The organism is Streptomyces sp. NPDC048751 (assembly GCF_043198595.1).
Lineage (GTDB): Bacteria > Actinomycetota > Actinomycetes > Streptomycetales > Streptomycetaceae > Streptomyces.
The window spans coordinates 457,604-572,946 of record NZ_JBICUX010000004.1; the positions used below are offsets into that span (position 1 = coordinate 457,604).

A 115,343-nucleotide genomic window follows, 5' to 3' on the forward strand; every position below is an offset into this window, starting at 1 on the left:
GGTGGTGAGCACGGCGCGGAGCGCGACGTACGTGCGGTGACGTCTCCCGCGCCCGGCCGAGGCGGCTGAGAGCGGTTTCGGGCTACGACCGGCGGCGCGGCTTTCCGGTGCCGCGCCGTCCACCGCTCTTCGGGGCGGCGGAGCGGCCGCGCGCCGTGCCGCCGCTCGGCTTCGCCCGGCCGCCCGTCGGCTTACCGCCCGTGGTGGGCTTGCGGCCTTCTCGCTTCTGCTCGGTCTGCGACTTCGGCTGGGGCTGCGGCTGCGTGCGCCCGCGCGTGCTGTTGACCGTGCGGCCGCGGACGATGCCGATGAAGTCCTCGACGAGGTCGGTGGTCGCGTCCTCGGGCCAGGACAGGGCGACGCTCGACTGGGGGGCGTCCACGACGGGACGGTAGGTGAGGTCCCTGCGGTGGTGGAGGCGGGCCAGCGACTGCGGGACGATCAGGACGCCCACGCCGGCCGCCACGAGTTCGATGGCGTCCGCCGTGGTGGCGGGGCGTTCGAAGGCGGGCTGCCCCGGGAGGCTTTGCCAGCCGAGGACGTCGTCGAGGGGGTGGAGGACGACCTCGTCGACGAGGTCGTCGAGGGACACCTCCTCCGCCGCGGTCACGACGTGGTCCTTGGGCACCACGACGACCGTCGTCTCGGTGTAGAGGGGGATCGCGCTGAACACCGTACGGTCGACCGGGAGCCGTACGAAGCCCGCGTCGGCGGCGCCGTCGCGCAACACGTCGGACGCCTCGGCGGCCGTCACCTGGAGGAGGGTCAGGGGGACGTCGGGCAGGCGCTCGGTCCAGGTCCGCACCCACTTGGCGGGGGTCACCCCGGGGACGTAGGCGAGTCGGAAGGAGGGGGAGTCTGGCGAGCCGGTCACCTCGCCAGGTTACCGGCTGTGGTCGGAGGGCTCGTTCGCGGCCGATAGTCTGGATGGCATGAAGTCGCACCAGACCACCCAGACGATGAAGCCCGCGACCGCGGCGAAGAAGCTGGGTGTGTACCTCCCCGCCACCCCCGCCGAGTTCCAGGAGGGGGTCGTCTCGCGTGCCGAGCTGAACGAACTCCAGGCCAACCCGCCGGAGTGGCTGCGGGAACTGCGACGCACCGGCCCGCATCCTCGTCCGGTCGTCGCGGCGAAGCTGGGCGTCTCCATCGCCGGTCTCGCCCGGGGCGGGGTCACCGAGGCGCTCACCACCGAGCAGATCGAGGCGCTCAAGGACGACAAGCCCGAGTGGCTGGAGAAGGAACGCGCCACCCAGGCCGAGGTCCGCAAGGAGGCGGCCCGCCTCAAACAGCGGGACGCCGAGCGCGCCGAGCACGATTCCTGAGGCCTCAGGAATCGATTCGCCTGGTGGCGGGACGATCCCGACGCCGCACCCCGCGGAAGAGTGCCGCCCCCGGCGACCACTACGATCAGGCCATGGTTCCACGGGCGAAGGGCCCGGTCTGTTGGGGGTTGTCATGGTTGCTGGTCGTGTGGTGCGGTTCGACAGTCAGCGGGGGTACGGGTTCATCGCTCCCGACGACGGTGGCGAGGACGTGTTCCTGCATGTGAACGACATGCTGATTCCGGAGTCGGCGGTGCACCGGGGTGTGGTGGTGGAGTTCGAGATCGAGGAGGGTGAGCGCGGCCCGAAGGCCTCCGCCGTGCGGCTCGCCCGGGGTGAGGACGGCAAGCCGCTGGCTCCGGACGACGACTCCCTCTGCGATGTACTGAACACGCAGGAGTTCACCGCCGAGGTCACCGAGCTGCTGCTGGCGGCGGCGCCCTCGCTCACCGGTGAGCAGATCCTCGAGGTCCGCGGCGCGCTGGCGAAGTTCGGCAGGGGACACGGCTGGGTCGAGGGCTGACCGTACTCGGCTCATGAGAGCCAGGCCCCGCGCCGCGTGATCGTCATCACCTGATCGTTTTCCGCGGGCGGCTATGGTGGCGGAACGAAATCGAACGAGGCAAGGCGTCGGAGGACGAGCGGTGTCGGACGAGGGGCGGCTCGTCGCCGGGCGCTACCGGCTCGTGGAGCTGATCGGCCGGGGCGGCATGGGCACGGTGTGGCGCGCCGACGACGAGGTGCTCGACCGCAGGGTCGCGCTGAAGCAGCTGCACGTACAGCCGCACCTCGCCGACGCCGAGCTCGCCACTCTGTACGAACGCACCCGCCGTGAGGCACGCGCCGCAGCCCGTGTCGTACATCCGAACGTGGTCGTCGTCCATGACGTCGTGGACGACGACGGGCGGCCCTGCATCGTCATGGAGTACCTGCCGGCCGTCACGCTCGGCGATCTCCTCGAACACGGCCGGACGGTTCCTCCGGAGGAGGCCGCCCGCATCGGCCTCGGGATGATCGCCGCCCTGCGCGCCGCGCACGCCGCCGGTGTGCTGCACCGTGACGTCAAGCCCGGCAACGTCATGCTCGGCGCCGGGGACCGGGTGGTGCTCACCGACTTCGGTATCGCCGTGACCACGGGGTCGTCGACGCTGACCCGGACCGGCGAGATGGTCGGGTCCATCGACTTCATGGCCCCGGAACGGATCCGCGGTCAGAAGCCGGGGCCCGCCTCGGACCTGTGGGCGCTGGGCGCGACGCTGTACCAGGCGGTCGAGGGGCGGCCGCCGTTCCGCCGGGACACCGCCGTGGAGACGGCGTACGCCATCGCCGTCGACCCGATGGAGCCGATGAAGCGGGCCGGGCCGCTGGAACCGCTGATCGAGGCACTGCTGTTCAAGGAGCCCGAGGAGCGTCCGTCGGCGGAGCAGACCGAGCGGGCGCTGCAGTCCGCGCGGTCCTCCGCACAGACAGCCGGACCGGCGCCGGACTGGTCCAGAACGGGTACGACCGTGGCGTGGTCGGACGACCGGGCGCCGGGTGACGAGACGCTGGGGCGGTCGACCGAGAGGACGAAGGAGCGGTCCTCCGGTGGAGAGCCCGTGCCGTTCGAACACTCCCTCGCCGACCGAGGGCGAAAGCAGCGTAAAGATCGTCGCAGGGGCCGTGTGCTCCTCCTGGTCGTCGCCTCCGTGGTGGCCGCCACGGCCGTGACCGTCGGCGTGATCAACATGTCGCCGTCCGGCACGGAGACACCCCGTGCCGCCACCCACTCGACCGGCCCCACCACGGCGTCGTCCTCACCCTCACCCTCCCCTCTGCCGGAGGGCTACCGGTCGGTCAAGGAGGAGCGGTTCGACGTCTCCTTCCCCGTGCCCGAGGACTGGAAGGCGACCAGGCGGTCCGACGACGAGGTCGTCTACACCGACCCGTCCGGGCTGGCCGGCGTCACCATCGGGATGGTCGAGCCCGCCGGTTCGAGCCCCAAGGACCACTTCACGGACATCGAGACGAACACGAAGGTCAACTACCCGACGTACCGGCGGCTGCGCATGCAGGAGACGCGGTTCCAGGGGCAGCCGGCCGCGGTGTGGGAGTTCACGTTCCACGGCAAGGCCCGCCCGTTTCGCGCCATCGACCTCGGCTTCGGCCGGGAGGGCGGCCGGGAGTACGACATCTACCTGTCGGCGCCCGAGGCCGAGTGGAACAAGTACCGGCCCGTCTTCGACCACGTGCGGGACGGGTTCGTCAGACTCGGTGACTGACCCCGCGCCGACCGCGCCCGGGAGGCCGCCGCGGGTCAGCACACAGGCGCCGCAGGCGTTGTCAGTGGGCTGCCCTAGAGTTCCCGTCACTTGATCACTGCGGTGCGGGGAGGCACGTATGGGGTGGGTGACGGCGGGCGACTACGAGATCGCCCTCGACAACGGGAAGGTGGTGTGCCGCAACGCGTCCGGGCGACGATTGAAGTCAGTTCCGGCCAAACTCGCGGACGACCCGGCCGTGGTGGGACTCCGTCAGCTCGCCGAGTGGCTGGACCGGCACGAACGGCAGTGCATGACCGACGTGGAGCGGTGGATGGTGCGCTCCCTCCCGGTTCCCCTCGCCGTGCTCGCCCGGGTGTGGCCGGACCCGGCCTGGCAGGGCGCCCTGCGCGACCTCGTGGTCACCGGAACCGACGGCGAGGTCGCGGGGTTCCTCAGGGACGCCGACCTCGAGCGCGGACTCGGTCTCGTCGACCTCGACGGAGACACCGTGCGCATCACCCCCGAACTCGTCCGCCTCCCCCACCCCGTGCTCCTCGAAGACCTGGAGGAACTGCGGGAGTTCGCCGTCGAACTCGGTGTACAGCAGCGCGCCCAGCAGCTCTTCCGCGAGGTCTGGCACCGCCCCGCCGGTCTCGACGCGGAGGGCACCGCGGTCGAGGAGTACGCGGGCGGCGCGTTCAAGGAGCTGCGCTTCCTGCACGGCAGGGCCACCCAGCTCGGCTACCGCGTACGCGGCGGGAACGCCGTCTGCTCCGTGCGGGAGGACGGTGTCGGCGTCGAGGCCCGGGTCTGGATCGGTGACTACGACAGCTACGAGGAGACCGAGACCGGTCCCCTGATGTGGACCGACCCCGCGGGCCGAGTGCTGAGGCTCGGTCAGGTCGGGCCGGTGGCCTGGTCGGAGGGCATGCGCATGGCGGCCGCGCTGTACGCCGGACGCGACATCGAGGACGAGGAGCGGGCGGCATGACGACGTACGACGACACCACCGCGGCCGCGCTGCTCGACGCGGGCGCCGTCCTCCCCCCGGGAACGACGACGCGCGAGGACGCCGACACCCTCACCGTGCGCACCTACACCCACCCCGCCCTGGACGACCGGCGGGTCGTGCGCCTGGTGCCGGGCACGCTCGGTGAGGCGGAGGACCTCGCCCTGGACTTCCTGGGCCTCACCCGGGAACCGGACTCCCCCGAGGTCGGCCAGGTCCGCCGGGAGACCCTCGGGTTCCCCGCCTGGGCCCTGGTCAACGACCCGGCGAACGGCCACCACGCGCTGGCCCTGGTCAAGGACGTCGAGCGGCTCGCGCGGCAGGCCAAGTCCCGCCCGGGCCACGCCAAGGACGGCTTCGAGGAGCTCGGCGAACGGCTCGGCCGCGCGGTTCCGCACTTCCTGCCGACCTTCTACGAACAGGCCGCCCGGGTCTTCCTCCAGCACGAGAACACGACCTACGCCGCCGCGTTCTTCGGCAAGGCCCGTCACGCCGAGCGCGTGCACGCCCTGGCCGTCGACGAGGAGCGGCAGCGGGCCGTGTTCCTGGAGTTCGCCTTCGCCGGGGCGCTGACCGTCAAGGCGCTCAAGGAGCACGTCAAGGACCTCGCCGACCGACTCGATCCCGCCGAGGCGTGGGCCCAGTTCCGGCAGCTGACCGTGGAGCGCTGCGCCGCGGGCATGCCGCCGTACGCCTCGCTTCCTCAGGACGCGCGCGGGCTGATCAAGGCCGCCGGTCTGGCCCGGGTCACCGAGGAGTGCGCCCTCGTCGCCGATCTGATCGCCTCACCCGCCTCCGTCCGTGCGCCCGCCTCCTTCTGGACCGCCTACCGCGCCACCCTGCCCGTCCTCGCGGAGCAGCGTCCGGCCGTACGGGCCCGGCTGCTGGAGATCATGCCGGCGGGGCTGGGCAATGGCGTCGACAACGACGAACTCTGGCTGGCGTTGCTGGCGGAGAGCGGTGCGGAGCGGTTGTTGACGGGCGGGAGTGCGGGAGTCGGGGACGCGTCCGGTGCCGTGACCGGGGGCGGCGGTGCCGGCGGGGACAGTGGTGACGCGGCCGGTGGTGTCCTCGCGGCGAGCGGGGTCGACGCCGCCGACTGGCTGAGTCGTTGGGCCGGTTTCCGCAAGCACGGCGCGTCGGTGTCCGACCGTTCGCCGGCCACGCTCGCGCTCGTCGGGCGGATGGCGCCCCGGCTGCGCGCGGACGGCCGCGCCGTCGACCTGTTCACGGGTCGCTGGCACGCGGGCGCCGACCTCGACCTGCTGGACCTGTGCGTGGCGGAGGGCATCCCCTTGGCGGTGCCCGACGCCGAGACCGACGTGCACCTGGCCCTCGACCGGTGGCTGCGCGACACGCGGCCCGGGCGGCGGGACCTGACGGCGGTCGCGGCGGATCCGCGGTTCCGGCCCCTGTTGCACCGGGCGATCGGCACCTTGGGCCGGGGCCAGGCGGCGACCGAGCTGCTGGAGGCGGTCGCGGCGCACCCTGTGCTGAGTGGGGTGCTGCGCGAGTGGCTGGACGAGGCGACCGGGGAGCTCACCGGCGCCGTGGGCCTGCCCGCGGCCGGGGCCGCGCTGCACCGGCTTCGTCCTTTCCGCCCGGTCGCCGCGACGGTCAACTCGGAGGCTGTCGCCCGGGTCGGCGCGCACGAGGTCGCGCCGCTGCTCGGCCGCACCCTGCGCGCGGGCATCATGGACGAGCTGGGCTGGCCCGCCCTCGAGGAGGCGCTGCGCCTGCTCGACGACGCGACACGCGACCCTCGTGACAACGAGCTGACCGTGGTCGAGGCCTGGCCCGCACTGATCGTGGCGCGCGGGCACAAGGTGGTCGTCGTCGGCCCGGACAAGGTGCTGCTCGACCACGACCTGCGCATCCCGGTCCAGTTGGACCGCTGGCAGCGCCCGAACTTCCGCTACACCGACGGTGAGCTGCTGGTGGTGTGGCGGCACGACAACCAGCAGTTCGGCTACTGGTCCAACCGGCCGTCCCAGGTGTTCGTCCTCGGCGGCGAACACCTGGCCCACTGGTGGCACGGGCGCGACGCGGGCACCCCCTCGATCCCGCTGCCCGGCGGTGGCCGCGCCACCGGTGGCCGCACGTTGCACGCCGGCGACACCGTTCTGCCGCCCAGTCGGCCCGTCATCGGTGACGGCACCTCGCTGTGGCGCCTGGGCAGGCAGGGCCGGCAGTCGCTGTGGCTCGAGTACGACCCGGACACGGGCACGCACGGGCGTGCCTCCCTGCCCGCCTTCCTGAGGTCGGGCATCCGGGAGGACGCGACCCTCGCGCAGGACGACTGCGAGGTGCTTCCTCTGCAACCGGGCCTGGAGGGCAGCCCGTTCGGCACCGACGGAACCGTCCTCGGGCGCTGGGTGCGCACGGAGGGGACGGGAGCGCAGGCACGGACGACGACCGGGACGCCGGACGGCCGGACCGTGTCCCTGCCGATCGTCCCGGGCCACACGCGCGGTGTTCCGCTCGGGGCGCTGCGGCTGCCCGGCGGCGCCGAGCCCGTCGCCGCCCGGACGCACCGCCAGGTCTCCCTGTTCGCGGCCGACGACACCTCCGGCACCGGAGAGCTCGGCCGGGTGACCCAGAACGAGCAGGGCGGGGAGTACGCGGCGGGCACTCGGCTCGTTCCGCCGGTCGCCTTCTGGCACGCGCTGCGCCCCCGCGACGAGCGGGCGTCGGCACTGCTGCGCGCGCTGACCGACGAACAGGCCGCCGACGTGTTGCGCGCCGCGGCGGCCGCCCTCGCCGAGCGGCAGGCGAAGCTGACCGCCGCCGGTGGGCCCGCGGCCGCGGCGACCGCCGCCGGCAAGCCCGTCGTGCCGACCGCGGACGAGGTCGTCCGGCTCGCCGTGGCCCGGTCCCTGCCGGGGCTCACCGACGACCGGCTGCTCATAGGCGTGAGCACGCTCGTCCGCACGGCCCTGCGCGTCGCCGAGACGGCCGCGGCCTTCGCGGCGCCTCCCGTGGAACGGACGCAGGTCGACGGCCGGCGGACGGAGGGCATGTTCGCCGACTACCGCCCTCTGCACGGTGACGACCGCACGCTGCGCGCGGTCGTCGACGGCCTCGTCAACCTGGGCGGCTGGTGGGGCGGTGACCACCAGTGGAGCGTGCTGCGCCAGATCCGCGCCGTGAACCACGTGCTGTCGGGGAAGCCCGCCGACGGCAGGCCGCTGCCCGACCGCGCCCGGCTGTCCGCCCTCGGCGACGGATGGCGGAGCGAAGAACACACCATTCCGAGGATCGGCATGGTGTGGCCGTCCGTCCTGGAGGCACTGCCGCCGCTGGCCTACCGCGCCGCCTCGCCGACGCTGACCGACGCCTCGCGGGAGGCGCTGCTCCTGCTGCTGGAGGCGGTCGGCGAAGGTCCGCTCGCCGCGCCCGGGGCGGGACTGCGTACGGTCATGCTGGGCGAGCCGCACAGCAAGCAGGAGCGGGCCGGTCAGGTGCTGCGCCGGGACGGCCGTACCGTGGTCGTGCTCGGCTGCCAGCGCATCGACACCACCCGGGACCGGATCGTCTGGCTCGCCCTCGACCACGATCCGACCGGGGAATTCGGCGCGGTCGCCCACTTCACCCTGGAGCAGGAGACCAGGCACGCGTCGACGTTCCCCGCCGAGCGGCTCGCCGCCGTCACCCGTCTGGTCCGGGACAAGGGGGCGGCCCCCTGGCGGCCCGAGGCACCGGAGGCGCTCGCCGCCGCGACCGACGGCGGGCTGGGCCCCGTCCAGGCGACCGTGCTGCTCGCCGCCCGGCCGCAGGACGCCCGTGCCGAGGCGCTCGCCGAGATCGGGCTGAAGCCGCGTCAGCTGGAGTTCGGCGACAACCTGCTGGGTTCGCTGCGTACGGCGGACCGGGCCGCGCTCATCGAGGCGCTGCTGCCCGAGGACCCCGCCGACCTGTGGACGGGCGGACCGGACACACAAGCCGCGGGCCGGGTCTGGGCAGAGCGCCTCGGCTCGTTCGTACGGCTGCCCGAGGACGTCGCCGCCGACCTCGCCGGTGTGCAGGTCGCGTCGGCCGAGGCCGTGCTCAACCCCGAACTCACCCCGTGGATCAGCCGCACCACGGTCCAACAGCCCGACCAGGACGGGAACCTCGTCCCCGAGGACGCCCAGGCCCTCCCCGGACGGTACGACCTGGCCACCGCCGTGGGCGCCCTGGCCGCGCTCGCCTACGCCCTGCCCTTCGGGCACCCCCTGCGCGCCGCCCTGCCGGACGGCCTCGCCGCGCTGCGCCGCCGTGTCGCCGACCCGGGACTGCTGCTCGACCTGGACGTGGCGTGGACGGAGAAGGGCGGGCCGACCGCCGCCGAGATCCGCAAGGCGTACGGGCTGCCCGCCACGGGCGGTGCGGACGCGCACGGCCTGACGCCCGCAGGTGAGGCGCTGGTGCTGCGCCCCTGGACCGCCGACCACGAGACCGTGCTGATCCGCCCGGCCGCCCTCACCGGTCCGGACGACGCCGTGTTCGGGCTGCTGGAAGGGCTCGTCGGGACGCTGCGCGGGAGCGGGCTGTGGGCGCTGCGGAGGATCCTCGGCGACGACCTCGCCCGAGCCCTCGCCGCCGGGACCGAACCCGAGGGGCCGGTCGGCCACGCCCAGGACCCCACGGTCGGCGCGCCCGCGCTCGTCGGCGAGGTCGCCGCGGCCCACGGGCTGAGCGAGGACGCGGCGGTGCTCTACCTGCAACTGCTCGCCCTTCCCGACCCGACGGACCGCAACTGCGCCCGCTGGACCGGCTGGAAGCCCGCCCGCATGAAGAAGGCCCGCGCCGAGCTGGCCGCGACCGACCTGGTCGTCGAGGCCAAGCGGCCCCGCGCCGGACGCGCCCTCTTCCTGCCGTGCGGCTGGCTCGACCTCAAGGCTCCCGCGCTGCCGGTGGAGACCTGGAAGGAAGGCCTCTACCCGGTCACCGGCTTCTCCCGACCCGTCCCCCTCCTCCCGGTCGCCGAGCTCTTCGCCCGCGCCTGGGACCGCGTCCGCTCCGGCGACGCACCCGCCTACGAGGAACTCACCACCCGCGCCACCCGGAAGGGCCGCCGATGACCACCGTCCTTGCTCCTGACCCCGTGCGGCAGATCGTCCCACCCGAGGACCGGCACGCCGTCGAGCTCGCCTTTCTCGCCGCGTACGACGACGGGCCGCGGCCGCCCGCCTGGCGGCTGACGCCACGTGCCGTCGTCACGTTCGTGATGGGCAGCGACGGCCAGGCCCTCCGGCTGCCCGACGACGCGGCGGTGCCCGACGGCGTGCCGCGCCGACTCGTGGTGGAAGGCAAGTTCGTCGGCGACCGGGCGCTGGTCGAGCGATGTGTCGTCACCCTCGCCGGTGAGCGCGGTCTGCTGCTCGTCGGTGAGCCCGGCACCGCCAAGTCGATGCTCTCCGAGCTGCTGTCCGCGGCGGTGTGCGGCACCAGCGGTCTGGTCGTGCAGGGCACGGCCGGTACGACCGAGGACCAGCTCAAGTACGGCTGGAACTACGCCCTGTTGCTGGCGCAGGGGCCCAGCCGACAGGCGCTCGTGCCCTCTCCGGTGCTCACCGCCATGGCCCGGGGCGCCATCGCCCGGGTCGAGGAGGTGACCCGCTGTCTGCCCGAGGTGCAGGACTCGCTGGTCTCGCTCCTGTCGGAGCGGCGGATCGCCGTCCCGGAGCTGGCGGGCACGGACGACGCCTTGGCGCACGCCGCGCCCGGCTTCAACCTCATCGCGACCGCCAACCTCCGCGACAAGGGCGTCTCCGAGATGTCCGCCGCGCTCAAGCGCCGCTTCAACTTCGAGACCGTCGGCCCCATCCCGGACCTCGACGCCGAGACCGCGCTGGTACGCAGCCAGGCGCGGGCCGCCGTCGAACGGTCCGGTGCGGCCTTCCGGGTCGACGACGCCGTGCTGGAGGCCCTCGTCACCGCCTTCCGCGACCTGCGGGAGGGCAGGTCGACCGAGGGCTGGGAGGTCGAGCGGCCCTCCACGGTGATGAGCACCGCGGAGGCCGTCGCCGTCGCGGGCGCGCTGGGACTCGCGGCCGCGTACTTCCCCGGCGACCGTGACGTCCTCGGGCTGCTCCCCGGGCACCTCCTCGGCGTGGTCCGCAAGGACGACCCCGCCGACGCGGCCCGGCTGCGCGGCTACTGGGACGGCCCCGTCCGGCGCCGCGCGGAACAGGGTTCCGCCACCTGGCGCACCCTGTGGGACCTGCGCACGGTCCTGGAGGGCTGAGGACATGGCCCCCTCCTCCCTCTCCCCCGAGGAAGCCGTCGCCCTGCTCACCGATCCGGCGACGGGCCCTTACTTGATCGGCGTACGGCACCACGCGCCCTCCCTGGCCGCGGCCGTGCCCGCGCTGCTGGACGAGGCGAAGCCGGACGTGCTGCTCGTCGAGCTCCCCGCGGAGATGCAGGAGTGGGTGCCGTGGCTGGCCCACGAGGAGACACGGGCGCCGGTCGCGCTCGCCGCCGCGCCTGGTGGCGGAGGGCGCGGTGACGGGGGTGGCCGGAGTCACGGTGAGGGAGGCGGGGGCCTCGGAGGTGGTCCGGCGTTCTATCCGTTCGCCGATTTCTCGCCCGAACTCGCCGCCGTACGGTGGGCGGCTCGGCGTGGGGTGCCGGTGATCGCCTGCGACCTGCCGCTGGCCGACCGGGCGTGGGGGGAGGAACGGCGGGCGCCGGGTCGCGTGGGCGAGGTTCCCCGCCTGTCCGTCGCCCTGCGCGCTCGGCTCACGGGGCGGCCGGGGGACGACCTGTGGGACCGGCTGGTCGAGGCGACCGCCCCGGGCTCTCCGGTCGAGGCGCTGCGGCGGGCGGCGCTGCTCACAGGGTGGGCGCTGCGGGAGGACGCGGTCGCGTCCGGGGGCGTGCCCGAGCTGGATCTGCGGCGGGAACGCTGGATGCGGGCCCGGCTGGCCGCCGCCACCACGAACGGGGAGCGGGCCGCCATGGTGGTGGGGGCCTTCCATGCGCCGGCACTGACGGGCGATGCGGGGAACGAGCCCACAGAAGGTGATCCCTCCGAGGTCACGGGAGGCGTCGCTCGGCCCGTGTGGACGACCTCGCTGATCCCGTACACCTATGCCCTCCTCGACGAGCGGTCCGGCTACCCGGCGGGCATCCGGGATCCGGAGTGGCAGCACATGGTGCTGGAGGCGGCGGGCGATCCGGCCGCGCTGGAGGAGGCGCTGACCCGGGCGGCCGTGCGGGTGTGCGCGGAACTGCGGGCTCTCGGCCATCCGTCCGGGCCCGCCGACGCCCGCGAGATCACCCGGCTCGCCGGAGACCTGGCGCGGCTGCGGGGGCTGCCTGCGGCGGGGCGGGGCGAGCTGGTCGAGGCCGTGCAGACGGTGCTGGCTCAGGGCGAGCCGTACGGGAGGGGGCGGGCCGTCGCGCGGGCCATGGAGCGGGTGCTCGTCGGTACGCGCGGCGGGCGGCCCGCGCCGGGCGCACCCCGCAGTGGTCTGGCCCCGGCGGTCGAGGCGGAGGTGGCGGAGCTGGGGCTGCCGGGGCCGGGGGACCGCGGTTCCGGCGCGAGCCGGGATCTGCGGCTGGATCCGCTGCGTTCCGATCTCGACCGGCGGCGCGAACTGCTGCTGCGCAGGCTGACCGTGTGCGGGGTGCCGTACGCGGAGGCCAAGGAGGTCGCCGGCGCGGGCGGTGCGGAGTCCCTCACGTCGCGCTGGGAGGTGAGGTGGACGCCGGCCACCGCGGCCATGCTGACGGCGGCCGGCACACGGGGAGTCACGCCCGCCCAGGCCGCGGAGGGCGTACTGCGTGAGCGGCGGCGCGTGGAGGGGGACGAGGGCGGGCCCACGGCGGCGCAGGCCCTGCGGGGGCTTCAGGAGGCGGCGGAGTGCGGCCTGCCCGGACTCGCCGACGAACGGCTCGCCGATGTCGCCGAGGTGCTGCCGCCGTCCGGCACACTGTCCGAACTCCTCGCGGGTCTTGCGTTGTCGGACCGGTTGCGGGCCGGTCACATCGCCGGGCTCGGCGTGGACGAGGAACGCGCCGACAGGGCCGCCGACGTGGCCGACCTGCTCACCGCCGCCGCGGTGCGCCAACTGGACGGTCTGACCGGCTCCGAGGACCCGGCCGACGCCCACGCCCTGCTCGAACTCGCCCACCGTGCCGACCTCCAGGGCGGCCTGCGGCTCACCGACGCCCTCGCCCGGCTGTCCGCCGACGGCTCGCCCCTGATGCGGGGTGCCGCCGGAGCCGTACGGGTGCTGCTCGGGCACGAGGACGCCGAGACGCTCGGCGGTCGCGTCGCGTCCTGGGTCGACGGGGCCTGGGACGCCGAGTCCCGGTCCGCCCTCACCGCGCGGCTCACCGGTCTGCTCACCGCCGCGGGGCCGCTCCTGGAGGCGGCGGCCCCGGCCCTGGAGCCGCTCCTCGACCGGATGTCGGAACTGCCCGACCAAGCCTTCCTCGAACGGCTCCCCGCCCTGCGGGGCGGTTTCGACACGCTGAGTCCCGCGGCCCGGGACCGGCTCCTCGGCACGGTGGAGGAACGCCTCTCCCCCACCCGGCCCCTGTCCGACACGGGCGGCGTCGACCCCGTCGGCCTCGCCACCTGGACCCGGGCGGACCTCGCTGCCAGGGCGACTCTCGAGCGGCTGGGGCTGATGCCGGCGGCACGGGCCGACGGGGGCGCCGGCCCGGCGCCGAGCGGCACCCGACACGACGACGCCACCGACACCGCTGACTTCGACTCCGGCTCGGGTACCGGGGGCGGCGCCACCGAGCCCGGTTTCGGCTCGGACGCGGGCGAGGGCTCCACCGACACGGGCCTCGGCTCGCCCGACTCCGGCACCAGCTCCGGTTCCGGCACAGGCACAGGCACGCACCACCTCGCCCCCGCCGACCGCTGGCGCCTTCTCCTCGGTCGCCGGGCCGACAGGTTGCCGCGGTCCGCGGCCCCGTTGGCCGCCGCGCTGGACGAGTTGTACGGCAGTGGCCGTGGTGAGGGCAGCAGGGGTGGGCCGGGTGCTGGGGGCGGGGGTGGCCGGGAGGCGCCGTATCCCGGGGTGCGGGAGTGGTCGGAGGAGTTGGCGGCGCTGTTCGGGCCGGGTGTGCGGGAAGAGGTGCTGGCGGCGGCCGCCGCGTCGGGTCGGACGGACGTGCTCGGGGAACTGTCCCCGGACAGCGTGCGCCCCTCCGTCGACCTGCTGCGCACGGTGCTGCGGCACGCGGGCGGTCTGCCCGAGGCACGGCTCGCCGCGCTGCGTCCGCTGGTGAGACGCCTGGTGGACGCGCTGACCCGGGAGCTGGCCACCCGGCTGCGCCCCGCGCTGCACGGCACGGCCCTGCCCCGGCCCAGCCGGCGGCCGGGCGGCGGGCTCGATCTGCCCCGCACCCTGCGCGCCAACCTGGCGACCGCCCGCCGAGGGCCCGACGGTACGGTCCAGGTCGTCCCCGAGCACCCGGTCTTCCGTGCCCGCGCCCGGCGGGCAGCCGACTGGCGGCTGATCCTGGTGACCGACGTGTCCGGGTCCATGGAGGCGTCCACGGTGTGGGCCGCCCTCACGGCCTCGGTGCTGGCCGGAGTGCCCACGCTGTCCACGCACTTCCTGGCGTTCTCCACCGAGGTCATCGATCTCACCGGCCACGTCGACGACCCGCTGTCCCTGCTGCTCGAGGTCAGTGTGGGCGGCGGCACCCACATCGCCGCGGGCCTGCGGCACGCCCGCGAACTCGTCACCGTGCCGTCGCGCACCCTCGTCGTGGTCGTCAGCGACTTCGAGGAGGGCTGTCCGCTCGGCGGCCTTCTCGCGGAGGTCCGTGCCCTGGTGGGGTCCGGCTGTCACGTCCTGGGCTGCGCGAGCCTCGACGACACGGGCCGGCCGCGGTACTCCACCGGCGTCGCGGGACAGCTCGTCGCCGCGGGGATGCCCGTAGCCGCCCTGAGCCCGCTCGAACTCGCCCGCTGGGCAGGGGAGAAAATCGCATGAGCCCACAACTTCCTCCGGTCGCGCCGTCCGTGACCGCCGAACTCGTCGGGGCGCTGTCGCCCCGGCTCCGCAAGCGGCTGGACGCGGGTGTGGCCAAGCTGGCGGACCGGCCGGTGGTCGTGGACGGCGACACCGTGCGCCTCGCCGTCGACGACGACACCGACCTCGTACTGCACGCCCCCGGCGGCGCCGTGACCAGCGCGGACGCCATCCGCTGCGGCTGTCTCCTCGCCCCCGACTGCCTGCACCGCGCCGCCGCGGCCTCGGCCGCCCCGATCGCCGACGCGGCGCTGATCACCGGCCCCGACTCCGGGGCCGATCCCGCAGCCGAAACCGACCGGCCGGTGGTGGGCGACTCCGGTCCGGCCGGGCACTCCGACACCACGTCCCCCGACACCACGTCCCCCGACGCCACATCCGCCGTTGCCAGGCCCACCGACGCACCGGCCCAGGCACGCCCGGCCGTCCCCGACGCCCCCACCCCCGCTCAGCACACCGCCGCCCGAGCCGTCCGTGACGCCGGGGCCGCCGTGTTCGAGGCCGGTACGGACGGTGCCGGGGCCGTCCTCCAGGCGGAACTGCTCCGCGCGGCGCACACCGCGCGGCTCGCGGGGCTGCCCAGGACAGCCGCGTCGGCGGTGTCCGTGGTGACCGGGTTGCGGGCGGCCCGCTCCGCCGACCCGGCGTACCGCCTGGCCGACCTGGTGGCCGCGCTGCGCGACCTGCTGGGCACCGCCCACCGTCTCCCGTACGCCACCGGCCCGGAGCTCGCCGCCCTGCGCGGCACAGCACGGCAGCCGTACACCCCCGACGGGTCCCTGCGCCTGTACGGGCTCTTCTCCGAGCCCGTCCTCACGGCGACCGGATACGCGGGCGCCGTCACCTGGACCGCCGACGCCGACGGCCGTCTGTACACGGTCTCCGACGTGGCCCCGGGCGGTGCGGCCCGGGCCGTGGGCGCGGCCGACCGGGCCGTCCGCATCGGCGACACGTCCCTGACGCACCGCGCGTTGTCGCGTGCCGGGCTCGCCGTCTCCGGTGCCACCGTCTCGCCGACGGGCCGACTGGGAGCGGGGGCGGGTGTACGGGCGGTACGGGCGTCCGGCGCCGCCTGGCGGGGCGAGCCGCTCGACCGTCTCTGGGCCGTGCCCGTCGCCGAGCAGGTCTCCCGCGCGCTGTCCGACGGCGGCCACGGCCTGCTCTTCCTCGACGTGACGCTGCTCGGCACGGTGCGCGAGGCCGCGGGCGACTGCCTGCTCGCCGACTGTGGCGGTCTGCCGCTGCGTCTGGCCGCCGCCCACGACGATCCCGCGCTGCCCCACCGTGACAATCTCCGTCTGCTCGCGGCCGCCGCGGGCAGACGGCTCCGTGTCGTCGCCCGCCTCACTCCGGCGCCGCTCCCTCGCGCCCTGCTCCTCGCCTGCGACCACCCCACGGATCCCGAGAGCCGTATCGACGTCGGCCTCGACCGTCTCCGGCACGCGGACCTGCCCGCCTCCTCGGGGACGCCGTCCGCCGGCGCGCCGCCCACGCCCGACGAAGCCCCGCTGCACCTCCTGCGTCGGCGGGTCCAGCAGGCCGTCTCGGGGGGCCGTCGGGTGCTGGCCTTTCCCGGGGACGGCGCGTACGACAGCCTGCGCCTCGGCGAGTACGGCCTCGCGACGGCGGGCGATCTCCTCGACGAGCTGCACGGCGCCGCCGCGGACCGTGCCCGGGACGCCTTCGGCCGTCTCCTGCCCGCGGACACCGACCGGTTCGCGCGCGCCTGGCTCGCCGCCGCGCTCTACACCGATGAGGTCGACCGGGCGCTGTGCGCCTCGGCGTGGCGGGCCGAGCCGGAGCAGCGGTCGCTGCTTCCGGGGTGAGACGTCAGCTCGCCCAGACCAGCAGGCGTTCGCGGGTGTCGGGCGCCCGCAGCCGGGCGAGGGACTCCTTCTCCAGCTGGCGGACCCGCTCGCGGGTCAGGCCGACCTGCCGGGCCACCTCCTGGAGGGTGCGGGGCCGACCGTCATGGAGCCCGTATCGCAGGCTGAGGATCATGGCCTCGCGCGCCGCCAGGGTGCCGACGGCCTCGTGCAGTTCCTCGGCGAGGGCCTGGTACTCGGCGACCTCCGGGGCCTGCAGCACCTCCGTGTCGGCGATGAGGTCGCCGACGACGGTCTCGCCGGTGTCGTCCACCGGCGTGTCCAGGCTGACGGCGTCCCGTCCGACGTGCCGCAGCCAGGCCACCTTCTCCTCGCTGAAGCCGCTCTCCGCGGCCACCTCCTCGGCGGAGGGCGCACGTCCCAGGCCGAGCTGCAGTCGCCGTTCGATCTTGGCCAGCTTCTGCAGCTGTTCCACGACGTGCATCGGCAGGCGCACCGTGCGGGCGTGCGCCGCGAGGCCCCGCTCGATGGCCTGGCGGATCCACCAGGTGGCGTACGTGGAGAACTTGAAGCCCTTGGTGTGGTCGAACTTCTCCACCGCCCGGATCAGCCCCAGGTTTCCCTCCTGGATGACGTCGAGCAGCGGGAGACCCCGGTGGGCGTGCCGCTTGGCCATCGACACCACGAGCCTCAGGTTGGCGCGGACCATGTGGTCCTTGGCCGCCAGCCCGTCATGGGTGAGCCGCTCCAGCTCCGGGCGCCGCTCCGGCGGTACGTTCCGTTCGCCCGCGTCGGCCTGTTCCAGTTCCGCCATGGCGTGCACGCCCGCCTCGATGCGCTGGGCGAGCCGCACCTCCTCCTCCGCGGTGAGCAGCGGGGTCGCCGCGATCTGAGCCAGGTACTGGCCCAGTAGGTCCGGTTCCTCGTCGGGCTCGGGTATCCGGCTGCGCAGCCGCGCGGTGCGGGCGGGAGCGCGTCGGTCCTCCCAGGGGGCCGCCGGGACTGCCTGTGCCAGGGGAGACATGCTTGCGTTCCTCCGTCCCCTCCTCGTGTTCAAAAGGCACGGGTACCCGGGGAGCACCGGGCGAACCTGTCATGTCGTCCCGTGTCGCGGGACCCCCTCCGGCGTCCCGGCGAGCCGTATCGCGCTCTCCAGGAGCAGGGCGTGGACGAAGGCCTGCGGGAGGTTGCCGCGCAGCTGGCGCTGGGCGACGTCGAACTCCTCCGCGTACAGGCCCGAGGCGCCGCAGGCCCCGCGGTTGCGTTCGAACCAGCGGTGCGCCGCGACGGTCCGGCCCGCCTGGTGCTCGGCCAGGGCCATGACGAACCCGCACATCACGAACGCGCCCTCGGCCTCCTCCAGGGGGCGGTCGTCGTGGCGGAACCGGTAGACGAAGTGGTCCTCGGTGAGGTCACGGCGGCAGGCGTCGAGGGTGGCGCGGGTGCGCACGTCGTGAGCGCCCAGTGCGCCGCGTACGGCGGGCAGCAGGAGAGCCGCGTCCACCGCGGGGTCGCCGGGGCTGCGCTGCCAGTGGCCGTCGGGGTGGACGCAGGTTTCCGCGGTGGTGGTGAGGACGGTGTCGGCCAGGCGGGTGCAGGTCTCGGCGAGGGGGTGGCGGGGGGCCGCGGTGGCCAGGGCGCGCAGTCCGGCGACGCAGGCCAGCCTGCTGTGCGTCCACCATCGGGCGCCGAGCTCCCAGATGCCGGCGTCGGGTTCCCGCCAGCGCTCGGCGATGGCGTTCACCGCGATGGCGGCGGCCTTCCAGTGGTCCGGGGCCAGGCGGTCGTGGTGTGCGGCGGCGGCGAACAGTTGCAGGGCCTCGCCGAAGCAGTCGAGCTGGAACTGGCGGTTCACACGGTTGCCGACGCGGTCGAAGCCGCCGGGGTAGCCGGGGAGGTCGAGGTCCCGCTGCTCGGGTACGGGCCCGCCGTGGACGGTGTAGGCGGGGGCCAGGCGGGGACCGTCGTCGTGCAGGCGTGCGGAGACGAAGCGGACGGCGTCGTCCAGCAGATCGTGCGAGCCCACGGCCGCGGCCGCCTGGCCCGCGTAGCTCTGGTCGCGGATCCACACGTACCGGTAGTCGTAGTTGCGGCCCTCTTCGGCGCGCTCGGGCAGGCTGGTGGTGGCGGCCGCGACCATGCCGCCGCCTCGGGCGGTCAGGCCGCGCAGCACGGCGTACGACCGGCGTGCGTCGCCGACGGCGATGGTGTTCTCGAGATCGGGGACCGTTTTCCGCCATGCCGCCTCGGTGGCGGCCCAGGTTCGGTCGGGGCGCGGCTCCTCGTGCGGCAGCTCGGTCCTGGCGCATTCGAGGACCAGGTCGTGGTGCTCGCCCGGCTCCAGCGTCAGGTCGGCCGTCAGGCCCTGTTCGCCCGCGACGGCGGTGGCCGCTCCCTGCCAGCGCAGGTGGAGGTCGCCGGTGCGCAGGTGCCATACGCCGTCGTCGTCGCGGTGGGCGGCGGTGAGGGGGGCCCTGCCGTACGCGGTGTGCGGGTCGAGGGCGACGGTGAGGCGGGCGGGACCGTCGACGGCGTGCAGCTGACGCAGGAGGACCAGGCGGTCGGGGTCGCCGGGGAAGGCGAGGGCCTCCCGGCACTCGACGATGCCGTCGTCGGTGATCCAGCGGCTGCGCCAGATGAGGGTGCCCTCTTCGTAGTAGCCGCCGAAGACGTAGCGGCCCCTGGGGGTCACGGCGTAGGCGCCTCCGCCGCCCACCAGGGCGGCGAAGAGGGCGTCGTCGTGCCAGGTGGGGGCGCAGAGCCAGGCGATGGCGCCGTCCGGGCCGATCAGCGCGCCGCGTTCCCCGTCGGCCAGCAGCGCGTAGTCGTGCAGCGCGTGTGGCTGAAAGGGGGTGCTCATGGCTGTCGGCCTTTCGTTGTCCGTTCGCCGCGCTCCGGGGAGGTACAGGTACCCGGAGAGCGCGTAGGGCAACGGGCGAGGGTGTTTCAGCTTGTTCGGACAGCCGGAACCGCCGGAGGTGGAGTGGTGGTCGGGTGGTCCCCGGCCTCGCCTCGCCGTCCGGCGGTTCGGAGGGCGTCGGTCAGGTGCGGTCGCGCTTCTCCTGCATGCGCTCCTCGGCCTTGCCGCGGACCTTCTTGGCCTCGCCGCGGGCCTGGTCGAGCTGGCCTTCCATCTCCTGCTGACGGTCGCCGGAGACCTTGCCGGCCATCTCCTTGGCCTTGCCCTTGATCTTGTCCGTGCCACCCTTGCGGGCCATGACTCCTCCTTGGGGGGATGGGGTGAGTCGCTTGCCCGATTAACGTAAGCGGGAGTCGTCGCGGCCGCGCGTTGGAGCATCACGCGCTGTAGTCAGGGCAGTTGGTGCACCGGGTTCTTCGGGAGCGGGTCGCCCCGTCTGTGGGTGGGTCGGGGGTGTGGCGGTGCGGCGCTGCTGCCATCGTCAGCTTGTCCCTGTGGCCGCCCATTCCGCGTCGAGGGTCTCGCAGTACGCGGTTTCGGTGGCCGCTGCCACCTGTGCCCAGGTGTAGCGGGCGAGGATTCTGCGGCGGGCGGCCGCTCCGCATGCCTCGCGGGTCGCCGGGTCGGCCAGGAGGGCGCCGACCGCGCGGGCCAGTGCTTCGGGGTCGCGGGGTGGTACCAGGCGGCCGGTGCCTGGATCCGCGACCATGTCCAGGTGCCTGCCGACGGCGTCGGCGACGACGGGTCTGCCGCAGGCCATGGCCTCCAGGGGAACGGTGCCGAAGGGTTCGTGATCGGCCGGGCAGACGATGACGTCGGCGGAGCGCAGGAGCGGTGGTACCCGGTCGTCGGGGACGCCGCCGGTGAAATGGACGCGGTGGGCCACGCCGGCCTCCTGGGCCAGGGCGCGCAGGCGACGCACGTCGGAGTTCTCGTCCAGGTGGCGTGGTGGTGAGCCGCCCACGACGACCAGTTCGGCGCCCGGGAGGAGGGGCAGGGCGGCGATGGGGACCGCCGCGTCCGTGCCCTGCTGGAGGAGGCGGTACGGGTGGGCGCCGCGCGGTGTCTTGGGGCCGTGGGGGGTGAATCGGTCGGGGTCGACGCCGTACGGCACGACGGTTGTCTTCTCGGCGGGGATGCCCATGCGGGTCAGTGCTGCGACCTCGTCCCGGCAAGTGGCGATGATCCGGTCGCAGGCCAGGCCCATGTCGGTGAGGTGGTGGTGGTGTCGCTCGACTGCGCCGAGGGCGTGGTACGAGTGCAGCAGTGGCAGCCCGTGTTGGCGGGCCGCGCGCAGGGCGGCGGGGCCCCAGATCCAGCAGTGCGAGTGCACCAGATCGGGGGGTCGTCTGCGCCAGATGCGCGCCAGGTGGTGGCCGAACTCGGCTGTGTGGGGCAGGAGTTCGGCTTCGTGGAGCTGTTCGGGGGGTCCGGCGGGTACCAGGTGTACCTCTACGCCGTCGCGCAGCGCCCATCGGTCGGGCAGTTCGGGTGTGTCTCTGCGGGTGTGGAAGGTGACGCGGTGACCCCGGTCTGCGAGCGCGCCCGCGAGGCGAGAAAGGTGGGCGATCCGCCCGCCCTCGGCGGGCCCCGCGATCAGTGCGATGTCCAGGACGCCAGGGGCGGCCGGGCCGGTCGGGGCGGTGTTCATACGGCCGCTCCCCTTGGTCTCCGGTCCCCCTGCTTCCGTCGGTCGGCGTGGGCGTCGGTGGTGGGGTGGGGTGGGTGGAGCGGGTGGGTGAGCTGGGCGCGTAGCCAGTGCCAGGTCGCGGTGGGTGGGACGAGGGCGCTCGTCAGGGTCATGGTGATGATCTCGTCGCGGGTGCGGGGGCCCGGCCGGATGCGGGACAGGGCGAACTCGGCCGTGCCGGCCAGCCAGACGGTCGCGCAGGCCATGGCGGCGCGGGGTCTGCCCAGCACCGCGCAGGCGACGGTGGCCGCTCCGGCCGCCGTCACGGCGAGGTGGCCGGGCAGGCGACCCTGTAGCGGATCCGCGTGGTGCCACCAGTCGCGGCCGTGCAGCCGGGTCATCAGCACGTCGTCGGCGTTGCCCGCCTGGAGACGGACGGAGGCCCAGCGGTCGGCGGGGGGCGGGGAGTGGGTCGTGGTGCGGCCGCCCTCGGTCAGGGTCCAGCCGGCGTCGAGGACCCGGAACGCGAGGTCGGCGTCCTCCCGGGAGGCGTGGCGGAAGCGTTCGTCGAAGCCGCCGACGGACTCGAGCGCCGCCCGGCGGTAGGCCATGTCGGCGGTGACCCAGCGGGCGGCGGCGAGGCAGGCGGTGGTGCGTTCCCAGTCGGTCGGGCGGCGGTCCACGGGCAGGGCCACCTGGACGCGGGCGGTGCTGCCGGCGGTGTCGTCCGTGGTTTCGGCCAGGTCGAGGGCGAGGTCGTCGGCCCAGGTGGGACCGGGTATGACGTCCTCGTCGAGGAAGACGATCCAGGGCACACGTCCGGCTGCCCGCCATCCGGTGTTGCGGGCGGCGGCAGGTCCTCGGCCACCACCGCGCACGACGGTTGTGCGGGAGCGCAGGGAACGTGGGACGGAGGTGGCGAGGGGTGCTCCGCCGGTTCGCGGACGGTCGTCGACGAGGACGACCCGTACTGGTCCGGGTCCGCTCGACTCGGCCAGGGCGCGCAGGCAGGATGCGAGGCCGGGGCGCCCGAGCGCCGGTATCACCACGGCGTACCAGGCTCCCACTCCGCGCCGGACCATCAGCGGCTCCCGCCTTCGGCGGCGACGGCGGCGTGCTTCTGGTTCCGGGTAAGGGTGCTGGTCATTCGGGGTCTCCTCCGTCGGCGGGCCCGAGCTCTCGCGCTCAGCGTCCGCCGCACCGCCGCTCGGGGCATGGCCGCGTACGGCATTCGGGTGACTCACGGAGAGTGAGAGCGTCTGTGTGACAAAAGAGGACCGTCAATCGGTGCAATGCACACCAAGGGTCACAGTCGAGTCCACGCAATGCCTCTTCGTGCTCCTGTGCGCCCCGGCGTAAAGGCGATTCAGACACCGAAGGGAGGGTGAACTGGGCAGTACAAGACTCGAACACAAATCGGTGGAACGGCCATCGATTTCGTGTGTCGATTGAGGCAGGTGGTATTCGATGAACGGTGCCGCGCCTGAAAAAGATCACGCCTGGACGGTGGGTACTGCGCCAGGCATATTCCCCTTCATCGGTCACGGTATCGCTTTGTTCCGTCGGCCGCTGGATTTTCTGAATTCCTTGCCGGATCGCGGGGATCTGGTCGAGATACGTCTGGGCCCCCTGCGTGCCTGGATGGCGTGTCACCCGGAGCTGGTCCACCAACTGCTCATGGACACGCGCACCTTCGACAAGGGGGGCCCGCTGTACGACAGGCTGCGCCCGCTGATGGGCAACGGTCTCGTGACCTGCCCTCATGACAGCTACCGGCGGCAACGCAGGCTGCTGCAGACCGACTTCCGTCCCTCGCGCATCGCGGAGCACACCGCACTGATGGGCCGTGAGGCCGAGTCGACGTTCCGCGGGTGGCGGGCCGGTGAACCGGTGGACGTCAGTGCGGAGATGCTGGCCCTGACGACCCGGGTGATCAGTCACGTTCTGTTCTCCGATTCGCTCGACCGGGCCACGGCCGCCGAGGTTCGCGACTGTCTCGCCGCCATCGTGCGGGGTCTGTTCGTCCGTACGGCCGTGCCGGTCGACGCCCTGTTCCGAGTGCCGACGCCGGCGAACCGGCGCTACCGCCGCGCGGTCGAGCGGATCCACGCGATCGTCGACGGAGTCGTCGAGGAACGCCGACGCGACCCGCGGCGCGCCGACCGGCACGATCTGCTGGGCACACTGCTGGCCGCCACGCGCGGCGACGGCGAGACCGCGGCGGCGATCAGCGAACAGGAGGTCCACGACCAGCTCGTCACGTTCCTGCTCACCGGGGCCGAGAGCAACGCGCTGTGCCTCGCGTCCACCTTCGACCTCCTGGCACGGCACCCCGAGGTGGAACGCCGGCTGCACGACGAGGTCGACACCGTGCTCGGCGGACGGTGTCCCGGGCCCGAGGACCTGCCCCACCTCACCTACACCCGGTGCGTCGTCACCGAGACGCTCCGCCACCGCCCGCCCGGCTGGCTCTTCACCCGCCTGACCACGAAGGAGACGGTCCTGGGCGGGCAGCGCCTGCCGGCGGGGGCCACGGTCCTGTACAGCCCCTACCTGCTCCAGCACGACCCCGCCTCGTTCCCCGACCCCGACCGCTTCCTCCCCGCCCGCTGGCTGCCGGGGCAGGCCACCGCCGTCCCGCACGGCGCGATGCTCCCGTTCTCCGCGGGCAGCCGTAAGTGCATCGGCGACCGGTTCGCCGTGGCCGAGGCCATGGTTGCCGTCGCGACCATCGCCGGTCGGTGGCGGCTGCGCCATCGCCCCGGATACACCGAACGGCTGCGCCCCGCCGCGACGTTGGGCCCGCGTTCGCTGGTGATGACCTGCGAACCGCGTGTCCACGCGCCGCTCGGCGCGACATCCCGTGCACGTTCCCTCGCCATCCGAGCAACCGCAGCACCACGAGTGCAGGACTCCCGAACGGCAGGTGACAACGGTGACGACGACGCATGAGGAAATCGCGGTGACCCCGCAGAGCGTTCCTTCGGTCGGCAGTCTCAGGGATCTGATCGACAGGGACCTCTACATGCCCTTCCCGTTCCAGTGCAATCGCCACGCGGCCGAGGCCGCGGCGGGCGTCGAGACATGGTTGCGCCGGTGGGGGCTGACCGACGAACCCGGGGTGGCGACGATGGTCGCCCGCACCCGCCCCGCCGAGCTCGCCGCCTACAACAGCCCGACGATGGACGTCGATCTCCTCCAGATCGTGGCCAACCAGATCGCCTACCAGTTCATCTTCGACGACCGCGCGGAGGACATCGGCCGGCAAGGCGCCGGCCGCCTGCTGCCCATGCTGTGCGAGAGCATCGCCATCCTCCGGGACGGCGAACCCCCCAGCACCTCTCTCGGCGCGGCCCTGACCGACCTCCACCGCCAGGTCCAGGACCGGTGCACGCCCGCGCAGGCGGCGCGCTGGGCGTGGCACAGCCGGGAGTATGTGCACGGGTTGTTGTACGAGGCCGTGGCGCAGGGGGAGGTGGGGGGTGTGCGGACGGGACTGTGCGAGTCGATTCGTTCACTCATCGCGGGCGTTGAGCCCTTCTATCCGCTGTGCGAGGCCGGACAGGCCGCCGAGGTAAGCGCCGAGGAACTCCACCACCCGGTCATGCGGCGCTTGCGCCGCTTGTCGGCCGATGCGGCGGTGTGGATTCCCGATCTCTTCTCCGCCCTGAAGGAGCAACGGGGAGGCGGAATCATCAACCTGGCCCTCGCCTACCAGCGCGCGCACCGGTGCTCCCTGCCGATGGCCGTCATGCTGGCGATCCAGCAGATCAACTGCACGATCCGGGAGTTCGAGACGTCGTACGAAGAGATCGAGCCCGAATTGAGCCCCGCCGGCGTCGGTTACGTGGAAGGCATGGTCGGCTGGATCCGCGGATGCTACTTCTGGTCCCGCACCACGCCCCGATACGCGGACACCGTGACGGCACCCGCCCTTCTGTGAGGAGGCTGGGGCATAGTACTGGCAGGCCAGACGCACAACGCAGATCCTGCGAATAATTCACCCTTCCCTGTCGTCGCCATGCCTTAATTCGGCGAGCGAGCGTCCGAAGGGCATACGCTCGGCGCCCATTCCTCCGATGAACGACAGGAAGCGGTAGCGCATATGGCACCTGGGCTGCGGCAACCGAACGGCGAGCCTCGTCCGTTGCTCGAGCGCCACGAGGAACTACTCGCACTTGAATCCGCGCTGTCGGACCTCCAGGGCGCGGTCCCGGGTGTACCGCGGGTGTCGGGCAACGGCGTGGTCGCCTACGCCGGCTCGGCGGGGCTGGGCAAGACCGCCCTCATCACGGCGGCACGTGCCCGCGCCGCCGCACACGGATTCACCGTGTTCTCAGGCAAGGGCGGTGAGAAGGAGCAGGAGCTGGCATTCCGCGTGGTCCGCCAGCTTCTGCAGCCCGCGTTGGCCGCGATGGAGGACACGGAGCGTCGTACCTTCCTGGGGAGTTGGTACGACACCGTCGCCGGCGCCCTGGGCCTCGAGGCGACGGATGCCTCCCACCTACCGGACCCGACCGGGGTCCGCGACGGCCTCGACTGGGTGATGACACGGTTGGCGGTGGAGAAGGCGCCCGTCGTACTTCTGCTGGACGATCTGCACTGGGCCGACGCCGAGTCCCTCAGCTGGCTGGCCTCGTTCGCGCCTCGGACCGTGGACCTGCCGCTCCTGGTCGTCGTCACCTATCGGCCCGACGATCTGCCGCCCGACCGGACCACCTTCCGCGCGCTGGTCGAACACCAGGGGAACCGTCCGCACACGTTGGAGCCGCTCGGCGCGGAGAGCGTGGCGCGAATCGTCAGGGACGTGATCGGAGAGGGAGCCGAGGGCGAGTTCTGTGACGAGTGCTGGCGAGCCACCTGGGGAAGCCCGTTCGAAGCTGTCGAGCTTGCCTGTCGACTGCGGGAACGGCGTATGAAGGGTCTGCGGCACGAGTTGCCGGTGATGAGGGAGCTCGCGGCGGCCATCAAGGGTCCCGGGCTGATCGAGCGTCTGAAGCAACTCGGTGGCACCACGCTCCGCTTCGCCTGGGCCGCCGCTGTGCTGGGTGAGTCCATCTCACTGGACCTCGCGGCCAACCTCGCGGTGATCGGCATCGAGGACGCGGCCGAAGCGATCGAGAAGCTGCGGTCCGCGCGGATTCTGACCGACAGCACCACGCCTGCGGGCGGCCTCGATTTCACCCACCCCCTGATCGCGACGACGATCTACCGGAACATCCCCTCGAACCTGCGCGTCGGCATGCACAACGCGGCCGCCGAGGCCATCCGCGCCACAGGGCCCAGCTCGGCCGCCGCCCGGCATCTGCTGGAGGTGCCCTGCGACGGAAGGCCCGAGGCCGTCGCGTGCCTTCGGGCTGCCGCCGATGAGTACCTGCGAGCCGGCGCGCCGGAGGCCGCCCGACGTGTGCTGACCCGAGCGCTGCGGGAGCCTCCCCCGCCCGAGGACCGCGCGGCCATCCTCCACCAACTCGCTTGCTCGACCTTCCTGATCGAACCCACGGCCACGGTCGGCTACCTCAGGGAGGCGCTGGCGGAGCCCGGAGTCGACCCCGACCTGCACGCCTCCATGGTCTACCGGCTCGCCCAGGCACTGGCCCACACCGACCGGCTGGCCGAGGCCGCGACCGTCGCCGCCGTCGAGGCGAAGAAGGCAGGCAACTCCCAGATCAAGCTACGCATGCAGGCCGATCAGTTTGTGTGGAGCGCCTTCCGCACGGACGAGCCGGACTCCATCGCCCGCTCCCGGAAACTGGCCCGCCTGTCCGAAAAGCTGACCGGCCGCAACCTGGAGGAGCGCTACATCCTGGGATTGCGGGCGTGGGACGCCCTCGTGTGCGGTGAGCCGCGGCAGACCGTCCTCGCGTGTGCGGAGGATGCCCTGCGCGACGGAATGAGCTGGACCGACGAGAACCGGGGCTTCGAGGTGCCCGTCTCCGTCGCGCTGGCCTTCATGTACTGCGACCAGCCGCGGCGGGCCGAGGAACTGTTCACCAAGGGCATGGCCGAGTGCCAGGACAAGGGCTGGCGCGGCTCCCACCTGGCCCTGGGCCAGACGCTCTTCGGCTACATCCGCTACCGGCGGGGTCTGCTGGTGGAGGCCGAGCACTGGGTCAAGGAGGGCCTCAGCACGGCCGACCGCGTCGAGGGCGCCGTCCCCGCCCAATGGTTCGCCATCGGCATCCTCATCCAGACGCTGCTCGCCCGCGGCCGCGTCGGTGCCGCGCGGCGGCTCGCGGACCAGTACCGGTACGGCGAGATGGTGCCGAACGCCGTGATCTACCCGGATCCGCGCACGGTGTACGCCGAGCTGCTGCTGGCGGAGGGGCGGCACGCGGAGGCGGAGTGTCTGCTGTCCGCCGTGGGTGAGCGGCTGGAGGCACGGGCGTGGCGGAACCCCTCCTGGTGTGCCTGGCAGCTGGTTCTGGCGTCCGCTCTCGCGCCGACGGATCCGGAGCGGGCGGTGAACCTCGCGCGGGACGCCGCCAAGCGGGCGCGGGACTTCGGGGCGGCCTCGGTGATCGGTCAGGCGCTGCACACCGAGGCCGAGGTGACAGGCGGGCCGGCGGCGCTCGAGCTGCACGCGGAGGCCGTGGAGCACCTGGAACGGTCACCGGCGTCGTACGAGTTGGCCAGGGCACTGGTCGGTCACGGGGCCGCGCTGTCGCGCAACGGCCGGTTGCAGGAGGCGGCCGACCGGCTCTACCAGGGCCTCGAGAGCGCCGTGCACTGCGGTGCGGAGACTCTGGCCTCGCGGGCCAGGGAGGAACTCTCGGCGGCGGGGCTGCGGCCGCTGCCCCTGCGGTACGCGCAGACGGACACGCTCACCGCGCACGAACGCCGTGCCGCCGAGATGACCGCCCAGGGGCAGTCGGTGGCGGTGGTCGCCAAAGGGCTGCACCTCACCGAGCAGGGGGTACGGCAGCTGCTCTCCGCCGTCTACCGCAAGATCGGCACGGACGCGACCGGTCTGGCCGACGCCCTGAAGACGTATCCCCGCCCGCTGCCGTGACGCGTGGCGTTCCGCGTCGGTCCGGTCTCAGACCGGGCCGGCGCCGGTCCCGCCCTTGAGCCGTTCCAGGTCGGAGGGGCGGACCTGGATGACGACGACGGCCACCAGGGCGGCGAGGGCGGTGAAGATCGCTGCCATGATGAAGGCGGCCGAGACCCCGGCGGTGAGGACCTCGTCGCCCCAGGGCGGCGGGAGTTGGCCGGTGCGCTGGAACTGCAGGCGTTCGAGGGGGGTGGCCTGCTCCAGGAAGAGGGGGATCTGTTTCTCCGCCTCGTTGGTGCTGGCCGTGCCGAACATGGTGACCAGGATGGACAGTCCGAGCGAGCCGCCGACCTGCTGGGTGGCGTTGAGGAGGCCGGAGGCCGCGCCGGTCTCCGCGGTGGGGACGTCGGAGAGCGCCATCAGGGTGAGCGAGACGAACTCCATGCCCATGCCCAGGCTGAAGACGAGCATCGGGCCGAGGACGCTGCCCACGTACGTGGAGTGGATGTCGGTCAGGGTCAGCCAGGACAGCCCCGCCGCAGCGAGGATCGCGCCGACCACCATGAAGGGTTTGGGGCCGTACGTCGGCAGGAACCGTGAGGCCAGCCCCGCGCCGATCGCGATGACCGCGCTCACCGGCAGGAACGCCAGCCCGGCCTGCAGCGGGCTGAAGTTCAGGACGTTCTGCACGAAGAGCGTGAGGAAGAAGAACATGCCGAAGATCGCCGCGGCGAGGCACAGCATGATGCCGTACGTGCCCGCCCGGTTGCGGTCGGCGAACATGTGCAGCGGGGTGATCGGCTGGCGGGAGCGCCGCTCCACCAGGATGAACACCGCCAGCACCACCACGGCCCCGGCGAACGAGGCCAGTGTCAGCGCGTCCCGCCAGCCCTCCTGGGCCGCTCTGATGAAGCCGTAGACCAGGAGCACCATGCCCACGGTCGAGGTCAGTGCGCCGGTGATGTCGAAGCGGCCCGGGTGGCGTTCGGACTCCTTGATGTAGCGGGGTGCGGCGAGGGCGATGAGCAGGCCGATGGGGACGTTGACGAAGAGCACCCACCGCCAGTTCAGCCACTCGACGAGGATGCCGCCCGCGAGCAGGCCGATCGCTCCGCCACCCGCCGAGACGGCGGCGAACACCCCGAACGCCCGGTTGCGGTCCGGGCCTTCGCGGAACGTCGTACTGATCAGGGACAGGGCCGTGGGGGACGCGATGGCGCCGCCGACTCCCTGGAGGGCGCGGGCGGCGAGGAGTTGGGCCTCGTTCTGGGCGAGCCCGCCGAGGAGTGAGGCGAGCGCGAACAGCAGGACGCCGAAGATGAAGACGCGCCGTCGGCCCAGGATGTCGCCGGTCCGGCCACCGAGCAGCAGGAGACCGCCGAAGGTGAGGGTGTAGGCGTTGACCACCCAGGACAGGCTGGTCGTAGAGAAGTCCAGGGAACGCTGGATGTCCGGCAGTGCGATGTTCACGATGGTGATGTCGAGCACCACCATGAGCTGACACGACGCGATGACCAGCAGCGCCATGGCGTTTCCCCCACCGCCCGGTTCCCGGGAGGTGGTCTGGGGTGAGGAAGTCGGCTTCGGTCTGCTGGTCATCGTGCTCGCACTCTCGGGGGTCCAGCCCTCGCGAGGGATCAGCGGACGTGGCCGTCCACTGCTGATTCCACCGTTCGACCGTACGCCCGGGGTCCAGTCGTCACCAGTCGATCAGGGTGCCGGCTGCACCGGCCGACGGTGGGGCCGCACAGCGCGGCGGGCGATGGCGAAGCGGTGTGTCTCGGACGGGCCGTCGTAGATGCGGAAGGGCCGCACCTCCCTGAGCAGGCGGGCCAGCGGGGCGTCGGCGGCCGAGACGCCGAGCGCACCGCAGATCTGTACCGCCCGGTCGACGACCCGGTTCACGGCTTCGGCGACGAACGTCTTGGAGACCGAGGTGAACTGGGAAGCGGCGGCGGAACCGGTGTCCAGCTCCCAGGCGGTGCGCAGGATGAGGGCACGGCTCGCCTCGATGTCGATCTCGGAGTCGGCCAGCATCTGCTGCACCATGCCGAGGTCACCGAGGACGGAGCCGAACGCCGTCCTGCTCCCGGCCCTCTCCAGTGCGACGTCCTGTGCTCTCCGCGCGGCACCCAGCCAGCGCATGCAGTGCGTCATCCGGGCGGGGCCGAGCCGGACCTGGGCGCCGTCGAAGCCGTGATCCACCGTGCCGAGGACCTGGTCCTCCCCCACCACGCACTCCTCGAAGACGATCTCGCTGTGCCCCGCGAAGAGCGACTCGTCGAGGGTGTCGATGTTGCGGACGATGCGCATGCCGGGGGTGCCCGCGTCGACCAGGAACATGGTGGCGCCGCCCGGGTCGCCGGGGCTGCCGGAGGTCCGGGCCATGACGATGGTGAAGCCGGCACCGTCGGCCCCGGTGATGAACCACTTGTGCCCGTCGATGCGCCATCCGCCGGGGACCCGGGTCGCGGTGGTCCGCAGGGAGCGAGGGTCGGAGCCTGCGCCCGGTGCCGGTTCCGTCATGGCGAAGCAGGACCGCGCCTCACCGGCGGCGAGCGGGCGCAGATAGCGCTCCTTCTGGTCCTCCGTGGCCACCTTGTCGAGGAGGTGCATGTTGCCCTCGTCGGGGGCCGCGCAGTTCAGCGCCAGCGGGCCGAGCAGCGAGTACCCGGCGGCCTCGAAGACCACCGCCTGCCCTCGGAGGTCGAGCCCGTGCCCGCCCCATCGTGGCGGTACGTGCGGTGCGAACACCCCGGCCTCGCGGGCGCCCTTCTGGAGGGTCTGCCGAAGGTCCTCCGGGGCGTCGTGCACGGACCCGCCGCACTCGCGCTCGGCCGGTATCACCACGTCGCGTACGAACGCGGCGGTGACCTCGGCGAGTCGGGCGACGGGCGGATCGACATCGAACTGGATGGGCACGGGTACCTCCCGCCGACGGGCGTACGGGCATCGGCGCCCGTCGCGTCCTAGAAACTGTACAGCGTCTTCAGTATCTTGCTGCGTGACACTCGGCGGTGACGGGAGAGGAACCCCATGAGCACCCAGCCTGTCCTGGTCGTCCGACACCCCGACGGAGTCGTCGAGTTGAGGCTCGACGATCCGGGGCGCGGCAACGCGCTCGACCTGCGGACCGCCGAGGCGCTCAGGGACGCGACCGCCCTGGTGGCGTCGGATCCCGGCGGCGCCGTGCTGCTGCGATCAGCGGGCGGCACCTTCTGTGTGGGTGGTGACCTGCGCGCTTTCACGAGTCGCGGTGAGGAGACGGGAGTTCATGTGCGCGCCGTGGCGACCGCCGCCCATGCCGCGATACAAGCCCTGTACGAGGTGCCGGTGCCCGTGGTGACCGCGGTGCGGGGTGCGGCCGCGGGCGGCGGAATCGGTCTCGCCCTGGTCGGGGACGTCGTCCTGGCGGCCCGGTCGGCCCGGTTCCGGCTGGCGTACACCGCGGTCGGGCTCACCCCGGACTGCGGGGCCTCGTGGTTCCTGCCGCGCCTGGTGGGCCCTCGCCTCGCGGCGGATCTGATCCTGACCAACCGTGTCCTGACCGGCGACGACGCCGAACGCTTCGGCCTGGTGTCCCGGTCCGTCGACGAGGACGCGCTGGACGAGGCCGCCCACCGGACCGCCGCCGAACTGGCCGCCGGGCCGGGTGAGGCGCTGCGCGCGGCGAAGCGGCTGTTGCGAGACGGGGGCGGCGACGGGGGCGGGGGTGGCCTGCGCCGCCACCTGGCCGAGGAGGCGCGGTCCATCGCCGCGCTGGCGGGGGGCTTCGAGGCGCAGGCGCGCATGGCGTCGTTCCTGTCGGCCCGGGGTCGCGCGGGAGCGGGCGACGGCCGGGCCGGGGCGAGGGATCCGGAAAGTGTTTCTTGAATCCCTCTTCACTAACAACCCGGCTGAAGCGTAACCTCCGGGCAACACGGAACCGAGGAAAAGGTGTGTGGCGATGCAGTCTGCTGCCGTGGACCCGACGGGCGCCCTCGACGAGGACCTCACCGATGCCGTGGTCGACCTCGTTCTGCGTGGCATGTGGCGCGGCCGGCCCGAGTCCGAGCACCGGCCCCTGGTCGACGCCGGGCTGGCGATGGTGAAGGGCCCGATGGTGCTGCCGACCGAGCGCGCCAGGACGGCCGCCTCGCGAGTGTTGCGGGTCACCCCCGGCTCCGAGCAGGAGCAGCGGATCACCGCGGCCTACCACGCCTTCCTGCCGGTCAACCGGCAGGTCCGCGAGGTGTGCACGTCCTGGCAGTGCCGCCCCGACGGCACCGCGAACGACCACTCCGACAGCGCCTACGACGCCGAGGTGCGCGAGTCGCTGGAGGACGTGCACGACGCCATCCAGCCGGTGCTGCGCAGGCTGGAGCCGGTGCTCGCGGGCAGCGGGCGGTACGTCGCGGACCTGGAGGACGCCCTCGACCGCTTCGACGAGGGGGCGCACGAGTGGCTCGCCTCGCCGCTGTGCGACTCGTACCACACGGTGTGGATGCGACTGCACCAGGAGCTGCTGCTCGTGCTGGGGATCAGCCGGGCCGAGGACGAGACCCTCGAAGAGGAACTGGTCGCCAGGAGCCGGGGTTGAGCGTCACCGACCGCGAGCCGGCCTCCCAACCTCCCTCCGAGGCACCGGCTCCCGCCCCTGCCTCGCGGCCGGAGGCACCCACGACCGCCACACGGCCGGACACAAGTGCCTCCGTCGGCGCCGCACGGCTTGAAGCCTCTGACCCCTGGGCCCGTCCGGAGGCATCCGGCCGTGCCCTCGTCCCCTACGGCCAGGGCCGCAGTCGGGGCCTCGACGCCGGTGAGCTCGGGGTGCACGGTGCGGCGATGGATCGGCTCGTGGCCCTCGGGCTGCCGGTGGTGCCCGGGCTCACCGTGCCCGCGAGCGCCGCCGCCTCCCTGTGTGAACCGGGCACGGCTCGCACCGCCGTCGATCTGGTCGAACAGCTCTCGGGGCGGCGGGTCGGCGACACGGCCCGCCCGCTGCTGCTGCGCCTGTCGGCGAGCGCGCCGGCCGGGATCGCGGGACTGCCGCCCGACCTGGCCTGCCTCGGCGTCGCACCGGCCGACGCGAGCGCCCTGTGCGCCGTCATCGGGCGCGAGGAGGCGCTGTACGAGGTGTGGGCCGCCTCGGTGCGGATGATCGCCGAGTACGGCCTGGACGTACCCGGTGCGGTGCTCGACGACGCGCTCCTCGACACGCCCGAGCCGCGCGCCCGGGTGGAGGCACTGCTGGCCCTGGCCGCCCGGCACGGCTCACGGCCGTACCCCGACGATCCCGCGGAACAGCTCGCGCTGGGCGCCCGCGCCCTCCTGGCCCGGTGGGACTCGCCGCGCGCGCGAAGGTCCCGCAGGTCCCAGCGGCTCCCGGCCGATCTGGCCGTCGCCCTGCACGTGCAGGCGCTGCGCATCGGCCCGGCGGACCACTCGGGCTACGGCACCGCGGTCAGCCGCCATCCCGAGACCGGCCGCTTCTCGCCCCAGGGCTCCTTCTTCCGGGGCGTGCGCCGCAGTGCCCCGCCGCCGCACACGAGTGAACCGCTGGACCGGCTCGCGGGCGGGACCTCGCTGCTCGAGCACTCGCTGCTCACCCTGGAACGCCATCTGCACGCGCCGGTCTCGGTCGACTTCGAGGTCCGCGACGACGAGATCTCCCTGCTCGCCGCCTCGGCCCAGCCGCGCCCGCCGCTGCGCGCCTCGGTCTGTCTCGCCGCCGACCTGGCCCGGGACGGAACACTGGGCCGGGAAGAGGCCGTGCGCCGGATCAGCCCCGCGCAGGTGCAGGAACTGCTGCATCCCCAACTCCGGCTGACCGGCGGCGAGGAACTCCTCGTACGAGGGCTGCCGGCGTCACCGGGGGCGGCGGCCGGTGTGATCGCCCTGTCCAGCGAACGGGCCCTCGAACTTGCCGCGGACGGCACGCGGGTCGTGCTGGTGGCCCATGAGACGACTCCGGCCGACGTTCCCGGGATGCTGGCCTCCGCGGCCGTACTGACCGGCACCGGTGGCATCGCCTCGCATGCCGCGGTGGTGGCGCGGGGCGCCGGGACGCCCGCGGTGTGCGGCGCCGACGGGCTGCGGGTGGACCGGGCCGCCGGGACGGTACGCATCGGCGAGCGGGTGTTGCACGAGGGTGACCCGGTGTCGTTGGACGGCCGTACCGGCGCCGTCTACGCGGGGACGCTGCGGGTCACCGTGGCCGGACCGCCGCCCGAGTTGTCCACCGTCCTGGGCTGGGCGGACGGGATGCGCCGGCTGGGTGTGCGGGTCAACGCCGACACCGCCGCCGAGGTGGACACCGCCGTCGCCCTGGGCGCGGAGGGCGTCGGGCTGTGCCGCACGGAGCACCAGTTCCTCGGCGCGCGCCTGCCGCTGATCCGCCGGATGATCCTGGCCGCCGACCCCGCGGCCCGGGACGAGGCGCTGCTCGCGCTGGAGCGGGCCCAGCACGAGGACTTCCGGGCGCTGCTGGGCGCGGTCGGGGACCGGCCGGTGACCGTGCGGCTCCTCGACGCCCCGCTGCACGAGTTCCTGCCCGCCCCGGGAGAGGCCGCGGATGTCGCCGAGGAACAGCGGGCCGCCGCCCTGCGCGAGGCGAACCCGATGCTCGGGCTGCGCGGGGTGCGCCTGGCGATGCTGCACGAGCGGCTCTACCCGGCCCAGGCAGAGGCACTCTTCGCCGCCTGGGCCGATGTGGCGGCCACCGGGGTACGGCCCGCGCTGGAGGTGATGATCCCGCTGGTGAGCCTGCCGGAGGAGCTGGCCACCGCGGCGGCGTTCGTACGCGGGGCCGCCGACGCGGTGGCCGAACGCACCGGCGTCCGGGTTCCGTACCGGCTCGGCACGATGATCGAGACGCCGCGGGCCGCGCTGCTGGCCGGGGAGCTCGCCGAGCACGCCGAGTTCTTCTCGTTCGGCACGAACGACCTCACCCAGCTCACCTACGGCTTCTCCCGGGACGACGTGGAGCGGCAGGTGCTCGCCGCGTACCAGGAGCGCGGGTTCCTGACCGCCAGCCCGTTCGCGCGGCTCGACCCGCACGGAGTGGGCGCCCTGATCGCCCTGGCGGCGGAACGGGCCCGAGCAGTCCGTCCCGGGATCAAGCTGGGCGTGTGCGGTGAGCACGGCGGCGATCCGGAGTCGATCGCGTTCTGCGACGGCCTGGGGCTCGACTACGTCTCCTGCTCCCCGCACCGCGTGCCGGTGGCCCGGATGGCGGCCGCGCACAGCGCCCTGCGGGAGCGGCGCGAGAACAGCGGGAGCGCATGATGACGACCACCGTGACCGACGGCACGGCCCTGTCCGACGCCGAACTGGACGATCTGCGCGAGACCGTGCGGTCGGTGTGCGCGGACGTCGGCGGCACCGCGGCGGTGCGTCGGCTGGACGAGCGCTCCCCCGGCATCGACGCCGGACTGTGGGACACCCTCGGCCGACAGGTCGGGCTCGCCGCCCTGGGGCTGCCGGAGTCGTCCGGAGGCATCGGCGGACTCGCCGAGATCGTCGTGGTCTGCGAAGAGCTGGGCAGGAGCCTGGCGCCGGTGCCGCTGCTGTCCTCGACCGTGCTGGCCGGTCAGGTGCTGGCCGGCTGCGGCACGGCCGACGAGGCGCTCGCGAAGCTGGCCGGGGGCACGGTGCACGCTCTGGCGGTGGCGTCGCCGGACGGGACGTGGCGGCCGGACGCCGTGCCGGTGGCCGTCTCCTGGCGGGACGGCGTGCCCCTGCTCGACGGCACGGCGCCGTTCGTTCTGGACGGCGCCGATGCCGAAGGGCTGGTGGTGGCCGCCGCCGGGGCCGACGGCGTCGACCTCTTCCTCGCCGATCCGCGCGAGCCGGGGATCACCGTGCGCCGCGTGCCCACCCTCGACCTCGGCCGGGGGCAGGCGGTGGTCACCTTTTCCGGTGCCCGGGCCCGGGCACTGACCGCCGGCGGTGAGGGGGTTGGCGTCGTCGGCCGCGCCCTCGACGTGGGCCTGATCGCCCTGGCCGCCGAGCAACTCGGCGGTATGCAGGCCGCGTTGGACCTGACGGTGGCCCATGTGCGCGACCGTACGCAGTTCGGCCGGGCGATCGGCGGCTTCCAGGCGGTCAAGCACAGCTGCGCCGACCTGCTGCTCCAGGTCGAGGCCGCGCGATCGGCGGTGGTGCGCGCCGTGCCGGCGGCCGGTTCGCCCGAGGCGTTGGCCGAGGCGGCGGCGGTGGCGCAGGCCTGGTGCGGCGAGGCGTTCGTGTCGGTCGCCGCCGAGTGCGTGCACCTGCACGGCGGCATGGGCTTCACCTGGGAGCACGACGCCCACCTGTACTTCCGGCGCGCCCAGTCCGACGCGGCCCTGTTCGGCGGCGCCGCGCACCACAGGGAACGACTGGCCAAACTGCTGGGCTGGTGACAGGGAAGGCGGCACGTGTGAAAACCACCCGACTCATCGACGACGGCCTCTTCGACAGCGTGGATCCACCGCGTCTCGCGGGCGCGCGCTGCTCCGGTTGCGGCACGGTCGTCTTTCCCCGGCAGGACTCGTGTCCCAGGTGTTCGCGCGGGAGCATGTCCGCGCACGTGCTGCCGGAGAGCGGCCGGGTGTGGTCGTGGACGCTGCAGGCGTTCCCGCCCAGGCCGCCGTACCGGCCGCCCGCCGGGGGCTACGAGCCCTACCACGTGGGCTACGTGGACCTGGGTGAGGTGCTGGTCGAGGCGCGGCTCGCGATTCCCCGCCAGGAGATCTGGATCGGGCTGCCGGTCCGGCTGACCACGCTGGCCGCGTACCACGACGAGGACGGGACCGAGGTGCTGACCTTCGCGTTCCGCTCCGCCGCGCGGGACGAGCGATGAGCCGGTCCGACGACGTCTACGTGGTGGGCTGCGGCATGCATCCCTTCGGCCGCGACGAGAGCGTCAGCGGCATGGACATGGCCGTGCGGGCGGTCCGCGAGGCGCTCGCCGACGCCGGTGTCGCCTGGGAGGACGTCGATTACGCGGCCGGCGGCTCCGATGTCTCCGGCAAGCCCGACACGCTGGTGGGCCGCCTGGGGCTGACCGGTGTGCCGTTCGTGAACGTGCAGAACGGCTGCGCGACCGGTGCCTCCACCGTACTGTCCGTGGCCCACGCGCTGCGCGCGGGTGAGGCGTCACTGGGGCTCGCGGTCGGCTTCGACAAGCACGAACGGGGCGCGTTCCACGTCTCCGCGGCCCGCTACGGCCTGGGCGACTGGTACGCCGAGAGCGGCATGATGCTCACCACGCAGTTCTTCGCGCTGAAGACACAGCGGTATCTGCACGAGTACGGCATCTCGGAGCGGGCGCTGGCGATGGTCGCCGCGCGGGCCTTCCGCAACGGCTCGCACCATCCGCTGGCCTGGCGGCGCAAGCCCTTGACGGAGCGGGAGATCCTGGATTCCGCCGAGGTCAGCCCCCCGCTCACCCAGTACATGTTCTGCTCGCCGGGTCAGGGCGCGGTGGCACTGGTCCTCGCGCTCGGCGACCGCGCCTTCGACCTGTGCGAACGGCCTGTCAGACTGGCGTCCCTGGCCTTGCGGACCCGGCGGTTCGGCTCGTTCGAGGTGTTCGCGCCCTGGCTGCCGCCGGGACCGCACCGCAGCCCCAGCGTCGACGCCGCGGAGGCCGCCTTCCGTACGGCCGGGACACGGCCCGCGGATGTGCGGGTCGCCCAGTTGCAGGACACCGACAGCGGCTCGGAGCTGATTCACCTCGCGGAGACCGGGCTCTGCGGCCACGGCGAGCAGGAGGAGCTGCTGGCCGGCGGGGAGACCGATCCCACGGGCCGCATACCGGTCAACACCGACGGCGGCTGCCTGGCCGGCGGCGAACCCGTCGGCGCCTCGGGGCTGCGCCAGTTCCACGAGGTCGTACGGCAGTTGCAGGGCCGGGCGCCGGGTGCGCAGGTGCCGGGTGCTCCCCGCGTCGGGTTCACCCATGTGTACGGGGCGCCGGGGATCAGCGCCTGCTCGGTCCTGACCGTGTGAAAGGCGGCACGCGCATGCATGAGGGCACCAGAACGGCGCTGGTCACCGGCGGAGCGCGCGGGATCGGCGTGGAGATCTGTCGTCAACTGGCCGACCGGGGGCTGAGAGTACTGGTCGCGGCCAGGAAACGGGAGGCGGCCGCGGAGGTCTGCGGCCGCATCGGTCCGGCGGCGGTACCGCTGGCCTTGGACGTGTCGTCCGCCGCGAGTGTCGTCGAGGCGGTGGACGAGGCTCTGGGGCGCTTCGGCACGATCGACGTCCTCGTCAACAACGCCGGGGTCAGCCTGGACGGGACGCGCACGGCCCTCGACCTCGACGAGGACGCCCTGCGGGCCACGCTGGAGACCAATCTGCTGGGCGCCTGGCGGCTGTCCGAGGCCGTCGTGCCCGGCATGGTGCGGGCCCGCTACGGGAGGGTCGTCAACGTGACCAGCTCGTACGGCTCGCTGTCGCTGATGAACTCGGGTCGGCATCCGGCGTATCGCGTCTCCAAGACCGCGCTCAACGCGCTGACCCGGATGCTCGCCGCCGAAGTGGCCGGCACCGGTGTGCTGGTCAACTCGGCCGATCCCGGGTGGACGCGGAGCGGGATGGGCGGGGAGTCCGCACCGCGCGGTCCGGGGGAGGGCGCGGACACGCCGGTCTGGCTGGCGACGCTGCCCGAGGGCGACGGGACGACGGGTGGGCTGTTCGCGGACCGCAGGCCGCTGCCCTGGTGAACCACGGGAGCCGGTGAACCCGGTGACTCGGTGAGCCCGGCGGGCCCGGGGAGCTGTATCAGGCCTGCGAGGCGGCCCCGTTCCGGTCGGCGGAGACGATGCGCAGCGCCAGCGACCTGACCGCCTCGAGGACGGACGCGGAGGGCAGCTCCGACAGCGGTCCGCCCTCCGCGCGCAGGGCGGTGACGAGCATGGTCGTGCTGATCAGCGTGCGCACCGCGAGCGCCTGCGTCGCGTGCCGGGCCTTGGCGGCCCGGGGACTGCGGGTGCTGCCCTCGGGCAGGTAGTCGTAGCCGCGTTGGATGTGGCGCTGCTCGAACTCGTCCCGCAGCGCCTTGACGTTGCCGTTGACGGAGGCGATCTGCACCTGGTAGAGCCGGGCCTCGTCCGGGTTGCGCTCCACCCAGTCCCACACGGCGTCGATGACGCGCAGCAGTCCCTCGGCGTCGCCGGGCTCGGACTCCGGGCGGGCCTCCTCCACGACCGCGTTCAGTTGGTCGAAGACCCGGCGCATGGTGAGTTCGAGCAGTTCGTCCTTGCCGTCGAAGTGGTAGTAGACGGCCGTGGGCACCACTTCGGCCTCGTCCGCGATGTCCTGGATGCTCGTCTCGGCGAAGCCGTTGCGGCCGAAGACCCGTACGGCGGCCGTGATGATGTGCTGCCGCCGTGAGGGACGGTGGGCGGGCTGCTTGCCGTTCTTCGTGGTGGCCATCATGCTCCCTGGCGGCTGCCGGTGAACCCTTGTCCGCGGTCCCTGTGTCTGACCATGTTATCCAGTAACTACGCCGGGCGGATCGCTTGGTTTCCCGCCACACCAGGGCCTCCCGATGAGCGAGTTCCCGGCATACTTGACATCATGACGACATCCGGTACCCGCGCCGCCCACCGCCCGTCCCGTCGGCAGTGGGTGATCGAGGCGGCCACGGAGCTGTTCGCCACCCAGCCGCCCGACGAGGTGACGGTGGCCGACATCGCCGCCCGGGCGGAAATGACCTCGGCGGCCGTCTACTACCACTTCTCCTCCAAGGACCAGGTCCTGGCGGAGGGGATGCGGGTGTTCGCCGCCGCGCTGCGCGAGCAGCTGCACGCGCTCACGGAGGCCCACACGTCCGGCTCGGACATCGCGTCGGCCGTCACCACGTTGCTGGCCTGGCTGGGCGAACACCGGTCCGCCGCCACCGTTTTCTTCGTGACCTCGGCCGGTATGAGCCAGGAGGCGGAGGCGCTGCGCCAGGAGAGCCGTACGGAACTCCTGGCGGAGCTGGTGCGGCTGATCCGCAAGGCCGACGCGTCGGTCTCCGACGCGGAGGCGGCGGTGATCGGCCTCGGCCTGCTGGCGTTGCTGGAGACCGCCGCGATCTCGCAGGTCCGGGGTGACGACGTCTACCGCTCCCTCGGGCACCGCTCGTTCGTGCGCGAGGTGGGTGGCCTCGCCGAGCGGATCGCCGGCCCGGCGGCGGCCGAGTAGCACCCCGGCATCAGACCAGCAGCCGGAGGGGCTTGCGCAGCAACTCCGCGACCGTGCGCAGGTACTCGGCGGCGGGTGCGCCGTCCACCGCGCGGTGGTCGAAGGTGAGGCTCAGGGTGAGCACGCGCGTCCGCAGTGGACGATCGTCGGCCGACCACTCGACACCGTCCCTGAGTCGGCCGACGCCGAGGATCGCCACGTTGCCCGGGTTGATCACGGGGGTGAAGAAGTCGACCCCGTATCCGCCGAGCGAGGTGACGGTGAAGGTGGCGCCTTCCAGCTGGGCCGGTGAGACGCGCCCCTCGCGGGCGGCCTCGGCCAGGCTCCTTGACCGGCGGGCGATCTCGGGCAGCGGCAGCGCGTCCGCGTCCTCGATCACCGGGACCATCAGTCCGCCCGGGACGGCCACGGCGAACCCGAGGTGGATGGCGTCCAGCAGGTGGATGCCGTCCTCCCGCACCGTCGCGTTGAGCAGCGGGTGTGCGCGCAGGGCCAGCGCGGCGGCCTTCAGCAGGAAGTCATTGAGGCTCGGCACGGGCAGCTCGCCGTCGGTCCACTCCTCCTTCAGCCGGTCCCGCAGTGACACCACGGCGTCCATCCGCACCTCGTAGCCGTGCGTCAGCTGTGCCATCTCCTGGAGGCTGGCGTGCATGCGGCGGGCGATGGTTCCGCGCATTCCGGTGAGGGGGAGGACGTCGCCGGGCTGGGGCACCGCTCCACGGCGAGCAGCACGGCCGGCGTCCCGACGCGCCTCCCGGTGCTCCTCACGCTGCTCTTCCCGGCGAACGGGCGACGGAGTGACGGCGTCGAGGTCGGACCGGCGGATCCGGCCGCCCGGACCGGTGCCGTTCACCTCGGAGAGGTCGATGCCCCGCTCCTTCGCCAGTTTGCGGACCAGCGGCGAGGAGGGGCTGCCGCCCGACGGGACGGCGTCGCCGGGGAGCGTCGCGAGGAACTCCTCCACGTCCTCGGAGACGATCCGCCCGCCTGGCCCCGTGCCGCGTACGGCGGTCAGGTCGACGTCGGCCGCGGCGGCGACCCGCCTGGCGTTGGGCGAGGACAGGATCCGGTCACCGGGGCCGAGGGGGGCGGAGCTGCCCTGGGCGAGGAGCGCGGCGGCCGTGACCATACGGGCCCCGGAGCCGAGGGAAGCCGCGCTGCCGCTGACCGGAGGCGCAGCAGCCGCGGCCACGCCGGGCCCGGACCCCAGGGAAGCCGCGCTGCCGCTGACCGGAGGCGCAGCAGCCGCGGCCACGCCGGGCCCGGACCCGGCAGGCATCGGCGTACCCCCCGGGTCCGGTGGCTGCTCGCCCTCGGCCAGCAGCCAGCCGATGAGGGCACCGGCGGGGACGGTGGTCCCGGCCGGGACCACGGGGTGGAACAGTCCCCCTGCCTCCGCCTCGACGTCGACGTCGACCTTGTCGGTGGCCAGCCGCAGCAGCGCGTCGCCCTCCGCGACGGCCGCGCCGACGGGTACCAGCCATTCGTCGATCGTGCCTTCCTGCATGGTCAGGCCGATCTTCGGCAGCAGGACCTCGACCGCCACGTCGGTCACGACCTCTCGAGCAGGCGCCGGCAGCCCTGGGCGATGCGGGCGCGATCGGGGACGTAGGCCTTCTCGAGGACCGGCGAGAAAGGCACCGGGGAGAAGGGGGCGCCGATGCGCAGGACCGGCGCGTCGAGGTGGTCGAAGGCCTCGTCCTGGATCTGGGCGGCGATCTCCGCACCGAGGCCGCCGAAGGTGACGGCCTCGTGGACGACGAGCACGCGGTTGGTGCGGCGGACGGAGGCGACCATCGTCTCGGTGTCCAGGGGCTGCACGGTGCGGGGGTCGATCACCTCGACGTCCACGCCCTGCGCCGCGAGCTCGTCGGCCGCCGCGAGGGCCTCACCCACCATGCGGCCCAGGGCGATGACGGTGACGTCGGAGCCGTGCCGTGCGGTGTGGGCCCGGCCGAGCGGGATGCCGTAGATCTCCTCGGGGACCTCGCCGGTGCTGCCGAGGAGGACCTTGTTGAGCATGACGACGACCGGGTTGTCGTCCCGGATGGCCGAGACGGTCAGGCCCTTGGCGGTGTAGGCGTCGCACGGCATGACCACCTTGAGGCCGGGCACGTGGGCGAGCCAGGCCTCCAGGCTCTGGCTGTGCTGGGCCGCGGCGCCGAGGCCCGCGCCGGATGCGGTGGTGATGGTGAGCGGCACGGACACGGCGCCGCCGAACATGTACTTCATCTTGGCGGCCTGGTTGACGATCTGGTCGAGGCAGACGCCGATGAAGTCCATGAACATCAGGTCGACGACCGGGCGCAGGCCCCGGGCGGCGGCGCCCACGCCGAGGCCGACCAGCGCCGCCTCGGAGATGGGCGTGTCGATCATGCGGCGGGGGCCGAACTCGTCGAGCAGGTTGTCGAACATGCGGAAGACGCCGCCGTACCCGGCCACGTCCTCACCGGCGACGAAGACGTTCTCGTCCTCGCGCATGGCCTGGGCGAGGCCCTCGTTGAAGGCCTTGACGTAGCTCAGCTTGCGGGCCGCGGCGTTCGGGGCGGTGGCCGGTGCTTCGGTGATGGTGGTCATGGCGGTCATCCCGAGTAGACGTTGAGCAGCAGGTCGCCGGGGTCGGGCAGCGGGCTCGCCTCGGCGTGGGCGATGGCGTCGGCGATCTCGTCACGGGTGCGCTGCCACACGTCGTCCAGTTCCGCGCGGGTCGCGGTGCCGTCGGCGACCGCGCGGGCCTCGATCAGACCGATGGGGTCGCGGGCCTTCCACTCGGCGACCTCCTCGTCGGAGCGGTAGGGGTGGCGCAGACCCTTGACGCCCTGGTGGTCGTAGTAGCGGTAGGTCTTCGCCTCGATGAACATGGGGCCCTTTCCGGCCCGGGCGCCTGCGACGGCGTCGGTGGCCGCGCGGTGGACGGCGACCGCGTCCATGCCGTCGACGATCACGCTGGGCATGCCGTAGGCGGCGGCCCGGTCGGCGACGTCGGTGAGGAGCATGTGCCCGGACTGGGGCGTGAACTCGGCGTAGCCGTTGTTCTCGCAGACGAAGACGACGGGCAGGCCGAGTACGGCGGCCATGTTGGCGGCCTCGTGGAAGGAGCCGATGTTGGTGGCGCCGTCGCCGAAGAAGGTCACGGCGACACTGTTCTCGCCCTTGTACCGGGCGGCGAAGGCGGCGCCGACGGCGATCGGGATGCCCGCGCCGACGATGCCGTTCGCGCCGAGCATGCCGAGGGTGACGTCGTTGATGTGCATGCTTCCGCCGCGGCCGAGGCAGGCGCCGGTGACCCGGCCGTACAGCTCGGCGTACATCTCGCGGAAGCCGACGCCCTTGGCGACGGCGTGCCCGTGGCCGCGGTGGGTGGAGGTGATCTGGTCGTCGTCGCGCAGGGCCGCCATCACGCCGGCGGCGACGGCTTCCTGGCCGACATAGAGGTGCAGGAAGCCGGGCAGTCTGCCGGCCTCCATCAGTTTGCCCGCCTCGGTCTCGAACAGCCGGATCCGCACCATGCGCTCGTGCAGGTCCTTGATGACCTGCACGGATTCCTTCGACGCCGTTGACGCTCGTAGAGCCATCGTCCGCCCCTTCGCCCGAGGGCAGTTGCCACACGATCGGACTTTCTAGTGCCGGTCTACAGTAACCAGCACGGGGCACCTTACTGAACAGCGTCTCTAATTACTACGCCTCGGACCCGGGTCGCCTCCGCACATGTCCACCAACTCCACGGCGTTGCCCTCCGGATCCGCCCAGAAGCTGATCCGGCGCCCACGCGTCCGGACCACGACCGGGTCCGAGAGAGACCGGGCACCCGCGGCCCGCAGTGCGGCCACCAGAGGGTCCATGTCATCGACATGGAAGGTGAGATACGCCAGCCCCGGGCGCCCGGCCAACGGAACCGCGACAGCTGCCGAGACCCCGGCCGACCGGGGGCGGATCAACTTGACACACCCCCCGGAGGGGACCCGCAGCCAGACGACCACCACCTCACCGCCGAGCCCGGCCGGGCCGCCGACGGACTCCGGAACGCCCGAGCGGCGCTCGGCGCGACAGCCGAGCACCTCGCAGTAGAAGCGCTCCATCAGCTCCAGGTCCCGCACCACCACGCCCGCCTCCAACGGCCGGGTCATGACCATCGCACCCACCCCCACGGAACACCCAGCGACCACTTCGCCACTTTCTATTGACAGAGAACACTAAGTGCTGTTGTCGTTTCGGTCACAGCCCAGCCGTCGCGTTCCGAAGCCCTTCACCGGCTCGCGGCTGGGAGGATTGTGAGGACACCGTGGTCCAGTCCAGTTCGGTCCCCTTGGCGCCTTCGGCCCGCTCGGCCCCGTCGGCCCCCGCGGCTTCCCCGGCCGCCTCGGCCCCCGAATACTCCTCGTGGATCAGCCAGGACCGCTCGACCGACGCCGCGTCCGTCGCCATGCGGCGGGAGGCCGCCGAACTCGTCGAGCGCGTGGTGGCGCACTACCGCGCCACCAGCACGCACGAGGCGGACGGCCAGTGGACGGAACCCGTCGCGCACTACCTCGACGCCGACCGCTGGCAACGGGAGACGAGCGCCATACACCGCAGCGTTCCGCTGCCGCTCGCGATGTCCTGCGAGCTTCCCGGACCCCACACGTACAAGGCCATCGACGTGCTCGGCATCCCGGTCCTGATCACCCGGGACCGGCAGGGCGCCGTCCACGCGATGATCAACGCCTGCCGGCACCGCGGGGCCAAGCTCCTCGAACCCGGCTGCGGGGTGTCGAAGCGGCTCACGTGCCCCTACCACTCCTGGTCGTACGACCTGGCCGGGGAGTTGCGGGGCGTGTACGCGGAGAAGACCTTCGGCGAGGTGCCGCGGGAGGGCCGCGGTCTGGTCCGGCTTCCGGCCGGTGAACGCGCCGGGATCGTCTTCGTCTCACTGGACCCGGCGGCCGAGCCCGACCTCGACGACTGGCTGGGCGACCTTCAGCCGCTCCTCGAGGGGCTGCGCCTCGCCGAGTGCCACCACTACGCCACCAGCGAGCTGACCAGCCCCAACTGGAAGGTCACGCTCGACGGATATCTGGAGACGTACCACTTCGCCTCGCTGCACCCGAAGACGGTGTTCGAGACGAACCTCTCCAACATGATGGCCCACGACACCTGGGGCCCCCACCAGCGCATCGCACCGGCCCTGCGCCCCATCGCGCAGGCGGTCGACCTGCCTCCGGACCGGCGCGATCCCGGGGAGTGTGTCGGCCCGATCTACTGGCTCTTCCCCGGCCTCGCGATCGCGGGCGGCTGGCGTCAGAAGATCGCCGTCTCCCTGGTGCTCCCCCGGACGGCCACCGAGTCGGTGACCCAGCAGATCATCCTGCTGCGGGAACCGGCGGTCACCGAGGGGGAGCGTCAGGCCGCCGACCGGTTCGGCGAGTGGTTCCACGAGGTGGTCCGCGACGAGGACTACGCGACCACCTACGGAGTCCAGCAGGGCCTCGCGGCCCTGAACGGGACCGACTTCGTCTTCGGACGCAACGAGCCCGGACTCCAGCACTTCCACCGCACCATCCACGCACACCTGGCAAGAGCCGACGAAGCCGCCAGGTGACGGACCAACAACACTCGCGGGAGACCAGCATGGTGGCTACGGGCAGCCTCGACGGACGTGTCGCGGTGATCACGGGCAGCACGCGCAGCATCGGCCGCGCCATCGCCGAGGCATTCCTCGCCGACGGCGCCACGGTCGTGATCAGCGGCCGTTCCGAGCTCAAGGGCAAGCAGGCGTTGGAGGAGATGGACGCCGGGGACCGGGCCGTGTTCCAGGCCTGCGACGCCAACAGCCAGGAGGACATCGAGGCCCTGGCGGACTTCGCCGCCGAGCGTTTCGGCCGGCTCGACATCTGGGTCAACAACGTGGGCGGCACCTCGGGCTTCGCCCCGATCCACGAGCTCAGCGACGACGCCTGGCACGACGCCCTCAGGCTCAACCTCAACGCCTACTTCTACGGCACCCGTCGCGCGCTGCCGAAGATGCTGGCGGGCGGCTGGGGCCGCGTCATCAACATCTCCTCGGTCGAGGGCAAGCAGGCCAACAAGCCCGCGATCAGCCACTACATCACCAACAAGCACGCCATCCACGGCCTGACCAAGGCGACCGCGTTCGAGTACGGCACCCAGGGCATCACCTGCAACGCGATCTGTCCCGGCGCCGTCGACACCGACCTGATGCGGGCAGCCGGTCCCGCCGCGGCGGAGGCCGAGGGCATCTCGTACGAGGAGTGGCTCGGCCGCTTCGCCGAGCACGCCGCCACGAAGAAGATCACCACCGTGGAACAGGTCGCGGCCGTCGCCTCGCTGCTGGCGAGCGACGCCGGCGCGGGCATCACGGGCACGCTCATCAGCGTCGACGGCGGAACGGCGCAGTGGTAGGCCCCGGAGACACCGGGACGGACGGCGGGAGACCTTCGGCCATGAAGAGCTGGATCACGGACTGGCAGCGCAGCGAGCGGCTGCCGCACTACACCCGGGCCAACGCGGGCGAGACCCTGCCGGACCCCGCGAGCCCGTTGGGCTGGACGCTGGTCTGGGGGCGCGGTCTGCACGGCTGGCGCAAGGGCTTCGTCGGGTTCGGCATCTACCGCGAGGAGGAGGTGGCCGGTCCGCGGCCACCGTTCGTCGGGATGTTCGGCGGTCACTTCTACCTCAACCTGTCCCACATGCGGCTGTTCGGTATCCGCATGGGCCAGACGGCCGACCAGATCGACGCGGCCTTCGTCGGCCGGCGCTCCGACACCCCGGCGTACGTGGCGCATCCGGACGACCAGGACGAGGAGCTGACGGCCAAGGCGGGCGCGACGCTCCAGCGGATGCTCGGCCAGACCACCTTCCCGGAGGCCGACGCCGACCGGGAACGGCTGCGCGCGCTGCGCCGGGCGCGGCCTGACCTCACAGCCCTCTCCGAGGCCGAACTTGTGGCGCACGCACGCTCGTTGCTGGACGACGTGGAGACCACCTTCCAGCGGCACGTCGAGTCGTCGCTGCCCGCGTCCGTCGGACCGGCGATCCTCGGTCCGCTGTGCGCGAGCGTCGACCGCCCCGACGCCATGCTCGACCTCATCGGCGGTCTGGGCGACGTCGACTCGGCCTCTCCCTCGACCGGGCTGTGGGCCCTGTCCCGGCAGGTGGCCGACTCGGCCGAGCTGACCGCGCTGTTCGACCAGGGGCCGGCCGCCGTGGAGCGGGCACTGGACGGGGCGACGGGGGACGTGAAGGCGTTCCGCGACTCCTTCGAGGAGTTCCTGGCGGAGTCCGGCGACCGCGGCCCCAACGAGTGGGACATCCACGCCCGCTCCTGGGAGGCCGTGCCGGTGCAGGCGCTGGCCCTCGTCGACCGCATCCGGCACAGCTCCGACGACGACTCCCCGGCCGCCCGCCGACAGCGGCTGACGGAGCGGCGCGAGCGGACGGCCGGGGAGATCCGGGCCGCGCTGCCCGAGGAGACGCGGCCGATGTTCGACGCCGGGTTGCACGCCTCCCGGGTGTGGATCCCGGCCCGCGAGCGCACCAAGGCGAACTGTGTGACCGTCGTCAACGAGATCCGGATGGCGGTGCGGGAGCTCGGCCGCCGCGGGGTCGGGGCGGGGCTCTTCGCCCGGCCCGAGGACGTGATGATGCTGCTGGACACCGAACTCGACGACTACGTCGCCGACCCGGTGCCCTTCGCCGCCGTCATCGCCCAGCGACTCGACGAGTACGCCTCCCTGCACGAGCTGGAACCGCCGTTCTTCGTCGCGGACGACGCTCGGACCGAGATCGACAGCTGGCCGCGCCGCGCGCAGGAGCGGACCGAGGCGGCCGTCGAGGGCGATGTGCTCGGCGGTGTCGGCGGCAGCCACGGCACCTACACCGGCAGGGTGCGGGTGGTCACCGACCCGGCCTCGTGCGAGGCGCTGGAGCCGGGTGAGGTGCTGGTCGCGCCGATCACGGACGCGGCCTGGACCCCGCTGTTCCTGGTCGCCGGAGCTGCCGTGGTGGACGTGGGCGCCCTCAACAGCCACGCCGTCGTCGTCTGCCGGGAGCTCGGCATCCCCGCCGTCATCTCCGTCGAGGGCGGTACGCGACGGCTGCGGGACGGGATGCTCATCACGGTCGACGGGGACAAGGGCACCGTCACCGTGGACGGCGTCCCGGCGGCAGTCGCCCTCTGAGACACCGCGGGCCCGTCGCACGCCCCTGCGCCGCGACGGGCCCGCGGTCATGACCGCGAAAGGACCACCATGACGGAGCAGGTCGTCGTCGCCGGCTGGATGGACTACGAGCCCGGCGACCGGGACACGATGCTGGGGCACCTCGTCGAGCTGGGCCACCGTACGCGCGCGGAGGAGCCGGGCTGCCTGGACTACGCGATGACCGCGGATCCCACCGACGAGCGACGGATCCGCGTGTACGAGCGCTGGGTCTCCCAGCAGGCCCTCGACGAGCACTTCGGCACCCCGCACATCAAGGACTTCCGGGCGGCCTCGGCCGGCCTGACCCGCGTCGGGGTGTTTCTGGAGGCCCATACGGTCGCCGCGTCCCGCCCCATGCGCTGACGGCGCGCGACCCTGCTCAGTCGGAGTCGCCCAGCCGGACCAGCATCTTGCCGATGTTGCCGCCGTCCAGCAGGGACAGCAGCGCCCCTGCGGCGTTGTCCAAACCGTCCACAACCGTCTCGCGTGCGGTGATCCGGCCTTCGCGCAGCCAGGCCGCGACCCGCAGCTCGAACTCCGGTCGCAGGTCGTCGTGGTCACGGACGATGAAGCCGCGCAGGGTCAGCCGCTTGAGCACTGCCTGGATGAGCTGGTTGATGTCGGCGGACCGCCGCTCGCCGCCGAACTGGGACATCATGCCGCACAGGGCGACCCGGCCACCGGTCCGCAACGCGTGCAGGGCGGCGGCCAGTTGCTCCCCGCCGACATTGTCGAAGTACACGTCCACGCCGCCGGGCGCGAGCCGGGCCAGTGCCTCGCGCACGGGTTCGGCGCGATAGTCGGCGGCGGCGTCGTAGCCGAACTGCTTGACGAGCAGGGCGCACTTGTCGGGCCCGCCGGCGGTCCCCACGACGCGCTCGGCGCCGAGCATGCGGGCGAACTGGCCCGCGGCGGTTCCCACGGCACCGGCCGCCGCCGACACCAGGACCGTGTCACCGGTGCGCAGCTCCGCGATCCGGGTGAGGCCGACGTAGGCGGTGAACCCCGTCTGGCCGAGCAGCCCCAACCAGGTCGGCAGCGGGGCGAGTTCGGGGTCGATACGCCCCGCGCCGTCGGTGTCCGCCGCGTCGAGCACGGCCCACTCCCGCCAGCCGAGCTGATGACGTACGTACGACCCCGGCGGCACGGCGGCACAGCGGCTCTCCACCACGACACCCAGCGCCCGCCCGTCCAGCGGCGAACCCGGGGTGAAGTTGTGGGTGTAGTGCTTCTCGGTGCTCTCCAGCCGTCCGCGCATGGACGGGTCGACGCTCATGTAGAGGTTGCGGACGAGCAGCCGGCCCTCGGTGAGGGGCGGCAGGGGGCGCTCCTCGACGGTGAAGTCACCGGGGAGGGGGTCACCGTCGGGCCGGCGCACCAGACAGACCACCCGGGTGGTGGGGACCGTCACCGGGTCACTCCTCCGGCTGCCGGGCGGCGCGCCGCTGGGCGAGTCGGCCCACCCAGCCGGCCATCTGGAGGTCGGCGTGGCGCAGGTCGCCCGACTGCCAGCGGGCCTGGAAGTCGAAGATCCCCCGCGCCCCGGTCCTGGGGTCGGTCACCTCGACCAGGCCGTCCTCGGTGAGCCGGTACACGTGCCCGGTCAGGGGGTGGATCACTTGCTTGGACATGGGGCGCTCACTCCTGCACTCGGCGGCGTACACCGCGCTTGGTCACGGTCACCGGGCCCTGGACCCGGAGCCGGCAGGCGAGCCGGGTCAGGCCGTCCACCGGCCTGCGCAGGGCCTCGATGCCCTCGCGCTCCAGCGGGCCCACGGGGGAACAGTTCTCGGAGCCCTCCTCGACCTGGACGAAGCAGGTGCGGCAGGTGCCCTGGCCGCCGCAGACGGTGGGCCAGCGATAGCCGAGGCGCTGGGCGGCGCTGAACAGGTCCTCGCCGTCGCGCACCTCGATCTCGACGCCGGACGGTCTGACCGCCACGCGGTGGGTCACTTGTCCATCCACGCGTCGAGCGTGCGGTTGAAGTGGCGGATGCGGCTCTCCTGGTAGTTGGCCAGGGTGATGCCCGGCTTGCGCATCGCCTTCAGTCCCTGCTGGACGTAGGGCAGGTTCTCGCAGTCCTGGTCGAAGACGGGGCCGAGGACGCCGAGTTCGGGGATGTCCGCGAAGAGCATGTCCTCCGGTACCCAGCGGATCTTTGCCGGGGGCGGCATCTCGCCGGGTTGTTTCGGCGCCGACATGAAGATGATCTCGGCGGTGCAGGAGTCGGGGTCGAGGCCGTGGGGCCGGAACCGGTAGACGATGTTGGACTTGGCGCCGCCCCAGGGGTTGAAGTTGGGGAACAGCAGGTAGTTGATGGCGTCCAGCAGTTCGGTGTCGGGGGTCTGCGAGAAGTCCTGGTGCGAGGTGGCCGCCAGTTGCTCGCGCATCCGCTGGGCGAGGACCTGGCGGGCGGTGCCGCCTGGCGGGATCGCGGGCAGTTCGTCCCCGTCCCCCCTCACCAGGTCACGGCCCTGGGCCGCCGCGTAGAAGGACCGCGAGTCGTAGAACGTCTCCAGGACGTCCTCCTCCGTCACGAAGTCGGCGACGTGCGGACTGGGCGCGCCCTGGATGTTGATCATCCGGTTCCAGTTCGGCTGGTCGGCCATGACGTCGTACTGGGAGTTGGCGTCGGCGAGCCACGGCAGCATCTGCGGGTGGGTGGCGATGACGTGGAAGGACTCGATGAACGCGTCCTGCGCGATCTTCCAGTTGCAGGGCAGCACCTTGGCGATGTGCAACGACTTGTAGCGCTCCTGGAGCGGCCAGATGTAGTAGTCGTCGAAGGTGCCCCGGTAGCTGTCGAAGGACTCCGCGTACGGGTCCATGTTGACGAAGACGAAACCACGCCAGGTGGCGACCTGGGCCTCGGGGAGGGAGAACTTCTCCGGGGCGACGTGCGGGAAGTCCCAGGCGCACGGTGGAGTCCGCATGGTGCCGTCGAGGTTCCAGGCGAATCCGTGGAACGGGCAGCGGAACTCACTGACGTTGCCACCGCTGGTGCGCAGTTTGCGGCCGCGGTGCAGGCACACGTTGACGAAGGCGCGGATCTCGTCGGGGGCCGTGCGCACGACGATGAGGGAATCGTCGCCGATCTCGTAGATCTCGTGGTCGCCGACCTCGGGGATCTCGCTCTCCAGGCAGGCGAACTGCCACACGCGGCGCCACACCTGCCGCATCTCGCGTTCGGCCCAGGCGCGGGAGGTGAAGCGGGTGATGTCGATGTCCTCGCTGCCGAGATGGTCGTTCCGCTCGTACCTCAGGGAGGGGGGAACGGGGCGGCTGTCCCGGTCGAGGTAGTCCTGGACGCTGGGCCCCGGGCACCGTGCCGTGCCCGCCTCCGACGTTTCGTCCATCTTCGCTCCTCCGACAGAAACTTTAGAGTGAGTGTAGTTACCGGCGATGCACAGTAGCAACAGTCCCGACGGCGGCCAGGGACGCGTTACCCGAGGAAGCCCGTATATCGCGCGCTCAGCCTCGAATTTCTTGCCACTGCCCCCTCCCCAAGCCTGCGGGAGCGTGTCACACTCCGACGCACTTGAGGCTGTAGTGCCTCATAAGTTTCTGGGTGCCGTACCCCACGACGGCGTTGGATGCATCCCTCTCGATCCCCCGGTGTGCCGTCCCCATCCGGGCGGCACCGGATCCGTCTGAACGCACGGGAGTACTCGACGATGAGTTCCTCACCCGGTCGCGCGGTTCGCCGCGCCGTCACCGCTATCACCTCCGTCTCCGCCCTGCTCGCCCTCGCGGGGTGCGGCAACGACACACCAGAGGCGGCCGACGCCTCGCCGGCGGCGGCGAACGACTCCTCCGGTCTGACGGCGGCGCGTGCCGCCGCGCTGAAGTACGCGGAGCGCCCGACCGGCATCCCCGTCACCGAGCCGGTGAACACGGACATCCCCAAGGGCAAGAAGATCGACTTCATTCTCTGCGGCGTCCAGTCCTGCAAGGACCTGGCCGACTTCTTCACCGCCGGTGCGAAGGAACTCGGCTGGAAGGTCAAGCAGATCGCCACGCAGGGCACCCCGGAGTCCGTCCAGGCCGCCTACGAACAGGCCGTGCGCGACAAGCCGGACGCCGTGATCGGCTCCGGCTTCCCGCGGGCCGTGTACGCCAAGCAGCTGGCGCAGCTGAAGGCGGCCGGCGTCCCCGTCCTGCAGTCGAACGCCGACGACGTGGTGGGGGACGGCATCTCCCTGTTGAAGAACGGCCCCCACGACGTCGGCGTCCAGGGTGAGATGCTCGCCTCGTGGGTGGTGTCGCACAGCGGCGCCAAGGCCGACACGGTCTACTTCGATCTGCCGGCCTACACGATCCTCAAGCCCGTCAAGGACTCCTTCGCCGCCAAGTACGCGCAGTGGTGCCCGACTTGTGACCTGGACAGCGTCGACGTGCCGATCACCGCGGTCGGCAAGGACATGCCGGACCGGGTGGTGTCGTACCTCAGGTCGCACCCGAAGGTGACCTACGTCGTCTTCTCCCTGGGCCTGCTCAACGTGGGTGTCCCGGCCGCGCTGAAGACCGCCGGCATCACCGGCAAGCACATCGTCGTCAACGTCGGCGACGCGCAGAACTACCAGTACATCCAGGGTGGTCTCACCGACGGCGCGATGGCGCTGAACTCGCACGAGCTGGCCTGGTTGCAGGTCGACGCGCTGGCCCGGCACTTCACCGGCCGGTCGATGGCGGTCGACCAGCGGGCGGTGCTGCCCAACGTGCTGGTCACCAAGGACAACCTGCCCTCCGCCGACGGCGACTTCCCGCTCGTCCAGGACTACGAGGCGCAGTTCAAGGCGCTGTGGGGGCTGAGTTGACCCGGCCGGTGCTGCGGATCACCGGGCTGTCGAAGAGGTTCGGCGCGACCCAGGCGCTGCGGGACGTCGACCTGGAGGTCGCCGCCGGCGAGATCCACGCGCTGATCGGACCCAACGGTTCCGGCAAGTCCACCCTCATCAAGATCCTCGCGGGGTACCACCACGCCGAACCCGGGGCGGTCGCCGAACTGGACGGGGAGCCGTTCGACCTGGGCCAGGTCACCGCGTCCCGGCACGACCGGCTCCGGTTCGTCCACCAGGAGCTGGGGCTGGTCGGCGAGTTGAGCGCCACGGACAACCTGGCGCTCAGCCGCGGCTTCGCCCGTACCGCCTTCGGCAACATTCGCTGGCCGGAGATGGAGCGGCGGACCACCGCCCTGGTGGAGCGGTTCGGCCTCGGCATCGACGTGCGCCGGCCGCTGTCCCAGGCCTCCCCCGTCCAGCGCGCCGTGGTGGCCATCGCCGCGGCCCTCCAGGGCTGGGAGGGCCGTCACGGGGTCCTGGTCCTCGACGAGCCGACCGCCGTGCTGCCGCCCGGCGAGGTGTCCCGCCTGTTCAACATCGTGCGGGAGGTGCGTGACGCCGGTGCGGGCGTCCTGTACGTCTCGCACCGCATGGACGAGATCTTCGCGCTCGCGGACCGGGTCACGGTGATACGCGGGGGGCGCAGGATCGCCACCCGGCCGGTCGCCGACCTCACGCCGCGGTCACTGGCGGAGCTGATGGCGGGTGAGGAGGTGGAGAGCGACCACCGGCCGCAGACGACCGCGCCGGTTTCCGCCGATGCCGTATTGGAGGTGCGCGAGCTGTGGGCGGGCCCTCTGCGGGGGGTCGGCTTCGATCTCGCCCGGGGTGAACGACTGGGCATCACCGGCCTGGTCGGCTCCGGCCACGAGATCGTGCCGTACGTGATGTGCGGGGCGCACAGCGGGCCGGTGCGGGGCAAGGTGCGGCTGCCGGAGCGCTCCGGCCGGTGGTTCGACGTGCGCCACGCCCGTGGGCTGGGCCTTCCCCTGGTGCCGGCGGACCGGGCGGGCGAGGGGGTGATCGGCGACTTCTCGGTCGGCGAGAACCTCACCCTCCCCCTCCTGGAGCGGTTCCGCACCCGTGCCGGACGGCTGCGCCGACGCCGTGAGTCCGCGCTCGCCCAGGAGTGGATCGAGCGGGTGGGGGTGCGCACGGCCGGGCGTGGTGCCCGCGTCACCACACTCAGCGGAGGCAACCAGCAGAAAGTCGTCATGGCCCGCTGTCTGGCCCAGCGCCCGCCGGTGCTGGCGCTGTGCGAACCCACGGCGGGCGTCGACATCGCGACCCGGCTTCAGCTGTACGACCTGATCAGGCGCCAGGCCGACGACGGCATGGGCGTCCTCGTCTCCTCGTCCGACACGCAGGACCTGCTCTCGCTGTGCACCCGCGTCCTGGTGGTACGGGACGGCCGGATCGTGCGGGAGATCAGCGGCCGGGACATCACCGAACCCGCGCTCGTCCACGCGATGGAAGGGACTTCAGTGACATGACATCCACCCCGACCCGGGCCGCGGAGCGCAGGCCGACCGCACTGGACGGACGCGCGCCGTCCGCGCTGAGCACATGGGGCCGACGCACGGCGGCCGCCCTGTCGTTCCGCAACGTCGGCGCCGTCTACGTGTGGCTGGTCATCATCGTGATCTTCTCCGTCTGGGCACCGGAGACGTTCCCGACCACCACCACGGTCCGGCAGGTACTGAACGGAAACGCCGTGGCGGGACTCGTGGCCCTCAGCGTCGTCCCTCCGCTGGCGGCGCGCGTCTTCGACCTCTCGGTCGCCTACACCATGTCGCTCACCAGTGTGCTGACGGCCCGTTTCCTCGTCTCCGCGGGCCTCGGCCCCGGTGCCGCGGTCGCCCTGGCGATGACCGCCGCTCTGCTGATCGGGGTGGTCAACGGAGTCGTGGTCGTGGTGCTGCGTGTCGACTCGTTCATCGCCACGCTGGCCACCGGTGCGCTGATCCAGTCCCTGATCACCATGGTCACCAACGACAGCTCGATCACCGGCGTGCAGCTGCTGGCCAAGCCGTTCGCGAACATCGCCCAGCTCGACGCGGACGGCATCACACTGCCGGTGCTGTATCTGCTGCTCGCCGCGGTGGCCATCTGGTACCTGCTCGAACACACCGCGACCGGACGCCGGTTGTACGCGACCGGATTCAACGCCGACGCGGCACGTCTGCAAGGAGTGCGTACCGACCGGCTGCGTTTTCTGACCCTCGTGGCCTCCGCGCTGCTCTCCGGCTTCGCGGGGATCGTGTTCGCTTCCTCGGTGGGGTCCGGATCGCCGACCGCCGGCACACCGTATCTGCTGTCGGCCTACGCGGCGGCCTTCGTAGGGGCGACGCAGCTGCGCGCGGGCCGTTTCAACGCCTGGGGGACGGTGCTCGCGGTCCTGCTGCTCGGCACCGGTGTCACCGGCCTCGGGCTCGCCACCAGCGCGCAGTGGGCGGCGAGCCTGTTCACCGGCTCCGTCCTCATCGTCGCACTGGTGCTCACGGGCGGCCGGATCGCGCTGCCCGCCGTCCTGCGCCGCCGGAGGGCTACCGCACCGAGTCCTACCACCAGCGAGGAGATCCGCGCATGAAGGCTGTTCAGTACCGACGGGTGGGACACGCCCCCGAGGTCGTCGAGGTGCCCGTGCCCGAACCGGGCCCGGGCCAGGTGCTGTTGAAGGTGACGGCGGCGGGGCTGTGCCACTCCGACCTCGCGGTCATGGGCTGGCCCGAGGAGCAGTTCCCCTACGCGCTGCCGATGACGCTCGGCCACGAGGGCGTCGGCACGGTCGCGGCCCTGGGCAGCGGCGTCACCGGAGTGACGGAGGGCGACGCGGTCGCGGTGTACGGCCCGTGGGGCTGCGGGCGCTGCCGGCCGTGCGCCGAGGGCAGGGAGAACTGTTGTCCGCACGCCGCCGGGCTCGGCATCCTGCCGCCCGGACTCGGCTCCCCCGGCGCCCTGGCGGAGTACATGGTGGTCGACTCGCCCCGCCACCTGGTCGCGCTGAACGGACTCGACCCCGTACAGGCGGCTCCGCTCACCGACGCCGGCCTGACCCCGTATCACGCGATCCGGAGGTCACTGCCCAAGCTGGTGCCGGGCAGCACGGCGGTGGTGATCGGTGTAGGAGGCCTCGGCCATCTCGCCCTACAGCTGCTGCGTGCGCTGACACCGGCCCGGGTGATCGCCCTCGACGTGAGCAAGGAGAAGCTGGAACTCGCGAGCACCGTCGGCGCCCACGAGACACTCCTCTCCGACGGCGGGGCGGCGGCCCGGATACGGGACCTCACCGGCGGGGTCGGGGCCGAGGTGGTGCTGGACTTCGTGGGAGCCGCGGCGACTCTCGCGGTGGCCGCCGGCTCGGTGGCCACGGAGGGGGACGTCACGATCGTCGGCCTCGGCGGGGGCACGCTGGCCGTCGGCTTCGGCGGGGGCCTTCCGTTCGAGGTGTCCGCCTCGTTCCCCTACTGGGGCAGCCGCACGGAACTGATGGACGTCGTCGAGCTCGCCCGGCAGGGTCTCGTCTCGTCCCACGTCGAGACGTTCACGCTGGAGCAGGCTCCGAAGGCGTACGAGCGCCTCCACGCGGGGGAGATCAACGGCCGGGCGGTGGTGCTGCCGCACGGGTGATCCGTCCGGCCCCTGGGGGCGGAGCCCCCAGGGACCCGGCCTACGCACACCCGACCGCCCGCTCCACGCACCGCCGCAGCACCGTCATGAACTCCGGAGTTCCCCAGGGCCCCCGATCCACGCGCCCCGTGTCCTCCACCCCGAGGTCCTGAACGTCGTAACGCCCCCGGCAGTGCCCCAGGGTGAAGTAGCACACCTCCCCGGCACCGTGCCGCTTGAGATAGAGCACGGGTCGGGGCGCGGAATCGAGGGCAGCCCTCTCTCCCTCCGCGAAGCCCCTGCACGGCCCCGTGTACTCCGCGTACAGCAGCACCTCCAACTCTCCGTGCAGCTCACAGACGTACAGCTCGTCCGTCACGGTGAACGGCTCGATGCCGACGACCAGCGGATGGTCCGGCCGGGTCACCCGCACCTCGTACGGCTCGATGGGCGGGTGGCCCAGGAACTGGCTGCCGAGCACCTCGGCCACCTCACCGAGCAGCCGAGGAGTGGTGAACACCCGTGGCCCGCCCTTGGCCGGCGGCTCGATCACCGCGTTGGTGCCGTGCAGGGCCAGCCACCGCCCGCCGCGCCGGACGAAACGGACCAGCGCCTCCCGCTGGGCCGGGCGGGGCCGGACGTCGCAGGTGTAGGTGATGAGCAGGTCGGCCGACTCCAGCTCGCGCAGACAGTCGTAGTCCTGGTGGACCGTGGTGCGCACGCGCGGATGCTCGGCGAGCAGCTCCAGCAGCCGCAGTCGCGCGAAGTCGACGTCGTGCCACCTGCCGCCGCAGACCACGACGGCGTCCAGGCGGCCGGCCGGGCCCGCCACGGCTCAGTACTGGACGCGGGTCAGCAGCCCGCCGTCCACCACGAGGTTGACCCCGACGCAGAACGAGCCGGTCCGGGGCCCGAGCAGGAACGCCACGGCAGCGGCGACGTCCTCGGCGGTGCCGTAGCGGCCGATCGGAAGCCTTGCGAGGACCTCCTCGTAGACCTCGGGGCGGCTGGTGCGGATGGTCTCCCACGCGCCGCCGGGGAAGTCGATGGGTCCGGGCGAGACCGTGTTGACCCGGATGCCCTTCGGGGCGAGCGCGTGTGCGAGGGCCGAGGCGTGCTGCACGACGGCGGCCTTGAGGGCGGAGTAGGAATTCGCGCCCGCGGGCCGCGCGGTGTCGGAGGCGTTGGTCGTTCCGATGGCCACGACGGCCGCCCGCTCGGAGGCCTCCAGATACGGCAGGGCCGCCTCGACCAGGCCCGCGAACGGGATCAGGTCGCCGCGCAGGCTGGCCTCCCAGGACTCGGGGCCCTTCACGTTGCCCGCGGAGACGTTGGACACCAACAGGTCCAGGCCGCCGAGTTCACCGGCCGCCCGCTCCACGAAGCCCGCGAGCGCGGCCGGGTCGGCGACGTCGACGGGCTCGGCGAACACCGACGCTCCCTCGCCCCGCAGTTCGGCCGCCGTCTTCGCGAGCCCCTCCTCGCCCCGGGCGCACAGAGCCAAGGCGCAGCCCTCGGCGGCCAGGGTGCCCGCGATCGCCCGGCCTATGCCCCTGCTCGCTCCTGTCACCAGCGCCTTCGCGCCCGTCAGTCCCAGATCCATCGAGGTCACTCCTTGGTGTGTGCGGGAACCGCCCTGGCCGATCGGTTCGAAACGGCCCCGGCCTTTCAGTTGCCGGGAAGCTGCGAGAAGGGCAGCCGGTCCCCCCGCGGCTCCGGCGGAAGCTTCAGCACGCGCTCGCCGATCAGGTTGCGCTGTATCTGGTCCGTGCCTCCGGCCAGTCGGTAGCCGGGGGCGCCGAGCAGGTGCTGGGTCCAGGCGAAGGTGCCCGGTTCCCCGGTGTCGGCGGTGATCCGGGCGCCCATCACCTCGGCGGCGACCTGTCCGGTGCGGGTGAGCAGGTCGGAGGCCATGAGTTTGGTCAGCGACGCCTCGGGGCCCGGCCGGCCGCCGGCGGCGCTCGTCCGGGCGACGCGGGCCACGGTGGCGGCGCGCAGTGCGGTGCGTACGTACAGGTCGGAGAGGCGCTGTCGGACCAGCGGGTCGTCGGTGCGGCCGAGGGAGCGGGCGAGGGCGAGGACGTCCTCGAAGGTGCCGCCCTTGCGGCGGTTGCCGCTGCCGGACGCGGTCCGCTCGAAGGCGAGGGTGGTGGTGGCGATCTCCCAGCCCTGGCCCGGGCGCCCGACGCGGAGCCGGTCCGGGACCCGTACGCCGGTGAGGAACACCTCGTTGAAGGAGGCGCCGCCGCTCATCTGGCGGATGGGGCGGACCTCCACGCCCGGGGCGTCCATGGGGACCAGGAAGGCGGTGATGCCGGCCTGTTTCACGACGTCCGGATCGGTGCGGGCGAGCAACAGGCCGTAGTCGGCGAACCGGGCTCCCGAGGTCCACACCTTCTGGCCGTCGATCACCCACGTGTGGCCCTCCCGCCGGGCGCGGGTGCGCAGGGCGGCGAGGTCGGATCCGGCGCCGGGTTCGCTGAAGAGCTGGCAGGCCAGCAGGTCCGTACGCAGGAACGCGCGTGCGTGTTCCGCGCGTTGCTCGGGCGTGCCGAAGACGGCGACGGACAGGGCGACCAGCCTGACCGTGACACTGATCAGCTCGGTGGACGGCGGTACGTCGAAGGCCGACTCCTCCTCGGCGAAGATCGCCGCGTGGGCCGCGGTCAGGCCCGCCCCGCCCTTGTCCTCGGGGAGGGTCAGGGCCTGGTAGCCGGCGTCGAAGCGGGCCCGCTGGTAGGCGCGGCAGCGCTCGAGGAGCCGTCGTTCCTCGTCCTCGGGGAGGTCGTGGAACACGGCGAGGTCGGCGTCCTCCGCGGTGGTGTCCGGCCCGGAGGCCGGTTCGAGCACGGTGGCCAGCCACTGCCGTGCCTGCGTGCGCCACGTGTCCAGGTCGGGCTCGAACACGGTTCCTCCTCGAGGCACTTACCAGACGACAGCTTCAGTAAGGGGAGGCAGACAGCGCCTCCTCCATCCCCGTTTGGTGCGGAGATGCTGGCGGATCGGATCAGAGTGTTCCGCACTTTCTTGATAAACGCTACAGTCTCGGCAATGACTCTCCCACTCGTCGGGGGAGGCCCTCTCCCCGCGTCGGGAGAGACCGAGGAGCCGCCCGGAGGAGCCATGTCGCTGCTGCCACTGGACCGTCGCGCCCAGGAGACGCCCCACGAGCCCGCGCTGGCGGACGACCACGACGTGCTGACCTGGTCGGAGCTCGCCGAGCGGGTGAGGCGAGCGGCACTCCGACTGCTGGAGCTGGCGCCCGGTCCCGACGACCGGATCGCCGTCCTCGGCGACAACGCGATCCCCACCCTGGTGTCCCATCTGGCCGGACTGCGCGCCGGAGTGGGGACCGTGGCCTCGTCCCGGCATCTGACGGCGGGAGAACTCGTCGACCAGATCATCGACGCGGGCGTGACCGGGATCATCGCCGGGCCCGCGGGCGCTGGTGCGGCCCTCGACGCGGCCCGGGAGCTCGGCCTGCCGGTCGTGATGCACGGAACCCCGGCGTACGGGCACGCCTTCGACTGGGACCCGTGGCTGGCGGCCGCGCCCGCCGCCCGGCCCCTCCCGACGGGCCGGCCCGCCCGGCCGCCCCTCGTCTACACCTCGGGCACGACGGGCCGGGCGCGCGGCACGGAGGTGCGCTGGGTGAGCGGTCCGGTCGCCGACAGCTCCGCCTACCTCGCCGCGATGGCCGCCCGGCCCGGCTTCCCGCCGGGGCCGCACCTGGTGTGCGGCCCGCTCCAGCACAACGCGCCGCTGACGTCACTGCGGCATCTGGCGGCCGGTCAGCCCGTGGTCGTCCTCGGAAGGTACGGCGCGGAGGTCTTCCTCAGTCGTGTGGCGCGGTGGGAGGTGACCTCCGCGGTGATGGTGCCCACCCACTTCCAGCGGCTGCTCGCCCTCCCCGAGGAGGTCCGCGCCCGCTACGACGTCTCCAGTCTCCTCCAGGTCTCCCACACGGGGTCCGCCTGCCCGCCGGAGGTCAAGCGGGCCATGATCGAGTGGTTCGGTCCGGTGCTGACCGAGTCGTACGGCGCCAGCGAGGCCGGCACCGTGGCCCGCATCAGCAGCGCCGAGTGGCTGGCCCATCCCGGTTCGGTGGGGCGTGTCCAGCCCCCGTTCGAGGTTCTCGTCACCGACGACGACGGCCGCCCCCTGCCGCCCGGCGAACGCGGACTGCTGGCGTTCCGGGCGCCCGAGGGCAGGGGCGTGCGCTACCACGCCGACCCGGACAAGACGAAGTCCGCCTATCTCTCCCCGGGCGTCTTCACCCTCGGCGACATCGGTTACGTGGACGCGAGCGGCTACATCTTCATCACCGACCGGGCCGCGGACGTCGTCGTCTCCGGCGGGGTCAACCTGTACCCGGCCGAGAGCGAGGCGGTACTGCGCCGGCATCCCGCGGTCGCCGAGGTCGCCGTCATCGGCGTACCCGACCCGGACTTCGGTGAGGCGCTGCGGGCGCTGGTCGTGGCGGCCGCGGACGAGCCGTCCGCCGAGGAGCTGGACAGGTTCTGCCGCGAGCGGCTGGCCGCCTACAAGTGTCCGAAGTCGTACGAGTTCGTCCCGGAGCTCGCGCGCAACGCCATGGACAAGCTCGACAAGCGCGCGATGCGCCGCCCCTACTGGCGCTCCGAGCGGACCATCGCCGGCTGAGCCGGGCCCACGCGCCCCAGGAAGGACCACCATGACCGAACTCCTCCTCATCCGGCACGGACTCCCGCTGGCGGGCGTGTACGACCCGGGGCTGTCGCCGGAGGGCGTCGCCCAGGCCGAGCGCCTCGCCACCTGGCTCGCGCACGAGGACGTCGACGCGCTGTACACCAGCCCGTTCCAGCGCGCCCGCGAGACCGTGGCGCCCCTGGAGCGGCTCACGGGCATGACCGCCACCGTGCTGGACGACCTGCGCGAGTGGGACACCGACGTGTCCCACCCCTACACACCTCCCGAGCAGATCGGCGCCGACGATCCCCGGGCGGTGGCGCTCGCCGAGGGGCGGTACGAGGACTTCGTGCCCGATCTGGACCGGGACGCGTTCCGCGCGCGTGCCGTGCGGGCCATGGACACCATCCTCGCCGCCCACTCCGGCGGGCGCGTCGCGGTGGTGTGCCACGGCGGCATCACCAACACCTATCTGGCGACGGTGCTCGGCCTGCCCGCGATGTTCTGGTTCCACCCCGGCTACACCTCGGTCTGCCGGGTCCGGCGGCTGCCGGGCGGACGGACCGTCCTGCACTCGGTCAACGAGACGGCCCACATGATCGCCGAGCGCGCGGTCGACGCGGCAGCCTGACCCGCCCACGCCCTTCAGGAGGTTCGGCCATGCCCGGATCCGTCATCGTCGCCGGAGCGAGAACGCCCATCGGGAAGCTCATGGGCGCCCTGAGCACCGTGTCCGCGGTCGACCTCGGCGCGCACGCCGTCGGCGCGGCGCTGGCCGCCGTACGCCTGGACCCGGCCTGTGTGGAAGCGGTCGTCCTCGGCCATGTCGTCCAGGCCGGGGCCGGCCCCAATCCCGCTCGGCAGGCGGCGATCCGCGCCGGTGTGCCGTTCTCCGTCCCGGCGAGCACCGTCAACAAGCTCTGCCCGTCCGGTCTGCACGCCATCGCCCTGGCCGACCTCATGGTCAGCTCCGGCCGGCACGAGGTCGTCGTCGCGGGCGGCATGGAGTCGATGTCGGGCGCTCCGCACCTGCTGCGCGGGTCACGCGGCGGCTGGAAGTACGGTAAGGGCGGCGTCGAGGACGCCCTCGACCGCGACGCCCTCGTCTGTGCCTTCGACGGCGTCTCCATGGGCGTGGCCACCGAGCGGTACCAGCAGCCGTACGCGCTGACCCGCGAGGAGCAGGACGAGTACAGCGCGCTCTCACACGAACGGGCCGCTCATGCCAAGGAGTCGGGTGCCCTGGCCGAGGAGATCGCCCCGGTCGCGGTGGCGGGGCGGCACGGCGACACGGTCGTGGACGCCGACGAAGGCGTTCGGCCGGGAAGCACCGTTGAGGACCTCGGCCGGCTGCGGGCGGCCTTCTCCGGCGGGGGCACCATCACCGCGGGGAACTCCTCCCAGCTCTCGGACGGCGCCGCCGCCGTCGTCGTGATGAGCGCGGAGCGTGCCCGCTGGGAGGGCCTGACCCCGCTCGCCGAGATCGGCGCCTACGGCACCGTCGCCGGGCCCGACCCGTCCCTGCTCGTCCAGCCGGCCGGCGCGGTCCGTGACGCGCTGTCCCGGGACGGGCGGTTGAAGACCGCCGACCTGGACCTGTTCGAGATCAACGAGGCGTTCGCCGGGGTGGCCTTGGCCTCCGCTCGGGATCTGGACCTTCCCCTGGAGAAGGTGAACGTCAACGGCGGAGCGATCGCGCTGGGCCACCCGGTCGGCATGACGGGCGCCCGGCTGGTGCTGACCCTCGCCCTGGAACTGCGGCGGCGCGGCGGCGGCACCGGAGCGGCGGCCCTGTGCGGGGGCGGCGGCCAGGGCGACGCGCTGTTGCTGCACGTACCGCCGTCCGCCTGAACCGGAGAGCCCAACCACCATGACCGAGCAGCAGAACCCGGGCGGGACCACCCTCGTCGTGGCGACCCGCACCCGCGTCGCCGACGGCGTCGTCTCCCTCGCCCTGCGCCGCCCCGACGGCGGGACACTCCCCTCCTGGACTCCGGGCGCCCACATAGACGTGTTCCTCGAAGGCGGCCACGGCGAGCTGATCCGTTCGTACTCGCTGTGCGGGAACCCCGCCGAACAGGACGTCTGGCGGATCGCCGTGCTGCGCGAACCCCAGGGACGCGGCGGCTCCGCGTACGTCCACGACCACCTGCCGGAGGGCGCCGCCCTACGGGTCCGCGGGCCCCGGAACAACTTCCCGCTGCGGCCCGCCGCACGTCACCTGTTCGTCGCGGGCGGAGTGGGCATCACGCCGATCCTGCCCATGGTCGAGGCCGCCGAGGCGGCCGGGGCCGACTGGCGGCTGCTGTACGGCGGCCGCACCCGCGCGTCCATGGCGTTCCTGGACCGACTCGAACCCTACGGGGACCGCGTCCTCGTCCGCCCGCAGGACGAGTACGGCCTGTTGGACCTGGCCGCCTTCCTCGGCGCACCCGGGGAAGGCACCCTGGTGCACGCCTGCGGTCCCGAACCCCTCCTGCTGGCCGTGCGGGAGAGGTGCGCGGACTGGCCCGCGGGCACGCTGGGCGTCGAGCGGTTCGCCCCGGCCCGGGCGGCCGACGCCGGGCCGACCGGGGCGTTCGAGCTGGAGCTCGCCCGTTCCGGACTCACCCTCACGGTGCCACCGGACCGCTCGGTGCTCGAAACCGTGGAGGAGGCGGGCGTCGACGTGGACTCCTCCTGCCGCGAGGGCACCTGCGGCACGTGCGAGACCGACGTCCTCGACGGCACACCCGACCACCGTGACTCGCTGCTGACCGAGGAGGAACGGGCCTGCGGCGAGACGATGCTGATCTGCGTCTCCCGCTCCCGCGGGCCCCGCCTGGTCCTCGACCTGTGAGAGGGCTTCGCGGGGACCGTCGTGGTCGTCGCCTCACACGATCTCGACGAGCAGGTCACCGCCCTCCACCTGCTGGATCCGGTTGATCGCCAGCCGGGAGACACGGCCAGCCTTCGGGGCGGTGATCGCGGCCTCCATCTTCATCGCCTCGATGGTGGCGACCGTGGCGCCGGCGTCCACCTCGTCGCCCTCGGCGGCCGCGAGCGTGACCACTCCGGCGAACGGGGCGGCGACATGGCCGGGGTTGGAGCGGTCGGCCTTCTCGGTCACCGGGATGTCGGAGGACGCGGCGACGTCGCGGACCTGGATCGGCCGCAGCTGGCCGTTCAGGGTGGACATCACGGTGCGCATGCCGCGTTCGTCGGCCTCGCCGACGGCTTCCAGCCCCATGAGGAGGCGCACGCCGGGTTCGAGGTCGACGGCGTACTCGTTTCCGGGCCTCAGGCCGTAGAAGAAGTCCTTGCTGTCCAGCACGCTGGTGTCGCCGTAGGTCTGGCGGTGGGTCTCGAACTCCCTGGTCGGGCCGGGGAACAGCAGCCGGTTGAGGGTCGCGCGCCGGTCCTTCTCCAGCCCCGCGCGGTCCTCGGCGGCCAGGTCCTGGACGGGCTTGGCGTCGGCGCGGCCCTGGAGCGCCTTGCTGCGGAACGGCTCCGGCCAGCCGCCGGGCGGGGTCCCGAGCTCGCCGCGCAGGAAGCCGATGACCGAGTCGGGGATGTCGAACCTGTCCGGCGTCGCCTCGAACTCCTCCGGTGCCACCCCCGCGCCGACGAGGTGCAGGGCGAGGTCGCCGACCACCTTGGAGGAGGGGGTGACCTTCACCAGGTGTCCGAGGATGCGGTCGGCGGCCGCGTACATGGCCTCGATGTCCTCGAAGCGGTCGCCGAGACCGAGCGCCACCGCCTGGGTGCGCAGGTTGGAGAGCTGGCCGCCGGGGATCTCGTGGTCGTAGACGCGGCCGGTGGGTGAGGCGAGACCCGCCTCGAAGGGGGCGTAGATCTTGCGCACGCTCTCCCAGTACGGCTCCAGGTCGCCGACGGCGCGCAGGTCGAGGCCGGTGGGCCGGTCGGAGTGGTCGGTCGCGGCGACGATCGCGGACAGCGAGGGCTGCGAGGTCGTACCCGCCATCGAGGCCACCGCGCCGTCGACCGCGTCCGCGCCGGCCTGGATCGCGGCGAGGTACGTGGCGAGCTGGCCGCCCGCCGTGTCGTGGGTGTGGAGGTGGACGGGCAGGTCGAACTCGCGGCGCAGGGCGGAGACGAGCTTCGCGGCGGCGGGGGCGCGCAGCAGCCCGGCCATGTCCTTGACGGCGAGGACGTGGGCGCCCGCCTCGACGATCTGCTCGGCCAGACGCAGGTAGTAGTCGAGGGTGTACAGCTGCTCCGACGGGTTCGACAGGTCGGAGGTGTAGCAGAGGGCGACCTCGGCGATGGCGGTGCCGGTGGCGCGTACGGCGTCGATGGCGGGGCGCATCTGGCCCACGTCGTTGAGGGCGTCGAAGATGCGGAAGATGTCGATGCCGGTGTCCGCGGCCTCCTGCACGAAGGCGTCGGTCACCTCGGTCGGGTACGGCGTGTAGCCGACGGTGTTGCGGCCGCGCAGCAGCATCTGGAGGCAGATGTTCGGGACGGCGGCGCGCAGGGCGGCCAGGCGCTCCCAGGGGTCCTCGGCGAGGAAGCGCAGGGCGACGTCGTAGGTGGCGCCGCCCCAGCACTCCAGGGAGAGCAGCTCGGGCAGGGTGCGCGCTACGACGGGGGCGACGGCGAGCATGTCCTTGGTGCGCACCCGGGTGGCGAGCAGTGACTGGTGGGCGTCGCGGAACGTGGTGTCGGTGACGCCGATGGTGGGTGCCTCGCGCAGCCGGCGGGCGAAGCCCTCGGGGCCGAGCTCGGTGAGCTTCTGCTTGGAACCGGCGGACGGCTCGGTGGCCGTGAGCCGCGGCAGCTTGGTGGTGGGGTCGATCAGCTCGGGGCGCTCGCCGTGGGGCTTGTTGACGGTGACGTCGGCGAGGTAGGTGAGCAGCTTCGTGCCGCGGTCGGCGGAGTGGCGTGCGGTGAGCAGGTGCGGGCGCTGCTCGATGAACGACGTGGTGACGTTCCCCGCCTGGAAGTCCGGGTCGTCGAGGACGGCCTGGAGGAACGGGATGTTGGTGGCCACACCGCGGATGCGGAACTCGGCCACGGCCCGTCGGGCGCGTCGGACCGCGGTGGGGAAGTCCCGGCCCCGGCAGCTGAGCTTGACCAGCATGGAGTCGAAGTGTGCGCTGATCTCCGTACCGGCGTGGGTGGTGCCGCCGTCGAGGCGGATGCCGGAGCCACCGGGCGAGCGGTAGGCGCTGATGCGGCCGGTGTCCGGGCGGAAGCCGTTGGCGGGGTCCTCGGTGGTGATGCGGCACTGGAGCGCGGCACCGCGCAGGGTGACCGTCTCCTGGGACAGGCCGAGGTCGGCGAGGCTCTCGCCGGCGGCGATGCGCAGCTGCGACTGGACGAGGTCGACGTCGGTGACCTCCTCGGTGACCGTGTGCTCGACCTGGATGCGCGGGTTCATCTCGATGAAGACGTGGTTGCCGTCGCGGTCGAGGAGGAACTCCACGGTGCCCGCGTTGCGGTAGCCGATCTCCCGGGCGAACCGTACGGCATCGGCGCAGATCCGCTCGCGCAGGGCCGGGTCGAGGTTGGGGGCGGGCGCCAGCTCGATCACCTTCTGGTGGCGGCGCTGCACCGAACAGTCACGCTCGAAGAGGTGAATGACGTTGCCGTCGCCGTCGGCGAGGATCTGCACCTCGATGTGGCGGGGCTCGACGACGGCCTTCTCCAGGAAGACCGTGGCGTCGCCGAACGCGGAGGCCGCCTCACGAGCGGCCGCCTCGATCGACTCGCGCAGCGCGGCGGGGTCCTCCACGCGGCGCATACCGCGACCGCCGCCGCCCGCGACCGCCTTCACGAACACGGGGAAGCCGATGTCGTCGGCGGCCCGCACCAGCTCGTCGACGTCGGTGGAGGGCTGCGACGAGCCCAGCACGGGGACGCCCGCGGCGCGGGCGGCGGCCACCGCGCGCGCCTTGTTCCCGGTCAGTTCGAGGATCTGCGCGCTGGGGCCGACGAACGTGATGCCGGCCTCCTCGCACGCCCGCGCCAGCTCGGGGTTCTCGGACAGGAACCCGTAGCCCGGGTAGACCGCGTCGGCGCCGGCCAGCCGGGCAGCGCGGATGATCTCCTCGACGGAGAGATACGCCCGCACCGGGTGCCCGGGCTCGCCGATCTCGTAGGCCTCGTCGGCCTTGAGCCGGTGCAGCGAGTTGCGGTCCTCGTGGGGGAAGACCGCGACGGTCCTCGCGCCCAGTTCGTATCCGGCACGGAAGGCGCGAATCGCGATCTCGCCACGATTCGCGACGAGTACCTTGCGGAGCATCCTCGGTCCCTTCGGGCTGCTGGTGAGGGACTCCATGGTCTCGGCTATGTCCCCACCTTGCCATGAGAGCCAAGTCACTCGGGCGGGTGGATCCGTACGCGATTGTCCTCGCTTGTGCCGGGCAGAGGCACGGGTTGCCCGGTTCGCAGTGAGGCGTAGGCCGCCAGGACGATTCTCAGGCTCCGCAGTCCGGCCTCGCCGTCCGGGCGGGGGCGGCGGCCGCTGCGGACGGCGTCGAGGAACTCCTCCAGCATGGCCGTGTCGAGATCGTCGCCGCCGGGTTCCCAGCGGGGGCGGGCGGTGGTGGCGTCGAAGCCGCCGAGCAGCCGGGGGAAGGCGTCGAACTCGACGATCCCCCGCTCAGCCACGCAGGTCAGGGCCAGGCCGCCCCACGTGGGATGGCCCTCGGGCTGGCTCCAGCTGCAGTCGATCGCGGCGACGACGCCGCCCGGGTAGCGGACGGTGACCAGCCCGGCCGTCTCGACGCCGGCTCCGCCGTCCGGGCCCAGGACGTCGTTGGCCTGGGCGTACACCTCCTCCGCCTGCGCTCCGTCGAGCAGTACGTCCATGAGGTCGGCGATGTGCACCGTGTGGTCCATCACCGCTCCCCCGCCGGCCAGTTCCCGGTCCCCGAACCAGGGCCGGGAGCCTGCTGGATTCCAGCCGTTGTTGGAGCCGTGGACGCTGACCAGCGGGCCGAGCGAGCCGTCCGCGACGGCGCGGTGCAGCGCGGCGAAGGCCTGACCGAAGCGGACCGGATACGCGGTCATCAGGCCGACTCCGGCGCGGGCGCACGCGTCGATCATCGCCCGGGCGTCCGTCTCGGTCGTGGCGAGCGGCTTCTCGCACAGGACGTGGGCGCCGGCCGCCGCGGCCCGCTCGACCAGGTGCCGGTGCCGGGAGTTCTCGCTGGTCACGACGACCGCGTCGGGCCGCAGCGCGAACACCTCGTCCCAGTCGGCGACGTACGGTACGCCCAGCCGCTCGGCGAGCGCCGCTCCCCGGTCCGGGTCGTCCGGCGGGGCGTCGGGGTCGGAGGTGAGCAGCTCCACGTCGTCGCGGTCGCGCAGCAGCTCGACGTACGTCGGGGCGTGGACATGGGCGAAGGACAGGACGGCGATCCTCATGCGGGCGCTCCTTCGGGTGCCGGCCGTGGGGCGAGCTCGATCGCCCGGCCGGTGCGGGCCGACTCGGCGGCGGCCGCGGCGATCCGGACGGCGGCCACGCCGTCGGCCGGGCCCACGCGGGGCTCGGGCCCGCCCGCGAAGGCGTCGGCGAGCTCGCGTATCTGGGTGGCGTACGGCGACTCGCCGAAGTCGCCCACCGGGATGCCCGCCGCCGTGCCCGCGTCGGCCGTTCCGACGATCCGGAGGCCGGGCGAGGCGAGCGAGTCGTGTCGTACGGTTCCGCCGGTGCCTGCGATGTGGAAGGTGGTACGGAACGGTGTGGCCGGTGGCGCCCACACGCCCACGATCTGGGTGATGACGCCCGTGGCGTGGGTGAGCACGGCGGTTCCGGTGGCGACCGCGCCGTCGGGCGCCGGGGTGCCGAGGTGGCCGCTGTGGTGTGCGTGGACCCGTACCACCTCGCCGAAGAGCCAGCGGGCGATGTCCATGTCGTGGATCATCTGGTCGACGAGGATCCCCCCGGAGCGCGCCGGGTCGGCGAACCAGGCGCTCCAGGTCGGGTACCGGCCGGTGCGGGTGAACCGGGCCACGGCGACCCGGCCGAGTCCGCCGCCGGTGACCAGGGCGTGCAGCCTGGCGTAGGCGGGGAAGAAACGCACCACGTGGCCCGGGTAGAGCCGGGCCCCGGCGGCAGCCGCCGCGGCGGCCATCTCCTCGGCGTCGGCGGGACGCAGCGCCAGCGGTTTCTCGCACAGGACGTGCGCTCCCGCGGCCACGGCAGCCAGGGTGATGTCGTGGTGGGTGTCGGTGGGGGTGCAGACGTCCACGACGTCCGCACCGTCCATGGCCTCCTCGCGGGAGGCGACCGCGCTCTGGCCGAACTCGCTTGCCAGGGTGGGGGCTTGGCCGTCGGGGGCGTAGACGCGTACGCGGGCGCCGAGCGCGGTCCATGCGGGCAGGTGGGCCCGCGCGATGCCGCCCGCGCCGATCAGCGCGACGTCGAGTTGTGCCATCGGGTGGGGTCTCCTAGGGGCTGTTGTTCGGATCAGGTCGCAGGGAATGGACGGTGTCTGGTCAGCGCCGGTGAGCGGGGTCTGGGGCGTGCCTCTGCAAGGCGGAGGAGGGCGTCGATGCGGAGCATCGGCAACCGACGACAACGCGGCAGAGGTGCGCCAGACCCCGCGTCTGCGGCGTGGTCCGAACGACAGCCCCTAGCCCTTGAGGGCGCCGCTGAGCACGCCGTTGATGAAGTGCCGCTGGAAGAAGAGGTAGACGACGACCACCGGGGCGATCACGATCAGCGTGGCCGCGGCGAGCAGGGGGACGTCGACGTCGTACTGACCGGTGAAGAAGCCCAGTCCGGCCGGGGCGGTGCGTTTCGCGGGGTCCTGGATCAGGATCAGCGGGAGCAGGAACTGGTTCCAGCTCCACACGAAGTACAGGACGCCGAGGGTGGTCACGGCCGGGCGGGAACTCGGCATGAGCACACGCCACAGCGTGGTCCAGGAGGAGGCGCCGTCCAGTCGGGCGGCCTCGATGAGGCTGCGCGGCACGGTGGCGAAGTGGGCCCGCATCCAGAACACCCCGAACGGCATGAAGGCGGCGATCTCGGCGAGGGCCAGTCCCGGCACCGTGTTGGTGAGGCCGAGGGCGCGCAGGTCGTAGTAGAGCGGGATGACCGTGACCTCGGTCGGGATGGCCAGGCCGAGCAGGAGGTAGCCGTAGAGTTTGCCGCCGCCGGGGACGTCCATGGTGGCCAGCGCGTATCCGGCCAGGGTGGCGCAGACCACGGCCGCGGGGACGACGGCGAGCGCGATCACGGCGCTGGAGCGCAGCAGCGGGCCGAACCCGGCGGCGGACCAGGCGTGGACGAAGTTCTCCAGGTGGATGCCGTCCGGCCAGGCGAGCCCGGTCAGTGGTGTGCCCGCGGGTTGGAGCGAGGCGAGGAGCAGGGAGAGGAACGGGACCAGTACCGCGGCCACGAAGACCGTCAGGACCACGGGTGCAGCGGCACCGCGTTGCTGACGTACCGTCATGTCGACTCCTTGGCCAGTCGGTTGATGACGAGGACGGCCACCGAGATGACCGCCGTCAGGACCACCGCCAGGGCACTGGCCAGCCCCACGGCGCCGCCGCCGAAGGCCAGCCGGTAGATGAGGATCCCGGGCACGACGGTGCTGTTGCCGGGGCCGCCACCGGTGGTGATGTAGATCAGGTCGAAGCTGGACAGGGCGGCGATCACGGTGATCGACAGGGCCACGGCGATCTCCGGCCGCAACAGGGGGACGGTGATGGACCAGAACTCGCGAACCGGGCCCGCGCCGTCCATCCGGGCGGCCTCGTGGATCTCCTGGTCGATGCGCTGCGTCCCGGACAGGAACAGCACCATGCACAGCCCGGACACCACCCAGGTCCCGACGAGCCCCACGGCCGGCAGCGCCCAGGTGAAGCTGCCCAGCCACGCGTCGGTCAGCCGTCCGAGGCCGACCGCCCGCAGAGCCTGGTTGAGGGTGCCGTCCTCGGCGTACACCCAGCGCCAGATGACGGCGACCGCGACCAGCGGGACGACCTGCGGCAGGAAGAGCAGCGTGCGGATCAGGGCGGTGCCGCGTCGGCCGGACCGGCGGGCCACCAGGGCCGCCGACACCAGGCCCAGGGTGATGGGCAGTACGGAGAAGAAGACGATGAGCGCTCCGGCGTGCCAGGCGGCCGCGCGCAGTTGCGGATCGGTGGCGACCCGGCGGTAGTTGTCGAGTCCGGTGAAGGACGGCAGGGTCACCCCGTCCCAGTCGAACAGCGAGAGGTAGGCGGTGTGCAGGGCCGGGAGGACGGCGAACAGGGTGTACGGCAGCAGCGCCGGCAGGACGTACAGCAGCGCCACGGCACGGCGGCGCCTGCGGGTGGTGTGCGGAGAGCGGGTCGGCGGGCCGGTGTCCCTGCGGACGGGGCGCGTCGCCCGTCGGGGCGTGGTGGTCGTCGTCATGTCGCGGCCGGTCAGGAGTGGAACTGGTCGAAGTCGGCCTGGAGGGCCGCGAGGAACTTCTCGACGGTGATCTTGCCGCCGGCCAGCAACTGGAGTTGCGTGGTGAGGGTGTCGGGCATGGTCGGGGTGGAGGCGTTCTGGATGAACGGCTGGAGCCCGGAGTCCTTCACGATGGCCTGCCAGCCGGTGCGTACGTCCCCCAGGAGGCCGCTCTGCTGGGGCATCGCGGCGGCGTCGGGCGCCATGAAGCCCGCCTTGGCGGTGACGGCGGAGGCCTGCCGGGTGGCGCAGAAGTCGAGGAAGGCGGCCGCGGCGGCGGCGTTCTTCGACCTGCTGGAGACGCAGTAGTAGACGCCGGCTCCGGTGGTGCGCAGGGGGCCGCCCTTGGCGCTCGGCGGCATGGTGAACAGTCCGGCGTCCGCGCCGAGTCCCTTGTCGACCGCGGCGGCGGCCCAGTTGCCGCTGATCCGGAAGACGCCCTCGCCCTTGGCGAACGCGGCGGTGGCGTCGTTGTCGCTGGTGCCGTTGACCTTGGGGGTGACGTAGCCCTGGTCGACCCAACGCTTGAGGGTCGTCGCGGCCGTCACCGCCTCGGGGCCGGTGATCTTGGCGCCCTTGCGTCCGAACGCCCAGGCCTCGCGGTCCGCCGGTTTCATGTGGACCGACAGCAGCACGTTGAAGGGGTGGTTGAGGCCGCCGTCGAGGTTGCCCGCGACCAGCGCGGTCTCCCCCGCGGCCTTGGCCTTGGCGAAGAGGGCCTCCAACTCGGCGACCGTGGGGGGCGGCACGGTCAGGCCCAGTTTCCCGACCTTGGCCTTGTTGTAGTAGACGCCCTCGAACGACAGCCCGCCGGGTACGCCGTAGAGGGCGCCGGTGCCGGCCGTCTTCCCGTCGGCGCTGAAGGTGATCTGGTCCAGGCCGGGGAACTCGCCCGCCCAGCCGTACGCCTTGCCGTAGCCGCCGACGTCGAGCAGCAGGCGGCCCTTGACCAGGTTGTTCATGCCGGAGACGAACTGGGCTATGTCGGGGGCGGTGTCGGCCGACATCGTGGTGTTGATGCTCTTCAGGTAGTCGTCCCAGCCGGTGTACTGGCGCTTGAAGGTGACGTTGGGGTACTTCTCGCGGAACGCCGCCAGCAGGCCGGGGGTCATGGTGGTGTCGTCGGCGTCGGCGACCACCAGGGTGATCTTCTCGCCGGTCGGTACGGCCGTGGAGGCGGGGGACGCGCCGGCCGCCGCGGAGGACTTGGCGCCGGGGGTGAGGGAGCTGCCGCAGGCGACGAGCAGGGAGGAGCCGGCAGCGGCGGCGAGGAACGCGCGTCTGGACGGCGGAGCGGGAACGTGACTCATGGCGGACTCCTGGAACGGCGGGAGAGGAGGTGCAGCGCGGGCGAGTGCCATGGATGTGCGGGGCGCGGGCAGATGCCGGCGCCGGATGTTTTAATAAAGCAGTTGCGTTTCATAATCGAGTTCCGGCCATGGTTCGTCAAGAGACGGGGCACGGTCGGTGTGGGTGACGCGTCGCGGTACAGGAGGTCGACCCTTGACCACATCGGAGCCGGAGGCCCTGTGGCCGCTCAGCGGTGCCACGGAGCCGGGCCCGCCGTCGGGTGTCCCGTCGGTCGTGGGCGTGGCCGATTTGCGCGCCACGAACGCGGCGGCCGTGCTCGCCGTCGTGCGCTCCGCCGACCCGCACCCCCGGTTGTCCGAGCTGGTCGCGGCGACCAGTCTGTCCAGGCCGACCGTCGAGGCGATCGCGGAGGAACTCGTCGACCGCGGCCTCATCGAGGTCGCCGCCGCGCCGTCCGCCCGGGGCCAGCGCTCCCCCGGCCGCCCGGCCCGCCGTTTCCGCTTCCAGCCGCACGCGGGTTTCGTCGTCGGTGTCGACGTGCGTCCCCGGTCCGTCACCGCCTGCCTGGCCGACCTCGACGGCGAACCGGTCGCCGTCGAGCGCCGCGGGGTCCGCGCCGACCTCACGGGCCCGGCCCGCGCGCGAGCGGTGACCTCGGCGATCCGGGCCACCCTGGACCGGGCGGACGTCGACGTGTCCCGGGTCTGGGCCGCCACGCTCGGCACCCCGGGATTGGTCGACCGGGGCAACTCCCGCGTCCGTCAGGCCGACAACCTCGGCACCTGGAGCGAGGTGGACGTGACCGGCGTCCTGCGCGAGCTCCTCGGTTGCCCGGTGGCCGTCGAGAACGACGCCAACCTGGCCGCGCTGGGCGAACAGTGGCGCGGAGTCGGGGGAACGGGCGGCGCGGTACCCGACGCCGCGACCGGCGAGATGGTCTTCGTCCTGCTCGGCGAGCGCCTCGGCTCCGGTGTCATCACCGGTGGCCGCCTGTTGCGCGGCCACCACGGCGCGGCCGGTGAGATCGGCTTCATCCGCTTCTCCGGCGGCGGCCCGGCCGACCGTCCCGGCCTGGACCCGCTTCCCGCCGGCACCATCCGTGACGCGGCCGCGGCCGACCCGGACGCGGTCGCCGCCGTCGAGGCGTACGGGCGACGGCTGGCCGAGGGCCTCGCACCCGTCCTTCTCGCCCTCGACCCGGCCCTGGTCGTCCTCGGCACCGGGCTCTTCCCCGACCCCGCCCTGCTCCCCGCGGCGAACACCCTGCTGACCGCCGCCCAGCACCACGCCGACGGCCTCCTCGTCGACCCGCCCCGCTGGCACCTGTCCGCCCTGGGTGACGACGCCGTCCTCACCGGCGCGGTGCGCTTCGCGCTGTCCTCGGTGGAGGTGGTGCTCCGGACCCGCCCGACCAGCCTCGACTCCCCTGCCCCCGCACGGGAGAAGCGGTGAGACAGGGGCCGGTTCCCCGGGTCCTTGTCAGTGGCGGCGGGCAGACTGTGGTCCATGACTTCCGTGACCGCACATGACTACGCCTGGATACACACCTCCCCGTTGTTCCGCCATGCGCGGGACATCGGCTACAGCATGACCCTGGTGCGGGGCGTCGCGCCGGAGGAGGTCCTGCGGGTGATGGAGACCGAGCCGCTGGGCACGCGCCCGGGTGCGGACGCGCTGGTCGAGCGGCAGAACGCACTGTTCGAGGCGACGGACTACCAAGACGATTCCTTCATCGCGGGCGCGTTCACGGTGCCCGGCGAGGGCGGCGACTGGACGCTCGTCCTGCTCTTCGACGGCGGAGCGGGGATGCGGCCGCACTGCCTGGCGGCGCTGTCCGCGGGCGGGCGTGCCGTGATGCACTCCAGCAACGGAGGCAAGCCCATGGACTGGTTCCACTGGTACGAGGACGGGGAGCTGCGCACCACCTTCGAGTGGCCCACGGTCCGGGACGGCAGCGATCCGGACGCTCTCGTGACGGTGATGCGCGAGGTCGGCTTCGACCTCTCCGACGACGAGGACGACACCGACGCGGCCGTCGACCGCAAGACGGCGGTCCTCGCCCTCGCCGAGCGGCTGACCGGCGTGCGGGTGACGGAGCACCTGCTCCATGATGCCGAGTACCGGCTCGGGCAGGTGCCGGAGGAGCCCGCCGAGGAGTGGACCGGCATCGTCATCGACATCACCGACGCCCACGGAGAACGCTTCTACAGGGAATTCACCCGCGAGGAGGTCGAGGCCGGCGTGGCGCGCGCCCGCGCCGAGGCCGCGGCACCGGTCGTCGTCCCCCCGCCTTCACCCCCCACCCCCTGATCGCGGTGGCCGGAGTGCCGCGCCCGGACGGCAACCGCCCCGCGGGGTGGACGGGGAGGGGGTGCGCCGCGACATGCTGGTTCCGACGGCGTCCGGAGCGCACCGCGCGTCTGGCGGGAGAGGCGTCAGCCTCGGTGGGAGGAGCGTCATGACCAACGTGGACGTGCACCAGCATCTGTGGACCCCTTCGCTGGTGGCGGCTCTGCGCTCCCGCCGCGAACCCCCGTTCCTGGACGGCTGGACCCTGTTCCTCGACGGTGAGCCGCCCTACGAGATCCCGCCCGCGCACCACGACGTCACCCGGCGTACGGAGCTCGCCGCCGTCGACGGGCTCGGCCGGGCGCTCGTGTCGCTGTCCGCCCCGATCGGCGTGGAGTGGCTGCCCGCCGCCGAGGCACGGCCCCTGCTCGACGCCTACCACGAGGGCGCGGCCGCGCTCCCCGAGCCGTTCGGCGCCTGGGCCGCCGCCTGCGTACGGGACGTCGATGCCGGGGCGACGGCCGCCGTGCTCGACCAGGGCTTCGTCGGCCTCCAGCTCCCGGCGAACGCCCTTGCCGACGCGACCGGTTACGCGCGCTGCGCTCCCCTGCTCGACCTGCTGGAGGAGCGCGACCTGCCGTTGTTCGTCCACCCGGGCCCCGCGGCCGCCGAGCCCTCGGGGCCGGGCTGGTGGCCCGCGATGGTCCCCTACGTGCAGCAGATGCACGCGGCCTGGTTCGCCTTCCGCGCCTTCGGCCGGCCGCGCCATCCGCGGCTGCGGGTGTGCTTCGCGCTGCTGGCCGGGCTCGCCCCGCTGCACGGGGAGCGGTTCGCCGCGCGCGGCGACGGGAGCGGTTCCGGGGACCCGGACGTGTTCGTGGAGACGTCCTCGTACGGTCCGACCGCCGTCGACGCCGTCGTACGCGCCCTGGGTGTGGACGCCGTGGTACAGGGCTCGGACCGGCCCTACGCGCAGCCACCCCAGCATCCCGGCTTCGGCTTGGGCGGGGCGGCGGCGTACGCCTTCCGCATAGCCAATCCGCGCCGGCTGCTCACCGGAAAGGACTGAGCGACGGAACCGGACGACACCGGACGGGAGGACACCGGACGCGGAAACACCAGAGGACAGCAGGTCCCCTAAACTGGGACAAACTCCTCCGGGGTGATCGAGGGCAACGTGTCGGCCGACGCTGTGGCATCGCACTCGTACCCGTTCGGCGCCGCACCTGTCAGCGAAGCGCCCGAGCGCGACGACGCACTGGTCAGCGCCGTGATCCGGGCCGTGGAGGCGACCGGAGCACATGCCGGGAGCGCCTTTCTGACCTCCGGAGACCGTCGTTCGCTCGTCCTGGTCGCGGCGTGCGGGACACCGCCCTCCCTGCTCGGCGGGTGGCGGCGGATCCCGGTCAACAGTCATATCCCGGTGGCGGACGCGTACCGCTCGGGCCGCATGGTCCACCTGGCCGGCGCGGAGGAGACGATGCGGCGCTTCCCCCAGCTCTCGCTCGCCGTGCCCTACGCGTTCGGCTCCGCGTCCGTGCCCGTGCGGTCCGGCGGGCGGACCTTCGGGACACTGGCCGTGGTGTGGACGTCCAGGCCGGGCGGTACGGGTCTGTCGCGAGGGCAGCGCCGACACCTGCACGCCGTAGCCGACCGACTGGGCACCACCCTGGCCGGCCTGAGCGCGCGCCGGAAACTCGGCGAGTTGGACGAGGAGACCGCTCCGATGGTGGTCCCGGTGCCGTCCGCGCCGCTGATCCGGGTCGGCCTCTTCGACTGGAACCTGGACACGGGGGACCTCACGGCCGACGACGAGCTGTGCGCGATCTTCGCGATCCCGCCGCGGGAGTTCGACGGACGGGCGGACACCCTGGCGGCCAGGATCGAACCGGCGGATCTCCCCGGCTTCCGGTCCGCCGCCCGTGCAGCGGTCGCACAGGGCCGGGTGCTGGCGCACTGTCTGCGCATCCTGGACAGCGGTGGCGGGCATCGCCTCGTGGAGCTGTGGGGACGGGTGCCCGGCGGCCCGGACGCCCCCGAGGAGTCGTCCCATCTGGTCGGCGCCGTACTCGACTCGGGGAGCGGCATGGCCGCCGTCGCGGCGATCGAGCGGCTCGCGGACGGCTTCTTCGCGCTCACCCCGGACGGCCGGGTCGCCTATGCCAACCACAGCCTGGAGAGTCTGCTGGGGGTCCGGCAGGACGAACTGCTCGGCCACCGCCCGTGGGACGTCCTGCCGTGGCTGGCGGACCCGGTGTACGAGGACCGCTACCGGGCCGCGGTGGTCTCCCAGCAACCGGTCTCCTTCCTGGTGCGCCGCCCGCCCGACGAGTGGCTGGTCTTCTCCCTGCACCCGGGCGCGCAGGGCATGACGGGGTGGGCGGCACCCGTGAAGCAGCCGGTGCCGGCCGACACCGGACCCGGCACACCCGTCGAGGAGGAGGCGCCCCCGGTCTCCTCGTCGCCTCCGCCCGCGGCCCCGCGCGTCGGTTCCCTCTACCGCGTGCTCCAGCTGGGCAGCGCCCTCACCGAGGCCGTCACCGCGCGGGAGGTGTGCGACGCCGTCGCCGACCAGTTGCTGCCCGCCTTCGGGGGCCAGAAGCTGGCGATCGCCGTGGTGGAGGAGGGGCGTCTGCGCCAGTTCGCGCAGCGCGGCTATTCGAGGCGCTTCCTCGCCCGCTTCGAAGGCACCCCGCTGCACGCCCGGCTGCCGGTGACGGACGCGCTGACCTCCGGCACGCCTCTGTTCGTCGAGTCCCGGGAGGAGCTCCTAGAGACGTACCCCGGGATCCTGGCCGCCCACTCCAACTCCTGGGCGTTCCTGCCGTTGATCGCCTCCAACCACCCCGTCGGCGCCTGCATGCTCGCCTTCGACGACGTCCACCGGTTCCCCGAGGAGGAGCGCGGCGTCCTCACCGCCCTGGGCGGCCTGATCGCCCAGGCCCTCGAACGCGCCCGGCTCTACGACGCCGAGTTCGCCCTCGCCCGCGGACTCCAGGACGGGCTGCTGCCCCACCGGCTGCCCACGCTTCCGGGCCTGCGCGTCACGGGGCGCTACCTCCCGAGCACCAGGGGGATGGACATCGGCGGCGACTGGTACGACGTCATCCCGACCGGCGACGAGGTCGCGCTGATCGTCGGAGACGTCGAGGGCCACAACGTCGCCGCTGCGGCCGTCATGGGACAACTCCGCAGCACGGTACGGGCGTTCGTCACCGCGGGACACCGGCCCGCCGAGGTCGTCGCCGACACCAACCGGCTCCACCTGGACCTCGACCCCGTCCTGCTTGCCAGCTGCTGCTACGCCCGCGTCCATCCCCCATCGGGTGTCGTGCGCATCGTCCGCGCGGGCCACTGTCCGCCCCTGCTGCGCCTGCCCGACGGAGACGCCGAGATCCTGGACGTGCCGGGCGGACCGCTGCTCGGCGTCGAGGCGACGGCCACCTATCCGGAGTCCGTACTGCGTCTCGAGCCCGGATCGGTGCTGGCCCTGTACACGGACGGGCTGGTCGAGAGGCGCCACTCGGACATCGGTTCCGGCCTCGACCGGCTGCGGGCCTCACTGTCCCGCATGGGCGGGACCCGTCTGGACGAGATGGCCGACGCCCTGCTGCGGGAGGCCCGCCGGTCGGCCGACCGCGCGGACGACATCGCGCTGCTGCTCACCGAGTACGCCCCGGCGTGACACCAGCGCCGTGAACCCTGTGCGCGTTCCTACTTGCCCCAGATCTTCCGGTACGCCTCCTGGTAGCCCGTCGGGTCCCACGTCGTGGCACCGGCGCTGTTGGCGGCCGTGGTGACGTGCACGGGGGCCACGTATCCGCTGGCGGGACGGCCGGAGAAGGCGCGGTTGAACTCGTCGACGATCTGCCAGCCCTGCAGGGACAGCGGCTCGGGCACGGTCGCCGCCTGGTACTGCCGGTTCTCGATGCGCTGGAAGGCGGAGGGGTCGCCGTCACCGGCGCCGATGTTGAAGGGCGGCCCCGAGCCCTTCTGGCCGGCCGCGCGGAAGGCGGGGGCCGCGTCGGCGAAGTACAGGTCGTTGATGGCGACCGAGTAGGTCCATCTGCTCCCGAAGCGGGACAGCAGGGAGGAGACCTCCCGGGGGGTGCGGCTGCTCGCGTCCGGGATCGGGATGTTCTCGTACGACAGGAGCTTCACCCCGGAGCAGGTGCCCAGTTGCTTCCTGATCAGCTCCGCCTTGTTCCTGGCGAAGGGGATCGAGGCGTCACTGAAGAGCACGACCCCGGCGTTGCCGTTGGACTGCGCGATCACCCACTGCGCGCTGATCGCGGCCACGTCCTCGACCTTGGTGGTGACGTTGGAGAAGAGCGGGGGCCGTCGGCTGGGGCCGGGGGCGGCGACCGCGTGCCAGCCGACGAGTGGGATGCCTGCCGCGTCGGCCCGCGCGACCTGCCGCGAGGTCGAGTCGGGGTCGAAGCCGCCGATGACGATGCCCGAGGGCCTGAGGGTCAGGGCCTCGCTCATCGCCGCCTGGATGCCGGCCGGCGTCCCGCCGCCGTCGATCACCCGGACGTTCCAGCCGATCACGCGGGCGGCGTCCTTCACCCCGTTCGCCGCGCCCGCGACGCCGGGATTGGTCATGGTCTGGGCGACGTAGACAAGGGTCTTGCCGGACACCGCCGTCGGGCCGCTGGTCGGCCCGTTCCAGGGGATGTCGGACTTCTCCGCCTGCCGCACGGCGGTCTGGGCCCGGGCATGGACCGCGGGGCAGCCGCCGGGCCCGGTCGTGGAGGGGCCCGGGCCGTCCGACGAGCCGCGTTCGCAGCCGACGAGTACGGTCACCGTGCCCAGCAGGACGCAGGCGGCGAGCCGGACCGTGAGGGCGCGGGGGTTGACTTTGCGGTTGCCGTGCACGGGAGCTCCTCGCGGAGGGATGAGCGGCGGGAGGGCAACGGGTGGTGCCCGTGGGAGTGGGGCGGCGTCAGGGAGCGGTGCCCGCCGGGCCGCCGCCGGGAGGGGACGGTGGTGGGCCCGGTGGTGCGGGGGGCGAGTCGCGGGCCGCCACGGCGCCGGTGCGCAGTCTGCGGCGGGCGGCGTATCCGGCGAGGCCGACGGCGACGAGCAGGGTGCCGCCGTAGAAGAGCGGGACCGTCCAGAAGTCGGCGCCCATCTGGCCGATGCCGGTGAGGCCGACGGCGAGGACGGCGACGGCGACCAGGGTGCCCAGGGCGTTGGGGCGGCCGGGTCTGATCGCGGTGGAGCCGAGCAGGGCGCCGACGAAGGCGGGCAGCAGGTAGTCGAGGCCCACGCTCGGGTTGCCGATCTGCTGCTGGGCCGCGAGCAGCACACCGGCGAAGCCGACGATCAGCCCCGAGGCGGTGAAGGCGTAGACGGTGTAGGTGCGGGTCGGGATGCCGACGAGGTCGGCGGCACGCGGGTTGGAGCCGATGACGTACAGGTACCGGCCGAGCGGCAGCCGCTCCAGCACCAGCCACAGGACGGCCGCGAGGGCGAGGACGTAGTAGGCGGGCACCGGGAGGCCGAGGAACGAGGAGTCGTAGAGGTCGGTGAAGGCGGCCGGGAGGCCCTGGGGGCCGGGGACGATCCGGCCGCCGCCGGTGACCCAGCCGGTCACGGCGTACAGCATGCTGCCGGTGCCGAGGGTGGCGATGAAGGAGTCGATGCGGCCGAACTCGACGATGACACCGTTGAGGACGCCGACGACCGCTCCCCCGAGGACGACGGTGAGGCAGGCCAGCGGCCAGGGCCAGCCGTCGTTCACGACCAGCTGCATCACCATGACGTGCGCCAGACCGAGGGCGTAGCCGATGGAGAGGTCGAACGAGCCGGTCACGATGGGGACCATGGCGGCGAGCGCGAGGACGGCGGGGATCGACTGGTTGGACAGGATCGCGTCGACGGTGTCCAGCGTGGGGAAGGTGCGCGGCAGGGTGAGGGAGAAGATCAGGCAGAGCAGGACGGTGAGGGCGAGGAGGCCGTAGGCGCCGACGAGGTGACCGCCGAGACGGTCGAGTCGGCCGGGCCTGCCTTGTCGTCGCCGTCGCGGGGCGGGCTGGGACGGGGTGGTCATGGGTTCGTCGAGGTCCCGGCCGGGGGCATGGCCGAGGCCGCCCGGGTGAGCCCGGCGACGGTGAGGGCGGCACCGCTCAGCTCGGTCGTCACGGCCCCGCGGACGAAGACCAGGGCACGGCGGCACACGCTCGCGACCTCCTCGAAGTCGCTGGAGACGAGCAGGACCGCCAGCCCCTCGGACCGCGCCTCGTCGAGCAGGCGGTGGAGCGCGGCCTTGGCGCCGATGTCCACGCTGGCCGTCGGTTCCTCGAGGATCAGCACACGCAGGCCCCCCTGGAGCCATCGGCCGATGACGACCTTCTGCTGGTTCCCGCCGGAGAGGGTGGCGATGGCGGCCTCGGTGTCGCGGGGGCGCACTGAGAGGCGTTCGGTCAGGGCGGCGGCCGTGGCGCGTTCCCGGCGGGGGCTGATCCAGCGCGACACCGGCAGTCCTTCGGCCCGCGGATTGGCCAGCAGGTTCTCCCGTACGGTCAGTTCGGCCAGGCAGCCCTCGCGCTGTCTGTCGCCGGGTACCAGGGCGACACCGTGACCGACGGCGTCGGCGACCGTGCGGGGGCGGTAGTCCCGGCCCCCCAGGAGGACCCGTCCCCCCAGAAGGGGCCGGGCGCCGGCGAGGGCCCGGCCCAGGTCGGTGTGGCCGGCGCCCGAGAGGCCGACCAGTCCCAGGGCCTCGCCCGCCCCGAGGCTCAGGCTGACCGGTTCCGTGCCGGCGGTCACCGCGCGGTCGAGGGTCAGGACGGCCGGGCCGCCCGCCGGGACCGTGGTGGGGCGGTAGTCGGTCGGTTCGTCGCCGACGATGTCGCGCACCAGGTGGGCGGGGCTGTGGTCGGCCAGCGAGCCCTGGCTGACGAGGCGGCCGTCGCGCAGGACGGCGAAGGAGTCGGCGACCTCGTACACCTCGTCGAGGCGGTGGCTGACGTAGAGGATGCCGTGTCCCCGGTCGCGCAGGGCGCGCAGGACGCGGAAGAGCCGGGCGCAGTCCGCGGCGGGGAGGCGGGCGGTGGGCTCGTCGAGGACGATGAGTGTCGCTTGTGCCGCCAGGGCGCGGGCGATGGCGACCAGGGAGCGCTCGGCCGGGGCGAGTCGCGCGACCGGTACGTCGGGGTCGAGGTGTCCGGCGACGGTCCGCAGGGCGTCGGAGCAGTGCTCGCGGGTGCGCCGCCAGGAGATCAGTCCGGCGCGGCGCCGGTATCCGGTGCTCAGGGCGATGTTCTCGGCGACGGTCATCCACTCCACGAGACCGAGGTCCTGGTGGATGAAGGACATGCCGCGGGTGGCGGCATGGCTGCCGAGCGGGTGCCCGGCCACCGTGACCTGTCCCGCGTCGGCCCGGTGCACGCCCGCGAGCACCTTGATGAGCGTGGACTTTCCGGCACCGTTGGGGCCGAGGAGGGCGAGGACGCCGCCGGCGTGGACGTCGAGGTCGACGTCGTCCAGCGCGAGGGTGCCGCCGAACCGCTTGCGGAGCCCTCGGACGCGGACCAGAGGTTCCATCTTCCCGACGTTCATCACCAGGGATAGTAACGGGTCAAATCTCATCTATTCCGACATTCGGCTCTCCGTGCGTCACACGCCGTCGAGCCCGCATTCGGCCCAGATGACCTTGCCCTCCGGGATGTAGCGGGTCCCCCAGCTCTGCGCCAGCTGTGCGACGAGGAACAGACCGCGGCCGCCTTCGTCGGTGCTGGCCGCCCGGCGCAGGTGCGGGGCGGTGTTGCTGGTGTCGGAGACCTCGCAGATCAGGGTGCGGTCGTGCAGCAGCCGTACCCGGATGGGCCCGGCGCCGTGCCGGATGGCGTTGGTGACCAGTTCGCTGAGCATCAGCTCCGCCGCGAACGCGGCGTCGTCGAGTCCCCAGTCGGCCAGCTGCCGCATCGCGGCGGCACGTACCTCGCTGACCAGGGCCGGGTCGGCCGCCAGGTCCCAGGTGGCGATCCGGCGGGGGTCCAGGGCATGGGTGCGGGCGACGAGCAGGGCGATGTCGTCGCAGGGGTGCGCGGGGGCCACGGCGTCCAGGACCGTCTCGCACACCTCCTCGGGTGCGAGCTGCGGACGGGCCAGCGTTTCGCGCAGCTGCTCGAGGACCGCGTCGACGTCGCGGTGCCGGTCCTCGATGAGTCCGTCCGTGTAGAGGACCAGCTCACTGCCCGCGGGGAGGTGGACCTCGGTGGATTCGAAGGGCAGACCGCCGAGGCCGAGCGGGGGCCCGGCCGGCAGGTCGGGGAAGAACACGGTTCCGTCGGGGCGGACCACCGCGGGCGGCGGGTGGCCGGCGCGGGCCATGGTGCACTGCTGCGAGGTCGGGTCGTAGACGGCGTAGAGGCAGGTCGCGCCGATGATGCCGGGACCGGCGGCGGGGTCCTCCCGGTCCAGGCGCCCCACGACGTTGTCGAGGTGGGTGAGGACCTCGTCGGGCGGGAAGTCGAGTTCGGCGAAGCTGCGGGCGGCGGTGCGCAGCCGGCCCATGGTGGCCGCGGAGAGCATGCCGTGGCCGACGACGTCGCCGACGAAGAGGCCGACGCGGGTCCCCGAGAGGGGGATGACGTCGTACCAGTCGCCGCCCACGTCGGATTCGGCGGGCAGATAGCGGTGGGCGACCTCGACGGCGTCCTGGTCGGGCAGGCCGTGCGGGAGCAGGCTGCGCTGGAGGGCCAGGACCATGGCGCGTTCGTGGGTGTAGCGGCGGGCGTTGTCGACGGACAGGGCGGCGCGGGCGGCGAGCTCCCGGGCCAGCGAGCGGTCGTCGTCGTCGAAGGGGGTGGGGTCCTGCCCGCGGTAGAAGCTGACGACTCCCAGGACGACACCGCGGGCCACCAGCGGGACCGCGACGAGCGAGTGGACGTGGGGCAGCAGCTGTTCGGTGTCCTCGGGGTCCTGGGCGAGCCAGCCCGCGGCGGCCTTCAGGTCGGGTTCCAGAACCGCCTCCCCGCTGCTCAGACAGCGCAGCTGGGGTGTTCTGGGGCCGAAGCCGACCAGCGTGCCGACGGGGCTGAAGGGAAGGTCGTCGCGGATGCCGTGGACCACCGTGCGGAGCAGGTCGTCGATCGGGTCGGCGGACTCCTCGCCGCGCAGCACTGCCTCGGACAGGTCGACGGTGACGAAGTCCGCGAGTCGGGGGACGGCCGTCTCGGCGAGCTCCTCGGCGGTGCGGCGCACGTCCAGGGTGGTGCCTATGCGGGCGCCGGCCTCCGACAACAGCTCCAGACGGCGCCGGGCCTCCAGGGCGTACGTCCCCACGTGCGGCTCCCCCACCAGCACGAGCCCCCTCGCCCCGGTCGGCGTGCCCGGGGTGTCACCGGCCGCACCCTGGGCCCGGTCAGCCGGGTCCATGGGCCTGCCGTCCGTGCCGTCCGGCGTCGCACCGTCGGTTTCGGCGGCCGCCACGAGGCTGCCGTCCGCGTCCGTGAGGACGTGGCCGGGGGGCGTGGCGTCGGGAAGGTACACGGGCGGCGGCCCGGCGACGGAGAGGCGGGCGGGGACTGCGGTGATGGGAACGGCCTTGAGCAGCGGGACGAAGGGGGTGGCGCCGCCGGGCTCGACGAGCGGGCCCGTCGGCTCGCCGGGCCGACGCGGCAGGTCGAGGCGGTGTCCCGGACCGTCGGTCGTGTGCTCGGGCTCGTCGGTCTGGCGAGGTATGACGAGGAGTTCACCCGGCGAGGAACCGGGGAGCACGGCCTCGATGGCGACGCCCTCCACCCCGGAGGCGCTCGTGATCGGGCGGCTCACCAGCGTGATCCGTCGCCCGCCGGGAAGGGGCACGTCGACGGCGGCCCGCTGGGCGCGGGAGATCAGCTCGGCGGCCTTCTCCATGACGATCGCGTGGTCGCGGGGGTGCAGTTCGAGGGCCAGCGCGTCCACCCCGACGCCGCGGTGAGGGGTGGCCGTCGTGTCCAGGTAGGCCCGCAACAGGGCGCGCTCCCGCCCGGAACTCTGCGCGAGGAGCCGCCGTTCGATGGCCCCGGCCGCCTTGCGGATCACGGTGGACAGGGCCGGGTCCTCGGAGCTGCGCGGATAGCCGAGGCACAGGACGCCCTCGATGCGCCCGCTCAGCGGGTCGCGGACGGGCAGGGCGCGGCAGGCACTGCCCTGGGAGCGCTCGGCGAAGTGCTCGGCGCCGTAGACGCTGATGAGCTGCCGTTCCGCGAGAGCGAGGCCGATGCCGTTGGTGCCTGCGAACTGCTCGGCGAACACGAACCCCGGGACGGTCTGGATCGCGGGGAGCCTGTCGGCCATGGACGCCCGTCCGAACCGGCGCAGCAGGACCGTGCCGTTCCCGTCGGCGACGGAGATGTTCATCTCGCTGCCGGCGAACCTGGACTGCAGCCGGTCGAGCACCGGCACGGCGGCGCGGACGATCCGGCCCTCCGGATCGAAGTCGTCCCGGAAGGGGAGGTTCGACTGGTCCGGCGAGAGGGCCAGGGACCGGCAGCGCCGCCAGGAGTCCAGGATGGACGAGCGCACACCGGTCTCGATCGACTCACCCTGCAGAAACCGCTCACGGGAGCGAACGGGACCCGTCCCCCCTGCCGCGCGCCCCATGGGCGTCGGTTCTCCGCCGGACCGAACCACGTCTCGCCTCATGCACACCCGCGATAATCCACATTTCGCAAAGAATCTGGCATTGACGAGGATACGGGCATCAGGGGCACGAGTCACTGTCGGACCGGGTGCGACCGTGCGCCACGGCCGCACCCGCCGCTACGGGCCAGTGCCGTGACCGGAAAGGTTTGCCGGGAAGCTCGCGGCGTCCGGTGGTGGGGGCACCTCCCACGCCGTTCAGGCAGTGGGGGAGCATCGCAAGGCGGAGCATCGCCCGTGTACCTGGCACGCTCACCTGCGCTGATGGGCTGCCGTGGGTTTCCTGGTACTGCGGATCGGTCGCCGTGCCGTTGTCGGGGTCGAGGGTCGGCACTCCTGTGGTGGAGTCGTAGCCGACGTAGTCGTTCTCGTCGGAGTAGTAGGCGACGAGCTTGCCGCCCCGGGCGACCAGGTGCGGCTCCCAGACCGGATCCTGCTGCGCGGCGGTGTTGGCGCTCGAGATGTTCTTCCCGCCGCCGCCCTGCCATCCGCCGGCGGCGATGATGTTCTGGAAGGACCAGGTCGCGCCGTCGTCCATGCTGAGTACAGCGCGATCGACACGTCCTTGCGGTCGCCGTCTTCGGTCGGCGTCCAGCTGGGGTCGGCGTTCCTGTGCTCCCTGTAGTAGGCGTCGTCGCCCGAGACCACGCTCGCGAGCAGCAACGTGCCGGCCTTCAGTGCTCCGACGTCCTGCGGGAGCACGTAGAGGTAGGGGTTGGTCCAGTTGCTCGTGTACTTCGCGTACTGGGGGTTGCTGGACAGCTCGGCCGGAGGCTTGACGTCGGAGAGCTTCTGCCAGGTCGTGCCGTCGTCGTCGCTCTTGTAGACGGGCAGCGTCTGCCCCACCGGATCACCCTGGCTGTTCTCGAACGACGCCACGATGCGGCCGCCGGGAAGCCGGGCCGATTTCGGATACAGAACGCAGGGCTTCTTGTTGCACGAGGCGGGATTGTCAGCCACGTAGAGATTCGACGGGATCGGCTGATACGCCGACGCACTCGTCGCGGCGGCGACGGCGAAAACCAGGCCGACTCCGAAAGCCGTCGCTGTCGCGAAAGCCTTCCGTATCAAGGGTTTTGTCATTGCGGTCCCTCTGCGGGTCTGGTGGGCGGCCGTCAGACCCGGGAAAGGCTGTTCCACGGCCGGATTGCAGTATTGGGATGCGAAGCCGCAATGTCACCGCTGCGTTTCCGAAAGTGTTTCGTACGCCGCCCTTCTCCGGTATTGACGCGCGCGGCGGGCCCCGCTTACTTTGCGCGGAGTTTCCCGGCCAGGCATGCAGAACGGGCGTCGAGTGACAAGTCGAGGCAAGGACCGACAGGAAGCGCAGTACGGTCTGCTGACGAGCATCGCCACCGAGGCGGGAGTCTCCCTCAGCACCGTCTCCAAGGTGGTGCACCGGCGCCGGGACGTCGGCGCGGCGACGCGGGCCAGGGTCGAGGAACTCCTCGACCGGCACGGGTACGTCCGCTCCTGGGAGCCCGTTCCCGGCACGCCCCGGCAGATCATCGCGGTGTTCCGGGACCTGTCCGGGCCGTACACGCTGGAGGTCGCGCGCGGCATCGTGGACGCCGCCGGGGAACTCGGCATCGACGTGGTCACCGGGACGACGAACCGGCGGTCGATCTCCGGCTGGCTGGAGGAGTGCGTGGCGCTCGGCGCGGCGGGGATCGTCATCGTGATCTCGATGCTGTCCGAGGAGGACCAGCGCCGGATCGTCGAGCAGCGGCTCCCGGTGGTGCTGATCGACCCGCTCAGCGCGCCCACGCAGGACATCCCCAGCATCGGGGTGACGAACTGGAGCGGCGCCCGGGACGCCGTGCAGCACCTGCTGGGCCTGGGGCACACCCGGGTCGGCATGGTCGCGGGCCGCTCGCACTCACTGGCGGGGGCGGCGCGCGTGCACGGCTACCGGGCCGCGCTGGAGGAGGCGGGGGTCCCCTACGACCCCGCGATCGTGCGCTCGACCGACTTCGACTACGCGGAGGCGCTCGCCGCGGGCCTTCAGATCCTGCGGGCCGAGGATCCGCCGACGCCGTGTTCGCGGCCAGTGACGCGCAGGCGCTCGGCGTGCTGGAGGCCGCCCGTCGGCAGGGGCTCGCCGTGCCGGACGACCTGGCGGTGATGTCCTTCGACGACACGCTGGTGGCGGCCATGGCGTGCCCGCCGCTGAGCGCGGTGCGGCAGCCGTTCGAGGAGCTGGGGCGGGAGGCGACCCGGGTGCTGCTGGACCTCTCCCAGGGCCGGCCGCCCGCGTCCTCGCGCATCGAACTCGCCACGGAACTCGTGCTGCGGACGTCGACGGCCGCCCAGCCGGCGCCTGCGCGCACCGTCGGCCGAGCGGCCCTCGCTCCCCAGGACTACGTCAGCGCAGGGCGCCCTTCGTCGCGTCCGCGATGAACCCGCGGGCGAAGAAGGTGAACACCAGCACCAGCGGGATCACCGCGAGCAGCACCCCGGACATCACCATGCTGTAGTCGGTGGAGTGGCCGGCGTACAGCTGGGCGAGCGCGACCTGGAGGGTGAGGCGGTCGGGGTTGACCAGCATCACCAACGGCAGGACGTAGTCGTTCCAGGCGGCGATGAAGGTGTAGATGCCGAGGAACGCCAGCGCCGGGCGGACGCAGGGCAGCACGACGTGCCAGTACTGGCGGAAGAACCCGGCACCCTCGATCCGGGCGGCGTCCAGCAGCTCGTCGGGGACACCGCTGCTGGTGTACTGGCGCATCCAGAAGATGCCGAAGGCGTTCGCGGCGGCGGGCACGATGAGCGCCTGGAGCGTACCCAGCCAGCCCAGCTGCACCATGATCTCGTACTGCGGGATGATCGCCAGCTGGGTCGGCAGGATGTACATCGACACGAGCAGAGCGAAGAGGAACTTCTTGCCGGGAAACTCGTATTTGGCGAAGGCGAAGGCCGCCAGGGAGTCGAAGAACAGCACCAGCGCCGTCGTACAGACCGCCACGATCACGGTGTTGAACAGCGACCCGAAGAAATCCATCTTGGCGAACAGGTGATGGACGTTGGTCAGCAGATTGCCGCCGAACCACAGCTTCGGCGGATAGCTGTAGATGTCCTGCGAGCTGTTCGTCGCCATGACGATGATCCAGTAGAACGGGAACACCGAGATGACCACGCCGAGCATCAGGATCACGTGGACGCTCAGCCCCCGGACGCGCTTGCGGTTCAGGGCGTTCATGGCCGTCGCTCCTTACGCTGCACCAGGCGCCAGTTGATGAGCACGATGAGCAGGATCAGCAGGAAGAAGGCCCAGACGATGGCGGCGCCGTAGCCGAAGTCGTTGTTGTCGAAGGCCTGGTGGTAGAAGTACAGCAAGGTGGTCAGGCCCGCCTGGCCCGGTCCGCCGGAGTTGGGGTTGGTGGCCGCCTCGCTGCCGAACAGCACCTGCGGTTCGGTGAAGCTCTGCAGGCCGCTGACGGTGGAGACGATCACGGTGAACAGGATGATGGGCCGCAGCAGCGGGATCGTGACGGAGAAGAAGATCCGCACGGGGCCGGCCCCGTCCATCTTGGCGGCCTCGTAGAGCTCCGAGGGGATCGCCTGGAGACCGGCCAGGTAGATGATCGCGTTGTAGCCGGTCCACTGCCAGGTCATCAGGGCCGCGATGACCAGCTTGATGGTCCACTCGTTGCTCATCCATGGCACGGCGGACACGTGCACCGATCGGAGGATGGCGTTGATCAGGCCGAAGTTGTTGCTGAAGACCGCGCCGAAGAAGATCGCGATGGCCACCAGTGAGGTGATGCTGGGAATGAACAGGGCGACGCGGTAGAGCGCCGTGAATCGCTTGGTGGAGTTCACCAGCACCGCGAGCACCAGCGCGAGGAAGAGCATCGGCACCGTGGACAGCACCCAGATGATGAGGGTGTTGCGGATGGACAGCCAGAACACCGGGTCGTCCCACAGGAAGCGGAACTGCTGGAACCCGACGAAGTGCATCTCCCCGATGCCGTCCCACTTCTGGAACGCCAGATAGACGGTGTAGATCACCGGGAAGAGCATGAAGACCGAGAAGAGCAGGTAGTACGGCGAGACGGCCAGGTACTGCGGCCAGTACCTGGTGGCCCGCCGCCGCGGCCCGGGCCGGGCCCCGGCCGACACCGGCCGGATCCGCCGGCCGTGCCGGCCCGGGCCGCCGCGGGGGCGGTCCGGGGCCGGTCGGCCGGTGGGCGCGGTGTCGGATCCGGAGGACGGTCCGGTGGCGGCCGGGCCGGCTACCGGGCTTGACGACATGTCACTTCACTCCCTGCCGCTGGGCGATCTGCTTGGCCTGGCTGACCGCGTCCTTCCAGGCCTGCTCGGGGTCCTTGCCCTTGGCCTCGATGCTGGTCAGCTCGCTGTAGTAGGGCGCGGAGACCGCCGAGTCGGCCGGGGCCTCGTAGGCGGCGGGTATCTTCTCGGCCGCCGGGCCGAAGATCTCGATGGTCTTCTGGCCGCCGAAGAAGGGGTCGCCGCCGGTCAGCGCGGGCAGCTTGTACGCGGCCGGGGCGGTCGGGAACAGGGCCGCGTCGGTGAAGCCGCGGGCCTGGTTCTCCGGGCTGAGGATCCAGCTGATGATCTTGAAGGCCTCTTCGGGGTTGCCGCTGGTCGCGGGGATGGCCAGGAAGGACCCGCCGAGGTTGGACGGCCCGCCCGGCAGGCTCGCCACCCGCCACTTGCCCTTGGTGCCCGGCGCGGCGCTGCTGATGTCCAGCGCGTGCCAGGCGGCGCCGATCTCCGTGCCCAGGGCGCCGCCGCTGATGGCCGCGTTCCAGGTGTTGTCATTGATCTTGGCGTCGATGCCGAGGGTGTAGGGCTTCACGGCCGTGGTCCAGGCGGTACGGATGTGGTCCTGGTCGCCGATGAACTTGTTGTCCTCGTCGATGAACCGCTGGGTGCCCTGGCCGACGATCATCGAGAAGACCGAGCTGATGTTGTTGACCAGGTAGGTCTTGGGCAGGGCCTTGTGCAGCTCGACGCCGGCCTTGAAGTAGTCCTCCCAGGTGGACAGCTCGGCGGAGACCTTGGCGGGGTCGGTGGGCAGTCCCGCCTTGGCGAAGAGGTCCTCGCGGTAGAACGTGGCGCAGGGGCCGATGTCGATAGGGAAGCCGATGAGCTTGCCGTCCTGGGTGGTGGCCTGCTTCAGCTTCCACGAGAGGTACTGCGGGGCCAGCTTGTCCGCGCCGACGGTCTTCAGGTCGATGAAGCGGTTGGCGTTGGGCAGGAAGGAGGCGATGTCCTCGCCCTTGATGCCGGTGATGTCCGGGGCGGACTGGGCCGCTCGCAGACCGGTGAGCAGCTTGGTCTTGAAGTCGCCGCCGACCACGGAGGTCTTCAGGGTGATGTCGGAGAAGTGCTTCTTGGCGTCCGCGACGACCTTGTCGCTCAGACCGCCGGACCAGTACCAGAGGCTCAGGTTCTTGCTGTCCTTGCTGCCGCTCGACCCTGAGCCGCCACCACCGCACGCCGCGGTGGCGCCGGCCGTGGCGGCCGCGAGTACTGCGGCCTGAAGGAATCGTCTGCGGGAAAGGTCCACGATCTTCTCCTAGTTTCCGGCATGTCCGGCGTGTCCGGCATGTCCGACAGGGCCTGTGTGGGCGCGGGGGCCGCGAAGGGCCGGGTGGCTGAAGAGCATCGGCGTAGGTATGGAACCCTTCAGCCACCCGGGGCTCTACCTGGTCCTCTCAGACGGTGCCGACGCGTCCGTGACGGCGTGATGCACCGTTGATCCGCTTCGGCCGACCGGAGTGGGGTCCGGACCTGGCTCCGAATTACGCAAGAGCGTGCACCCGGTGCGCGAGTTTGACAAGGGTCAAGCAGCAATCGAGACATTCATGCGCGACTTTGCTTGAGTTTGGCGAGTTCGCGAGTATGGTCAACGCATGCTCCCTGACCGAAGACATCAGCTGATCCTGCGTGTCCTGCGCGCCGACGGGCCCACCACGGTGGTCCTGCTGGCCGAGAGGATCGGGGCCAGCCAGGCCACGATCCGGCGGGACCTCGCGCAGCTGGAGGAGGAGGGACTGCTCAAACGCGTCTACGGCGGCGCCGCCCCCGTCGTCGGTGAGGACGATCCGTTCGCCGACGTCGCCGCGGTCCGCGTCGAGGCCAAGGACGCGCTGGCCGCGTGGTGCGCCGACCTGGTCCAGGACGGCGAGACGGTCCTGCTCGACATCGGCACCACGGCCCACCGGGTGGCCCGCCACCTGCACGGCCGGTCGCTGACCGTGATCACCAGCAACCTTGCCGTCTACGAGGAACTCCAGGACGACAAGGACGTCCAGCTGATCCTGCTGGGCGGCGTGGTCCGGCGCGACTACCGCTCGCTGGTCGGCTTCCTCACCGAGGACAACCTGCGGCAGGTGCACGCCGACCGGCTGTTCCTCGGCACGAGCGGGATCCGCCCCGACGGGCAGGTGCTGGACACCACCGCTGTGGAGGTGCCCGTCAAGCGGGCGATGATCGCCGCGAGCGCCCAGGTGGTCCTGCTGGCGGACGCGGGCAAGTTCCCGGGCACCGGAATGGCCCGGGTGTGCGGTCCGGAGGAGCTCGACGTGGTGGTGACCAACGCCCCCGGGGACGAGAAGACCTGTGGCCGGTTGCGTGAGGCGGGAGTGGAGGTGGTCGAGGTATGAGACTGACGATCCTGGGCGGTGGGGGCTTCCGGGTCCCGCTGGTCTACCGGGCGCTGCTGGGCGACCGCGGCGCGGGCCGGGTCACCGACGTGACCCTGTACGACCTGGACGCCTCCCGGCTGACGACCATCCGGAAGGTTCTCGCCGACCAGGCGGCCGGGCACCCCGACCCGCCCTCCGTCACCGTCACCACCGACCTGGACGAGGCGGTCACCGGAGCCGACTTCGTGTTCTCCGCCATCCGCGTCGGCGGCCTCGCCGGGCGCGCGGCGGACGAACGCATCGCCCTCGAGGAGGGGGTGCTGGGCCAGGAGACCGTCGGAGCGGGCGGCATCTCCTACGGCCTGCGCACGATCCCCGTGGCCCTGGAGATCGCCCGCCGTGTCGCGGCCCTCGCCCCCGACGCCTGGGTCATCAACTTCACCAACCCCGCGGGCATGGTCACCGAGGCCATGACCGCCCACCTCGGCGACCGCGTGATCGGCATCTGCGACTCCCCGGTGGGCCTCGGCCGCCGCGTCGCCGGAGCGCTCGGCGCCGACCCCGCCCGTGTCCGCCTGGACTACGTGGGCCTGAACCACCTGGGCTGGCTGTGCGGTCTGTACGCCGACGGCCGGGATCTGCTGCCGTCCCTGTTCGCGGACGAGACCGCGCTGACCTCCTTCGAGGAGGGCAAGCTCTTCGGCGCCGACCTGCTGCGCACGCTCGGCGCGCTGCCCAACGAGTACCTGCACTACTACTACTTCCACCGCGAGTCGGTCGGCTCCGCCCAGGCCTCCGAGCAGACCCGCGGGGCCTTCCTCCACTCCCAACAGCAGCGCTTCTACGAGTCCCTGGGCACCGTCGCCGGCGACCCGCCCCCGCCCCGCGCCGCCTGGAACGCCTGGGACGCGACCCGGCTGGAGCGCGAGACCACCTACATGGCCGAGAACCGCGACGCCGTCGGCATGGGCGAACGGGACTCCTGCGACCTGGAGTCCGGCGGCTACGAGCAGGTCGCCCTCGCCCTCATGCGGGCCATCGCCCTGGACGAGCGCACCACCCTCGTCCTCAACGTCCGCAATCGCGGCCGGATCCCTGTGCTCGACGACGACGCCGTCATCGAGGTCCCCTGCCATGTGGACGCCAACGGCGCACGCCCCATCGCCGGCGCCCCGCTGCCCGACCACGGCCAGGGCCTGGTGTGCGCGGTCAAGGCCGTCGATCGCGCGGTGATCCACGCAGCCACCACGGCCGACCGCTCCCACGCGGTCAAGGCGCTGACGATCCATCCGCTCATCGACTCGTACGCCGTCGCGAAGCGTCTGCTGGACGCCTATCAGCGCCACTTCCCGGAACTCGAGTATCTGGGCCGCTGATTACACAACTCGATGCGTGGCACTTTGATATGACGGGTGTTCAGCGATCGACGTAGAGGGGGACGTGGTGCTCTCCAGGCATACGGCGATGATGTGCGCGGCCGCTGTGCTGGCCCTGGCCGGCTGTTCCGCCGGAGGCGGCGGGAGTTCGGCCGAGCCCTCTCGTACCACGGCCTCCCCCACCGCGGCCTCCACCGCGGCTCCCGCCCCCTCTTCCGTTGCGCCCTCGACCGACGCGCCCACCCCTTCCCCGTCCAGGTCGGCCCCGGCTTCCGCGAGTCCCTCGCCGGTGCCCGTCACCGGCCCGGAGCAGAAGCTGGTGACCATGACGGTCAGCGGCGGCTTCGCGGGGGTCAACCAGAAGGTGGTCCTGCGGGGCGACGGCACCGTCCGCACGATCGACCGGGGCCGGACCACGGTGCGCCGCACCACCGCGGCCCAGTTCAGGAAGCTGCGTACGCTGCTCGGGGATCCGGCGCTGGCCGACGTCCCCGCGTTCACCATGAACAGCGGGGCGGCCGACATGTTCCAGTACGCGCTTCAGTACGACGGCCGTACGGTCATGACGGACCGCTCCTCCGACGAGCCGGCGCTCGACCGCCTCATCGACGCCCTGACCGAGTGGCTTCCGGCGCACTGACCCCGAGGGCGCCACAGCCCTACTCTTACCCCCGTGACCAGCTTCGATCAGGTAGGCAGCGCCCCCAGACCACAGTCGTTGATGCTGACCTTCTTCGGCATCCACGCCCTCGGCCGGGAGGTCGCCCTCTCGGCCGGCAGCCTGATCGAGGTGTTCGGGCAGGCCGAAATCACCGAGGACGCCGTACGGTCGACGCTCACCCGCATGGTCAAGCGCGGCCTGCTCGAACGGCACCGACGGGGCCGCAAGACGTACTTCGGGCCGACCGAGCGGGCCACCAGGGTTCTCCAGGACGGCCACGACCGGATCTGGCACACCGGGGCGGTCAACCGGGACTGGGACGGCACCTGGACCCTCGTCGGATTCTCGCTGCCGGAGGCGTGGCGCAGTGAGCGGCACGATCTGCGGTCGCGGCTGGTGTGGGGCGGTTTCGGGCCGCTGCAGAACGGCCTGTGGGTGGCGCCCGGCACGGTGGACGTGCCCGAGGTGGTGGCGGGGCTCGGCCTCGACTCGTACCTGCGGGTCTTCCAGGGGGCCGCGGCCGTCGGCCCGACCGACGCCCGCACCGTGCTGCACAGCGCCTTCGACGTCGAGTCCATCGCCAAGGGGTACGAGGCGTTCCTGACCCGGTGGAGCACGGACGCCCCGCAAGCGGGTGGGACGAGCGCTCTCGTGCGGCAGTTGCTGCTGCACGCGGACTGGCTGGAGCTGGTGCGGCAGGACCCGCATCTGCCTGCCGAGCACCTGCCCGAGGGCTGGCCCGCGGCCGCCGCGGAGGAACGCTTCCACGATCTGGCGCACCGCTGCGAGGAGCCGGCCCGCCAGGAGGCCGCCACCGCGCTGGACATGATCCAGGCGGCCCTCCCGTAGGCAAACATTGGGCAGCCCATTGACCGCTGTCGAAAAACTGCCCTACATTCATCGCGTTCTCGGCACCGCCATCCCCCGCAAATGCGCCAAATCCCTTGAATCCGCTCAAAGGGGAGCCTCCGTGTCCACCGAAACGCGCACCCAGCCCGACTCCACCGCCGACCCCCAACCGTCCGGTGGTCTGCCCGTCGGCACCCTCGTCGCCGGCTGCTTCGCGGTCTGCCTGGCGCAGATCGCCCTGGCCATGCCGGCCACCCTGAACGGCCTCTTCCAGGAAGACCTGCATCCCGTCGGATCGCAGCTGACCTGGATCTCGGACGCGTTCCTGCTGCCCGTCTCCGTCCTGGAGTTGACCTTCGGCGTCCTCGGCGACCTCTTCGGCCGCAAGCGGCTGCTGGTCGGCGGCGGCGCACTGCTCGTCGTCGGCGAGGCGCTGGCCGCCGCCAGCACCGGCATCCACATGCTCTGGGTGGGTCAGGCCATCGCCGGTCTGGGCGCGGCCGCGCTGTTCCCGACCTCGCTCGCGATGATCGCCGCGGGCACCCACTCGGCCCGGGATCGCGCCCGCACCATCACCATCTGGGCCGCGGCGCTCTCCAGCGGCGGCTTCATAGCCCCCGTCCTCGGCGGCATCACCGGCAACTACGGCTCCTGGCGCTGGGCGTTCATCGTGGTCACGGGTCTGGCCGTCGTCAGTACGCTGCTCAGCCAGTTCCTCGCGCAGAACTCCAGCGCGCCGCAGGGCCGTTCACTCGACCTGGCGGGCCAGATCACCATCGGCGTCGGCATGTTCGCGCTGCTGTACGCGGTGATCCAGGGCCCGGCGGACGGCTGGACGGCGACGCCGGTGGTGATCGCGTACGTCGTCGCCGCGGTGTTCATCGGCCTGTTCATCGTGGCCGAGCGGCGCGCTGCCTCTCCCCTGCTCCGCCTCGACCTGTTCAGGAACCGGGCCTTCGCGGTGGCGTCTTTCGTGGCGGTGGTCGGCATGTTCAGCTACCTCGGCACCGCCTACGCGACCAGCATCCGGCTCGGTCCGATCCAGCACCAGAGCCCGCTGCGCGGCTCGTTCGCGTTCATCCTGCTCAACTGCTGGACACTGCTGCTGATGCCGGTGATCTCCCGGCTGCTGGAGCGGGTCAGCGCGCGCTGGGTGCTCGGCCTCGGCCTCGCGCTGATGGCCCCGGGAGACTTCCTGGCGGCGGCGCTTCCGGTGGAGGACCGTGCCCTGACCTCGCTGATCCTCCCCATCGGACTGGTCGGCGTGGGCTTCGCCCTCACGGTCTCCTCCATCACCGCGACCGCCGTCAACACGGTGCCGGTCCACTACGCCGGCATGGCCAGTGCGTCGACGAGCCTGCTGCGGGACTTCGGCTTCACGCTCGGCCCGGCCGTCATCGGTGCGATCGCCCTCAGCCGCGCCGCCGACGAGTTCACCCGGAACCTCGCCGCGTCCGGCCTCTCCGCCGACGTCAAGGCTGCGGCGGCCCAGGTCGCGGCGGAGGGCGGCCCCCTCGCCTCGAACTCCGTCCCGCCGTCCTCCCCGCCGGGAGGCGCGGTCCCCATCGCCCTGGAAGCCCTCGGCAACGGCTACGCGATCGGCTACGTCGTCTGCGGCATCGCAGCCCTGGCCTGCTGCCTCCTCAGCGTGATCGCCCTGCGCGGCACGAAGGACGACTCCGCACCGGTGACCGTCACGAAGACGGAGGAACCGGCGGCCGCCTGAACGGCGAACACCCCGAGCGTTCGGTGCCGTACCGACCTCTGGTCCGGCATCGCACGCGTCGGCGCTGCGGCGCCGGAGCCGCCTCCGGTCGGGCACACACGCCCTCGCGCTCCCGACCTTGACGGGCCGTCTGCTCATGGCACCGGTGCGGGCCCCGGCCTGGAACTCTCGCGCCCCCAGGCCCGACGCGGGTGCCGTGCTCCGCGGCCCTCGGCCGACAGGGCCCCCTCAGCGGGGCCGCAACTCCCCCGAGCCGCGAGGGACGAGGCGGGTGGGGATCTCCGTGGAGCGTGCTCGGGAGCGGTCGCCGTCCAGGCGGGCCAGGGCGATGGTCGCCGCCGTGGCTCCCATCGCCGTCGGCTCCTGGGCGACAACGGTGAGGGCGGGTTCGAGGGCCTCGGCGAGCGGGATGTCGTCGAAGCCGACGAGCGCGACGTCCTTGCGGCCGGCGCGGGCGAGGCCGAGCACCGCTCCCATCGACGCGAAGTTGTTCGCCGCGAACAGCGCGGTCGGCGGGTCCGCGAGGGTCAGCAGACGCTCGGTCTCGGCCGCGGCGCCCCGCACGTCGTGGCCGCCCGCCACCAGTGCCCTGTCGTACGGCAGCCCGGCCGCCACGAGGGCGTCCCGGTAGCCCTCCAAACGCTTCCGGCGCGTGTACAGCGCGGCCGGGGTGTCCCCGACGAAGCCGATCCTTTGGTGGCCGTGCCGGATCAGGTGTGCGGTGCCCTCGCGGGCACCCCCTCGGTTGGAGCTGAGCACGCTGTCCGTGGTCAGGCCGGATCCCGGCCGGTCGAGGAAGACGACCGGCAGCCCGGCCGCGCGTTCGGCCTTGAGGTAGCCGTGGTCGGCGCTCGGCGTCGGCGCCATGAGCAGGGCGCTCACCCGGCGGGCCAGGAACGTGCCGACCAGGGAACGCTCGCGCTCGGCGTCCTGCGCGGACGAACCGACGAGCAGGGTGAGGCCCCGGTCGTGAGTCACCGACTCGATGCCGCTCACCACCGTGGCGAAGAACGGGTTGCTCATGTCCGGCACGATCAGGCCGATGGCGGTGTCGCTCCTGCCGAGCCGCATGTGCCGCGCCATGAGGTTGGGCCGGAACCCGAGTCGTTCGACGGCCTCCATCACCCGCTCGCGGGTCGCGGGGGCGACCGGCCCGTCCTCGTTGAGCACCCGCGACACCGTCTTGGCGCTCACACCGACCTGCTGTGCCACATCACTCAGCGTGGGGCGGCGGGACACCGGCATGGTCAGTTCTCCTCAGTGGTAGTCAGCGACGACACTACCTCTGCGGTCGGCCGCCGCCGGCGGGGGCGTGTCGTCACCGGGGCGGCCCTGCATGCGGCTCAGGCCCGGGGCGGCACCAGCCCCTGCCGGACCGCGAACAGCGCGGCCTGGGTGCGGGAGGTGAGGCGGAGTTTGCGCAGGAGGTTGCTCACATGGGTGCGGGCGGTGCGTTCGCTGATCACCAGTTCGTCGGCGATCTGCTGGTTCGACCGTCCCTCGGCGACGAGGACGAGGACGTCACGCTCCCGGCCGGTGAGCGCGGCGAGCCCGGTCGGCGGCGAGACGATCTCCTGCGTGAGTCCCCTGGCCACCGCCGGGTCGAGGAAGACCTCCCCCCGGGCGGCGGCGCGGATCGCGGCGACCACCTCGCCCGCCTCGGCGTCCTTGAGGAGGTAGCCGGCCGCGCCCTGGGCGAGCGCGGCGTGGACACGTTCCATCTCACCGAAACTGGTGAGCACCACGACCCGTACATCGGGGTGGCGCTGTTTGATCGCCCCGATCGCCGTCGCCCCGTCCATCCTCGGCATGAGCAGGTCGATCAGGACCACGTCGGGCAGTTCCCGGTGCGCCGCCATCGCGTCCAGCTTGGTGAGCGCCTCCTGCCCGTCGGCGGCCTCCGCGGCCACCTCCATGTCGTCCAGGACCTCGAGATAGGCGCGGATCCCCCGGCGTACGACGGCGTGGTCGTCGACGATCAGGACCCGGATGGCGCGGGGTTCCGCGTCCTGCTCAGCGGCACCGCCCGCTGGGCTGTCCGCGGGCCGTCCGGATCCGAGGGGGGCGACTCCGGGACCCGTACGGGGAGGGGTACGACGACGCGCACGATCGTGCCGCTCTTCGCGCCGGACCTGATTCTCATGGTGCCGCCCCATCGCTCCGCCCTTTCGCGCATGGTTGTCAGTCCGTAGCCGTGGTCCCAGGCCCGGCCGCCGGCCGTCCGGTCGCCCGCGCCCTGCGGGGCGGCCCCGCGCCCGCCGGACTCCGCGAGTCCGCGGCCGTCGTCGCGGACGCTCGCGGTGAGGGTGTGGTCGCGTACGCCGAGGCGGATCGTGACGGTGGTGGCCTCCGCGTGCTTGACCACGTTGTGGAGGGCCTCGGCGACGATCCGGTACAGGTCCTCGGCCGGTTCCGCCTCCACCGCGTCCAGGTCCCGGCCGCACAGCAACCGGATCGTGAGGCCGGTGCGGTTCTCGGTGCTCTTGACCAGCGCGCTCACCGCGTCCTCCAGGCCGAGCCGGCTGGAGGAGGACGGACGCAGTTCGTGGACCATCGCCCTCAGGTCGGCGAGGACGGTCCGCGAGAGTGTCCCGATCTCGCCCGCGAAGGCCCGCACGGTCTCGGCGCGAACCGCTTCGCCGCGCGCGCCGAGCACGCCGACGGCGTTGGCCTGCATGCCGATGGAGAACACCTGCTGGACGATCGAGTCGTGCAGGTCGCGGGCGAGGCGCTGGCGCTCGCCCCGGCGCGCCCCCTCCCGCTCGCGCTGGAGCAGGGTGGCGTAGTCGACGGCGAGGGCGGCCTGTTCGGCCATGGCGGCGAGGAACTCCAGGGTCCGCCCGCCGATCTCCTGCCCCGGTGCGAAGTAGGCGTTGAGCACGCCTTCGGCGCGGCCGCGGGCCATCAGCGGAACGCTGACGAAGGAGTCCCAGTTCAGCTCCCCGAGGTAGTCGTGGAGCGGTTCCCAGGCCGGGTCCTCGCGGATCTGGGCCCACCGGTGCGGGACGACGACCGGTCGGCGCTCCTTGAGGGTGTCCAGCATGCACAGCCGGGCGCCCCGGTCGCGGCACTCCAGCAGACGGTCGAGGAACACGTCCCAGTGCCGCAGCCCCGCGGAGCCCATCAGGCGCAGTTCCCGTCCGGTGCTGTCGAGGGTGAGGATCTGTGCGCCGGCCAAGCCGTCTGCCTGGACGATCTGCCGCGCCACGGCGTCCAGCGTCGAGCCGAGCGAGCCCTCGGAGGCCAGCGCGATCGACGTCTGCGCCATGGCAGCGATCCTGCGATGCCGGTGCCGTTCCTCGGTGACGTCGCGGAACGACACGACCGTGAACGCCGGGTCGGCCCGCAGGCCGCGGGCCCGGTAGGCGAACTCGCGCCCGGGGCCGGAGGCCGGCGTCCAGGGGGCGACCTGCTCGTCCGAGTGGACGGCATGGTCCGCCGGCGGCCCCGCCGTGTCCCGGGCGCATCGGTCCGCCGGCGCGAACGGGGACGGCACACCGAGCAGGTCGGCCTCCTCGCCCGCCCCGAACAGCGCGACCGCCGCCGGGTTCAGCCGTACGAACCGGCCCGCGCGGTCCAGTACGGCGAGGCCGTCCGGCGCGACGGCGGCGACATCGTCCCACCCGACGAGCGGCGTACCGGACATGACCGATCTCCTCATCGTCGTCACCCGGAGGCGACACTCGCGGTCGGCGTGCAGCATCGTAGCCCCGCGCGTTCAGGACGGGCCTACGTCATTCGACCCGTTCATCGCCAGGTCGAAGCGCCGAACGGCTTCGGTCATTGCTCGCGTTCCCACAGGGCCGGGTCCTGCTTACGTTGAGGAGGAAGCCCGCGGATCATCGGTCCCCCGAGGAATCACCGAAGAGCCACCGACGAGCCCCCGAGGACGAGGAGGTCTGAGGTATGGACGTGTCCATCGGCACGATCTGGGAGGCGGTCTGCCGTGCGCTGCCCGATGCCGTCGCCATCGCCGCACCCGGCCGGACGACCACGTACCGGGAGTTCGACGAGCGCGCCGCACGGCTGGCCACCGCGCTGGCGGAGGCCGGGGTGGGCGAGGGCGACACGGTGGCCTGCTACCTGTTCAACGGGGCCACCTACCTGGAGACGGTCTTCGCCGCGTTCAAGCTCGGTGCCGTGCCGGTGAACGCCAACTACCGCTACACCGACGACGAGCTCTCCGGACTCCTCACCGACGCCGACGCGGCCGCCGTCGTGTTCAGCGGCGCCCTGGCCGACCGGGTCACGCACGCGGCCGGTCATGTCCGCACCCTGAAGCTGCTCGTGAGGGCGGGTGATCCGCCCGCCGACGGCCCGGCCGGACCCGCCGTGCCCGAGCTGGAGGAGCTGCTGGCGGCGCACGCACCCCGTGAGCCGCGACGGCGTCCTGGTTCGGACCGGCTGTTCATGTACACCGGCGGGACCACAGGCAGGCCGAAGGGCGTCGTGTGGCGGCAGAGCGATCTGCTCCACTCCCTCGTGGTCCCGATCTTCCGCCCGCTCGGTGTCGCCGAACTCCCCGCGACCCTCGACGACGCCGTGACCGTCGCGACCAGGGCACACCGCGAGGGCCGTGCCCCGACCACCATGCCGGTCGTGCCGCTCATGCACGCCACCGGGCTGTTCAACACCATGGGCGCCCTGATGGTCGGCGGCAGGGCCGTCACCGCCCGGCAGGGCGGTCTCGACCCGGCGCACGTCTGGCACACGATCGCCGAGCAGCGGGTCGACACGGCCATCGTCGCGGGCAACGCCGTGTGCCGGCCGCTCGTCGACGAACTGGTGCGCGCGGAACGGGCGGGGACACCGCACGACCTGCGCTCCCTGCGCAGGTTCATCAGCTCCGGCACCGCGCTCAGCGACACGCTGAAGAGAGCGCTGCACGAGCGGGCCGAGGTCACGGTCATCGACGCGATCGCGTCCAGCGAAGGGGGGCCTTTCGCCTTCGCGATCACGTCCTCGGTACGGGATCTGCCCGCCCGTTTCTTCCCCGTTCCCGCGACCCGGGTGATCGGCCCGGACGACCACCCCGTCGAACCCGGCAGCGGCGAGACGGGACACCTCGCCTACCGCGGACCCATGCCGCTCGGCTACTACAAGGACACCACCAGGAGCGCGACGACGTTCCGCACCATCGGCGGGGTCCGGTACGCCGTTCCCGGCGATCTCGCCACGCTCGAGGCCGACGGCGCGATCCGGTTCCTCGGACGCGGAGCCGGCGTGATCAACACGGGTGGCGAGAAGGTGCACCCCCAGGAGGTCGAGAACGTCCTCCTGACACACCCCGCGGTGACCGACTGTGTCGTCGTCGGCGTCCCCGACGAGACCTGGGGCGAACGGGTGGCGGCCGTGGTGGCGCTCCAGCCCGACAGCGCCGTCACGGCCGGCGAACTGCGCGACTGGGTCCGGCGGAGCCTCGCCGGTTACAAGGTGCCGCGTGCCGTCGTCCTGACGGGCAGCCTGCCACGGACTCCTACCGGCAAGCTCGAACTCGCCTGGGCCAGGAAGACCGCCCGGGAGTCCGGCGCGAGCGCCGGAACGTGACAGGGCCCCACCCCATCGCCTCCCCCTGTCCCGTGTTCCGTGCCTGTCCTGGACCCAAGCCAAGGAGTACCGATGAGCCTCGACACCCCCGCCTCGTCCGCGGGGCGGCTGCTCGCGACCAGCGCGCACGCGGGCGACTTCGTCCGGCGGGCGGGAGGCGCCACCCACATCTGGGTTCCCTTCCGGGACACGTGCCTTTACGTGGAGTGCGGGGATCGACTGGCGCGCGCGGACCACCCGGACTTCGCGGACGCCGTTCCCCAGGGCAGCATCACGCGCGACGACCGCTACGGCGCACCGATGTGGCGCGTCGACGCCCGGCAGCTGAACGCCGTCGTGGAGGCCCTGTGGGGCGCGAACCGCCAGGTGAGGATCCACCTCGACCAGGCACCGGGCCCCGCCGACGGGGCTCTCACCGTGGTGTCCCGGCGGACCGTGGCGGAGGGTGTCGTGTCACTGGAACTCGCGCCGGACTCCGGCGGATCGTTGCCGCCCTGGCAGCCGGGAGCGCACATCGACGTGGTCCTGCCCACGGGTGTCGTACGGCAGTACTCGTTGTGCGGCCCGGCGGGAGGCGGGGGCCGGTGGCGGATCGCGGTGTTGCGGGAGGCGGACGGCCGCGGTGGGTCGCGGTGGATCCACGACAACGTCCGTGAGGGCGACACACTGCGGGTGCGGGGTCCGCGCAACAACTTCCCGCTGCGGCCCGCCGCCCGGTACCTGTTCGTCGGCGGCGGCATCGGCATCACCCCGCTGCTCCCGATGATGGCCGAGGCCCAGGCGGCGGGCGCCGAGTGGTCCCTCCTCTACGGCGGCCGGTCCCACGCGTCCATGGCGTTCCTGCCCGAACTGGAGGGCTACGGCGAGCGCGTGACCGTACGACCGCAGGACCGCCACGGGCTGCTCGACCTCGCGGGTTTCCTCGGTGATCCCGACCCGTCCGCCCTGGTGTACTGCTGCGGCCCGGCCGCCCTGATCGACGCGGTCGAGGCCTACTGCGCCGACTGGCCACCCGGGTCCCTGAACGTGGAGCGGTTCACGGCCACCCGGCGGTCCGCCGAGGGCGGGGGCGAGCAGGCCATCGACGTGGAACTGCGGGCGTCCGGGCTCACGTTGACGGTCCCGCCCGGGCAGTCGGTCCTCAGGGCCGTCGAGCAGGCGGGCGTACCGGTTCTGTACTCCTGCGAGGAGGGGATCTGCGGATCCTGCGAGACCGCCGTCGTGGAGGGCGAGGTCGACCACCGCGACCAACTGCTCACCGACGAGGAGCGGGCCGCGGGCGACACGATGCTCATCTGTGTCTCCCGGGCACGCGGTGGCCGCCTGGTCCTGGATCTCTGAACGCGCGTCAGCGAAGGGAAACACCTGTCATGACACAACACGTGCGCAACGGCTGGTACCTGGGGGCCTGGTCCGACGAAATCGGCCGACGGCTCACACAGCGCTGGATCACGGACCTCCCGGTGCTGTTCTACCGACTGCCCGACGGCACGGTCACCGCCGTCGAGGACCGCTGTCCGCACCGCAAGTACCCGTTGTCCCTGGGCCATCTCGACGACGCGGGCATCCTGCAGTGCGACTACCACGGCTACCGCTTCGGCCCGGACGGCGTGTGCGTCGGCGTCGCCGAGCAGGCGGACCGGCCGAAGGCGGCGCTGCGCCGCTTCCCCCTGGTGGAGCGGGACGGGGCCCTGTGGATCTGGCCCGGGGACCCCGAACTGGCCGACGAGGGCCTGCTGCCCGACACCTCGTGGCTGAGCGACCCGGGCTGGACGCAGGTGCACGGCGTGGTTCCGCTGAAGGCGCGGCACCTGCTGCTCCTGGAGAACCTGCTCGACCTCACTCACGAGACGTTCCTGCACCCGACGAGCATCGGCAACGCGGCCGTGGCGGCCACGCCGATCGACGTCACGGTGGACGGCTACCGGGTCGGCTTCAGCCGCCGTATGACCGGGATCCAGGCTCCCCCGTTCTACGAGAAGTCCTGTGGCCTGACCTCTCCGGTGGACCGCTGGCAGGACGGCGAGTTCTACCCGCCGGGCATCTTCGTCCTCAACATCCGCCTCGCCGCCACCGGCACCGAGGAACCCGAGGGCTTCCACATGAAGGTGCTGTACGGGCTGACACCGGCTCTCGGCAACGAGACGCACGACTTCTACGCGCTGGGCCGCGACTACCTCGTCGACGACGAGGAGTTGACGAAGTTCCAGCACGAGCAGCAGCTCGCGGTGATGCAGGAGGACGTCGACGCGCTGGAGGCACAGGAGATCATGTACGCCACCGACCAGGGCGCCATGGCCGAGTCCAGCATCAGGTCCGACCTGGCGGCGCTCCGCGGACGCCGGGCGCTGGCGAAGATGCTGGCCCGCGAACAGCAGGGCGACCGTGCACCGCGCGGCCGGGTGTCCGTATGAGCGGCCGCCGTGTCTTCGTCCTGCTCCACGGCGCCTGGCACGGCGGCTGGGTGTGGCAGCGCGTGGCACCGCTGCTGCGCGCGGCCGGGCACGAGGTGTACGCCCCCACGTTGACCGGGGTGAGCGACCGCGCCCATCTGCTCGGGCCGCAGGTCGGGCTCGGCACGCATGTCCAGGACGTCGTGGCGCTGATCGAGGCCCATGACCTGAGGGACGTCGTCCTCGTCGGACACAGTTACGCCGGGCAGGTCGTCACCGGGGTCGCGGACCGCGTCCCGGACCGGCTGGCGCGGCGCGTGCACCTGGACGCCTTCGTCGGCGACGACGGGGACGCGGCGATCGATCTGCTCCCCGCCACCGTCGCCGGGCACTACCGGGAGTCGGTGTCCGGACCCGGGTTCGGCTGGCTCATCCCGGTGCGCTCGCTGAGCGTGCTCGGCGTCGAGGACCGGGCGGACCTCGACTGGCTGGGCCCCCGGCTCACTCCGCACCCGTGGCTGACCTACACCGAGCCGTTGCGGCTGACCGGCGAGGCGGAGCACATTCCCAGCGCCTTCGTCGAATGCACCGACTGGATGCGGGTGTTCACCCCGCACGCGGAGCGCGCCGCCGCCCGCGGCTGGCCGGTGCACGAGATCGCCACCGGCCACGAGGCCATGGTCACCGCCCCCGGCGACCTCGCCGGACTCCTGCTGGAGATCGCGGCTGCCTGACCCCGCTCCAGCGCCCCCCCCCTTTCCAGCCCCTGAAGGAACACCCGCATGGAATTCCTCGTCCGCACCGAGAACAAGCTGCCCCCGGACACTCCCGACGACATCCGCGAGGACCTGCGCAAGGCCGAACGTGAACGAGCCCTGGAGCTCCGCGCGGCGGGAATCCTCAAGCGGCTGTGGCGCGTCCCGGGCCGCAACGCGACCGTCGGCCTGTACGAGGCCGCCGATCCGGCCGAGCTGCACGACGCGCTGGTCTCCCTGCCGATGTGGAGGTGGATGGACGTCACCGTGGAGGCGCTGGCCACCCATCCGCAGGAGAGGACGCCATGACCAGCCCCCGGGTCCCCGGCACCTACGTCTTCGACGCCGCCGAGAACCGCCGTGGCCGAGCCCTGAACCGGCTGTTCGGATCCCTGAAGACCCCCGAGAACCGCGGGTGGTTCTCCGCCGACGAGGCCGCGTACTGCGACGCGTACGGGCTCAATGCGGAGCAGCGCGACGCCGTCCTGCGACGGGACTGGAACCGGATGATGGAGCTCGGAGGCTCCATCTTCTACGTCTTCAAGCTCGCCGTCCTCGACGAGAAGTCCATGCAGTACCTCGGCGGTGTGTTCACCGGGATGACCACCGAGGAGTTCACGGAGGCGCTCAGAGCGGGAGGGCGGAGCTTTGGCTGAGGTCATATGGGGGCTGGCCACGTCCCACGTGCCGTCGATCGGTGCGGCCATGGACTACGGCAGGACCCAGGCCCTCTACTGGAAACCGCTGTTCGACGGGTACACGCCGGCGCGGGAGTGGATGGCCCGGCACACCCCCGATGTCGCGGTCGTCGTCTACAACGACCACGCCAACGCGCTCGACCTGAACGCCACCCCGACCTTCGCGATCGGCACCGCCTCGTCGTACCGGGTGGCCGACGAAGGGTGGGGCAGCCGCCCCGTACCGCCCGTCATCGGTGCCCCGGAGCTCTCCGACCACCTCGTCGAGCGCTTGGTCGACGCCTCCTTCGACCTGACGGTCTACCAGGAACTCGACGTCGACCACGGCCTGACCGTGCCGCTGTCGGTGTACTGCCCCGACCCCGGGGAACGCTGGCCGTGCACGGTCGTCCCCCTCCTGGTCAACGTCATCCAGTACCCCCAGCCCACCGCCGCGCGCTGTCTGGCCCTCGGCCGGGCGCTCGGCGAGGCGATCCGCGCCTACCCCGAGGACCTCAAGGTCGCGGTCTTCGGCACCGGCGGCATGTCCCACCAACTCGCGGGCGCCCGCGCCGGTCTGATCAACCAGGACTTCGACCGGATGTTCCTCGACGCGATCGAGCACGACCCGGAGAAGCTGGCCACGCTGACACGCGAGGAGTACATCCGCGAGGCCGGCTCCGAGGGCATCGAACTCATCATGTGGCTGATCATGCGCGGCGCCCTGGGACCACGGATCCGCCGCGTCCACGAGACCTATCACGTACCGGCGTCGAACACGGCGGCCGGGATGGTGCTGTTCGAGAGCCTGGGCGCGTGAGGCACGGCACGGATGACGCCCGCGCCGCTCACCGGGTGCGGAACCGGTCGATGGCCGGCTCGTGCCGCTCCCGCAGCTCGGGGTCGGTGACGCCCAGGCCCTCCCGCGGGGCCAGGCACAGCACCCCGACCTTGCCGTGGTGGCGGTTGCGGTGGACGTCGCTGACGGCCAGGCCTGTCTCGGTGAGCGGGTAGACGCGGGAGAGCGTGGGATGGATCCGGCCCTTGACGACGAGCCGGTTGGCCTCCCACGCCTCCCGGTAGTTGGCGAAGTGGGAGCCGATGATCCGCTTGAGGTGCATCCACAGGTAGCGGTTGTCGAACTCGTGCCGGTAGCCGGAGGTGGAGGCGCAGGTCACGATCGTGCCGCCCCTGCGGGCCACGTAGACGGAGGCGCCGAAGGTCTCCCGGCCCGGGTGCTCGAAGACGATGTCCACGTCCTCGCCGCCGGTCAGCTCGCGGATCCTGCTCCCGAAGCGCTTCCACTCCCGGGGGTCCTGGGTGTGCTCGTCCCGCCAGAACCGGTAGTTCTCCGCGCCGCGGTCGATGATCGCCTCGACGCCCATCGCACGACAGATCTCCGCCTTCTGCTCGCTGGAGACCACGCAGATCGGTACCGCGCCGCCCGCCAGCGCGTACTGGGTGGCGTAGGAGCCGAGACCGCCGCCCGCGCCCCAGATCAACACGGTGTCGCCGACCTTCATGCCCGCGCCGTTGCGCGAGACCAGCTGGCGGTAGGCGGTGGAGTTGACCAGACCGGGTGCGGCGGCCTCCTCCCAGGTCAGGTGAGCGGCCTTGGGCATCAGCTGGTTGGCCTTCACCAGCGCCAGCTGGGCCAGCCCGCCGTAGTTGGTCTCGAATCCCCAGATCCGCTGCTCCGGGTCGAGCATGGTGTCGTCGTGACCCGCCGCGTCCTCCAGCTCGACGGACAGGCAGTGCGCGACCACCCGGTCGCCGGGCTGCCAGCGGCGCACTCCGGGCCCGGTGCGCAGGACCACACCGGACAGGTCCGAGCCGATCACGTGGTAGGGCAGGTCATGCCGGGCGGCCGGGCCGCCGGTGCGGGCGTAGCGTTCGAGGAAGGAGAACGTCGGCACGGGCGAGAACAGCGCGCTCCACACCGTGTTGTAGTTGACGGAGCTCGCCATGACGGCGATCAGGGCCTCGCCGGGGCCGGGCTCCGGGGTCGGTACGTCACTGATGTGCAGGGCCTTCGCGGGTTCCCGGTCGCTGACCGGGAGACCGTCGAACATGCGCTGCTCGTCCTTGAGCAGCACGGTGGCCCGGTACGACTCCGGTACCGGCAGGGACGCGAAGTCGCGTGCCTGCGCGTCCGGTGACTCGATCGCGGCGACCAGGTCGGTCATCACCACAGACTCCTCTTGGTCCGGGGGCGTTCGGGGCAAACGTTGCCTGCCGCGGCACTAGAAGCGCGTCAGGTCCTCGATCAGTGCCCGGGCCACCTGGGACTTCTGCTCGGCCAGGTAGAAGTGACCGCCGGGGAAGCCGCGCAGGGTGAAGCCGCCCTCGGTGTGGTCGCGCCACTCCTCGGCCTCGGCGAGGGTGACCTGCGGGTCGTCCCGGCCGACGAGCACGCTGATCGGGCAGCGCAGGGGCGGCCCCGGCAAGTACCGGTACGTCTCCACCGCTGTGTAGTCACTCCGGATGGCCGGCATGATCATCCGGATGACGTCGTCGTCGAGGAGCAGCCGGTCGTCGGTGCCGTTCAGGCGGCGGATCTCGGCGATGACACCGTCGTCGTCCATCGAACGGACCCCACGGTCGCGCAGCCTGGGCGGTGCGGTGCGGCCGGAGGCGACCAGCCCGAGCAGCTCCAGCGAGGAGCGCTGCTCGATCCGGCGGGCCACCTCGAACGCGACGCAGGCTCCCATGCTGTGCCCGAACAGCACCAGCCGGCGCCGCGACAGGGACTCCAGCACGGTGAGGATCTCGTCCGCCAACCGGGAGATCGACGTGATGTGCGGTTCGTTGCGCCGGTCCTGCCGTCCCGGGTACTGCACGGCCAGCACCTCGGCGACGGAGGCCAGAGCATCCGCGAGCGGCCGGAAGTAGCTGGCGGAGCCGCCCGCGTGGGGGAAGCAGATCAGCGACAGGTCGGTGTCCTGGGGGGCCGGACGGTAGCGGCGGATCCAGAGCGTTTCCGCGGTCACGGCGTCGGTCATTGCCGTACCTCCGGGTGCGGCGAGGACGCGGTGGGCGTCGGAGGTGTCATGCGCATCAGCCGGTGACCCGGACCGGCAGCTCGGCCAGGCCCCGCATGATGATGTTGGGCACCCGGGCCGGGGTCCGGGTCACCAGTTCCAGGTCCAGCGCGGCCAGAGCGGTCACCGCGGCCTGTGCGGTGAGCCGGGCCAGGGGCGCGCCGACACAGAAGTGGATGCCGAGGCCGAAGCCCAGGTTGCGGCCGGCCGGCCGGTCCAGCCTGAGCTCGTCGGGGTCGTCGTAGACCGCGGGGTCGTGGCTGGCCGCGCCGATCATCAGCATGACCTGCTCACCCGGCTCGATGCGGTGCCCGGCGATCTCGGCCTCGGTCAGGGCGACCCGGGAGATCATCTGCACCGGCGGGTCGAAGCGCAGCATCTCCTCCACCGCGGCGGGCACCTGGTCCGGGTGGGCGCGCAGCCAGTCCCGCTGTTCCGGGCGTTCGAGGAGCGCGAACATACCGTTGCCGATCAGGTTGACCGTGGTCGCGTACCCGGCCGCGAGCAGCAGCGTGCAGGTGACCTCCAGCTCGTGCGGGGTCAGTGTGTCCCCGGACTCCTCGACGGAGACCAGCTCGCTGATCAGGTCGGTACCCGGGGCGGCCCGGCGCTGTTCGGCCAGCTCGCCGATGTACTGGTACAGCTCGGCGCGGGCGCTGTCCCGTTTGGCGATCTCCTCGGGACCGAGCAGGAAGCTCGGGTCCAGGCCACGGGCGATGTCGCCGGACAGCTCGTCGAAGCGAGCGGCGTGCTCGGCGGGGACGTCCAGCAGCGCGTTCTGCATCCGGCCGGGCAGCGGGTGGGCCACCGCACGCATCAGGTCGATGGGGCCGTCACCGGCCTCGGCGCGGGCGGTCTCGATCAGCTCGCGGACGACCTGCTCGGCTGTGGCACGCATCCGGTCCACCTGGCGCGCGGCGAACGCCTTGCCGACCAGGGCACGGATCCGGGTGTGCTCGGGCGGGTCGGAGAAGATGAACGGCCGGACCACCGAGCCGTCGGCCTCGGTGCGGAAGTGGTCGGCGACGGTGGCGCCGTCGCCCCAGCCGAAGCGCTGGTCGCGCAGCACGGCCGAGCAGGCCTCGTGACCGGTCACCGCCCACAGCCCCAGCGGGGTACGGGTCACCGGGCCCGCCGCGCGCACCTGCGCGTAGCTCGGGTAGGGGTTGACCAGGAAGGCCGGGTCGAAGGGGTCGAAGGGCAGGAGCTGGGCTATGAAGCCCGGGTCGAGCATCGGTGCTTCGGTCATGACTGCCTTTCCCGATCCCGCGCGGGACGGCTGTCGCCGCGCGGAGAGGTCTCGTTTCGGTTCGGGTGGTGGTGCGAGAGTCAGGGATTTTCGGGGTGCCGGGCCGGGGGGGTCAGCCCGCGGCGACCGGGCGGGCGGTGAAGTTCACCGGCAGGTGGTCCAGGCTGTTGGCCACCAGACTGGGCGTCCAGGTCAACTTCTCCTCCGGAACCGCCAACCGGAGGTCGTGGAACCGGTCGAACAGGGTGCGCAGCGCGATGCGCGCCTTGAGCCGGGCGAGCGGGGCGCCGATGCAGAAGTGCGTGCCGTGGCCCAGCGCCAGGTGCTTGGACGCGTCGCGGTGGATGTCGAGCGTCTCCGGGTCGGTGAACTGGCCGGCGTCGTGGTTGGCCGCGGCCAGCGAGATCATCACGTGCTCGCCCGCCTTGACCGGTGCGCCGCCCAGCACCATGTCCTCCGTGGCGAAGCGGTACACCACGGTGAACACCGGGCTGGTCAACCGCAGCAGTTCCTCGACGGCGGGGCCGAGCGCCTCGGGGTCGTTCTTGACCTCGGCCAGCTGCTCGGGGTTGCGCAGCAGCGCGAGGATGCCGTTGGACAGCAGGTTGATGGTGGTTTCCGCGCCGGCGAGGAGCAGCAGCATGACCGTGGAGCGGATCTCCAGGTCGGCGAGGGCGTCGCCGTCCTCGTTGGCCTGCACCAGGCCGGAGACGAGGTCCTGGCCGGGGTCGGCGCGGCGCTGCGCGATCAGGTTGGTCAGGTACTCCTCGAACCAGCCGACCGAGGCGATGACCTCCTCCGGGCCGGAGGAGTTGCCCAGGCCGACGAAAATGTAGGTGTTGCGCTCGAACTCGTCGCGGTCGGCCAGCGGCACGCCGAGCATCTCGTACAGCACGGTCGAGATGAGCGGCGAGATGAACGAGTCCTTCAGGTCGGCGGTGCCCGCCTCGGCGACCGCGTCGAGCAGCTCGTCGGTGATCTGCTGGATCCGCTCGCCGAGGTCGGCCACCCGGCGCGGGGTGAACGCCTTGGACACCAGTCTGCGCAGCCGGGTGTGCTCGGGCGGATCGGCGAGGTTCATGTGCTGGTTGAGGATGGACTTGCTGCCGTCGTAGCCCAGCGAGGGCCACAGCTCGGGCAGCGCGTTGTCGAGGTTCTTGCTCAGCTTGCGGTTGTTCAGCGCGGCGAGCGCGTCCTCGTACCTGGTGATCATCCATACCGGGTTGCCGTCGGGCAGCAGCAACTGCTCCACCGGGCGGGGCTCGGGCAGCCCGGGCGTCCACGGGCGGGGGCCCGCCGCGGCATCGGCGTGCACGGGACAGCCGGTGGCCACATCACCGTCGGGGTTCGGCATGTCATGTCCTTTCTTCAGGGTGCTCTTCATCGCCGCGCGGTCGTCGCCGGGGATGAGGTGGTGGGGGCCAACGCGGTGAGTTTCGCGGCGGCTTCGGAGAACCGGTCGGCGCCACCGGAGGCGGCCACGTAGCCGTCCGGGCGGAGCAGCACGAACCGCTGCCGCCGGCCGCCCAGCGGGAAGTGTGCGACCAGCTCGGGCAACCTGCTGGCCAACTCGGCTGCTTGTGAGGTGAGTTGACCGGACGAACCGCCGTAGGTGATCAGCTGGAACCGGCCGGCCATCTCGTCGGAAGGTGTGGGGATCCACCCGGGATCGCGGGTTCCGGGTCGCGGCCGGGAGCGAGACGTCCCGTCGGCGGGGGTGCCGAACAGCACGTCCGGGTAGCGGCTGCGCCAGCCGGCCAGCATCGGCGCGTAGCCGTGGGCCAGCGCGCCGGAGATCTGCAGCAACCGCCAGGTGAGGTCGCGGGCCCGGCGGGCCACCGGGCCGACCACGGCCTGCCGGGCCATCCGGCCGGTGGCCTTCAGGGTCTGCTCGATCGCGGCGCGCCGTTCCGGGTCGTAGGTGTCCAGGATCGACTCGTGCAGCCGGCCGTGCACCACGCCGGCGAGTTTCCAGGCCAGGTTGCGGGTGTCCGGGATGCCCAAGTTGAGCCCCTGACCGCCGATCGGGCTGTGCACGTGTGCGGCGTCGCCGACGAGGAAGCAGCGGCCGGAGCGCAGGGCGCCGGCCACCCGCTCGTCGCTGGAGAACAGCGTCACCGTGCGCACCTCGGTGAAGCGGAGTCCCCCGGGTCCGCGCTCGTCCAGCAGCGCCTGGGCGTGCTCGGCGGTGGCTTCGGTGCCCGCCGGGACCGCGCCGGAGAGGCGGAACTCGCCGCCGGGCAGCGGGGCGAGCAGCGCGACGCCGGTGTCGGCGAGGAAGTAGTGGATCTCCTCGGTGCTGATTCCCCTGCTGCTGATCCCCTCGGTGCCGGTCTCCCTGGTGCCGTTCCGCCCGGCGCCGTTCTCCCCGGCGATGCGGCCCTCGGCGAGCAGGAACGTGGCCGGGAACCGGGCCCCGGAGAAGTCGATGCCCAACTGGGCACGCACCTGGCTGCGCAGCCCGTCCGCGCCCACCACCCAGTCGGCCTCGATCTCGGTGGTACCGCCGTCCGCGCGGGTCGCGGTGACAGTGACCGTGTGCTCGTCCGGGACGACCTTGGTGACCCGGGTGCCCCACTCGACCGCGACGCCACGGTCGGCCAGCGCCTCGGTCAGCAGGTGTCCGGTGCGCTCCTGGGGCAGCACCAGCGGGGCGTTGACCTCGGTCAACGGCACTCGTACGCTGCCGCCGGAGCCCAGGTGATAGTGCAGCGCGGCGGGCCGGACACTGTCCCGGGCGGCACGCTCGGCCAGGCCGAGTTCGCCGAGCACTTCCCGCACGGGCGGCCACAGCAGGATCGCCCGGGAGCCGGTGTGCGCCTGGTTCTCCGCGTCCACCACGGTGACCTCGACGCCGAGGCGGCTCAGCTGCGCGGCCATGGCCAGGCCGCACGGGCCCGCGCCGACAACCAGAACGGTGGTGCGTCGTCGTGTCATCGCTTCTCCAGCCATTCGTCCACCGCACGGGCCGTACGGTCGGCGTGCTCTTCCAGGACGGTGAAGTGGTCGCCGGCCAGCTCCACCACGTCGTGCGGGTACGCCCAGTCGGCCGGCGGTCGGTCGAACCCGGTGAGTGGCTCGGTGGCGCGGGCCACCAGGATCGGTGTCGCGGAGTCGACGGGCTCCCAGCCGGTGAGCAGCCGCAGGTAGCCGCCCATCGCGGTGAGCCGGGCATCGGTGACCGCGCCGCTGTCGGCCAGTCGCGCGAACATCCGCTCGAACAGGCTGGCGCCGTCGGTGGTCAGTTCGGGGCCGAACACGAAGGTGTCGATGAGCACCAGCCCGACGGCCGGGCGCCCCCGCTCGGCCAGCCGGGCGGCGACGCCGTTGGCCAGCAGGCCGCCCGAGGAGTAGCCGACGAGCACCACCGGCCGCTCCCCCGCCGCCGCCAGCGTCTGACGGGTGGCGGCCTCGATCGCCGCGGACCGGTCGGCGGGGAGCGGTTCGCCGTCGAGGTAGCCGGGCAGCGCGATGGCCGATACCGCGCGCCGGTCGCGCAGCCCGGCGGCGAACCGGGCGTACTGGTGCGGGCCGGAGGTGGCCAGCACGGTGGGCAGGCAGACCAGCACCGGGCCTTCGTCGTGCGCCGTCAGTTGCACCGGCTCGGACAGCGCTCCGGCCTCCTCGGCGGGGCCGAAGGTCGGGCGCAGCCTGGCGGCGGCTCCGAGCAGTTCGACGAACTCGCCGGTCTTCCCGGTTTCGGCCGCCTGGCGGTAGAGGTCGCCGAACATGCCGGGTCCGGCGGTGCCGGCGGCCGGGTCCGGGCCGAGTTCGCCCTGCAGGTGCCGGGCCAGCGCCTCGGGGGTGTCGTGCTCGAACAGGGTGGCCGCGGTCAGTCGCAGCCCGGTGGCCGCCGAGAGCCGGTTGCGCAGCTCCAAGGTGGTCAGCGAGTCGAACCCGTGCTCGAGGAACCGGCGGGCGGGGTCGATCGCGGAACCGTCCGGGAAGCCCAGGACGGCCGCGGCCTGCCCGGTGATCGCGGCCAGCAGCGCGCCGAACCGCTCGGCGGCGGGCAGCGCGGCCAGTTCCCCGGCGGCCGGAGTGGCCGGGCCTCCGGCCGCACGGCGGCCGCGGTCGGGGGTGAACTCGGCGATCAGGGGGCGCGGGCCGGTGAGGGTGTACGCGCCGCGGAACCGCGGCCAGTCCACCTCGGCCAGCAGGAGGCGGGTGTCCCCGGCGGTGAGCGCGTCGCCGAGCGCGGCGAGGGCGCGGTGCTCGTCCAGCACCCCGATGCCCCGGGCGGCCAGGCGTTCCCGGCGGGTGGCCGCCACGCCCGTGGTGTCCGCCGGGTCGGCCCAGGGCGCCCAGGCCACCGACAGAGCGGGCAGCCCGGCCGCGGCGCGATGCTCGGCCAGCGCGTCCAGCGCGGCCGTGGCGGCCGCGTAGGCGGCCTGGCCGACACCGCCG

Annotated in this window: 92 protein-coding genes and 2 pseudogenes (2 of these 94 running past the window's edge); 51 read left to right on the top strand and 43 right to left on the bottom strand. The window is 72.5% G+C overall.

The features are described 5' to 3' along the window. Positions 1-40 carry the 3' portion of a beta-L-arabinofuranosidase domain-containing protein gene (locus ACGFNV_RS16860; protein ID WP_393623169.1) on the top strand. Its footprint begins 2,765 nt before the window's first position, so only the last 40 of its 2,805 coding nucleotides appear in the window; its start codon lies beyond the left edge, outside the window; the stop codon is at positions 38-40. 42 nt (positions 41-82) lie between these two features. On the opposite strand, the gene ACGFNV_RS16865 is transcribed toward ACGFNV_RS16860, so the two are convergent. Beyond that, positions 83-874, bottom strand: coding sequence for a LysR substrate-binding domain-containing protein (locus ACGFNV_RS16865; protein WP_393623171.1), 792 nt, complete (start codon positions 872-874; stop codon positions 83-85). 58 nt (positions 875-932) lie between these two features. Between ACGFNV_RS16865 and ACGFNV_RS16870 the strand changes: the two genes are divergently transcribed. From ACGFNV_RS16870 to ACGFNV_RS16905, 8 genes are all read left to right on the top strand, one after another. After that, complete coding sequence (locus tag ACGFNV_RS16870; RefSeq protein WP_393623173.1) at positions 933-1,325, top strand: DUF5997 family protein; 393 nt, start codon at positions 933-935, stop codon at positions 1,323-1,325. Positions 1,326-1,458: 133 nt separating this feature from the next. Continuing rightward, positions 1,459-1,848: a cold-shock protein gene (locus tag ACGFNV_RS16875; RefSeq protein WP_393623175.1), complete on the top strand. Its 390-nt coding sequence runs from the start codon at positions 1,459-1,461 to the stop codon at positions 1,846-1,848. 121 nt (positions 1,849-1,969) lie between these two features. Beyond that, positions 1,970-3,586 (top strand): serine/threonine-protein kinase, encoded by a 1,617-nt coding sequence (locus tag ACGFNV_RS16880; protein ID WP_393623176.1) that lies wholly within the window; start codon positions 1,970-1,972, stop codon positions 3,584-3,586. A gap of 118 nt (positions 3,587-3,704) precedes the next feature. Then, complete coding sequence (locus ACGFNV_RS16885; protein ID WP_393623178.1) at positions 3,705-4,559, top strand: DUF4132 domain-containing protein; 855 nt, start codon at positions 3,705-3,707, stop codon at positions 4,557-4,559. After that, complete coding sequence (locus tag ACGFNV_RS16890; protein WP_393623180.1) at positions 4,556-9,640, top strand: hypothetical protein; 5,085 nt, start codon at positions 4,556-4,558, stop codon at positions 9,638-9,640. The genes ACGFNV_RS16885 and ACGFNV_RS16890 overlap by 4 nt, the downstream gene beginning before the upstream one ends. After that, positions 9,637-10,806, top strand: coding sequence for an AAA family ATPase (locus tag ACGFNV_RS16895; protein WP_393623182.1), 1,170 nt, complete (start codon positions 9,637-9,639; stop codon positions 10,804-10,806). Before ACGFNV_RS16890 ends, ACGFNV_RS16895 begins: the two co-directional genes overlap by 4 nt. 4 nt (positions 10,807-10,810) lie before the next feature. Then, on the top strand, positions 10,811-14,527 hold the full coding sequence (locus tag ACGFNV_RS16900) for a DUF5682 family protein (protein ID WP_393623183.1): 3,717 nt from the start codon (positions 10,811-10,813) through the stop codon (positions 14,525-14,527). Beyond that, entirely contained in the window at positions 14,524-16,392 is a 1,869-nt protein-coding gene (locus ACGFNV_RS16905; RefSeq protein ID WP_393623185.1) for a hypothetical protein, read from the top strand. Before ACGFNV_RS16900 ends, ACGFNV_RS16905 begins: the two co-directional genes overlap by 4 nt. Before the next feature lie 4 nt (positions 16,393-16,396). Here ACGFNV_RS16905 and ACGFNV_RS16910 read toward each other — a convergent pair whose 3' ends face one another. The 5 genes from ACGFNV_RS16910 to ACGFNV_RS16930 form a co-directional block, all read right to left on the bottom strand. Next, complete coding sequence (locus tag ACGFNV_RS16910; protein WP_393623187.1) at positions 16,397-17,416, bottom strand: RNA polymerase sigma factor RpoD/SigA; 1,020 nt, start codon at positions 17,414-17,416, stop codon at positions 16,397-16,399. Positions 17,417-17,485: 69 nt separating this feature from the next. After that, complete coding sequence (locus ACGFNV_RS16915; RefSeq protein WP_393623188.1) at positions 17,486-19,252, bottom strand: glycoside hydrolase family 15 protein; 1,767 nt, start codon at positions 19,250-19,252, stop codon at positions 17,486-17,488. A 181-nt stretch (positions 19,253-19,433) separates the two neighbouring features. Further along, positions 19,434-19,610 carry a CsbD family protein gene (locus ACGFNV_RS16920; RefSeq protein ID WP_393623190.1) on the bottom strand — a complete coding sequence of 59 codons (177 nt, stop codon included), beginning with the start codon at positions 19,608-19,610 and terminating at the stop codon, positions 19,434-19,436. 183 nt (positions 19,611-19,793) lie between these two features. Beyond that, a complete protein-coding gene (locus ACGFNV_RS16925; protein ID WP_393623191.1) occupies positions 19,794-20,963 on the bottom strand; it encodes a glycosyltransferase in 1,170 nt (389 codons plus the stop codon). After that, positions 20,960-22,024 carry a glycosyltransferase family 2 protein gene (locus ACGFNV_RS16930; RefSeq protein WP_393623193.1) on the bottom strand — a complete coding sequence of 355 codons (1,065 nt, stop codon included), beginning with the start codon at positions 22,022-22,024 and terminating at the stop codon, positions 20,960-20,962. The genes ACGFNV_RS16925 and ACGFNV_RS16930 overlap by 4 nt, the downstream gene beginning before the upstream one ends. A gap of 385 nt (positions 22,025-22,409) precedes the next feature. Here ACGFNV_RS16930 and ACGFNV_RS16935 point away from each other — a divergent pair, with 385 nt between their 5' ends. From ACGFNV_RS16935 to ACGFNV_RS16945, 3 genes are all read left to right on the top strand, one after another. Further along, entirely contained in the window at positions 22,410-23,894 is a 1,485-nt protein-coding gene (locus ACGFNV_RS16935; protein WP_393623194.1) for a cytochrome P450, read from the top strand. Further along, entirely contained in the window at positions 23,878-24,885 is a 1,008-nt protein-coding gene (locus tag ACGFNV_RS16940) for a (-)-alpha-amorphene synthase (protein ID WP_393623195.1), read from the top strand. The genes ACGFNV_RS16935 and ACGFNV_RS16940 overlap by 17 nt, the downstream gene beginning before the upstream one ends. Before the next feature lie 162 nt (positions 24,886-25,047). Then, complete coding sequence (locus ACGFNV_RS16945) at positions 25,048-27,954, top strand: ATP-binding protein (RefSeq protein ID WP_393623196.1); 2,907 nt, start codon at positions 25,048-25,050, stop codon at positions 27,952-27,954. A 27-nt stretch (positions 27,955-27,981) separates the two neighbouring features. Here ACGFNV_RS16945 and ACGFNV_RS16950 read toward each other — a convergent pair whose 3' ends face one another. Then, complete coding sequence (locus ACGFNV_RS16950; protein WP_393623333.1) at positions 27,982-29,463, bottom strand: MFS transporter; 1,482 nt, start codon at positions 29,461-29,463, stop codon at positions 27,982-27,984. A 183-nt stretch (positions 29,464-29,646) separates the two neighbouring features. After that, entirely contained in the window at positions 29,647-30,858 is a 1,212-nt protein-coding gene (locus tag ACGFNV_RS16955) for an acyl-CoA dehydrogenase family protein (protein WP_393623197.1), read from the bottom strand. Positions 30,859-30,972: 114 nt separating this feature from the next. Here ACGFNV_RS16955 and ACGFNV_RS16960 point away from each other — a divergent pair, with 114 nt between their 5' ends. The 8 genes and pseudogenes from ACGFNV_RS16960 to ACGFNV_RS16995 all read left to right on the top strand — a co-directional run bounded on the left by ACGFNV_RS16960 (position 30,973) and on the right by ACGFNV_RS16995 (position 38,630). Continuing rightward, positions 30,973-31,809 (top strand): enoyl-CoA hydratase/isomerase family protein, encoded by an 837-nt coding sequence (locus tag ACGFNV_RS16960; protein ID WP_393623198.1) that lies wholly within the window; start codon positions 30,973-30,975, stop codon positions 31,807-31,809. A 73-nt stretch (positions 31,810-31,882) separates the two neighbouring features. Then, positions 31,883-32,515, top strand: coding sequence for a hypothetical protein (locus ACGFNV_RS16965; protein ID WP_393623200.1), 633 nt, complete (start codon positions 31,883-31,885; stop codon positions 32,513-32,515). Positions 32,516-32,760: 245 nt separating this feature from the next. Then, positions 32,761-35,202: a putative PEP-binding protein gene (locus ACGFNV_RS16970; RefSeq protein ID WP_393623201.1), complete on the top strand. Its 2,442-nt coding sequence runs from the start codon at positions 32,761-32,763 to the stop codon at positions 35,200-35,202. After that, entirely contained in the window at positions 35,199-36,320 is a 1,122-nt protein-coding gene (locus ACGFNV_RS16975) for an acyl-CoA dehydrogenase family protein (protein ID WP_393623203.1), read from the top strand. Before ACGFNV_RS16970 ends, ACGFNV_RS16975 begins: the two co-directional genes overlap by 4 nt. A gap of 59 nt (positions 36,321-36,379) precedes the next feature. Continuing rightward, positions 36,380-36,466 (top strand): annotated as a pseudogene (locus ACGFNV_RS16980) (zinc ribbon domain-containing protein); the annotation flags it as partial. A gap of 9 nt (positions 36,467-36,475) precedes the next feature. Then, positions 36,476-36,760, top strand: a complete 285-nt coding sequence (locus ACGFNV_RS16985) for an OB-fold domain-containing protein (RefSeq protein WP_393623334.1) — start codon at positions 36,476-36,478, stop codon at positions 36,758-36,760. After that, positions 36,757-37,911, top strand: coding sequence for a thiolase family protein (locus ACGFNV_RS16990; protein WP_393623205.1), 1,155 nt, complete (start codon positions 36,757-36,759; stop codon positions 37,909-37,911). The genes ACGFNV_RS16985 and ACGFNV_RS16990 overlap by 4 nt, the downstream gene beginning before the upstream one ends. Positions 37,912-37,925: 14 nt before the next feature. Then, entirely contained in the window at positions 37,926-38,630 is a 705-nt protein-coding gene (locus ACGFNV_RS16995) for an SDR family NAD(P)-dependent oxidoreductase (RefSeq protein ID WP_393623206.1), read from the top strand. A gap of 58 nt (positions 38,631-38,688) precedes the next feature. Here ACGFNV_RS16995 and ACGFNV_RS17000 read toward each other — a convergent pair whose 3' ends face one another. Further along, positions 38,689-39,345, bottom strand: coding sequence for a TetR/AcrR family transcriptional regulator (locus ACGFNV_RS17000; protein WP_393623208.1), 657 nt, complete (start codon positions 39,343-39,345; stop codon positions 38,689-38,691). A 141-nt stretch (positions 39,346-39,486) separates the two neighbouring features. Between ACGFNV_RS17000 and ACGFNV_RS17005 the strand changes: the two genes are divergently transcribed. Beyond that, positions 39,487-40,098 (top strand): TetR/AcrR family transcriptional regulator, encoded by a 612-nt coding sequence (locus tag ACGFNV_RS17005; RefSeq protein WP_393623209.1) that lies wholly within the window; start codon positions 39,487-39,489, stop codon positions 40,096-40,098. A gap of 10 nt (positions 40,099-40,108) precedes the next feature. On the opposite strand, the gene ACGFNV_RS17010 is transcribed toward ACGFNV_RS17005, so the two are convergent. From ACGFNV_RS17010 to ACGFNV_RS17025, 4 genes are all read right to left on the bottom strand, one after another. After that, positions 40,109-41,653, bottom strand: coding sequence for a 2-oxo acid dehydrogenase subunit E2 (locus ACGFNV_RS17010; RefSeq protein ID WP_393623211.1), 1,545 nt, complete (start codon positions 41,651-41,653; stop codon positions 40,109-40,111). Then, the gene (locus ACGFNV_RS17015) at positions 41,650-42,675 is read right to left on the bottom strand and encodes an alpha-ketoacid dehydrogenase subunit beta (protein WP_393623213.1); all 1,026 of its coding nucleotides are present in this window, start codon (positions 42,673-42,675) and stop codon (positions 41,650-41,652) included. The genes ACGFNV_RS17010 and ACGFNV_RS17015 overlap by 4 nt, the downstream gene beginning before the upstream one ends. A 5-nt stretch (positions 42,676-42,680) precedes the next feature. Then, on the bottom strand, positions 42,681-43,637 hold the full coding sequence (locus ACGFNV_RS17020) for a thiamine pyrophosphate-dependent dehydrogenase E1 component subunit alpha (RefSeq protein ID WP_393623214.1): 957 nt from the start codon (positions 43,635-43,637) through the stop codon (positions 42,681-42,683). Positions 43,638-43,769: 132 nt separating this feature from the next. Further along, positions 43,770-44,225, bottom strand: a complete 456-nt coding sequence (locus ACGFNV_RS17025) for a VOC family protein (RefSeq protein WP_393623215.1) — start codon at positions 44,223-44,225, stop codon at positions 43,770-43,772. A gap of 155 nt (positions 44,226-44,380) precedes the next feature. On the opposite strand from ACGFNV_RS17025, the gene ACGFNV_RS17030 reads away from it, so the two are divergent. The 4 genes from ACGFNV_RS17030 to ACGFNV_RS17045 all read left to right on the top strand — a co-directional run bounded on the left by ACGFNV_RS17030 (position 44,381) and on the right by ACGFNV_RS17045 (position 48,659). Beyond that, positions 44,381-45,676 carry an aromatic ring-hydroxylating dioxygenase subunit alpha gene (locus ACGFNV_RS17030; RefSeq protein WP_393623216.1) on the top strand — a complete coding sequence of 432 codons (1,296 nt, stop codon included), beginning with the start codon at positions 44,381-44,383 and terminating at the stop codon, positions 45,674-45,676. Between the two features lie 29 nt (positions 45,677-45,705). After that, the gene (locus tag ACGFNV_RS17035; RefSeq protein WP_393623217.1) at positions 45,706-46,497 is read left to right on the top strand and encodes an SDR family NAD(P)-dependent oxidoreductase; all 792 of its coding nucleotides are present in this window, start codon (positions 45,706-45,708) and stop codon (positions 46,495-46,497) included. Between the two features lie 41 nt (positions 46,498-46,538). Beyond that, entirely contained in the window at positions 46,539-48,275 is a 1,737-nt protein-coding gene (locus ACGFNV_RS17040) for a PEP-utilizing enzyme (RefSeq protein ID WP_393623218.1), read from the top strand. 69 nt (positions 48,276-48,344) lie between these two features. Next, positions 48,345-48,659, top strand: a complete 315-nt coding sequence (locus tag ACGFNV_RS17045) for a putative quinol monooxygenase (protein ID WP_393623219.1) — start codon at positions 48,345-48,347, stop codon at positions 48,657-48,659. A gap of 16 nt (positions 48,660-48,675) precedes the next feature. Here ACGFNV_RS17045 and ACGFNV_RS17050 read toward each other — a convergent pair whose 3' ends face one another. From ACGFNV_RS17050 to ACGFNV_RS17065, 4 genes are read right to left on the bottom strand one after another with little or no spacing between them, the layout of a single operon-like run. Then, positions 48,676-49,707 (bottom strand): NADP-dependent oxidoreductase, encoded by a 1,032-nt coding sequence (locus ACGFNV_RS17050; protein WP_393623221.1) that lies wholly within the window; start codon positions 49,705-49,707, stop codon positions 48,676-48,678. Positions 49,708-49,711: 4 nt separating this feature from the next. After that, the gene (locus ACGFNV_RS17055) at positions 49,712-49,927 is read right to left on the bottom strand and encodes a transposase (RefSeq protein ID WP_393623223.1); all 216 of its coding nucleotides are present in this window, start codon (positions 49,925-49,927) and stop codon (positions 49,712-49,714) included. A gap of 7 nt (positions 49,928-49,934) precedes the next feature. Then, complete coding sequence (locus ACGFNV_RS17060; RefSeq protein WP_393623224.1) at positions 49,935-50,261, bottom strand: 2Fe-2S iron-sulfur cluster-binding protein; 327 nt, start codon at positions 50,259-50,261, stop codon at positions 49,935-49,937. After that, positions 50,246-51,652: an SRPBCC family protein gene (locus ACGFNV_RS17065; protein WP_393623226.1), complete on the bottom strand. Its 1,407-nt coding sequence runs from the start codon at positions 51,650-51,652 to the stop codon at positions 50,246-50,248. Before ACGFNV_RS17065 ends, ACGFNV_RS17060 begins: the two co-directional genes overlap by 16 nt. A 318-nt stretch (positions 51,653-51,970) precedes the next feature. Between ACGFNV_RS17065 and ACGFNV_RS17070 the strand changes: the two genes are divergently transcribed. The 4 genes from ACGFNV_RS17070 to ACGFNV_RS17085 are packed head-to-tail and all read left to right on the top strand — an operon-like array spanning position 51,971 to position 56,767. Then, positions 51,971-53,113 (top strand): sugar ABC transporter substrate-binding protein, encoded by a 1,143-nt coding sequence (locus ACGFNV_RS17070; RefSeq protein WP_393623227.1) that lies wholly within the window; start codon positions 51,971-51,973, stop codon positions 53,111-53,113. Continuing rightward, positions 53,098-54,630, top strand: a complete 1,533-nt coding sequence (locus ACGFNV_RS17075) for a sugar ABC transporter ATP-binding protein (protein WP_393623229.1) — start codon at positions 53,098-53,100, stop codon at positions 54,628-54,630. The genes ACGFNV_RS17070 and ACGFNV_RS17075 overlap by 16 nt, the downstream gene beginning before the upstream one ends. Further along, on the top strand, positions 54,627-55,727 hold the full coding sequence (locus tag ACGFNV_RS17080) for an ABC transporter permease (RefSeq protein WP_393623230.1): 1,101 nt from the start codon (positions 54,627-54,629) through the stop codon (positions 55,725-55,727). Before ACGFNV_RS17075 ends, ACGFNV_RS17080 begins: the two co-directional genes overlap by 4 nt. Further along, positions 55,724-56,767: an NAD(P)-dependent alcohol dehydrogenase gene (locus ACGFNV_RS17085; protein WP_393623231.1), complete on the top strand. Its 1,044-nt coding sequence runs from the start codon at positions 55,724-55,726 to the stop codon at positions 56,765-56,767. The genes ACGFNV_RS17080 and ACGFNV_RS17085 overlap by 4 nt, the downstream gene beginning before the upstream one ends. Positions 56,768-56,807: 40 nt before the next feature. Here ACGFNV_RS17085 and ACGFNV_RS17090 read toward each other — a convergent pair whose 3' ends face one another. The 3 genes from ACGFNV_RS17090 to ACGFNV_RS17100 all read right to left on the bottom strand — a co-directional run bounded on the left by ACGFNV_RS17090 (position 56,808) and on the right by ACGFNV_RS17100 (position 59,653). Beyond that, positions 56,808-57,578: a ThuA domain-containing protein gene (locus tag ACGFNV_RS17090; RefSeq protein ID WP_393623233.1), complete on the bottom strand. Its 771-nt coding sequence runs from the start codon at positions 57,576-57,578 to the stop codon at positions 56,808-56,810. Positions 57,579-57,581: 3 nt separating this feature from the next. Next, positions 57,582-58,349: an SDR family NAD(P)-dependent oxidoreductase gene (locus tag ACGFNV_RS17095; protein WP_393623234.1), complete on the bottom strand. Its 768-nt coding sequence runs from the start codon at positions 58,347-58,349 to the stop codon at positions 57,582-57,584. Positions 58,350-58,414: 65 nt separating this feature from the next. Next, positions 58,415-59,653 (bottom strand): acyl-CoA dehydrogenase family protein, encoded by a 1,239-nt coding sequence (locus ACGFNV_RS17100; RefSeq protein WP_393623236.1) that lies wholly within the window; start codon positions 59,651-59,653, stop codon positions 58,415-58,417. Positions 59,654-59,869: 216 nt separating this feature from the next. Between ACGFNV_RS17100 and ACGFNV_RS17105 the strand changes: the two genes are divergently transcribed. Genes ACGFNV_RS17105 through ACGFNV_RS17120 form a run of 4 tightly spaced genes read left to right on the top strand, consistent with a single transcriptional unit; the run spans position 59,870 to position 64,253 of the window. Further along, complete coding sequence (locus ACGFNV_RS17105; protein ID WP_393623237.1) at positions 59,870-61,408, top strand: AMP-binding protein; 1,539 nt, start codon at positions 59,870-59,872, stop codon at positions 61,406-61,408. Positions 61,409-61,439: 31 nt separating this feature from the next. Further along, positions 61,440-62,045 (top strand): histidine phosphatase family protein, encoded by a 606-nt coding sequence (locus ACGFNV_RS17110; protein ID WP_393623239.1) that lies wholly within the window; start codon positions 61,440-61,442, stop codon positions 62,043-62,045. A 29-nt stretch (positions 62,046-62,074) separates the two neighbouring features. Continuing rightward, on the top strand, positions 62,075-63,265 hold the full coding sequence (locus ACGFNV_RS17115; RefSeq protein WP_393623241.1) for an acetyl-CoA C-acyltransferase: 1,191 nt from the start codon (positions 62,075-62,077) through the stop codon (positions 63,263-63,265). 19 nt (positions 63,266-63,284) lie between these two features. After that, positions 63,285-64,253 (top strand): PDR/VanB family oxidoreductase, encoded by a 969-nt coding sequence (locus ACGFNV_RS17120; protein ID WP_393623243.1) that lies wholly within the window; start codon positions 63,285-63,287, stop codon positions 64,251-64,253. Positions 64,254-64,286: 33 nt separating this feature from the next. Here the strand turns inward: ACGFNV_RS17120 and ACGFNV_RS17125 are convergent, their stop codons facing one another. The 6 genes from ACGFNV_RS17125 to ACGFNV_RS17150 all read right to left on the bottom strand — a co-directional run bounded on the left by ACGFNV_RS17125 (position 64,287) and on the right by ACGFNV_RS17150 (position 73,120). Continuing rightward, the gene (locus ACGFNV_RS17125) at positions 64,287-67,661 is read right to left on the bottom strand and encodes a pyruvate carboxylase (protein ID WP_393623245.1); all 3,375 of its coding nucleotides are present in this window, start codon (positions 67,659-67,661) and stop codon (positions 64,287-64,289) included. Between the two features lie 74 nt (positions 67,662-67,735). Continuing rightward, a complete protein-coding gene (locus ACGFNV_RS17130; protein WP_393623247.1) occupies positions 67,736-68,788 on the bottom strand; it encodes a Gfo/Idh/MocA family protein in 1,053 nt (350 codons plus the stop codon). Next, entirely contained in the window at positions 68,785-69,801 is a 1,017-nt protein-coding gene (locus tag ACGFNV_RS17135) for a Gfo/Idh/MocA family protein (protein WP_393623249.1), read from the bottom strand. The genes ACGFNV_RS17130 and ACGFNV_RS17135 overlap by 4 nt, the downstream gene beginning before the upstream one ends. A 198-nt stretch (positions 69,802-69,999) precedes the next feature. Continuing rightward, positions 70,000-70,824 (bottom strand): carbohydrate ABC transporter permease, encoded by an 825-nt coding sequence (locus ACGFNV_RS17140; protein WP_393623251.1) that lies wholly within the window; start codon positions 70,822-70,824, stop codon positions 70,000-70,002. Continuing rightward, on the bottom strand, positions 70,821-71,771 hold the full coding sequence (locus tag ACGFNV_RS17145; protein ID WP_393623253.1) for a carbohydrate ABC transporter permease: 951 nt from the start codon (positions 71,769-71,771) through the stop codon (positions 70,821-70,823). Before ACGFNV_RS17145 ends, ACGFNV_RS17140 begins: the two co-directional genes overlap by 4 nt. A gap of 11 nt (positions 71,772-71,782) precedes the next feature. Continuing rightward, entirely contained in the window at positions 71,783-73,120 is a 1,338-nt protein-coding gene (locus ACGFNV_RS17150) for an ABC transporter substrate-binding protein (RefSeq protein ID WP_393623255.1), read from the bottom strand. A gap of 193 nt (positions 73,121-73,313) precedes the next feature. On the opposite strand from ACGFNV_RS17150, the gene ACGFNV_RS17155 reads away from it, so the two are divergent. The 4 genes from ACGFNV_RS17155 (at position 73,314) to ACGFNV_RS17170 (ending at position 79,095) form a co-directional block, all read left to right on the top strand. Next, positions 73,314-74,573 (top strand): ROK family protein, encoded by a 1,260-nt coding sequence (locus ACGFNV_RS17155; RefSeq protein ID WP_393623257.1) that lies wholly within the window; start codon positions 73,314-73,316, stop codon positions 74,571-74,573. 54 nt (positions 74,574-74,627) lie between these two features. Next, positions 74,628-75,431, top strand: coding sequence for a DUF6461 domain-containing protein (locus tag ACGFNV_RS17160; RefSeq protein WP_393623258.1), 804 nt, complete (start codon positions 74,628-74,630; stop codon positions 75,429-75,431). A 148-nt stretch (positions 75,432-75,579) separates the two neighbouring features. After that, a complete protein-coding gene (locus tag ACGFNV_RS17165) occupies positions 75,580-76,479 on the top strand; it encodes an amidohydrolase (protein WP_393623259.1) in 900 nt (299 codons plus the stop codon). A 93-nt stretch (positions 76,480-76,572) separates the two neighbouring features. Beyond that, the gene (locus tag ACGFNV_RS17170; protein WP_393623260.1) at positions 76,573-79,095 is read left to right on the top strand and encodes a SpoIIE family protein phosphatase; all 2,523 of its coding nucleotides are present in this window, start codon (positions 76,573-76,575) and stop codon (positions 79,093-79,095) included. A gap of 29 nt (positions 79,096-79,124) precedes the next feature. Here ACGFNV_RS17170 and ACGFNV_RS17175 read toward each other — a convergent pair whose 3' ends face one another. The 5 genes and pseudogenes from ACGFNV_RS17175 to ACGFNV_RS17195 form a co-directional block, all read right to left on the bottom strand. Further along, entirely contained in the window at positions 79,125-80,288 is a 1,164-nt protein-coding gene (locus ACGFNV_RS17175) for a substrate-binding domain-containing protein (RefSeq protein ID WP_393623262.1), read from the bottom strand. 67 nt (positions 80,289-80,355) lie between these two features. Beyond that, positions 80,356-81,465 carry an ABC transporter permease gene (locus ACGFNV_RS17180; RefSeq protein ID WP_393623264.1) on the bottom strand — a complete coding sequence of 370 codons (1,110 nt, stop codon included), beginning with the start codon at positions 81,463-81,465 and terminating at the stop codon, positions 80,356-80,358. Beyond that, positions 81,462-82,961, bottom strand: a complete 1,500-nt coding sequence (locus tag ACGFNV_RS17185) for a sugar ABC transporter ATP-binding protein (protein ID WP_393623266.1) — start codon at positions 82,959-82,961, stop codon at positions 81,462-81,464. Before ACGFNV_RS17185 ends, ACGFNV_RS17180 begins: the two co-directional genes overlap by 4 nt. Positions 82,962-83,033: 72 nt before the next feature. Next, positions 83,034-86,036, bottom strand: a complete 3,003-nt coding sequence (locus ACGFNV_RS17190) for a SpoIIE family protein phosphatase (protein WP_393623268.1) — start codon at positions 86,034-86,036, stop codon at positions 83,034-83,036. A 292-nt stretch (positions 86,037-86,328) separates the two neighbouring features. Next, positions 86,329-87,128: pseudogene (locus ACGFNV_RS17195) on the bottom strand (sialidase family protein); the annotation flags it as partial. 211 nt (positions 87,129-87,339) lie between these two features. On the opposite strand from ACGFNV_RS17195, the gene ACGFNV_RS17200 reads away from it, so the two are divergent. Next, the gene (locus tag ACGFNV_RS17200; protein ID WP_393623270.1) at positions 87,340-88,170 is read left to right on the top strand and encodes a LacI family DNA-binding transcriptional regulator; all 831 of its coding nucleotides are present in this window, start codon (positions 87,340-87,342) and stop codon (positions 88,168-88,170) included. Beyond that, positions 88,116-88,445, top strand: a complete 330-nt coding sequence (locus ACGFNV_RS17205) for a substrate-binding domain-containing protein (protein WP_393623335.1) — start codon at positions 88,116-88,118, stop codon at positions 88,443-88,445. The genes ACGFNV_RS17200 and ACGFNV_RS17205 overlap by 55 nt, the downstream gene beginning before the upstream one ends. Here the strand turns inward: ACGFNV_RS17205 and ACGFNV_RS17210 are convergent. From ACGFNV_RS17210 to ACGFNV_RS17220, 3 genes are read right to left on the bottom strand one after another with little or no spacing between them, the layout of a single operon-like run. Continuing rightward, positions 88,411-89,244, bottom strand: coding sequence for a carbohydrate ABC transporter permease (locus ACGFNV_RS17210; protein WP_393623272.1), 834 nt, complete (start codon positions 89,242-89,244; stop codon positions 88,411-88,413). The genes ACGFNV_RS17205 and ACGFNV_RS17210 overlap by 35 nt on opposite strands. After that, the gene (locus ACGFNV_RS17215; protein ID WP_393623274.1) at positions 89,241-90,299 is read right to left on the bottom strand and encodes a carbohydrate ABC transporter permease; all 1,059 of its coding nucleotides are present in this window, start codon (positions 90,297-90,299) and stop codon (positions 89,241-89,243) included. The genes ACGFNV_RS17210 and ACGFNV_RS17215 overlap by 4 nt, the downstream gene beginning before the upstream one ends. Before the next feature lies 1 nt (position 90,300). Next, on the bottom strand, positions 90,301-91,581 hold the full coding sequence (locus ACGFNV_RS17220; RefSeq protein WP_393623276.1) for an extracellular solute-binding protein: 1,281 nt from the start codon (positions 91,579-91,581) through the stop codon (positions 90,301-90,303). A 346-nt stretch (positions 91,582-91,927) separates the two neighbouring features. On the opposite strand from ACGFNV_RS17220, the gene ACGFNV_RS17225 reads away from it, so the two are divergent. The 5 genes from ACGFNV_RS17225 to ACGFNV_RS17245 all read left to right on the top strand — a co-directional run bounded on the left by ACGFNV_RS17225 (position 91,928) and on the right by ACGFNV_RS17245 (position 97,274). Beyond that, positions 91,928-92,680: a DeoR/GlpR family DNA-binding transcription regulator gene (locus ACGFNV_RS17225; protein ID WP_133929991.1), complete on the top strand. Its 753-nt coding sequence runs from the start codon at positions 91,928-91,930 to the stop codon at positions 92,678-92,680. Continuing rightward, positions 92,677-94,038, top strand: a complete 1,362-nt coding sequence (locus tag ACGFNV_RS17230) for a 6-phospho-beta-glucosidase (RefSeq protein WP_393623278.1) — start codon at positions 92,677-92,679, stop codon at positions 94,036-94,038. Before ACGFNV_RS17225 ends, ACGFNV_RS17230 begins: the two co-directional genes overlap by 4 nt. 67 nt (positions 94,039-94,105) lie before the next feature. Beyond that, positions 94,106-94,678: a hypothetical protein gene (locus tag ACGFNV_RS17235; RefSeq protein ID WP_393623280.1), complete on the top strand. Its 573-nt coding sequence runs from the start codon at positions 94,106-94,108 to the stop codon at positions 94,676-94,678. Positions 94,679-94,711: 33 nt separating this feature from the next. Next, positions 94,712-95,548: a PaaX family transcriptional regulator C-terminal domain-containing protein gene (locus tag ACGFNV_RS17240; RefSeq protein WP_393623282.1), complete on the top strand. Its 837-nt coding sequence runs from the start codon at positions 94,712-94,714 to the stop codon at positions 95,546-95,548. 121 nt (positions 95,549-95,669) lie between these two features. Next, on the top strand, positions 95,670-97,274 hold the full coding sequence (locus tag ACGFNV_RS17245; protein WP_393623284.1) for an MFS transporter: 1,605 nt from the start codon (positions 95,670-95,672) through the stop codon (positions 97,272-97,274). A 228-nt stretch (positions 97,275-97,502) separates the two neighbouring features. Here ACGFNV_RS17245 and ACGFNV_RS17250 read toward each other — a convergent pair whose 3' ends face one another. The 3 genes from ACGFNV_RS17250 to ACGFNV_RS17260 all read right to left on the bottom strand — a co-directional run bounded on the left by ACGFNV_RS17250 (position 97,503) and on the right by ACGFNV_RS17260 (position 100,920). Further along, positions 97,503-98,519: a LacI family DNA-binding transcriptional regulator gene (locus tag ACGFNV_RS17250; RefSeq protein WP_393623285.1), complete on the bottom strand. Its 1,017-nt coding sequence runs from the start codon at positions 98,517-98,519 to the stop codon at positions 97,503-97,505. A 98-nt stretch (positions 98,520-98,617) separates the two neighbouring features. Further along, positions 98,618-99,265, bottom strand: coding sequence for a response regulator (locus ACGFNV_RS17255; RefSeq protein WP_393623337.1), 648 nt, complete (start codon positions 99,263-99,265; stop codon positions 98,618-98,620). Further along, the gene (locus tag ACGFNV_RS17260) at positions 99,253-100,920 is read right to left on the bottom strand and encodes an ATP-binding protein (RefSeq protein ID WP_393623287.1); all 1,668 of its coding nucleotides are present in this window, start codon (positions 100,918-100,920) and stop codon (positions 99,253-99,255) included. Before ACGFNV_RS17260 ends, ACGFNV_RS17255 begins: the two co-directional genes overlap by 13 nt. Before the next feature lie 260 nt (positions 100,921-101,180). Here ACGFNV_RS17260 and ACGFNV_RS17265 point away from each other — a divergent pair, with 260 nt between their 5' ends. The 7 genes from ACGFNV_RS17265 to ACGFNV_RS17295 all read left to right on the top strand — a co-directional run bounded on the left by ACGFNV_RS17265 (position 101,181) and on the right by ACGFNV_RS17295 (position 107,466). Beyond that, positions 101,181-102,821 (top strand): AMP-binding protein, encoded by a 1,641-nt coding sequence (locus tag ACGFNV_RS17265; RefSeq protein ID WP_393623289.1) that lies wholly within the window; start codon positions 101,181-101,183, stop codon positions 102,819-102,821. Positions 102,822-103,193: 372 nt separating this feature from the next. After that, positions 103,194-104,162: a PDR/VanB family oxidoreductase gene (locus ACGFNV_RS17270; protein WP_393623338.1), complete on the top strand. Its 969-nt coding sequence runs from the start codon at positions 103,194-103,196 to the stop codon at positions 104,160-104,162. 29 nt (positions 104,163-104,191) lie between these two features. Beyond that, the gene (locus ACGFNV_RS17275) at positions 104,192-105,235 is read left to right on the top strand and encodes a Rieske 2Fe-2S domain-containing protein (protein WP_393623290.1); all 1,044 of its coding nucleotides are present in this window, start codon (positions 104,192-104,194) and stop codon (positions 105,233-105,235) included. Further along, positions 105,232-105,948, top strand: coding sequence for an alpha/beta hydrolase (locus ACGFNV_RS17280; protein ID WP_393623292.1), 717 nt, complete (start codon positions 105,232-105,234; stop codon positions 105,946-105,948). Before ACGFNV_RS17275 ends, ACGFNV_RS17280 begins: the two co-directional genes overlap by 4 nt. Positions 105,949-105,996: 48 nt before the next feature. Then, complete coding sequence (locus tag ACGFNV_RS17285) at positions 105,997-106,278, top strand: muconolactone Delta-isomerase family protein (protein ID WP_393623294.1); 282 nt, start codon at positions 105,997-105,999, stop codon at positions 106,276-106,278. Then, positions 106,275-106,625, top strand: a complete 351-nt coding sequence (locus tag ACGFNV_RS17290; protein WP_393623296.1) for a protocatechuate 3,4-dioxygenase — start codon at positions 106,275-106,277, stop codon at positions 106,623-106,625. Before ACGFNV_RS17285 ends, ACGFNV_RS17290 begins: the two co-directional genes overlap by 4 nt. Further along, a complete protein-coding gene (locus ACGFNV_RS17295; RefSeq protein WP_393623297.1) occupies positions 106,618-107,466 on the top strand; it encodes a class III extradiol dioxygenase subunit beta in 849 nt (282 codons plus the stop codon). The genes ACGFNV_RS17290 and ACGFNV_RS17295 overlap by 8 nt, the downstream gene beginning before the upstream one ends. Positions 107,467-107,494: 28 nt before the next feature. Here ACGFNV_RS17295 and ccrA read toward each other — a convergent pair whose 3' ends face one another. The 6 genes from ccrA to ACGFNV_RS17325 all read right to left on the bottom strand — a co-directional run. Beyond that, the gene (gene ccrA / locus ACGFNV_RS17300; protein WP_393623299.1) at positions 107,495-108,832 is read right to left on the bottom strand and encodes a crotonyl-CoA carboxylase/reductase; all 1,338 of its coding nucleotides are present in this window, start codon (positions 108,830-108,832) and stop codon (positions 107,495-107,497) included. Between the two features lie 57 nt (positions 108,833-108,889). Then, on the bottom strand, positions 108,890-109,648 hold the full coding sequence (locus ACGFNV_RS17305) for a thioesterase II family protein (protein ID WP_393623300.1): 759 nt from the start codon (positions 109,646-109,648) through the stop codon (positions 108,890-108,892). A 55-nt stretch (positions 109,649-109,703) separates the two neighbouring features. After that, positions 109,704-110,936 (bottom strand): cytochrome P450, encoded by a 1,233-nt coding sequence (locus ACGFNV_RS17310; protein ID WP_393623302.1) that lies wholly within the window; start codon positions 110,934-110,936, stop codon positions 109,704-109,706. A 112-nt stretch (positions 110,937-111,048) separates the two neighbouring features. Further along, positions 111,049-112,290, bottom strand: a complete 1,242-nt coding sequence (locus ACGFNV_RS17315; RefSeq protein ID WP_393623304.1) for a cytochrome P450 — start codon at positions 112,288-112,290, stop codon at positions 111,049-111,051. A gap of 26 nt (positions 112,291-112,316) precedes the next feature. Next, the gene (locus ACGFNV_RS17320; protein WP_393623306.1) at positions 112,317-113,873 is read right to left on the bottom strand and encodes an FAD-dependent oxidoreductase; all 1,557 of its coding nucleotides are present in this window, start codon (positions 113,871-113,873) and stop codon (positions 112,317-112,319) included. After that, a protein-coding gene (locus ACGFNV_RS17325; RefSeq protein ID WP_393623308.1) for a type I polyketide synthase crosses the window boundary here: on the bottom strand, positions 113,870-115,343 show its end. It continues 3,944 nt past the right edge of the window; the window shows 1,474 of its 5,418 coding nt (coding positions 3,945-5,418); its start codon lies off the right edge, out of view; the stop codon is at positions 113,870-113,872. Before ACGFNV_RS17325 ends, ACGFNV_RS17320 begins: the two co-directional genes overlap by 4 nt.

Coding starts and splice junctions, on each gene's coding strand:
- ACGFNV_RS16870 (WP_393623173.1), top strand. CDS start 933: ATGAAGTCGCACCAGACCACCCAGACGATGAAGCCCGCGACCGCGGCG.
- ACGFNV_RS16875 (WP_393623175.1), top strand. CDS start 1,459: ATGGTTGCTGGTCGTGTGGTGCGGTTCGACAGTCAGCGGGGGTACGGG.
- ACGFNV_RS16885 (WP_393623178.1), top strand. CDS start 3,705: ATGGGGTGGGTGACGGCGGGCGACTACGAGATCGCCCTCGACAACGGG.
- ACGFNV_RS16890 (WP_393623180.1), top strand. CDS start 4,556: ATGACGACGTACGACGACACCACCGCGGCCGCGCTGCTCGACGCGGGC.
- ACGFNV_RS16895 (WP_393623182.1), top strand. CDS start 9,637: ATGACCACCGTCCTTGCTCCTGACCCCGTGCGGCAGATCGTCCCACCC.
- ACGFNV_RS16900 (WP_393623183.1), top strand. CDS start 10,811: ATGGCCCCCTCCTCCCTCTCCCCCGAGGAAGCCGTCGCCCTGCTCACC.
- ACGFNV_RS16905 (WP_393623185.1), top strand. CDS start 14,524: ATGAGCCCACAACTTCCTCCGGTCGCGCCGTCCGTGACCGCCGAACTC.
- ACGFNV_RS16910 (WP_393623187.1), bottom strand. CDS start 17,416: ATGTCTCCCCTGGCACAGGCAGTCCCGGCGGCCCCCTGGGAGGACCGA.
- ACGFNV_RS16915 (WP_393623188.1), bottom strand. CDS start 19,252: ATGAGCACCCCCTTTCAGCCACACGCGCTGCACGACTACGCGCTGCTG.
- ACGFNV_RS16920 (WP_393623190.1), bottom strand. CDS start 19,610: ATGGCCCGCAAGGGTGGCACGGACAAGATCAAGGGCAAGGCCAAGGAG.
- ACGFNV_RS16925 (WP_393623191.1), bottom strand. CDS start 20,963: ATGAACACCGCCCCGACCGGCCCGGCCGCCCCTGGCGTCCTGGACATC.
- ACGFNV_RS16930 (WP_393623193.1), bottom strand. CDS start 22,024: ATGGTCCGGCGCGGAGTGGGAGCCTGGTACGCCGTGGTGATACCGGCG.
- ACGFNV_RS16935 (WP_393623194.1), top strand. CDS start 22,410: ATGAACGGTGCCGCGCCTGAAAAAGATCACGCCTGGACGGTGGGTACT.
- ACGFNV_RS16945 (WP_393623196.1), top strand. CDS start 25,048: ATGGCACCTGGGCTGCGGCAACCGAACGGCGAGCCTCGTCCGTTGCTC.
- ACGFNV_RS16950 (WP_393623333.1), bottom strand. CDS start 29,463: ATGGCGCTGCTGGTCATCGCGTCGTGTCAGCTCATGGTGGTGCTCGAC.
- ACGFNV_RS16960 (WP_393623198.1), top strand. CDS start 30,973: ATGAGCACCCAGCCTGTCCTGGTCGTCCGACACCCCGACGGAGTCGTC.
- ACGFNV_RS16965 (WP_393623200.1), top strand. CDS start 31,883: ATGCAGTCTGCTGCCGTGGACCCGACGGGCGCCCTCGACGAGGACCTC.
- ACGFNV_RS16970 (WP_393623201.1), top strand. CDS start 32,761: ATGGATCGGCTCGTGGCCCTCGGGCTGCCGGTGGTGCCCGGGCTCACC.
- ACGFNV_RS16975 (WP_393623203.1), top strand. CDS start 35,199: ATGATGACGACCACCGTGACCGACGGCACGGCCCTGTCCGACGCCGAA.
- ACGFNV_RS16985 (WP_393623334.1), top strand. CDS start 36,476: ATGTCCGCGCACGTGCTGCCGGAGAGCGGCCGGGTGTGGTCGTGGACG.
- ACGFNV_RS16990 (WP_393623205.1), top strand. CDS start 36,757: ATGAGCCGGTCCGACGACGTCTACGTGGTGGGCTGCGGCATGCATCCC.
- ACGFNV_RS16995 (WP_393623206.1), top strand. CDS start 37,926: ATGCATGAGGGCACCAGAACGGCGCTGGTCACCGGCGGAGCGCGCGGG.
- ACGFNV_RS17000 (WP_393623208.1), bottom strand. CDS start 39,345: ATGATGGCCACCACGAAGAACGGCAAGCAGCCCGCCCACCGTCCCTCA.
- ACGFNV_RS17005 (WP_393623209.1), top strand. CDS start 39,487: ATGACGACATCCGGTACCCGCGCCGCCCACCGCCCGTCCCGTCGGCAG.
- ACGFNV_RS17015 (WP_393623213.1), bottom strand. CDS start 42,675: ATGACCACCATCACCGAAGCACCGGCCACCGCCCCGAACGCCGCGGCC.
- ACGFNV_RS17025 (WP_393623215.1), bottom strand. CDS start 44,225: ATGACCCGGCCGTTGGAGGCGGGCGTGGTGGTGCGGGACCTGGAGCTG.
- ACGFNV_RS17035 (WP_393623217.1), top strand. CDS start 45,706: ATGGTGGCTACGGGCAGCCTCGACGGACGTGTCGCGGTGATCACGGGC.
- ACGFNV_RS17040 (WP_393623218.1), top strand. CDS start 46,539: ATGAAGAGCTGGATCACGGACTGGCAGCGCAGCGAGCGGCTGCCGCAC.
- ACGFNV_RS17045 (WP_393623219.1), top strand. CDS start 48,345: ATGACGGAGCAGGTCGTCGTCGCCGGCTGGATGGACTACGAGCCCGGC.
- ACGFNV_RS17055 (WP_393623223.1), bottom strand. CDS start 49,927: ATGTCCAAGCAAGTGATCCACCCCCTGACCGGGCACGTGTACCGGCTC.
- ACGFNV_RS17065 (WP_393623226.1), bottom strand. CDS start 51,652: ATGGACGAAACGTCGGAGGCGGGCACGGCACGGTGCCCGGGGCCCAGC.
- ACGFNV_RS17070 (WP_393623227.1), top strand. CDS start 51,971: ATGAGTTCCTCACCCGGTCGCGCGGTTCGCCGCGCCGTCACCGCTATC.
- ACGFNV_RS17080 (WP_393623230.1), top strand. CDS start 54,627: ATGACATCCACCCCGACCCGGGCCGCGGAGCGCAGGCCGACCGCACTG.
- ACGFNV_RS17085 (WP_393623231.1), top strand. CDS start 55,724: ATGAAGGCTGTTCAGTACCGACGGGTGGGACACGCCCCCGAGGTCGTC.
- ACGFNV_RS17095 (WP_393623234.1), bottom strand. CDS start 58,349: ATGGATCTGGGACTGACGGGCGCGAAGGCGCTGGTGACAGGAGCGAGC.
- ACGFNV_RS17105 (WP_393623237.1), top strand. CDS start 59,870: ATGTCGCTGCTGCCACTGGACCGTCGCGCCCAGGAGACGCCCCACGAG.
- ACGFNV_RS17110 (WP_393623239.1), top strand. CDS start 61,440: ATGACCGAACTCCTCCTCATCCGGCACGGACTCCCGCTGGCGGGCGTG.
- ACGFNV_RS17115 (WP_393623241.1), top strand. CDS start 62,075: ATGCCCGGATCCGTCATCGTCGCCGGAGCGAGAACGCCCATCGGGAAG.
- ACGFNV_RS17120 (WP_393623243.1), top strand. CDS start 63,285: ATGACCGAGCAGCAGAACCCGGGCGGGACCACCCTCGTCGTGGCGACC.
- ACGFNV_RS17125 (WP_393623245.1), bottom strand. CDS start 67,661: ATGCTCCGCAAGGTACTCGTCGCGAATCGTGGCGAGATCGCGATTCGC.
- ACGFNV_RS17130 (WP_393623247.1), bottom strand. CDS start 68,788: ATGAGGATCGCCGTCCTGTCCTTCGCCCATGTCCACGCCCCGACGTAC.
- ACGFNV_RS17135 (WP_393623249.1), bottom strand. CDS start 69,801: ATGGCACAACTCGACGTCGCGCTGATCGGCGCGGGCGGCATCGCGCGG.
- ACGFNV_RS17140 (WP_393623251.1), bottom strand. CDS start 70,824: ATGACGGTACGTCAGCAACGCGGTGCCGCTGCACCCGTGGTCCTGACG.
- ACGFNV_RS17145 (WP_393623253.1), bottom strand. CDS start 71,771: ATGACGACGACCACCACGCCCCGACGGGCGACGCGCCCCGTCCGCAGG.
- ACGFNV_RS17150 (WP_393623255.1), bottom strand. CDS start 73,120: ATGAGTCACGTTCCCGCTCCGCCGTCCAGACGCGCGTTCCTCGCCGCC.
- ACGFNV_RS17160 (WP_393623258.1), top strand. CDS start 74,628: ATGACTTCCGTGACCGCACATGACTACGCCTGGATACACACCTCCCCG.
- ACGFNV_RS17165 (WP_393623259.1), top strand. CDS start 75,580: ATGACCAACGTGGACGTGCACCAGCATCTGTGGACCCCTTCGCTGGTG.
- ACGFNV_RS17180 (WP_393623264.1), bottom strand. CDS start 81,465: ATGACCACCCCGTCCCAGCCCGCCCCGCGACGGCGACGACAAGGCAGG.
- ACGFNV_RS17185 (WP_393623266.1), bottom strand. CDS start 82,961: ATGGAACCTCTGGTCCGCGTCCGAGGGCTCCGCAAGCGGTTCGGCGGC.
- ACGFNV_RS17210 (WP_393623272.1), bottom strand. CDS start 89,244: ATGAACGCCCTGAACCGCAAGCGCGTCCGGGGGCTGAGCGTCCACGTG.
- ACGFNV_RS17215 (WP_393623274.1), bottom strand. CDS start 90,299: ATGTCGTCAAGCCCGGTAGCCGGCCCGGCCGCCACCGGACCGTCCTCC.
- ACGFNV_RS17225 (WP_133929991.1), top strand. CDS start 91,928: ATGCTCCCTGACCGAAGACATCAGCTGATCCTGCGTGTCCTGCGCGCC.
- ACGFNV_RS17230 (WP_393623278.1), top strand. CDS start 92,677: ATGAGACTGACGATCCTGGGCGGTGGGGGCTTCCGGGTCCCGCTGGTC.
- ACGFNV_RS17250 (WP_393623285.1), bottom strand. CDS start 98,519: ATGCCGGTGTCCCGCCGCCCCACGCTGAGTGATGTGGCACAGCAGGTC.
- ACGFNV_RS17260 (WP_393623287.1), bottom strand. CDS start 100,920: ATGTCCGGTACGCCGCTCGTCGGGTGGGACGATGTCGCCGCCGTCGCG.
- ACGFNV_RS17265 (WP_393623289.1), top strand. CDS start 101,181: ATGGACGTGTCCATCGGCACGATCTGGGAGGCGGTCTGCCGTGCGCTG.
- ACGFNV_RS17275 (WP_393623290.1), top strand. CDS start 104,192: ATGACACAACACGTGCGCAACGGCTGGTACCTGGGGGCCTGGTCCGAC.
- ACGFNV_RS17280 (WP_393623292.1), top strand. CDS start 105,232: ATGAGCGGCCGCCGTGTCTTCGTCCTGCTCCACGGCGCCTGGCACGGC.
- ACGFNV_RS17285 (WP_393623294.1), top strand. CDS start 105,997: ATGGAATTCCTCGTCCGCACCGAGAACAAGCTGCCCCCGGACACTCCC.
- ACGFNV_RS17290 (WP_393623296.1), top strand. CDS start 106,275: ATGACCAGCCCCCGGGTCCCCGGCACCTACGTCTTCGACGCCGCCGAG.
- ccrA (WP_393623299.1), bottom strand. CDS start 108,832: ATGACCGACCTGGTCGCCGCGATCGAGTCACCGGACGCGCAGGCACGC.
- ACGFNV_RS17305 (WP_393623300.1), bottom strand. CDS start 109,648: ATGACCGACGCCGTGACCGCGGAAACGCTCTGGATCCGCCGCTACCGT.
- ACGFNV_RS17310 (WP_393623302.1), bottom strand. CDS start 110,936: ATGACCGAAGCACCGATGCTCGACCCGGGCTTCATAGCCCAGCTCCTG.
- ACGFNV_RS17315 (WP_393623304.1), bottom strand. CDS start 112,290: ATGCCGAACCCCGACGGTGATGTGGCCACCGGCTGTCCCGTGCACGCC.
- ACGFNV_RS17320 (WP_393623306.1), bottom strand. CDS start 113,873: ATGACACGACGACGCACCACCGTTCTGGTTGTCGGCGCGGGCCCGTGC.